Origin of the sequence: Pseudomonas coleopterorum (assembly GCF_900105555.1) — a bacterium.
Classification (GTDB): domain Bacteria; phylum Pseudomonadota; class Gammaproteobacteria; order Pseudomonadales; family Pseudomonadaceae; genus Aquipseudomonas; species Aquipseudomonas coleopterorum.
Map to the genome: position 1 here is coordinate 3,774,322 of NZ_FNTZ01000001.1, position 113,299 is coordinate 3,887,620.

Below are 113,299 nucleotides of genomic sequence, written 5' to 3' on the forward strand. Positions count from 1 at the left end.
ATCTACCGCGACAACGGTGCCCCCCAGCGCGAAGGCGGCCGAGGGATCTATGCCCAGGCCTTCTGCTCGCGCCATCCGGACCTGCCGGTGGAAGAAGAAGGTCGCCTGTGCGACCCGGTACTGCGGGAAAATTTCCTGGTGCGTGTAGGCGCCTATGCCCAATGGCAAGCGCTGCTGGCTGAAGGCTTGACGCGCCGTGGCTTGACGGAATTCCACTCGCGCTTCAAATACCAGCTGATGGCCAACAACCCCCTGCAATACAAGGTGCTGGGCAAACTGCTGGGCAGCATGGGCCGCGGTGACGCCGAGCAGATCGGCCCGCGCTATTTCAGCGAGCTGATGCAGGCGCTTAAACGCTGTGCCACGCGTGGCACCCACAGCAATGTGTTGCAGCACATCAGCGGCTACCTCAAGCGCGATATCGATGCGCAGGACAAGCAGGAACTGCAACAGCTGATCAACCAGTACCGCGAGGGCATCGTTCCGCTGGTGGTGCCGATGACCCTGCTCAAGCACCTGTTCCGTATCCATCCGGACCCTTACATTGCCCAGCAGACCTACCTGCAGCCGCACCCCGAAAACCTGAGCCTGCGCAATGCCATCTGACGCCAACGGCACCGACTGGCTGCCGATCCGCGAGGTCACTCGGCAGACCGGCGTGCACCCGGTCACCCTGCGCGCCTGGGAACGGCGCTACGGGCTGATCGTGCCGCACCGCACGGCCAAGGGCCATCGCCTGTACGACTCAGCGCAGATCGCACGTATCCACCATGTGCTGACCTGGCTCAACCGGGGCGTGGCCGTCAGCCAGGTCAAACAGTTGCTCGATGCGCCACGCGACGCAAGGCCCCAGGTACAGAACGACTGGCAGCAACTGCGCCAGACACTGGCCCAGGCCATCAGCGACATGGCCGAGCGGCCGCTGGATGATCTATTCAACCAGACCATGGCGCTGTATCCACCGGCAACCCTGTGCGAGCAGCTATTGCTGCCGTTGCTCAGCGATCTCGAGCAACGCTGGGCCGGCCAGTTCGGTGGGCAGATGGAGAAGGTGTTTTTCCACGGCTGGCTGCGCAGCAAGTTGGGCACGCGGATCTATCACAACAACCGCCAACTCGGCGGTGCGCCTGTGGTGCTGGTCAACCAGGCCGATGTCACGCCGGACCCGTACCTGTGGCTGGGCGCTTGGCTCGTCAGCAGCAGCGATTGCCCGGTGCAGGTGTTCGACGCGCCGCTGCCGGCAGGTGAACTGGCCTTGGCGTGCGACAAACTCCAAGCCCGCGCCCTGATGGTCTATGCCGACAAGGCGCTCAACCTGGCCACGCTGGGTCGGCTGCTGGTCGGCTGTGCCTGCCCCAAATGGCTGGTGGGCTCGGCCGTGCTCATCCACCGCGCCGCTACCGGAGACAGCCCTCCCTCGATGGCCGACCTGAACCTGGCGACCGATCCGTTGCACGCCCAGCAATCGCTGCAAGCGTCTGGCGTATTGGCCGACCGGCAACCCTGAATTCGAACGATGAGGCCCCCATGCAATTGATCTGGCTGCGCAGCGACCTGCGAGTGCACGACAACCCCGCCCTGGCGGCCGCCTGCGAGCAGGGCCCGACCGTGGCCGTGTTCCTGTTGAGCCCCAAGCAATGGCTGGAACACGATGACTCGCCGAACAAGGTCGATTTCTGGCTGCGCAATCTCAAGGAGTTGAGTGCCAGCCTCAAGGCCTTGCACATTCCACTGCTGCTGCGTGAGGCAGATACCTGGGACAAGGCGCCCAAGGTGATTGCCGCGCTGTGCACCGAGCACAAGATCGAAGCCGTGCACTGCAACGACGAATTCGGCGTCAATGAAAACCGCCGCGACGAAGCAGTGGAAGCCGCCTTGGCCAAGGCAGACATCCCCCTGCACCGCTACCTCGATCAAGCATTGTTCACGCCGGGCAGCGTGCTGACCAAAGGCGGCACCTACTTCCAGGTCTTCAGCCAGTTCCGCAAGGTCTGCTACGAACGCCTGCATCAGTCCGTCCCGGCGCTGGCAAAAAAGCCTCGCGCGCAGAAGCCGGTGCACATCGCCGCGGACAAGGTTCCCGACCAGATCAAAGGGTTCGCCACGCCCGACGAAGCACTGCGCAAGCGGTGGCCTGCCGGTGAAAAGGAAGCGCACAAGCGCCTGGACACCTTCACCGACCAACCGATCGAAGACTACAAGGTCGAGCGTGATCTACCGGCCCACCCCGGAACCAGCCAGATCTCGGCCTACCTGACCTCGGGCGTGGTTTCCCCGCGCCAGTGTCTGCATGCGGCGCTCAACAGCAACCGTGGCGAGTTCGAGAGCGGCAACGTCGGCGCCGTGACCTGGATCGGCGAGCTGATCTGGCGCGAGTTCTACCGGCACATCATGGTCGGCTATCCGCGGGTGTCGATGCACCGGCCGTTCCGCGAAGAGTACGCCGCCCTGCCCTGGCGCAATGCGCCCAGTGAGTTGCAGGCGTGGAAGGAAGGCCGCACAGGCATTCCCATCGTCGATGCGGCCATGCGCCAGCTGGTGACCACCGGCTGGATGCATAATCGCTTGCGCATGATCACGGCGATGTTCCTCAGCAAGAACCTGCTGATCGACTGGCGTGAAGGCGAGCGTTTCTTCATGCAGCACCTGATCGATGGCGACCTGTGCTCCAACAACGGCGGCTGGCAATGGAGCGCGTCCACCGGGACCGATTCGGTGCCGTATTTCCGGATCTTCAATCCGGTAAGCCAGTCGCAACGGTTCGATGAGCAAGGCGTGTTTCTCAAGCAGTGGCTGCCCGAGCTGGAAGGACTGGATCGCAAGCAGGTCCACGCACCGACCGCCGACGCACTCAAGCAGAGCGGCTATCCCCGCCCGATCGTGGACCTGAAGCAAGGACGTGAACGTGCCTTGGCGGCGTTCAAGAATCTGCCACGCAAAGCCAAATAGAAAAAGTTATTGGAAGACGATCGCGGGCAGACGACCCTGCCCGCGCGACGGCCAATGCTGGCCGAGAAAAAGCTTACAGCGGCATGCGGTAGTTCAGGGTGTAGGCTTCGATACCATCGTTCGGCTCTTTGATGCCGGCGTTGGAGTAGTGGATCGCTCTCACGCCCAGCTCGTGACCGCCGCCGAAGCGCACGCCGAAGCCGATGCGGTCTTCGAAGTTGAACGAGGAGCCCAGCTTGTTGCCTTCGATCTGAGTATGAGCGAAAGCCGCGACGCCGATGCCGGCCTCGATGTAGGGCTTGATCGAACCACCGCCGAACTCGTAGACGAACACCGGAGCGAACGACAGGCTGTGGTTGTCCTTGAAATCCTTGCCATCCCAGTAGGTATAGCCCGCGTCCCAGTAGCCGGTCAGGCGACCGACGTCGGTCTGGAACCAGCTCTTGTCCCAATTGGATTGCAGACCAATGCGGTAGACCTGGGACGATTCGCCCGTCTCACCTGCAGAAAACGATAGGTCAGCCGCGTTCGCGGTTACCGATTGCCCCAACATCAAGGCTGCAAGCGCAGCCAAACTGAACAGTCTCTTCATGAGAAACATCCTACCGAATGCAGTTGTAAGAATTTTTGTCGAAAAATTGGACAAGCTATAGAAACCGGAGTTGGAACGTAAGTTCAGCGTTACACATCGATTTTTTCACATTTTTTTTACAACGTGAATCTTTGCACATTGTCAGAAAAATTCCACAGCTTCGGTAGGACATTTCGGAAAATATCTACGGACCCGCTCGTCCAGAACTGTGCAGGTCGTGCCGGACCCTTGGCCAGAAGTGCCCCGCTGCTCAATAACCGTTGCAGTTGACGAGCCACCGCGGCCCCGGTGTCGACCAGCACCACGTCAGCCGGGACCAGGGTGGCCAGCAACGGCTTCAGGAAGGGGTAATGGGTGCAGCCCAGAATGAGCGTATCGCAACCCGCTGCGAGCAGCGGCTGCACATAGCCTTGCAGCAGCAGGCGCAGTTCTGGGCTGTGCAGATCGCCGGTTTCGATCAGCTCTACCAACCCAGGGCAAGGCTGGGTGATGACCTGAACTTCGTTGGCAAAGCGATCGAGCAGTGCCACGAATTTGGCGCTGCGCAGGGTACCGGTGGTCGCCAGCACACCGACGATACCGCTGCGAGTGGCCGCAGCCGCAGGCTTGACCGCCGGCTCCATGCCCACGATCGGCCAGTCGGGATAGCGTTGGCGCAGATCGGCCACGGCAGCGACCGTGGCCGTGTTGCAGGCCAGCACCAAGGCCTTCGCGTCTTGTTCGCGGAAAAATTGCGCGACCTGGACACAACGCTCGCGAATGAATTCCGGAGATTTCTCGCCATAGGGCATGTGGCCGGTATCGGCGACGTACAGCAACGACTCATCGGGCAACAGTCGCTCGATTTCACCCAGCACCGACAAGCCGCCGACACCGGAATCGAACACGCCGACCGGTGCTTCAGACATGCCGTGCGCTGCAGACCGGGCATTTGAGGTCGCGCTTGACCCGCATTTCGCGGAAATGCGTGCCCAAGGCATCGATCAACAGCAGCCGACCGACCAGTACATCGCCAAACTGTGCCAGCAGCTTCAAGGCTTCCAGCGCCTGCAGGCTGCCGACCAGGCCCACCAATGGGCCGACGACGCCAGCTTCACTGCAGGTCAGCTCGGCGTCACTGCCTTCACCGTACAGACAGTGGTAGCAGGGGCTTTCCGGACGCCGCGGATCGAACACCGACAACTGCCCTTCCAGGCGGATCGCGGCGCCACTGACCAGCGGCTTGCCGGCCGCGAAGCAGGCAGCGTTCACCGCCTGGCGCGTGGCAAAGTTGTCGGAGCAGTCGAGCACCAGGTCGAGCCCGGCCACGGCGGCACTCAGTGAATCTTCATCCAGTGCGTTGCGATGCGCGATCAGATCGATCTCGGGATTGATCGCACTCAACCGGGCGATGGCCGAATCGACCTTGCTCACGCCGACCGAGGCGCTGTCGTGCAGGACCTGACGTTGCAGGTTGGTCACATCGACCGTATCGAAGTCCGCCAGGTGCAGCTCACCGACGCCTGCAGCGGCCAGGTACATCGCCACCGGCGAACCCAACCCGCCCAGACCGACGATCAGCGCACGACTGTTCTTGAGCCTCAACTGGCCCTCGATATCGATTTGCGCCAACAGCACCTGCCGGCTGTAGCGCAGCAGCTCCTGGTCGGTCAGCACAGCAACCGTCCGAGCGTGATGCGTTCATGGCCGCCGAGATCGACGCGACTCTCGATCTGCTCGAAATCATGCTGCGCCAGCAGCTCACGCACCACCGGCGCCTGGTCGTAGCCATGCTCCAGCAACAGCCAGCCGCCCGGCTGCAGGTGTCCCGGTGCCTGACTGATGATCAGCCGCAGATCGTCGAGGCCATCCTCTCCGGCCACCAGCGCGCTGGCGGGCTCGAAGCGCACGTCACCGGCACTCAGATGCGGGTCGGCGCTGGCGATGTACGGTGGGTTGCTGACGATCAGATCGAAACGCTCGCCTTGCAGGGCGCTGAACCAGTGGCTCTCCAGTACCCGAGCATTGCCCAGGTTCAGACGCACCCGGTTGCGCTCGGCCAACGCCACGGCGTCGGCGACACGGTCGACGGCAGTGACCTGCCAGGCACCGCATTCGGACGCCAGGGCCAGGGCGATTGCCCCGGTACCGGTGCCCAGGTCGAGCACCCGCGCCGAACGAGGCGGCAGCAACTGCAGCGCAGCTTCCACCAGCAGCTCGGTTTCGGGACGCGGGATCAGCGTGTGCGCAGCCACTTCCAGGTCGAGTTTCCAGAAACCCTGTTGGCCGAGGATGTAGGCAACCGGCTCGCCCGCCTGGCGACGGCGCATGAAATCAGCGAACGCATGGGCGGCTTCGCTCGGCACGATACGCTCGGGCCAGGTGTGCAGGTAGCTGCGCGACTTGCCCAGCGCGGCGGCCAGCAACAGTTCGATATCCAGGCGCGCGGTCGGTGATTCCGGCAGTTCGGCGGCGCGCAACAGGCTGGCAATGATGGTCATGTTCTATTCACCCAACGCGGCCAACTGATCGGCCTGGTATTCAGCCAGAAGCGGCTCTATCACTGCATCGACTCCGCCGGCCAGAACTTCATCCAAGCAATACAGGGTCAGGTTGACGCGATGATCGGTTACCCGGCCCTGCGGGAAATTGTAGGTGCGGATGCGCTCGGAACGATCGCCCGACCCCACCAGCAGCTTGCGTTCGCTGGCGATGGCATTGGCCGCGGCACTGCTCTGCATGTCATTGAGCTTGGCCGACAGCCAGCTCATGGCACGGGCGCGGTTCTTGTGCTGCGAACGTTCTTCCTGACACTCCACCACGATGCCGGTCGGCAAGTGGGTGATGCGGATGGCCGAGTCGGTCTTGTTGACGTGCTGGCCGCCGGCGCCGGAGGAACGGTAGGTGTCCACGCGCAGGTCGGCCGGATTGATTTCGATGGCGACCTGCTCGTCCGGCTCGGGCAGCACGGCGACCGTGCAGGCCGAGGTATGGATGCGACCCTGGGATTCGGTTTCCGGCACGCGCTGGACGCGGTGTGCCCCGGACTCGAACTTCAGCTTGCCGTAGACGCTCTCGCCTTCGACCCGGGCAATGACCTCCTTGTAGCCGCCATGCTCGCCTTCGTTTTCGGAGAGAATCTCCAGACGCCAACCGCGACGTTCCGCATAGCGCGAATACATGCGGAACAGATCGCCGGAAAAGATCGCCGCTTCATCGCCACCGGTACCGGCGCGGATTTCGAGGAAGACATTGCGGCCGTCGTTGGGGTCCTTGGGCAGCAGCATGCGCTGCAAGGCGCTTTCCAGTTGCACCAACTGCTCGCGGGCCTCGCGCACTTCCTCGGCGGCCATTTCACGCATGTCCGGGTCGCTGTCCTTGAGCAGCGCCTGCGCGCCTTCGAGGTCCGCCATCACCTTGGACCACTGCTGGTAGCCCAGCACCACCGGTTCAAGTTCGGCATATTCCCTTGAATAGGCGCGGAAACGGGTTTGCTCGGAAATGACTTCAGCGTCGCCCAGCAAGGCGGTCAGTTCCTCGAATCGATCCTGGATCGTGTCCAGCTTGTTGAGCAGTGACGCTTTCATTGCGGCGGTTTATCCGTTGAGCCCTCATTGAGGGCAAAGAGTTCCTGAGCCATGGCCAGCGCATCGACGCGGCCTTCGGCGGAGAGCTTTTTCATGTGCACGCTGGGGGCGTGCAGCAACTTGTTGGTCAGGCCCCGCGCCAGTTGCGCGAGCACCTCTTCGGCATTGCCGCCGTTGGCCAGCAGGCGCATGGCTTTCTGCAATTCTTCGTCGCGCAGGCGTTCGCCCTGCTGGCGATAGGCCTTGAGCACATCCACGGCCGCCAGCTCGCGCAGGCGCAGCATGAAGTCGTCGGCGCCCACGCTCACCAGTTCTTCGGCCGCCTGAGCGGCACCCTGGCGGGTTTTCAGGTTCTCGGCAACCACTTCGTGCAGGTCGTCGACCGTATAAAGGTAGACGTCATCCAGCTCGCCGACCTCGGGCTCGATATCACGTGGCACGGCAATATCGACCATGAAGATCGGTTTGTGTCGGCGCAGCTTGAGCGCACTTTCGACCGCACCCTTGCCCAGAATCGGCAGCTGGCTGGCGGTCGAACTGATGACGATGTCGCTGTTCACCAGCTCCTGCGGAATGTCGGACAGCAGCACCGCATGGGCGCCGAACTGCGCGGCCAGGGTGCTGGCACGTTCCAGCGTGCGGTTGGCCACCACGATGCGCTTTACACCCTGCTCGTGCAGATGGCGTGCGACCAGAGTAATGGTTTCGCCCGCGCCGATGAGCAACGCCTGGCTGCGGGCCAGATCGCTGAAGATCTGCTTGGCCAGGCTCACGGCGGCGAAGGCCACCGACACCGGGTTTTCGCCGATGGCGGTGTCGGTGCGCACCTGCTTGGCAGCGCTGAACGTGGCCTGGAACAGGCGCCCCAGCAGCGGCCCGATGGTGCCGGCCTCGCGGGCCACGGCGTAGGCGGATTTCATCTGCCCCAGAATCTGCGGTTCGCCCAGCACCAGTGAATCGAGCCCGGAAGCGACCCGCATCATGTGACGAACAGCCGCATCCTCTTCATGCACATAGGCGCTCGCGCGCAGCTCGTCGACGCTCAAACGGTGGTATTCGGCCAGCCAGCGCAGCACGGCATCGGCGGCCAGGTGATCCTGTTCGATGTACAGTTCGCTGCGATTGCAGGTCGAGAGGATCGCAGCCTCACGGCTGTCGGTCAGTCGGCAAAGCTGCTGCAGGGCCTCTACCAGCTGCTCCGGGGTAAACGCCACGCGCTCACGCACGTCTACCGAAGCAGTCTTGTGGTTGATACCGAGGGCGAGAAAGGCCATTCAAGGTCGCTGATGATGTCGAGGAGCCGGTAATTGTCCTACTTCGTCCGGTCCAGAACAACCACCGCTATCTATTGTCCTAATAGGCAACCTCGAGTTATGGGTTTGACCTGTGGCTTGTGTCATGATGATCCGACCGCAGGTAAGCCGCCAAAATCCCCTCTATGAATAGAACCTCCACGTTGCTCCTCGCCTTCGCCTTGCTGCAGGGCTGCCAGTCCTGGCCAGCCAGAGAGCAAGCGACTCCGGTCCCCGTGGCGCAGCCGGCACCCACGCCGGACGAGACGCCCAAGGTCTACGGCTCGTTCAGCGAGGAAACCGTGTTCAGCCTGCTCAGCGCGGAACTGGCCGGCCAGCGCGACCGTTTCGATCTTGCCTTGGGCAATTACGTAACCCAGGCCCGCAAGACCCAGGACCCGGGCATTTCCGAGCGCGCCTTCCGCATCGCCGAGTACCTGGGCGCCGATCAACCTGCGCTGGAAACTGCCTTGCTGTGGGCCAGGAATGCACCCACCGACCTGGACGCCCAGCGCGCTGCCGCCATTCAACTGGCACGCAATGGCAAGTACGACGAGTCGCTGGTGTATATGGAAAAAGTCCTGCAGGGCCAGGGCGATACCCATTTCGACTTTCTCGCGCTGTCGGCCGCCGACACCGACGAAAGCACCCGGCGTGGCCTGCTGCAGAGCTTCGAACGCCTGCTGGGCAAATATCCTGGCAACGGCCAGCTGATCTTCGGCAAGGCCTTGCTGATGCAACAGGACGGCAATACCGAGGGCGCCCTGACCCTGTTGGAAGACAACCCGCCGCAGGAAGGCGAAATCGCCCCGATCCTGCTCCGCGCCCGCCTGCTGGCCGCGCTCGATCGTGGCAGCGAAGCGATGCCGCTGCTGGAGAAGAACCTCAAGAAGATCCCCGACGACAAGCGCCTGCGCCTCACCTATGCCCGCATGCTGGTCGAGCAGAACCGCATGGACGATGCCAAGGTGCAGTTCGCCATTCTCGTCCAGCAATACCCCGACGATGACGAACTGCGTTACTCGCTGGCGCTGGTCTGTCTGGAAGGTAAGGCGTGGGACGAAGCCTACAACTACCTGCAACAGCTGGTGGAACGTGGCAGTCACGTCGATTCCGCGCACCTGAACCTGGGCCGCATCGCCGAAGAGCGCGGCGATCCGCAGGCCGCGCTCGAGGAGTATGCACAGGTCGGCGTGGGCACCGACTACCTGCCCGCGCAGCTGCGCCAGGCCGACATCCTCATTGCCAACGGCCGCGCCGACGAAGCTTCACGGCGCCTGGCCGCAGCGCGTGATGCCCAGCCCGACTACGCCATCCAGCTGTACCTGATCGAAGCCGAAACCCTGTCGAACAACGACAAGGATCAGTCCGCCTGGCTGGTGCTACAGAACGCTTTGAAGAAGAACCCCGACGATCCGAATCTGCTGTACACCCGCTCGATGCTGGCCGAAAAGCGCAACGACCTGGTGCAGATGGAGAAGGACTTGCGGGCCATTCTGGCACGTGAGCCGGACAATGCCATGGCGCTCAATGCCCTGGGCTACACGCTCTCCGACCGCACCACCCGCTTCGAAGAAGCCCGCGCACTGATCGAGCGGGCGCATCAGATCAACCCGGAAGATCCGGCCGTGCTCGACAGCCTGGGCTGGGTCAACTATCGGCTGGGCAACCTCGACGCTGCCGAAGGCTATCTGCGCAGCGCGCTCGAACGCTTTCCCGATCATGAGGTGGCAGCCCACCTGGGCGAGGTGCTGTGGGCCAACGGCAAACAGCGCGAGGCCCGCCGCATCTGGGGCAAAGCCCTGCAAGAACAACCCGACAGCCCTATCCTGCGCAGCACCATCCTGCGCCTGACCGGTTCAGAGAATCTTTAATCCATGTCTGTTCGTCCTACCTCCTACCTGCGTCACCTGCTGGTTGCCACGTTCATCGCCGTACTCACCGGCTGCGCCGGCATGGGCTCCCACGAAGCGCTGCAAGGCCAGGGCAACCCCCAGCAGTGGCAGGCGCACAAGCAACAGCTGACCCAGCTCGACGGCTGGGAAATCAACGGCAAGATCGGCATCCGCGCGCCCAAGGACTCCGGTTCCGGCACGCTGTACTGGCTGCAGCGCCAGGACTATTACGACATCCGCCTGTCTGGCCCATTGGGCCGCGGCGCAGCGCGTCTGACCGGACGTCCGGGCGATGTCAGCCTGGAAGTGGCCAATCAGGGCCGCTATCAGGCGGCCACTCCCGAAGAATTGCTGGAACAGCAACTGGGCTGGAAGCTGCCGGTGTCGCACCTGTCCTGGTGGGTCCGCGGCCTGCCGGCTCCCGACAGCAAGAGCCAGCTGACCCTGGACGGCAACAGCCGCCTGGCGGGCCTGGCGCAGGACGGCTGGACGGTCGAGTACCTGAGCTACGCCGAACAGAACGGCTACTGGCTGCCCGAGCGCATCAAGTTGCATGGCCAGGATCTGGACGTGACCCTGGTGGTCAAGGATTGGCAGCCGCGCCGGTTAGGGCAGTGACGTGAGCGAAAGTCTTTCCATGAATCCCGTACTGACCCTGCCCGCCCCTGCCAAGCTCAACCTGATGCTGCACATTCTGGGACGTCGCCCGGACGGCTATCACGAGCTGCAGACCCTGTTCCAGTTCCTGGACCACGGCGACGAACTGGACTTCTCTCTGCGCAGCGACGGCGTCGTGCATCTGCACACCGAAATAGCCGACGTGCCTCACGACAGCAACCTCATCGTCAAGGCTGCGCGCCAGTTGCAGACGCTCACCGGCACAACCCTGGGTGCGGACATCTGGCTGCGCAAGGTGCTGCCCATGGGCGGCGGTATCGGTGGCGGCAGCTCGGATGCCGCCACTACGCTTCTGGCCCTGAACCACCTGTGGCAGACCGGCTGCAGCGAAGATCAGCTTGCCCAGCTGGGTCTCGCCCTGGGCGCCGATGTGCCGGTATTCGTCCGTGGCCACGCGGCCTTCGCCGAGGGTGTGGGCGAGAAACTCACCCCGGTCGAACTGCCCGAGCCCTGGTTTCTCGTGCTGGTACCGCAAGTCTCTGTTAGTACAGCGGAAATTTTTTCCGATCCGTTGTTGACACGTGACTCGGCGCCCATTAAAGTGCGCCCCGTTCTTGAGGGAAACAGTCGTAATGACTGCCAGCCAGTAGTAGAGCGCCGTTACCCAGATGTACGTAACGCACTGAATTTGCTCAACAAATTCACTGAAGCTCGGCTAACAGGCACTGGAAGTTGTGTGTTTGGGGCCTTCCCAAGCAAAGCGGAAGCTGATAGAGTTTCGCACCTTCTTGCAGACACCCTTTCAGGGTTCGTAGCCAAGGGAAGCAACGTTTCGATGTTGCATCGCAAGCTGCAAAGTCTGTAACAGGAAACGAGTGCTGGGCACTCGGAGGTTTCAAGCTACAGGGGCGTCGCCAAGCGGTAAGGCAGCAGGTTTTGATCCTGCCATGCGTTGGTTCGAATCCAGCCGCCCCTGCCATTTTCCTATACTCATCCAGGTATACCCTCAGCCGGCAGGTACTGCGCGTGTCCAAGATGATGGTCTTTGCGGGGAATTCAAACCCCGATCTGGCTCGACGCGTTGTGCGTCAGCTGCATATCCCTCTCGGTGATGTCTCCGTCAGCAAGTTTTCCGATGGTGAAATCAGCACCGAGATCAATGAAAACGTTCGCGGTAAAGACGTCTTCATTATCCAGCCTACATGTGCGCCGACCAACGATAACCTGATGGAACTGGTGCTGATGGCTGATGCCTTCCGCCGCTCCTCGGCTTCGCGAATCACCGCCGTGATCCCCTACTTCGGTTACGCTCGGCAAGACCGCCGTCCGCGCTCTGCCCGTGTGGCAATCAGCGCAAAGGTCGTCGCCGACATGCTGACCGTCGTGGGCATCGACCGTGTACTCACCGTCGACCTTCACGCGGACCAGATTCAGGGCTTCTTCGATATCCCGGTAGATAACATCTACGGCTCCCCGGTTCTGGTGGACGATATCGAAGACCAGCGCTTCGAGAATCTCATGATCGTTTCCCCCGACATTGGTGGCGTCGTGCGTGCACGCGCCGTGGCCAAGTCCCTCGGCGTCGATCTGGGCATCATCGACAAGCGCCGTGAAAAGGCCAATCACTCCGAAGTGATGCACATCATCGGTGATGTCGAAGGTCGCACCTGTATTCTGGTCGACGACATGGTCGATACCGCCGGCACCCTGTGCCATGCGGCCAAGGCCTTGAAAGAACATGGCGCGGCCAAGGTGTTCGCCTATTGCACCCACCCGGTTCTGTCGGGCCGTGCGATCGAGAACATCGAGAAATCCGTGCTGGACGAGCTGGTGGTGACCAACACCATCCCGCTGTCCGCAGCCGCACAAGCCTGTGGGCGTATCCGTCAACTGGATATCGCTCCGGTTGTTGCCGAGGCGATGCGTCGCATCAGCAACGAAGAATCGATCAGCGCGATGTTCCGCTGAGGGCCCTGCCCTTCGCAAGCACCGCTCTGACGAAAAGCGCCCCGGCCCGACACTCTTGTCGGGCCGGGGCTTTTTTGCCCGTATCGCCTTGGCGCTGGTCGCAAACGCTGGGCGAACGTGGTTATTTTGGAGAAACACATGAACGATTTTACTTTGAATGCCGAAGCGCGTTCCGACCTGGGGAAAGGTGCGAGCCGCCGCCTGCGTCGTCTCGCCAGCCTGGTTCCAGCTGTTGTCTACGGTGGCGACAAAGCCCCTGAGTCCATCAGCATGCTGGCCAAGGAAGTCACCAAGCTGCTCGAAAACGAGGCTGCCTTCAGCCACGTGATCGAACTGAACATCGGCGGCACCAAGCAGAACGTCCTGATCAAGGCACTGCAGCGTCACCCAGCCAAGGGTCACGTCCTGCACGCTGACTTCGTACGCGTGATCGCCGGCCAGAAACTGACCGCCATCGTGCCTCTGCACTTCATGAACCAGGAACCGGCTGTCAAGAAAGGCGGCGAGATCTCGCACACCGAGACCGAGCTGGAAGTGACCTGCCTGCCGAAAGACCTGCCTGAGTTCATCGAAGTCGACATGGCTGACGCTGAAATCGGCACCATCATCCACCTGTCCGACCTGAAGGCTCCGCAAGGCGTCGAGTTCGTGGCACTGGCTCATGGTACCGACCTGGCAATCGCCAACGTCCACGCTCCGCGTATCGTTGCCGACGAAGAAACCGAAGAAGGCGCTGCCGAGTAATTTCACTCGCACGCCGAGCTCTGGATGACACCTTCGGGTGTCGTCCACGACTCGAAAAGGAAGAGTCCCTGACGTGACCGCCATACAACTGATCGTTGGCCTGGGTAACCCCGGCCCCGAATACGAACAGACCCGGCATAACGCAGGGGCTCTTTTCGTTGAGCGCATCGCCCAGGCCCACCGTGTGAACCTGGTAGCCGATCGCAAGTATTTCGGCCTGACGGCGCGTTTGAGCCATCAGGGCCATGACGTTCGTCTGTTGATTCCCACCACCTACATGAACCGCAGCGGTCAATCCGTCGCGGCGATGGCGAATTTCTTTCGCATACCGCCGCAAGCGATCCTGGTGGCCCACGACGAACTCGACCTGCCCCCCGGCGTCGCCAAGCTCAAACTGGGCGGCGGGCACGGTGGGCACAACGGCCTGCGCGACATCATCGCGCAGCTCGGCAATGACAATGGCTTTCACCGTCTGCGGCTTGGCATCGGCCACCCGGGTGACAGCAAGTTGGTGTCCAATTTCGTTCTTGGCCGCGCCCCGCGCGCCGAACAGGAAAAGCTGGACGCCAGTATCGATTTCGCCCTCGGTGTGCTGCCGGATATCTTCGCCGGCGAGTGGAATCGCGCGATGAAAAACCTGCACAGCCAAAAGGCCTGACTCTTCGAAGAGGGATTCACCATGGGATTCAACTGCGGCATCGTCGGCCTGCCCAACGTCGGCAAGTCCACTCTGTTCAACGCCTTGACCAAATCCGGGATTGCGGCCGAGAACTTCCCGTTCTGCACCATCGAGCCCAACAGCGGCATCGTGCCGATGCCCGATGCGCGCCTGGAAGCCCTGGCTGCCATCGTCAATCCCAAGCGCGTACTGCCGACCACCATGGAGTTCGTCGACATCGCAGGCCTCGTGGCCGGCGCCTCGAAAGGTGAAGGCCTGGGCAACAAGTTCCTCGCCAACATCCGTGAGACCGACGCCATCGCCCACGTGGTGCGCTGCTTCGAAGATGAAAACGTGATCCACGTTTCCAACAGCGTCGACCCCAAGCGCGACATCGAGATCATCGACCTGGAACTGATCTTCGCCGACCTCGACAGCTGCGAGAAGCAACTGCAGAAGGTCGCGCGCAACGCCAAAGGCGGTGACAAGGACGCCGTGGTGCAAAAGGGTCTGCTGGAGCAGCTGATTGCCCACTTCACCCTGGGCAAACCGGCCCGCAGCCTGATGAAGAACATGGGCGCCGACGAGAAGGCCGTGATCCGTGGCTTCCACCTGCTGACGACCAAGCCGGTGATGTACATCGCCAACGTCGCCGAAGACGGCTTTGAGGACAACCCGTTGCTGGACGTAGTACGCGCCATTGCCGAAGAAGAAGGCGCCATCGTGGTGCCGGTGTGCAACAAGATCGAAGCCGAAATCGCCGAGCTCGACGATGGCGAAGAGAAGGACATGTTCCTCGAGGCCTTGGGCCTGGAAGAGCCCGGCCTGAACCGCGTGATCCGCGCCGGCTACGACCTGCTCAACCTGCAGACCTACTTCACCGCAGGCGTCGAGGAAGTCCGCGCCTGGACCGTGAAGATCGGCGCTACCGCGCCCCAGGCCGCCGGCGTGATCCACACCGACTTCGAGAAAGGCTTCATCCGCGCCGAAGTCATCGCCTACAACGACTTCATCCAGTACAACGGCGAAGCCGGTACCAAGGAAGCCGGCAAGTGGCGTTTGGAAGGCAAAGAGTACATCGTCAAGGACGGTGACGTGATGCACTTCCGTTTCAACGTCTGAGTCGGCCTGCAACACCGCTTCGCGCGTCCCCTGAAAGCCCCGCTGTCGCCTTGCGATGCGGGGCTTTTTGCGTTCAGGCTTCGGCCGTGGCCCAATCTTCGAGCCGAAGCCCAGGCACGCGCACGAACGCTCTCGTAGTGTTGCTGACCAAGATCAATCCTCTGGAACGAGCATGTCCGGCGATCATCTGGTCGCATGCTCCGATCGACGTACCCGATCGCGTCAGCTCGGCACGTCGCTGCCCGGTGTGGGCAGCGGCGATCGACCGAACTTCGCATCCGCTAGACCTTGCTGGTCCTCGGCAGCAGGATCGTCAGGATGCCGAACAGCGGCAGGAACGAGCATAGCCAGTACACGTACTCGATGCCGTGTATGTCTGCCAGATGGCCCAGCAGCGCTGCGCCGATGCCACCGAAGCCGAACATCAGGCCGAAGAACACGCCCGCGATCATGCCCACGTTGCCTGGCACCAGTTCCTGCGCATACACCACGATGGCGGAGAAGGCGGAGGCCAGGATGAAGCCGATGACCACGCTCAGCACGCTGGTCCAGAACAGGTCGACGTAGGGCAGCATCAGGGTGAACGGCGCCGACCCCAGGATGGAGAACCAGATCACCGCCTTGCGGCCGATCTTGTCGCCGATGGGGCCGCCGAAAAACGTGCCGGCCGCCACTGCGCCGAGGAACAGGAACAGGTGCAGTTGCGAACTGGCCACCGAGAGGTCGAACTTTTCGATGAGGTAGAAGGTGAAGTAACTGGTGAAGCTGGCCATGTAGAAATACTTGGAGAACACCAGCAGCGCCAGCACCACCAGCGCCGCCTTGACCCGCCCCTTGGACAGGCCATGGGTGGCGCGCTGGCCGGCTCGGGCCTTGAACTGGTTGAGGTGGCCGCGGTACCAGCGGCTGATTGCGTACAGCAATGCCACGGCGAACACTGCAATCAGACCGAACCAGGCCACGTGTCCCTGGCCGTACGGAATGACGATGGCGGCCGCCAGCAGCGGCCCGAAGGCCGATCCGGTGTTGCCGCCTACCTGGAAGGTGGACTGCGCCAGACCGAAGCGTCCCCCCGAAGCCAGGCGCGCGACCCGCGAGGTTTCCGGGTGAAAGGTGGAGGAGCCGATGCCGATCAGGGCCGACGCCAGGAGGATCATCGGGAAGCTGCCGACAGTGGACAGCAGCATGATGCCGATCAACGTGCAGACCATGCCAGCTGGCAACAGCAGCGGCTTGGGATGGCGATCGGTGTAGAAACCGATCCAGGGCTGCAGCAGCGAAGCGGTGACCTGGAAGGTCAAGGTGATCAGGCCGACCTGGGTGAAGGTCAGGCCGTAACTGGCCTTGAGCATGGGGTAGATCGACGGCAGCACGGCCTGGATCAGGTCGTTGACCAGGTGTGCGAGCGCACAGGCGCCGAGGATGCGCATGACCAATGGGCTGGTCTGTGCCGCGCCGGGCACGCTGGCAGGGTTGCTTGTTGTTGTAGGGGTGGCCATGGGGATTCCGTTGGCAGGCAGGCATGGCCGGACACTCTGCCATTTTGCGTGCCTCGTCGCCAGTTGCCGACGCAGGTGAAACTGGCACGGCACAATGGCGTCAACGAATACAACAACGACCGGGCGGTGATAAACTGGCGCCAGTCACTAAAAACCCATGAAGAATCGATAAAGTTCCAGAAACCCTCCGCATGAGGCAATGGGGTTTCGCCAGAATCAGGAGCGATCATGCCCAAAGTTTCTCACACGGCCCTGCGTCGCCAGTTCCGTGAGCTGCTTGCTTCAAAACAGTGTTATCACACCGCTTCGGTGTTCGACCCCATGTCCGCCCGCATCGCTGCCGACCTGGGCTTCGAGGTTGGCATCCTCGGCGGCTCAGTGGCCTCGCTGCAAGTGCTTGCTGCCCCCGACTTCGCTCTGATCACGCTCTCAGAGTTCGCCGAACAGGCCACACGCATCGGTCGTGTCGCGCAATTACCGGTGATTGCCGACGCCGATCACGGCTATGGCAATGCGTTGAACGTCATGCGTACGGTGGTGGAGCTGGAACGTGCCGGCATCGGTGCGCTGACCATCGAAGATACCCTGCTGCCGGCGCAGTTCGGTCGCCGTTCCACCGATCTCATCTCGGTGGCCGAGGGCGTTGGCAAGATCCGCGCGGCGCTGGAGGCCCGGGTCGACCCCGAGCTGACCATCATCGCCCGTACCCATGCCGGTGTGCTCTCCACCCAGGAAGTCATCAGCCGGACCCAGGCCTACCAGGCCGCTGGTGCCGACGGCATCTGCATGGTCGGCGTGAAGGACTTCGAGCACCTGGAGCAGATTGCCGAAAACCTCAGCGTGCCGCTGATGCTGGTGACCTACGGCAATCCGGCGCTGCACGACGACGAACGCCTGGCGGCATTGGGTGTGCGGGTTGTGGTGGCTGGCCACGGTGCCTATTTCGCGGCCATCAAGGCCACCTACGATTCGCTGCGCGAACAGCGTCAGCAGTTCAGCAAGAGCACCGACCTGAGCGCCACCGAACTCACCCACACCTACACCCACCCGGAGAGCTACGTCGGCTGGGCCAAGGAGTTCATGAACGTGAAGGAATGACCGGCGGGGCGCCGGGGCGGGAACATCATGCGGTCATGTGGGTCGGTTAAAAGGGAACCGTCGAAGGGTTCCGCTACCGGCCCCATCGGCCACGTACGAAAAGGCGACATTTTTAGTTGCTCTCAAGCCGTCCACGCCCTACAGTTCGCGCCGACCGTCCATGCTGGAAACGATCCATCCGGCTCAAGTACTGACGACGAGACAACAGGCCATCGGAAAGCAGCTTTCCGTGGCCTTTTTGCTTTCGCCCGACATGCCTTGGGAAGTAGGCGAACCAAAGTGGGGATACGGAGGATGGTCATTTGAGCCCATTTATATTCACGACGTTTGCCACCAGGAGTCCCTAGCATGTCGATCAACGTCGAAGACTACTTCGCACGCGATACCTTCAACAAGATGAAGGCCTTCGCCGACAAGCAAGAAACCCCCTTCGTACTCATCGATACCGCCATGATCAGCAAGGCCTACGATGACCTGCGCGCCGGTTTCGAATTCGCCAAGGTGTATTACGCAGTCAAGGCCAACCCGGCCGTGGAAATCATCGACCTGCTGCGCGACAAAGGCTCGAACTTCGACATCGCTTCGATCTACGAGCTGGACAAGGTCATGAACCAGGGTGTGGGCCCGGAGCGGATCAGCTACGGCAACACCATCAAGAAGTCCAAGGACATCCGCTACTTCTACGACAAGGGTGTACGCCTGTACGCCACCGACTCCGAAGCCGACCTGCGCAACATCGCCAAGGCCGCACCGGGTTCGAAAGTCTACGTGCGGATCCTCACCGAAGGCTCGACCACGGCCGACTGGCCTCTGTCGCGCAAATTCGGCTGCCAGACCGACATGGCCATGGATCTGCTGATCCTGGCGCGCGACCTGGGTCTGGTGCCCTACGGCATCTCCTTCCACGTGGGCTCGCAGCAGCGCGACATCAGCGTGTGGGATGCGGCGATCGCCAAGGTCAAGGTGATCTTCGAACGCCTCAAGGAAGAAGACGGCATCGTCCTCAAGCTGATCAACATGGGCGGTGGCTTCCCAGCCAACTACATCACCCGTACCAACAGCCTGGAAACCTATGCCGAGGAAATCATCCGCTTCCTCAAGGAAGACTTCGGTGACGATCTGCCGGAAATCATCCTCGAGCCCGGCCGTTCGTTGATCGCCAACGCCGGCATCCTGGTCAGTGAAGTGGTACTGGTAGCCCGCAAGTCGCGCACCGCGGTCGAACGTTGGGTGTACACCGACGTGGGCAAGTTCAGCGGCCTGATCGAAACCATGGACGAGTCCATCAAGTTCCCGATCTGGACCGAGAAGAAAGGCGAGATGGAAGAAGTGGTGATCGCCGGGCCGACCTGCGACAGCGCCGACATCATGTACGAGCACTACAAGTACGGCCTGCCGTTGAACCTGGCCATCGGTGACCGCCTGTACTGGCTGTCCACCGGTGCCTACACCACCAGCTACAGCGCGGTGGAATTCAACGGCTTCCCGCCCCTGAAGTCGTTCTACATCTGATGCACCGCAAACCTGCGGGCAGCCATCGGCTGTCTGCAGGTCTACTGTTCCAGCGCCTGCAGGCGCTGCGCATAGAGCGTTGCCATCGCCCTGATGGCCGGCTGCCTGGCCTGCTCCAGCACCGCCAGACTACTGCGTAGAAAATTGCTGTTCCCGCCTTCAAGAGCTCGATGCAGCCAGATCAGCGCCGTGTCGACATCTCCCTCCTCCGCCAGTAAGGCGGCGTGGCTGAACTGCCCGCGGAAATCACCTGCCTGCGCCGAGCGCATGTACCAGACCTTTGGCTTGGGCAGGTCAGCACCCACCACCAGTCCCTGTTCCAGATAGCGACCGACCAGATTCATGGACTTGGCATGACCCATGGTCGCCGCCTGCAGGTAGCACGCGAAGGCCCGCGCATGGTCGAGCTCAACGCCACGTCCGGTGCCGAGCAGGTTGGCCAGGTTGTACAGGCCCCAGTCGAGCCCTGCCTGCGCCGCCTGCAGATAGTGCCCGGCGGCACGCTCGACGTTGGCCTCGCAGCCCCAACCGTGCTCATGGCAGCGCCCGAGCATGTTGTGCGCCATGGGGTGGCCTTGATGGGCCGCGATGGCAAACCACTTCACCGCGAGCGCTGTATCGCGTTCGATACCGCGGCCATCGAGCAGGATCTGCCCGAGCAGCGCCTGGGCGTCGACAACGCCCTGCCCTGCGGCGATCAACAGCGCCTGCGCAGCCTTGCGCGGTTCAGCGGTGAGCATCGCCTGCAGCTGTTCGTTGTCCAGGACTTCCAGGCGACGCAGGCGCCAGTCGGCGCTCATACGTCCACCCAACGCCGCAGCAGGTTGTGATAAGTGCCGGTGAGTTGGATCAGTGACGGATGATCGGGGACATCACGAGTCAATTGCTGGATCGCGCCGTCCATCTCGAACAGCAGCGCACGTTGGCTGTCCTCGCGGACCAGGCTTTGCGTCCAGAAGAAAGACGCGAAGCGGGCGCCGCGGCTGACGGCGCGCACCTTGTGCAGGCTGGTGGCCGGATACAGCAGCAGATCCCCTGCGGGCAGCTTGACCTCGCGGGTGCCGAAGGTGTCCTGGATCACCAGTTCACCGCCGTCGTAATCCTGCGGATCGCTGAAGAACAGCGTCGAGGACAGGTCGGTGCGCACGCGTTCCACGCCGCCCTTGGCCTGGCGCACGGCGTTATCGATGTGGAAGTCGAAACTGCCGCCTGCCGTGTAGCAGTTGAGCAGCGGTGGAAAGACCTTGTTCGGCAACGCCGCCGACATGAACAACGGATTGGCCCACAGACGTTCGAGCAGCGCGGCGCCTATTTCCACGGCCAGCGGATGGCCCTCGGGCAGTTGCAGGTTGTGCTTGGCCTTCGCCGACTGGTGGCCAGCGGTGATTCGACCATCGGCCCAGTCGGCCTGCTCCAGAGCCTGGCGGATGCGCAGCACTTCGTCGCGCGCGAACAATCCGGGAATGTGTAGGAGCATGGAAATTCACCGCAGGCCGAGGGGCAGCAATGGTATTGATTCCCATTGCCAATGCACAAGGGCGATGCTGTGGGAATGCGACGAAGACTGCGCGGGAAATTGTAAAGAATGTAAGTACTTCGCGAATAGCAATATTTCGCAATTGCTACAAATATTCACTTACATTATTCTCCGCCGCCTCATAACCTTGGGGAAGGTTTCCATCATGTCGCGCCAACACCACTTCATTCCGGGCTCATCGCCACGGCTGCTTGCCTCTGCCATCGGCATGGCGCTGGGCGCCACCTGGGTAGCGCCCACCGCGTACGCGGCTGACGCCGACGAGGCAAAGGCCGCTCCGCTGTCGCTGGGTGCCACCAGCATTACAGGGGAGGCCCAGGAGCCGACGTCCTATCAGACCGAACGTGCCTCATCCACCAAGTACACTGCGCCGCTGGTGGACACACCGCGCTCGGTGACGGTGGTGCCGCAACAGGTCATCAAGGACACCGGCGCGCTCAATCTGCAGGATGCCCTGCGCACTGTGCCCGGCATCACCTTCGGTGCCGGTGAAGGCGGCAACCCGCAGGGCGACCGGCCTTTCATCCGCGGCTTCGATGCCCAGGGCGACACCTACCTGGATGGCGTACGCGATGCCGGCGCGCAGAGCCGGGAAATCTTCGCCGTGGAATCCATCGAGGTCAGCAAGGGGCCCAACTCGGCCATTGGCGGGCGTGGCGCGGCCGGCGGTACGATCAACCTGGTGAGCAAGAAGGCACACTTGGGTGACTCGCTGGACGGCGGCTTCACCTGGGGTTCGGACCAGACCCAGCGCTACACCCTGGACGGCAACTACCAGTTCAGCGACAGCGCCGCCGGGCGACTCAACCTGATGAGCCACCAGAGCAACGTGGCCGGCCGCGATCAGGTCGACTACGACCGCTGGGGCATCGCGCCGTCGCTGGCCTTCGGCCTGGGCACGCAGACGCGAGTCTTCCTCGACTATTACCACCTGGAGAGCGATGACCTGCCCGACTCGGGCATTCCCTACAGCATCCCGGCCGCCGGGAACGCCGGCCGTACCTCGGCCAATCCGGACACACCGCAGGACGGCGGGCGCAGCAGCAACTTCTATGGCCTGAGCGACCGTGATTTCCGCAAGACCCGCAGCGACATCGCCACCTTCGCCATCGAGCACGATCTGACCGACGCCTTGACCGTGAAGAATACCCTGCGCCACGGCAATACCATGCAGGACTACATCCTCACCCAGCCCGACGACAGCCAGCGCAACGTCAGAAACGGCAGCGTCTGGCGCCGGGCCAACAGCCGCGTCGGCAATACCGCGACCACCACCAACCAGACCGATCTGTTCGGCGATTTCTATGTGGCCGGATTCAAGAACAGCTTCTCGACCGGTATCGAGTTCAGCCGCGAAGACAGCGACCGCAGCAGCTACACCGTCAACACCGACACCACGCCGCGTACCGCCGGCTCCAGCAGCAACTGCAGCCTGGGCAGCATCGTCTCCAGCGGCTATAACTGCACCTCGCTGGCCAATCCCAACCCGGACGATCCGTGGAACGGCGCCATTGCCCGCAACTATGCCGGCACCGACACGTCGAGCAAGACGCGGGCAATCTACGTGTTCGACACGCTGGAGCTGAGCCCGCAATGGCAGGTGAACGCCGGCCTGCGCTACGACCACTTCGAAACCGACTACCGCACCTATACGGCCGCTGGCGTCACCACGGCCAAGAGCGAGGACACCAGCGAGTTCGTCACCGGCCAACTAGGGTTGGTGTGGAAACCGGCCGAGAATGGCAGCGTCTATGTGTCCTATGCCACGTCCGCCACGCCACCCGGCTCGCTGGTCGGTGAAGGCATGGAAGGCAATCCGTTGGGTGGTGCACCGGACCGCTCCGGCAACCTGCTGAGCAGTGACCTGGAGCCAGAGGAAACCACCAACTACGAAATCGGGACCAAGTGGGATCTGTTCGACCAGCGCCTGTCGCTGACCGCCGCGCTGTTCCGCACCGAGAAAGACAACACCCGGGTGCAGACCAATACCTACGCCTACGAGAACGCGGGCAAGACCCGTGTCGACGGCCTGGAGCTGTCGGCGTCCGGCAAGCTCACCGAGCAGTGGCAGGTGTTTGCCGGCTACAGCTACCTGGAAGCACGGGTGGTGGACAACGGCCCGCTGGGCGCGGCGAACAACGGCAACCAGATGCCCAACACGCCGAACAATAGTGCCAGCCTGTGGACCACCTACAACCTGACGCCCAAGCTGACCATCGGTGGCGGCGCGTTCTACGTCGATGACGTGTTCGGCAACCTTGCCAACACCACGATGGTCGACAGCTACGTGCGGCTCGATGCCATGGCCAGCTACAAGATCAACAAGCATTTCGATGTGCAGTTGAACGTGCAGAACCTGGCCGACAAGACCTACTACGACAAGGCCTTCAGCACCCACTTCGCCAACCAGGCGGCAGGTCGTACGGCACTGCTGAGTACCAACTTCCACTTCTAGAGGCCGCCTGGCCGTTTCTGCGCCCTGCTCGTTCACGCGACGCAGGGCGTTTTACGTCGCAACGGCAACGAACCGAATCGGTACGGTTGAGACCGATTCTCAGCGCGTGTTGCATAATGCCGTCCGCCTTCCTTTCGATTGGCCCGCCCAAGGTGATCCGTGTTCAAGAACGTCCTCTTCCAGCTGCACTGGTTTTTCGGCATCACTGGTGGCCTGGTGCTGGCCCTGATGGGCATCACCGGCGCGAGTTATTCGTTCGAGGATGAAATTCTGCGCGCGCTCAACCCGCAGAGCCTGACGGTGCAGATCCGCGACACGGGGATCCTGCCTGCCGCTGAGCTGGTGGAGATTCTCGAGCGGCGCCAGGGCAGCAAGGTCGCTGCCTTGCGCGTGGACCTGGTCGAGGGTAGCGCCGCGCGGGTGTCCTTCACTCCGCCGGCGGGACAGCGGCGTGGACCATCGGCCTATTTCGATCCGTACACCGGAGAACTGCAGGGCGAGGTGTTCGGCGAAGGTTTCTTCGACCTGATGCTGGACCTGCACCGCTTCCTGGCCATGGGTGGCACCGGCCGCCAGATCACCGGGGCCTGCACCCTGATGCTGGTGTTTTTCTGCCTCTCGGGCCTGTACCTGCGCTGGCCGCGCAAGGCATTGAACTGGCGCACCTGGCTTACGTTGGATTGGGCCAAGAAAGGGCGCGCCTTCAACTGGGACCTGCACGCGGTGTTCGGCACCTGGTGCCTGCTGTTCTATCTGCTCGCCGCCCTGACCGGCCTGACCTGGTCGTATCAATGGTTCGGCAACGCCGTGAACAGGATGCTCTCCGACACCCCCACCGCCCCGCGCATCGAACGGCGCACGGCCTCGTCTTCCGACGTGGCGCCGGTGGTCGACTACGACGCACTGTGGGCCAATATTCGCGCAGCGGTCGGGCCCGAGCTGAGCGTGATCAATGTGCGCATACCCGGCAATGTCGGTCTGCCGGCGACGGTCTTCTACCTGCGCAAGGATTCGCCGCACGACCGCGCGTTCGGCTTGCTCAGCCTCGACCCCACTACCGAGCAGATCAAGGACATCCAGCGTTACGAAGACAAGTCGCTGAAGGCGCAACTGCTGACCAGCATCTATGCCCTGCACGTGGGTAGCTACTTCGGGCTGGTCGGGCGCATTCTGATGATGCTGGCCAGCCTGACGATGCCGTTGTTCCTGATCACCGGCTGGTTGCTGTACCTGGATCGGCGCCGCAAGAAGCGCCAGGTGCGCCTAGCGCGCGATGCCTTGAACGTGCAGGACGATGCCTCTGCAGGTTGGTTGGTCGGCTTTGCCAGCCAGAGCGGCTTCGCCGAGCAATTGGCATGGCAAACCGCCGGGCAATTGCAGTCGGCGGGCCACAGCGTTCAGGTCCGCGCCTTGGGTCAGGTGGACGAAGCGCAGTTGCAGCAGGCCGACAGGGTCTTGTTCGTGGTCAGCACCTTCGGCGACGGCGAGGCGCCCGATACCGCCCGCGGCTTCGAGCGCAAGGTGCTGGGCAGTGCCTGCGCCCTGCCCGGCTTGCGCTACGCCGTGCTGGCCCTGGGCGACCGGCAATACCAGCAGTTCTGCGGTTTCGCCCACCGTCTCGATCAATGGCTCGATGCCCGGGGTGCGCAGCCGCTGTTCACCTCGATCGAGGTGGACAACGCCGACCCGGCGGCCTTGCAGCAGTGGCAGCAGCAACTGAGACTGCTGACCGGGGGTGTGGCACAGGCCGTATGGCAGGCACCGGCATTCAGCCCGTGGACCTTGGTCGAACGTCAGCTGTTAAACCCCGGCAGCTCAGGCGATCCGGTCTACCGCATCGCCTTGCGCAACGATGGTCAAGCCCAGTGGGAGGCTGGCGATCTGGTTGATGTGCTGCCGCGCAACGGCCGCCTGGCCATCGAACAGTGCCTGTCGGGGCTGGGCCTGGAGGCGTCGACCCCGGTCTGGGTCGATGGCCTGCAGGAGCCGCTGGGGCAAGCGTTGGCCAGCCGCCAGCTTCCAGCCAGCCGCAGTCATCTGGTCGGGCTTCATGCGCAGGCGCTGGTGGACGCGCTGATACCCATCACGGTGCGCGAGTATTCCATCGCCTCCCTACCCGGCGACGGTCGCCTGGAACTGATCGTGCGTCAGCAACGGCACGACGACGGTGGTTTGGGGCTGGGTTCGGGCTGGCTGACCGAGTACGCTGAACTGCATGGCGCAGTCAGCCTGCGCTTGCGACGCAATGCGGGGTTTCATCTGCCGCAGGAGCCAGTGCCGGTGATTCTGATCGGCAACGGCACCGGTCTGGCAGGCTTGCGCAGCTTACTCAAAGCGCGCATCGAACAGGGACAACAGCGAAACTGGTTGTTGTTCGGCGAGCGCAACCGGGCCCATGACTTTCACTGCCGGGAGGAGTTACTGGGGTGGTTGGCCAGTGGTGACCTTGCGCGCTTGGACGTGGCGTTTTCGCGTGATCAGGCGCACAAGGTGTATGTGCAGGATCGGCTGCGCGAGGCGGATGACGAGTTGCTGGAATGGGTGGAGAACGGCGCGGTGATCTACGTGTGCGGAAGCCTGCAGGGGATGGCCAGCGGCGTGGATCAGGTGCTGACCGATGTGTTGAGCCGCGAACGCCTGGATGTCCTCATCGAAACCGGCCGCTACCGCCGCGACGTCTATTGACCCACCGCGTCGGCGGTGCGTGCGGTGTATCTGGAAAACCGCGTCAAGGCCGGACGCGGCTTGCGCCGCTGCTACAGGGGATCGGGGTATTTCTGTAGCAGCGGCGCGAGCCGCGTCGGCGGTGCATGCGCTGTCTCTGGCTCACCGCGGTGAGGCCGGACGCGGCTTGCGCCGCTGCTACAGGGTCAGGCTTTTGCCGGTTCTACGGCAATTTCTTGGATCTCCGGCTTTTTGATCACGGCATACACGACCGCGGTCAACAGGGCACCGGCGACGATGGCCATCAGATACAACAAGGCATGGTTGATCGCGTTCGGAATCAGCAACACGAACAAGCCACCGTGCGGCGCCATCAGCTTGCAGCCGAAGTACATCGACAATGCACCGGTCAAGGCCCCACCGACAATGCTCGCCGGAATGACCCGCAACGGGTCCTTGGCGGCGAACGGGATGGCGCCCTCGGAAATGAAGCACAACCCCAGCACCAACGCCGCCTTGCCCGCCTCACGCTCGGTCTGGGCGAATTTGCGCCGGGCGAAGAAGGTCGCCAGCCCCAGACCAATCGGCGGCACCATACCCGCCGCCATGGTTGCGGCCATTGGCGCATAGCTCTGCGACGCCAGCAGCCCCACCGAAAACGCATACGCCGCCTTGTTGATCGGCCCGCCCAGGTCGACGCACATCATCGCCCCCAGCAGCACCCCCAGCAGCAACGCGTTGGTGGTGCCCATGCTGTCGAGGAACGTCGTCAGACCTGCCAGCATTCCAGCCACCGGCTTGCCGACGACATAGATCATCACCAGGCCCGTGAACAGACTGGCCAACAGGGGAATGATCAGGATCGGCTTCAAGGCTTCCAGACTGGCCGGCAGCTTCGCATAGCGGTTGATCGCCTTGGCCGCGTAACCGGCAATGAAACCCGCCGCGATACCACCGATGAAGCCGGCACCCAAGGTGCTCGCCAGCAAACCACCGATCATGCCCGGTGCAAGCCCTGGACGGTCGGCGATGGAATAGGCGATGTAGCCCGCCAGCAACGGCACCATCAGCTTGAACGCGGCTTCGCCACCGATTTGCATCAAGGCGGCCGGCAAGGTGCCGGGCTCCTTGAACGCCTCGATACCGAACACGAACGACAGCGCGATCAGCAAGCCCCCCGCCACCACCATTGGCAGCATGAACGACACACCGGTCAACAGGTGCTTGTAGACGCCGGTCTTCTCCTGCTTCTTGGGCGCACCGGCAGCACTGCCGGTGGATTCCACTTCACCTTCGGCGAGCGCTTTGTTGAGGGTCGCTTGAGCCTGTTTCAGGGCAATGCCGGTGCCGCAGCGATAGATCTTCTTGCCGGCAAAACGCTCGGTGGCCACTTCGATATCGGCGGCCAGCAACACCACGTCGGCCTCGTCGATGGCCTGCACGCTCAACGGGTTGCGCGCGCCCACCGAGCCCTGGGTTTCCACCTGCAACTCGTAGCCCAACTGCTTGGCGCCCTGCTGCAACGCTTCGGCCGCCATGAAGGTGTGCGCGACCCCGGTCGGGCAGGCGGTGACCGCCACCAGACGCGGTGCACGCGACGCCGTTGCGGCTGCCGCCGGCGCGGCTGCGTAGGGCTTGGCCTGTTCGGCAGCCTGCCGCAGAAAGCCGTCGACATCCTGCAGGGCGTGGGCCGGGCTGCTCTGGAACAGACGCTTGCCGACGAAACGGCTCAGGTCCATGGCGCCGGTGTTGACCACCAGCACCCAATCCGCGGCTTCGATATCGGCCTCGGTCAGACGCTGCTCGGGGTTTTGCGGGTCGAACACTTCAACGCTGGTGCTCCAACCCTGGCGACGGGCCGCCGCGTCGAGCAGACGTGCGCTCAAGACGCTGGACACCCGCCCGCTGGGGCACGCGGTGACAATAGCTAGTTTCATCTTCAACCCTCTTATTGTTCTGTCAGCGGACGTACACTGACGCCGCTTTCAAGCCGCGCCAGGTGCGCGGCATCACTGATTCCGAAGCCGATCTGCGTCACCGCCATGGCGGCGATCGCGGTGGCCGTGCGCAGGCTGTGTTCCGGCGTCCGTTCGCTGAGCAGACCGTGTACCAGCCCGGCCAGCAACGAGTCCCCGGCACCTACGGTACTGGCCACGTCGACGGTGGGCGGCAAGGCCTGCAAGGCCAGGTCGGCCGCGAACCAATTGACGCCGCGCTCGCCCTGGGAAATCACCACGTTGCCGACCCCGTCGGCCAACAGGCGCTGGGCCGCAGCGGACTGCTCGGCAGGCGTTTCCACCGAGCTGCCGAGCACCTCGGTGAGCTCATGGGTATTGGGCTTGACCAGCCATGGACGGGTCAGCAAGCCGGCGCGCAGGGCCGCGCCACTGGTATCGAGCGCCACTTTGAGGCCCATGCGCGCAAGCGCTTCGAGCAGCGCCTGGAACCACTGCGGATTCACCCCACGCGGCAAGCTGCCAGCGACCACGACCGCATCGTGCCCCGGCGCAATGTCCTGCAGACGAGCCAACAGCGCCGCCTGGGCCTGGTCGTCGACCACCGGACCCGAACCGTTGACGTCGGTGACACGGCCACTGCGCTCGGCCAGTTTGATGTTGCTGCGCGTCTCACCCGGCACGCGAATGAACGCATCGGTAAAACCGCGCTGCGCGAACAGCGCCTCGAACGGCTGCGCATTGGCGTCGCCGAGAAAACCACTCACGGTCACCTGATGGCCAAGGTCGGCCAGCACTTGGGCGACATTGAGGCCCTTGCCAGCGGCGTGACGGTGCAGGGCATTGCTGCGATTGACTTCGCCCAGTTCCAGGCCGTCGATCTCCACGGTCAGGTCCAACGCCGGATTGAGCGTCAGGGTCAGGATGCGTGCCATCAAGATTTCTCCACCAGGGCACGCACCTGCGTGGCGGTGCCCAACCCGAGCGCATGCCGGGCCAATTGTTGCGCGTGGCTGAGCGTCAGCTCGCGTATCCCCGCCTTGACCTCGGCAATGCTGCGCGCCGAGACACTCAATTCATCCACACCCAGGCCGACCAGCAACGGCACAGCCAACGGGTCGGCTGCCAGCTCACCGCAGACGCCGACCCATTTGCCGTAGTCATGGGCTGCACGCACGGTGATGTCGATCAATTGCAGTACGGCCGGGTGCAGGCCATCGGCCTGGGCCGACAAGGTCGGGTGGCCACGGTCGATGGCTAAGGTGTACTGAGTAAGGTCGTTGGTGCCGATGCTGAAGAAGTCGACCTCCCGGGCCAGTACCGGAGCCAGCAAGGCCGCCGATGGCACTTCGATCATGATGCCCAGTTGCAGGTCCTTGACCGGAATCTCGCGACGCACGCGCTCGGTCATGTCCTTGGCCTGGCGCCACTCTTCGACACTGCCGACCATGGGGAACATGATCCGCAGCGGACGGTTGTCGGCGGCGCGCAGCAGCGCGCGCAGCTGGCCTTCCATCACGTCGGGGCGCTGCAGCGTGAGGCGAATGCCGCGCACACCCAGGAACGGGTTCTCTTCCTTGTCGATCGGCCAGTACGGCAACGGCTTGTCGCCGCCCACATCGAGGGTGCGTACCACCAGCGGTCGACCTTGCAGGCCATCGAGCACACGGCGGTACTCGGCTTCCTGCACGGCCTCATCCGGGGCTTGCGAATGGGCCATGAAAATCAGCTCGGTGCGCAGCAAGCCAACGCCCTCGGCGCCCTGCTCCACCGCCTTGGCAACACCGGCGCTTTCGCCAATGTTGGCGAACACTTCCACGGCGTGCCCGTCGAGGGTCACCGCGCTTTCCATGCGTCGCTCGGCCGCGGCCTGCAGGCGCTGCTCGCGGCGATCACGGTCGGCCAGGGCACGTTCCAGCACCTCGGGCGCCGGGGCCACGGTCAACAGGCCGCGCTGACCGTCGATCAGCAGCGCCGTACCGGCAGCGATCTGCAACACGCCTTCGCCTGCGCCGACCACGGCCGGAATGCCCAGAGCACGCGCGACGATGGCGCTGTGCGCCGTGGCACCACCGCGCGCGGTGAGAATCCCGGCCACACGAGCCGGGTCAAGACGGGCCACATCGGAAGGACCGACCTCGTCCATCACCAGAATGTAGGCTTCCTTGGGCTCTTCCAGCGTCGGTACGCCGCACAGTTGTGCCAGCACGCGGCGACCGATGTCGCGCAGATCGGCTGCGCGCTCGGCCAGCAGGGCATCCTGCAGCGCTTCCTGTTGCACGGCGGCAGCCTCGATCACCGTGTTCCAGGCTGCCGCAGCACTTTCACCCTGCTGCAGACGCGCGGCGACTTCATCGGTCAGCGCCGGGTCGTCGAGCATTTCCTGGTGAGTGACGAAGATCTCGCGGATGGCCTGCGCCTGGGCGCGCTGGATCAGCCCTTCGATGTCCTGACGCACCTGGCCCAGGGCCGCCTGCAGACGCTCGCGTTCGAGCGCCACGGATTCACCGCGCTGGGGATATTCGAAATCGTGCAGCACCTGGATGTGCGCCGGCCCCATGGCGATGCCGGGGGCAGCGGCGACGCCCTGGACCTGGGCCCCGGTGCGCGGTGCCTGCGGCTTGGCCTTGGGCGCCTTGGCGACCGGTGCCTGCTGCGGCGCCGCTTCGGTGACCGCTGGCAGCGGCTCCACTTCTTCGCCCAGGCCTTCCTCGATGGCCTTCAGCAGCGCTGGCAGGGCGTCGTCTGCAATGGTAGGTTCAGCCACCAGTTCCAGGGTCTGGCCGCGCTGCGCACCGAGGCTGAGCAGCTTGCTCAGGCTCTTGGCGGACACGGCAAGGCCGCCGGACTCGACCACCCGCAAGCGGATCTCGCCGTCGAAGCTCTTTGCCAGTTGCGCCAGGATCTTCGCCGGGCGGGCATGCAGGCCATGGGCGTTGGCCAGTACGATACGCGCACTGGGCCAGTCGGCTGGCAGCTCGCCACCAAGCGCTTCGAGCACTGCCCGCGTGCTGGTGGCGCCGCCCAATTCGTTGCCGCGGCCTTCGATCAGCAAGGCGCACAAACGTTCGAGCAGTGCCTGGTGGGCTTCACCCAGACTCGCCAGGCAGAACAGACCGGTCAACGGCTGGCCCAGGTAACGCAGAGGCTTGTCCGGAGTGACGAACGCCAGGCCTGGACGCTTGACCGTTTGCTCGCTGTGCAGCCACCACAGGCCATCGCCCAGCGGCAGCGCTTCGACCTGCTGCAGCAGTGCCGCGAAACCATTGCTTACACAATCGGCCTGGCGCAACAGACGCGCACCGCGCCAAACCAGCTCTTCGAAATCTTCGGCCATCACCCCCAGGCTGATCATCTGCGCATCCAGCGCCAATTCCTGCGGCGCCCCCTGCAGCAGTTTCAGCAGCGCTGGCGCATCGCTGGCCCGACGCAACGCTTCACCCAGGTCGGTTTCACCCAGTGCGCGGGTCAGCAATTGCAGCAGGCGCAGGTGTTCGTCGGATTTGGCGGCAATGCCGATGGCCAGGTAAACCATCTGGCCGTCGCCCCAATCCACGCCTTCGGGGAATTGCAGCAGGCGCACGCCGGTGGTGAACACCAGGTCGCGGGTATCGGGCGTACCGTGGGGAATGGCGATGCCTTGGCCAAGAAAGGTCGAGCCTTGAGCTTCACGCGCTTGCAAGCCGGCCAGGTAACCTTCGGCCACTAAACCATCGGCAACCAGCTTGTCGGCGAGCAATTGCAGGGCGGCGGGTTTATCCACGGCACTCTGGCCCATGGATATCTGCTCTATAGTGAGCTCCAGCATTGCCTCTCTCCTTTACAGCGGCGGCAGCGCGCTGAGGTATTGTTGTGAAGTTTGAGCATAGAGCACCGATGGGTGGGCTTTGTGCTCTCGATACGTCCGGCCTGCGTTGCCGAGGGTAAGGGTGAGACCTCGACGAGAGATGTTTTACGGCAGGAAACGCGCGGGCTGAAACGTTTAATCTAGAATGCAGCGCACGTTACTCGATAATCTTCCATGATTGAAGTCCAACCTGTCGGTTACGTTGCCTGATCACGGCCCGACGCAACCTGACCAACGATGAATAAGCGCGTTCCAGCTGCTCTGGCTCCGGCGCGCCGACCACAAGGAATCAACGGTTGAAACTCAGCGATATTGCTCGCCTGGCTGGCGTCTCGGTCACTACGGCCAGTTACGTCATCAATGGCAAGGCTGCCCAACAACGCATCAGCAAGGCGACGGTGGCACGCGTCGAAGCCATCGTCCAGGAACAGGGCTTCACGCCCAACCCCCAGGCGGCCGGTCTGCGCAGTCGGCACACGCGAACCCTGGGCTTCATCCTGCCGGACCTTGAAAACCCCAGCTACGCGCGCATCGCCAAGCGGCTCGAACAGGGTGCTCGCGCCCACGGCTATCAACTGCTGATCGCCAGTTCCGATGACGACGCTGCCAGCGAACTGCAGTTACTGCAACTTTTTCGCGCCCGCCGCTGCGACGCGCTGTTCGTCGCCAGTTGCCTGCCGGCCAGTGACGACAGTTACCGCGAGTTGCAGGCCAAGGGCACGCCGGTGATCGCCATCGACCGGATGATGGACCCGGCGCAGTTCTGTTCGGTCATCAGCGATGACCGCAACGCCAGCCTGCAATTGACCCAGAGCCTGCTGCTGCCCAAGCCACGGCACATCGCTCTGATCGGCGCTCGGTCAGAGCTGAGCATCAGTCAGGCACGAACCGAGGGCTTCAATACCGCGCTGGCCGATTTCGACGGCACGGTGCTGGTCGAGCACAGCGAATATTTCAGTCGCGAAGGCGGCCAGCAGTCCATGCTCGCCCTGCTCGACCAGCTTGGCCACCTGCCCGATGCACTGGTGACCACCTCCTACGTCCTGCTGCAGGGTGTGTTCGACGTCCTGCAGCAGCGCCCGCTGGATTCCCAGGCGCTGCACCTGGGCACGTTCGGCGACACCCAGCTGCTGGACTTTTTACCGCTACCGGTCAATGCGATGGCCCAGCAGCACGACATGATCGCCAGCAAGGCTTTGGAACTGGCCCTGGCCGCCGTTGAACAAAAGCACTACGAGCCCGGTGTGAATGCCCTGGCGCGGACCTTCAAACAGAGGATTCACGAGGCCTGATCGTGCGCTTGATCGACACTCACACCCACCTGGATTTTCCCGACTTCGATGCCGATCGCCCGCGCGTGCTGGACAGCGCTGCGGCGCGAGGCGTGGAACGGGTGGTGGTCCTGGGCGTGCACCAGGCCAACTGGCAACGGGTGTGGGACCTGGCCCTGGCGGATGAGCGGGTGTACGCGGCCTTGGGCCTGCACCCGGTGTTTCTTGAAGAACATCAGCCCGACCATGTGAAAGCACTGCGCGACTGGCTGGAACGGTTGCACGGACACCCCAAGCTCTGCGCCATTGGCGAGTTCGGTCTGGATTACTACCTCAAGGATCTGGATCGAGAACGGCAGCAGACGCTGTTCGAGGCGCAGTTGAAACTTGCGGCAGATCTGGCGCTGCCGGTGCTGCTGCATGTGCGCCACAGCCATGCCGCCGTGATTGCGACGCTGAAGCGTTTCAAGCTGCCGCGGGCCGGTGTCATCCATGCGTTTGCCGGCAGTTGGGAGGAAGCGCGAGAGTACCTGAAGCTGGGCTTCAAGCTGGGCCTGGGTGGCGCGCCGACCTGGCCTCAGGCGTTACGCATGCACAAGGTGCTGCCGCGTTTGCCGCTGGACGCCATCGTCCTGGAAACCGATGCGCCGGACATGGCGCCAGCGATGCATCCGGGTGTACGCAACAGCCCGGAGCATTTGCCGGACATCGCCGAAGCGTTGGCGCGGATCATCGGCACCGAGCTTCAGACCCTGGCCGCTGCGAGCACCCAGAATGCCAATGCCCTGTTCGGCTGGCCCGATGGGCAGTAACCCCTGACGCGATGAACCTGAAAAATCACGCCAGAACCGAAACCACCGCCAACACCGCATACCACAACACCCCGGCCCGCACGACCATTTGCCAGAGGCTGTCCAGCGTTTCCACGCCTGCCGGCCCTACCACCGGCGTAGGCACATCGCCTGCCACACGACCGACCCGGTCGATCAGTGTCGCTGCGCCAATTTCCCAGCTGAGCACTTCGTGCAACATCACTCGGCTCACTGCCACGAAGTTGCCCACCAGGGCGAAGCTGGCTGCCAGCAGGCGGACCGGCAGCCAGTCCAGGGCATGACGCAGGCGCTGCGCCCGCAACGCCACTGCGGGATGCCGAGACTGCTCGGCCACCAAGGCCACCAGCCGATAGATCAGCGCCGCCACAGGGCCCAGCGCGGCGTACCAGAAGATCACCGCGAAAAAGCTTTGATAGGCCTCCCACAGCAGATGGCCTTGCACCTTCTGCAGCAGGCTGCTGCCATCATCGGCAAGAACACCCATGTCACGCTCGGCCACATGCACTGCCGCCTGGGTATCTTCACGGCGCCAGGCGTCGCGAAACGGCCCCAGCCCTACGGTAACGTCACCACGGCCCAGGCTGTAGATCAGCACCAGCAGATGCACCGGCAACGCCAGCAAGCCATACGCGACCGGCTGCAAGACATACAGCAGTAACGCCAGCAGCAGCGCCGGCAGTGCCACGCTGACACCCAGCACCAGCCATGGCTCGCGCGCCAGGCCCGACCGCGCCTCTAGCCGGTGCAGTTCACCAAGGAAGAACCCATCACGTTGCACGCGCTGGCGCAGACCGGAAAACTTCTCCGCCAGCAAGACCAACAGCAGCACCAGAAAGATCATCGAGCATCCTCTTCATTGAGCAAGGCGGCACGGTAACGTGCCCAATCGAAACAGGGGCCGGGGTCGGTCTTGCGACCCGGGGCGATATCGCTGTGGCCGCAGATCCGGTCCAGGCTCAATGCCGGAAAGCGCTCCAACAACAGCCGGGTCACGGTGACGAGCGCCTCGTACTGGGCATCGGCGAAGGGCTGATCATCGGTGCCTTCCAGTTCGATGCCTACCGAAAAATCATTACAGTTTTCGCGGCCGTCGAACAACGACACCCCAGCGTGCCAGGCGCGGTCCAGGCAAGAGACGAACTGCGTCACCCCGCCGTCGCGCTCGATCAGAAAGTGCGCGGACACCCGCAGGTGGGAAATCCCTTCGAAATAGGGATGCTCAGTGACATCGAGACGGTTCTGGAAGAAGGCCTGCACCTTGCCCGTGGCAAATTGCGCGGGCGGTAGGCTGATGTTGTGGATGACCAACAGCGAGACTTCGCCGTCAGGGCGCTCGTTGAAGTTGGGCGAGGGACAATGCCGAGCGCCTTCGCACCATCCCGTGAAACCGTTCAACCGCATCTGGAGTCCTGCTGGCCAATCAAGGAGCCCCAGTATGAACTCTCAGACCTGAGAAGTCAGACCCAGGAAGACGGCCTGCACCCAGGGCCGGTCAATTCGCCTTGAGCTTGCGCAGGTTGGTGACCACTGAATCCAGTGCCCGGTCGAACAGCAGGGTGTCATCGAGCACTCGCACGGTACCGCGGCGGAACTCGACCGCCAGCCCCATGCGAGTTTTTTCCAGCACCTTCATGCCAGTACGGTTGACGAACACATACTTGCCCGAGGTCTCGATGATCGCGGTCAGCTTGCAGCGCAGCTTGAACTCTTCGTTTTCCTGCAGTTCCACCCACGTGCCGACGCGCAGCTTGTCGACCTGCAGCAGGCCTGGGTCATCCTCCGGAAGACGCAGCAGGGCTTCACCATCGGCGGTTTCACCGACCGGTGCCAGGACGATCTCCTCGACCACCTGCACCAGCGACTCGTCGCCGTTCGAAGTCCCCTCGACATCCGCCAGTTCGCGCTGGAATGCCTGGACATGCAGCACTTCCAGCTGGCTGAAGAATTCACTGGTGGCGAACGGATCGAACGCGGTGCTGGTGAGGCCGTCGCGCAGGGACTTGAGCAGACCCGGCACCAATTCCAGCAGGCGCATGCGCATATCCGGGTCATCGTGAGGCTCGACGCTCCAGATCAAGTCGTCGACAGTCGCCAATGCCGCCTGCCACTCTTCCGAGTTGGCCCCATGCTTCAGGCACACCAGCAACAGCACGCGGCTCCACGCGTCCTGCAGCAGATTGACCACCACCAGCGGCAGCGTGCGGCCCAGCAAGCGGCTATTGAGTTCCTTCTCCACCAGATGACGTGCAAGGTCCGCGCGGGCTCGGCCTTCTTCGGCATCGCGGGTGCGCTGTTCGAGCAACTCGCTGCGGCGGCGCTCGTCATTGCTGAAGGCAAGGAAATCGACCAGCAGTTCGGAGAACAGCGAGGTGTCGTCGACGAAATCGTTGAGCAGGCGCTGGACGATCTGCTCGATCCGCAAATACAAGGCATCGCGCTGGTAATCGTCGCGGCTGCCCCACCCCATCGCCGCCGAGGCGATTTCGTTGAGCAGGCGCCGGGCCGGGTGGGCGCCACGGCTGAAGAAACTCTTGTCCAGCACTGCGACCTTGAGCATGGGAATCTGCAGACGCGCGATCAGGGCCTTGAGCGAGTCAGGCAGATTGCGATCGTCGAGAATGAATTCGAAGAGCATGGCAACGAGGTTGATGACGTCCTCGTCCACCACCCCCACCACGCGAAACTTGCCGCTCTTGACGCTGACGCGGGTCAGCAATTGCTCCAGTTGTTGGCGCAGGTCGTAATCGTTCTGCGGCGCCTGCTGGGGAACGTGATGCTGCAGATGAGACAGCAGGCGCATCAGGTCGCTGGTCGAGATCGGCATGGCCTCGCTGGGCGGCTCCATCTTCGGCGCCATGCTGCCACGCAGATCGTGCAGCAGATCCTGCAGGGCCCCGAACACTTCCTGCACACTTTCATCGCGCTGGGCAGGCTTGCTCGGTGCTTCGGTGCGCGTTTCCGGTTCGACGGCCGCGGGGCGCGCACGGTCGCTGGAGCGATCGGCGGCGCGACGGGCCGGCGCGGCCTTGAGCTCGGGCAAGATTCCGGCGGCGATAAGCAACTGATTGGCCTCGGAGTAGAGCTGATCGGTATCGGTCAGGACGTATTTTTCGAACAGCTTGAGGATGATCAGCTTGACCTTGATCTCCACGCCCAGGCTGCGCCCGGCTTGAAGGAAATAGTCGCAGAGCATGACCGGGCCAAGGGGATTGGTGGAATCATCCAGGCGGCGCGTGAGCAGCACGTTCAAACGGGTGGTCAACTGGCCAAGGGCGAAGCTGTCACGGCTCAGCACCTTGCTGACCATGGCGTCCAGCGCCACGGTGCGCTCAAGCTCGTCGTTGGGCACCAAGGCCAGCTTGTCGTAGCTCAGCGGCGCAGGTGCATTGGTGTCGGCCGTGTCGTACTGACCCACGCGCACGAAGCTTTCGTAGAATTTCTCGAGGAAGCCGCGCTCGATGCTCTTGCGCTTGAGGCGCAAGTCGCGCATGGCTTCGAAGAAGGTGTTCTGATCGACGTTGTTCAACGCCCGGTCGGCCATTTCGAAAAGGGTGTCGTCAGCGTTGTCGAACAACACCTGAAGGGCCTGCTTGAGTTGCAGCGCGGCTTTGTCGCGCACCTGCAACAGGACGACAGGCAGGCGCACACTGGCAGGCTGGCTCGCTGGATCGACGGCCGCCTTGTTCAGTGAAACCACTTTCCCATCGTTCGCCATCAAGAACCCCCCACCCACGAAAAAGAACGTCGACATCCCTGCCAACCACGTGACGTCATCGCCCACCTGACCTCACAGACAGTGATCTCTGACTACCAAGGTGACAAGCAGTTCAGCGAGCACGGAGCTAAGTAGAAGATTGACCGTAAATAACCTGAAAAGCTCATCCAAGCCGACCAAATGCATCTCTTTTTGCACCACATTACGGCGCCAGGCGCAGGGCTTCGCTCCGAGCCGCGCAGTATCCTATAATCCGCCCCACTTTGCCGATGGAGCGCGTCATGCCCAATCTTCGTCTTGCCGATCTGACCGCTGAAATCGAAGCCAACGTGCGCCGTGCGTTGTTCGAAGATGTGGGCAGCGGCGATATCACCGCGCAACTGATCCCGGCCGAGCGCCTGGCCAAGGCCACCATCATTACCCGCGACACCTGCACCATCGCCGGCACCGCCTGGGTCGATGCCGTGTTTCGTCAGCTCGACCCCCGCGTGGCAGTGCATTGGCAGGTAGTGGACGGGCAGCAGGCACAAGCCAACCAGCCGTTGTTTCACCTCGAAGGCCCGGCACGGTCGCTACTGACCGGAGAGCGCAGTGCGCTGAATTTTCTGCAACTGCTGTCGGCCGTCGCCACCCGCGCGCAGTCGTTCGCCGAGCGGGTTGCCCACACTCAGGTCAAACTGCTGGACACGCGCAAAACCCTGCCGGGCCTGCGCCTGGCGCAAAAGTATGCAGTGACCTGCGGCGGTTGCCACAACCACCGCATCGGCCTGTACGATGCATTCCTGATCAAGGAAAACCACATCGCCGCGTGCGGCGGCGTGGCACAGGCGATCACGGCCGCGCAACGCATCGCACCGGGCAAGCCCGTGGAAATCGAGGTCGAAAGCCTGGACGAGTTGCGCGAGGCACTGGCCGCGGGCGCCGACATCGTCATGCTCGACGAGCTGAGCCTTGCGGACATGCGCGAAGCGGTGAGCATCAATGCCGGCCAGGCCAAGCTCGAAGCCAGCGGCGGCATCAATGATTCGACCTTGGTCAGCATTGCCGAAACGGGTGTGGACTACATCTCGATTGGCACCCTGACCAAGGATGTAAAAGCGGTAGACCTGTCCATGCGCCTGAGCCTGTGACAGCCCACATAGATATCGACCAGCAAAGGTATGGAGTTTTCGCAGTGACCAGCACATCCACCCAAGGCGCCCACCAGGTCTACATCGTTCGCATCGACGGCACCCGTTTCGGCCCCTTCGAATCTTCCCTGGAGCCCAACAAGGCCCTGATCTACGAGGTGACCCTCAATGCTGGCGCCGGCGATCGCATCGAACTGCACGACGCCGCCGGAGACGTGCAGACCCACGTCATTTCCAACACCCACTTCCAGCCCCAGATGAGCGACGTCCCCGCGCACTACACCGTCCGCTGGCGCTGACACCCCCGCTGGCCTCTATGCAAGCAGGTCCTGTGAGAGCCGGTCCTGTGGAAGCAGACCCTGTGGAAGTAGACCCTGTGGGAGCGGGCTCTGCCCGCGAAGAGGCCAGTAGCCCCCCTACACATCCCAAGCCCCCAACAAATCCCCCAAACAGTAAATTCCCTTGACTCCCCCCCACGAATCGCCCAATGGTGCTCAAACAAAACCCGCGTAAGGAAGCAGCCTTGAGCATCGTCGAACAGTTTCACTCAGGCCTCAAAGCCGCCCTGCCCGCCGCCAGCCTTGACGAACTCGCGTTCGCCACCGGCGCCTCTTCCACCCAACTGGATGCGCTCAAAGAAGTCTACCCCGACTGCCCGGACAGCCTCCTGCACCTGCTTGCCAAGGTGAACGGCACGCACTGGCAGAAGTATGAAAAAGGCGAAGTTTCGGTACTCATCCTGGGCTCCGACATCGCCGAGTACCCGTACTACCTGCGCTCGGTCGAGCAGATCCTCGAAGACCGCACCGCCAACGACAAAAGCATTGCCGACATCTACGACGACCTGTTCCTGGAAAACCCGGACATGGTCGACAAGCGCATCGATGCCGATGTCATCCTGGGCGAACGGCTGTGCTTCTCGCACTGCATGAACAATGGCGGTACTTCCACGCTGTTCATCGACTTCAACCCCACGAGCAAAGGCACCAAAGGCCAAGTGATCCGCTTCGTCCACGACCCGGACGAATACGTGGTCATCGCCGACAGCTTCGACGCCTACCTGAAGATGCTGATCGACGACAAGTTTGCGTTCATTCTCGAGGATTGATGTGGAATAAGGGGCAAGTGAACACTTGCCCTGACCTTCAGCGCTGGCGTATATCGCTTACAGGTGTTCTGGTCCAGCCTTTCGCTCAATGCTTGAGCGGTAGCTTGCCAATGGCAGGACGGGCGAACAGGAAGCCTTGTTGCAGGTCGATTCCCAACCCCTGCAGGGCCGTGCTTTCGCCGACGGTTTCCACGCCCTCGGCCACGACGGTGATGTTCAACTTGCCGGCCACCAGTACGATCCCCGCCACGATGGCTTGGCGCACGGCGTCATGATCCAGGTCGCGAGTCAGTGCCATGTCGATCTTCAGCACCTTGGGCTGGAAGGTCGCCAGCAGGTTCAGGCCCGAATACCCTGACCCGAAGTCATCGATCGCCGTGACGAATCCCTGTTTCTCGTATTCGCTGAAGATCGACTGCAAATGCAGCGGGTCGTCTACACGCTCGCCTTCGGTCACTTCGAACATCAGCCGATTCAACGGAAAGCCGAATTCGCGGGCTGCCTCGAGGGTGGCGCGGATGCACGTTTCAGCGCGGTAGACAGCCTTGGGCAGGAAGTTGATGCTGAGCAGGCAGTCGGGGAGGTCCAGCAGACCCCAACGGGTGGCCAACTCGATGGCCTTGACGCGGCAGGACTGGTCGAAACGGTAGCGATTGCCGTCGTTGACCTGGCTCAGGATGCTGTACGCAGACTCACCGTTGATGCCACGCACCAGGGCTTCATAGGCCCATGGCTGCCCGCTGCGCACGTTGAGGATCGGCTGGAATGCCATGGTGAAGTCAAAACCCAGGGCATCCAGGTTTCGACAGTCGGAGCAGCCAACCGCTTTGAACGGTTGAGGGAAAATGATCGGGCTCATGGCGAGGCTCCGTGGGCAAAGTGCGAATGATAGCGTAATGCCACTTTGACAGCTCGTAACCTCGTTAGGTCCATTGGCAGGGCTGAGCGGTCAGCCCAGCACGACCAACCGATCAGGCAACTCGTTGCGAGGATGGGTTACAGGTACGTGTTCACGTAATACCTCACCGCAGGCCTGGATACAACCCACGAATCCTTCCATCGTTTCACCCCGCTTGACCCGCGCGGTGAACGCCTCGACGATCGCACCCCAGGTGTCATCGCCAATTCGGCTGGAAATCCCCTCGTCCACCAGAATTTCCACGTACCGTTCCGCCTCCGAAACGAAGATCAACATTCCCGTCGCGCCCTGGGTGTGGTGCAACTTGCGCTCCAGGAACTGCCGACGGGCCATGTTGGCCGCCCGCCAGTGACGCACACGGCGCGGCACCAATGCCGTGGTCAATGCAGGAATGCGGAACAGCAGCCCCATCACGATGAAGGTCGCCCACTGCGCCAGCAACAACTGGTGAGCATTCAGCCAACCAGGGTAATAGTTGATCAGGCCCGGCACCAACAAGGCGATCAGCCCCGCCCACAGCAACGGAATGTAGGTGTAGTCGTCGGATTGCGGTGCGAGCACCGTGACCAGTTCGGCGTCGGTGTGCAGTTCGGCCTCGGCAATGGCCGTGGCCACGCGCTTTTGCGCGCTTTGGTCCAGTAATGTCATGCTGCGTACCTGCTCGATTTACCAGCCACCCGATGCACCCCCGCCGCCGAAGCCGCCGCCACCGCCACCAAAACCACCACCGCCGCCGCCGAAACCACCGCCGCCACGACCGCCGCCGAGCACACTGCCCAGCACCGCACCGGTGAGTACCGAACCGCCACCACCGCCTCGACCGCCACGTCCGCCTCCCCCACCACGGATCATCACTATCACGATGATGATCAAGATGAGAAACGCCGGCCACGGCAAGCGCTGCTGCTCCTGACCTTGACCCTGCGCATTGCTGCGCTGGGGCTCGGCCAGTGGATCACCGCCCAGCACCTGCAACATGGCGGCCGCGCCAGCACGAATGCCACCGGCGAAATCGCCCTGGCGGAACGACGGCACGATCACGTTATTGATGATGATGGAAGACTGCGCATCGGTCAGCTGCCCTTCCAGACCGTAACCCACCTCGATGCGCACCTTGCGCTCGGCCTTGGCCACGATCAGCAGGGCGCCATTATCCTTGCCCTTCTGCCCGATGCCCCAGGCGCGTCCGAGTTGATAGCCGTAGTCGGCGATGTCCGTGCCTTGCAGATCCGGTACGGTCACCACCACGACCTGCTCGGAGGTCGCCTGCTCGTGCGCTTCGAGCATCTGGCTGAGCTGACTGCGGGTCTGCCCGTCGAGCAGGCCCGCCTGGTCCACCACCCGGCCGCTGAGCGCTGGAAACTCCAGCGCTCCGGCGGTGGCGACCCACAACAGCATCAGCAGCGGCAGGCACCGCCATGGCTTCATTGGAACTTCACGCTCGGCGCTTGCTCGGCATTGGGTGCCGTGGCCTTGAAGTTCTCGCGAACCTTCTGGTCACGGTACATGGTCATCTGCCACAGCTTGCCGGGGAAAGTGCGGATCTCGGTGTTGTACTTCTCGACCGAGGCGATGAAGTCACGACGTGCCACTGCGATGCGGTTTTCGGTCCCTTCAAGCTGCGACTGCAAGGCCAGGAAGTTCTGGTTCGACTTCAGGTCAGGATAGCGCTCGACAGTGACCATCAAACGGCTCAAGGCACCGCTGAGTTGCTGCTGGGCCTGGTCGAACTGCTGCAGCTTGGCTGGATCGTCCAGGGTATTGGCATCGACCTGGATCGAGGTGGCCTTGGCCCGCGCTTCGATCACCCGGGTCAGGGTGTCCTGTTCCTGCTTGGCGTAACCCTTCACCGTTTCCACCAGATTGGGAATGAGGTCGGCCCGACGCTGGTACTGGTTCTCCACCTGAGCCCAGGCTGATTTCACCTGTTCGTCATATTGCGGAATGTTATTGATGCCGCAACCACTGAGCAGCGTGGTGAACATCAACACGGTCAGCAGCCGTGTGCGCAGAGAAATGGTCATGGCGGGGTCAAGCTCCTTGGAAGGCAGCGCAACAAGGCGCTGCAACGCGCCGACATCCGGTTCGGGTCGACGCTTGAATAAGAGAGGTTAGCAGGCCTGGGTGGGCGAAACGCCAAATCGCAGGCAAAGAAAAGCCCGCCGACGGGGAGGAAAGCGGGCTTGAAGAAGGAGCAAGGTCAACATTACGCCCGAGAATGTGAACACCGCGTGAAACGGATGTGAACGGACAGTTAGCTGCACTTTTCTCCTTTTTCACAACATCAACGCCCGTCTGCGATCTTGCGTTCGATCTCGGCGGTCTTGCGCTGCAAGGTCTCGGCGTCCTGCTCTTTCTCCTTGATGGAGGTCGGCGTGATGACCTTGTCGACGCCTTCGGTCGCCGGGGTTTCGTTCTCGATATCGCGCTCGACCACGTTCACGGGCTTGCCGCTCGCGTCGAGGGTCGGAGCTTTTGGCTGGATTTCATCGCGTGTGGTCATGGTAGGAAGCCTCTGATGTTAGGTAACGATTCGAGGCTTTGCAGGCGAGGTAAGTTCCTGTGCACAACTTTTGACCGCACGTTACCCACAGGCACGGGTCACAGTTTCTTTGGGAGGAAAACCATGGCCATTTCAGTGAAGAAACTCGAAGGCGATGACGTCCCCGAGCAATACCGTGCACAGGGCATGGACCTGGTGTTTCAAGTACAGGACGCCGAGGGCGAACTGCACATCCGCACCAACGACGAGGAGGCCGCCGCCCTGGCGGTGGAGTTCAGCGAAAAGGACCAGCCCAGCAAGTGACCGTGGATGGCCTGTACAGCCTTGCCGACGTGCATCCCCGGCCTAACGGCTGAGCAACCAGACCCCGGCGCAGATCAATCCGGCCAGCAACGTACCGCCGAACAAGGCGTACTCCAGCTTGGTGCGATTCAGCGAGTCGATTACCTGCTCGATGTAGACCTCGATGTCAGCCGCTCGGCGGCGCATCTCCAGACCTTCGATAATGTCCTGCACCCGCGCATCGAGCAGTGGCGAGACGCACAGGTAGACCGACGCGTAACTGGCGAGAATGATAAGAAGGTACTTCACGGTTGGCTTCCTTGCCCAAAATACAATGCGGGCTCATGCGCGGTCGACAGACGCGGTGGAAACGATACAGGTCGAAGCGAACAATCGCCATGGCGGGTACGCTCGCTTCGATTACGCCTGCCGATCGCGTCACACCCTGCCGTCACAAATGCTTTTTCGCCTCCTTGTCGAGGTGTTTGTCTGCCTTGTGCCGCTCATCATCGTCATGTTTGAGGCCTTTATCGACCTCGGCGGCGTCGTGTTTGACGCCTTTGTCGATTTCCTTGGCATCGTGCTCGACACCTTTGTCGAGTTCACGATTGTCGTGACGAATGCCCTTGTCCAGTTCATCTTCAGCCTGCGTGGCAGGCGCCACGGCACAGATCAGCAGCAAAGCGGTAGCGATTGAAGGGACCCACTTACCCATGGCAACACTCCTGTTTGAACGGCTGGAACCACTGACTCCATCGACCCTAACGGTAGTAGATGCCCACAAACCGCGCCAGAGTGCGCCAGACAGATGACCGTCAACACATCGGGCTATCGAATCCTGTAAAACGTACGAACCAAAAACAACGAAACACACCCATGACCGTCTTCTACCTCAAGCTGCTCATCACCCCACTGCTCATGCTCTCGATGTCCATCGCCGCCAAACGCTGGGGCACCCACGTCGGTGGCTTGCTCTCGGGGCTTCCGGTGACTTCGGCCGTGGTGATGCTGTTTCTCAGCCTTGAACAAGGCCCTGGATTCGTAGCGATGGCCGTACCGGGCGCGCTGGCGGGCGTTGCGGCGATCCAGGCGACCTACCTGTTCTACCTCACCGTGACCCGGCGCCTTTCGGCATTCCTCGGCTGCGTGGCAGCGCTGGCCTTCTACGTGGTTGCCGCCTTGCTCATGAACTGGCTGGGCTCACTCCCGGCGTCCATCGCGGTCACCCTGTGCCTGATCGTCGTACTGATCATGGCCACCTCAAAGACCGGCGAGCGCCCGGCAAAACCGGTTCCGCTGCCCAGCTGGATCATCCCGATGCGGATGCTCACCGCCACCCTGCTGCTCCTGCTGATCACCGCCGGCGCACAGTGGCTGGGCCCCGTCGTCAGTGGCTACCTGGCGCCCATCCCCATCATCGCGTGGCCGCTGGCCGTGTTCGCCCACGTCCAGGGCGGACGCCAGGAACTCGCCGCCATCGTGCGAGGCAACGCCATTGGCGCCGTCGGCGTGATCGGCTTCTACCTCAGCCTGCAGGGGATGGTGATGCAACTGGGCATACTGCCCGCCGTCGCGACGGGCGTGGTCTTGGCCGTGGTGATCACGGCCGTCGTCGCGCGACTGGCCAACCTGCACCGGAAAGCGGCCTAGGCCATATCCGAGGTGTGCACAAAACATAACTTGTTGCCCTCGGGATCCCGGCAATAGGCCCCGAAATAGTCCTGCGCATACTGCGGCCGCAAACCCGGCGCCCCCTCGTCCGTCCCGCCGTTATCCAACGCCGCCTGCCACGCGTCCCGCACCTGCTGCTGTGACTGCGCCGCAAAACTCACCTGCATGCCGTTGCCCCACGTGGCTGGCAGGCCGTTGAACGGAAGCTGGACGTAGACCTGAGGCCAGGACCTGCCCGGCCGCTGCCAACCGGCGCCGTCTGGACCGCCGTCGTTTTCGTCGGGGATGCGGATGAGGCCCAGGGTTTGGAGGACGTGGTCGTAGAAGGTGAGCATCTTTGGGAGATCGCGGGCGCCGATTTGGATGTGGCTGAACATGGGGGGCTCCTGGGCATGTCGTGTGGGCTATGCGTGAGAGCAACCGAGCGGGACAGCTTCTGCCCTGCCTCGATTCACTACTGCGCCATGATTGCCTGATATCTCTTTTGATATTCGTCGTAAGGCAAGTTCTGCTGCATCAGCAAATCGATCTGCCGTTCGCGGTATTCAGAGGACGATAAGGGCGCAGGCGCGGTACTGGGCGCGGCTTGGTAGGGTGCTGTCGCCTGTCGCGCAGGGACAGCAGCAGGAGCTTGGCTTGGGCCAAGGTAGTTAAGTGGCGCAGATACGCTGCCGAGGTTGCCAAGGCATTGGTATTTCTTCGATACACGCCATGCGGAACAGTCGCCGTAGCCGCGTCTGAGCGTGCATTCCTGGTTTGTTCCGCCAAAAGGCTCTGCGTCGACATAACCCCATAAAGAACACTTGGAGCGGGCGATGGCGTACGCCTGCTGCTGATCAACCACGGGGGTTTCGAAGCTACTGAATTCGTACGCAACGTCAATGACGCCATCTGCGCGACTTCCGCCTGTGGCTTGGAAGTCCTTGTGCGTGGCGCAACCTGCAAGGGTCGCCAAAAACACGAAAGCCGCTGTTCGGCGGCTGAGGTTTAGGAGAGGCATGTGATATCCGTATTCTGAGCTCTCGAGGAGCGGTATCGCATCAGTCTCGCAAGGCCTCAAGATCCAAGGTCTGCAAAGATTGTTGGGAATGGTGCCGGAGATAGGAATCGAACCTACGACCTTCGCGTTACGAGTGCGCTGCTCTACCGACTGAGCTACACCGGCGATATAATTAATTACTATAAGCTTTCAACAAGCATCTCTTCATCTATCCCTGAAAATTTTCTGTACAGCCTTCTGGGCGATAATCGCTTCCGATTTTCGAATTAACATAGCAAACCCAGCTGCCGTCCAATGCTCTAACAACTGTAATAACACCATCCTGAACAGCTGAAGGAGCATTGAGCAACCTACACTCAAGATTTGCGGTGCCTTTTGTGTTGTCAGACATGGTAGAGAAAGCGCAACGAGCTGATCTATTTTGAATAGCAGTAAGCTCTTCTAAAGTAGGTACAGGCGCCGATACAGAAAGAGCGGATTCGTAAATTGCCCTAAGCCCTACCAGTTCTTGAAAGCTTGCTGCAACCTTACTTTTGCAAACGTATCGGGAGTACGTAGGTAACGCTACAACAACAAGAACACCCAGAACAAGAACCACCATCATAATTTCTATCAACGTGAATGCTTTTTGCCCCCTCATGATCACCACTCCAAAAGGCGAGCCAAAACATCCAGCGACTCTTGGACTCAAGCGTCAGACCCGTAGTGGAGTCTGACGCTTGATTGCATACTAGCTCAGAAAATTACGATGCAGTACAACCAGCTGGCAAATATTTGGTATCAACAGGAGCAACACATTTCCAGGTTCCGGCTGCAACCCGACTCAAGGTAATAACTTTAGTTGCTACGCCTGGATTACCAGCCATAGTACACGCGATTGATGCAGTACCATCCGTACCTACCGATACAGTCAATGTAGGGCACCGAGTAGACGTCGTCAAACCTACATCGCTTGCAGCTGTAAGGGCCGTAGTTACCCCTTCATTAATACGTGCCTCAGCTTGGGTCTTACCGGGTGTAATCTCCGCAAGCGCTGCTGTCACCTGCGATTTAGCTACATAGGTCTGGTACGCTGGCAGTGCGATCGCAGCCAGAATGCCAATGATCGCCACGACGATCATCAACTCGATAAGTGTAAAACCCTTTTGTGATTTCATGCGAATGCCCTTATAGAGGACGGAATGTCCGGCTGCTCAGTGCCAAGCATCCTTCGTGCCAGGTCTCCCATACCCGAAACCGGCGACCGCTACGACTTAAACCATCTGCAAAGCATTAGACAATGGGCACAAAATGACAAATTTTGTCACATCAAAATATAGCATTTGGCACCGGCACCTCAGTGCGCTATAAGTCACCTATTACAGATTTTGGTATTCACTATGAATGATGTCGTACTCACCGGGCTAGCCAAACGGCTGGTCGTTAGTGAAATGCTTAGTGAGCATGGGGCGCAGCAGGCTTACAAACAGGCCCTCAAAAGCCGTATCTCTTTGGTGCATTATCTAGTTCAGAATAATTTGATAACCAGCAGAGCCATTGCTGAAGTGGCCTCCGAACAGTTCGGACTATCTGTTCTTGACCTCAGTGCGATTGATAAAGATTCACAACCTAAAGGATTAGTCAGTGAGAAATTAGCTAGACAGCATCACACCATACCACTCTGGAAACGGGGAACCAAACTTTTTATCGGTCTCTCAGACCCCACTAATCACCAAGCTATCACTGATATTCAGTTCAGTACCGGACTGACGGCCGAAGCCATATTAGTTGAGGATGACAAACTAACCGATGCTATCGAGAAGTTCTTCGACTCCTCCGCTACTGGCCTTGAAGACATGGCGGATGTCGATTTAGATGGGGTTGATATTGACTCTAATAGCGATAACCGTGATGACGGTATTGTTGGTCAAGGCCAGGACGCCGACGACGCCCCCGTCGTACGCTTCGTCAACAAGATGTTGCTTGATGCCATCCGCGGCGGTTCGTCCGACCTGCACTTCGAACCCTATGAGAAAGCCTATCGCGTCCGGTTTCGGACTGACGGCATGCTCCGCGAAATCGCGCGTCCGCCGATCAATCTGGCAGGCCGCATTGCGGCACGTCTCAAGGTCATGGCCAGCCTCGACATCTCCGAGCGTCGCAAGCCGCAGGACGGCCGGATCAAGATGCGCATCTCGAAGAACAAGGCTATCGACTTTCGGGTAAACACCCTCCCGACACTGTGGGGCGAGAAGATCGTGATGCGTATTCTCGACCCGTCGAGCGCGCAGATGGGTATCGATGCGCTGGGTTATGAGCCTCATCAAAAAGAGCTTTACCTCCAGGCGTTGAGGCAACCGCAGGGGATGATTCTGGTCACTGGTCCTACAGGTTCGGGTAAGACGGTGTCGCTCTACACCGGCATCAACATCCTTAACACGGTGGACATCAACATCTCGACGGCCGAGGACCCCGTGGAAATCAACATGGAGGGTATCAACCAGGTCAACGTCAATAACAAGCAAGGATTGGACTTCGCTCAGGCGCTACGTTCGTTCCTGCGTCAGGATCCCGACGTGATCATGGTCGGTGAGATCCGTGACCTGGAAACCGCCGAGATCGCCATCAAGGCCGCACAGACCGGTCACCTCGTGCTTTCTACCCTTCACACTAACAGCGCAGCAGAAACGCTTACTCGTTTGCAGAACATGGGCGTGGCTGGCTTCAATATTGCAACGTCCGTCAGCCTGATCATTGCGCAACGGCTTGCGAGAAAATTGTGTCCGCATTGCCGCAAGGAGGCCGATATTCCGCGCGACGCACAGATCGAGGAAGGCTTCGCGCCGGAGCTGATAGGGACCTTCAAGATCTACGAACCCGTGGGGTGCGAGCAGTGCAACGGCGGCTATCGCGGTCGGCAGGGCATCTACGAGGTGGTGAAAGTCACCAAGGAACTTCAGCGCATGATCATGGAAGCCAGCAACGCGATCGAGATCGCGGCCCAGATGCGCAAGGAAGGTTTCAGCGATTTGCGAGCGTCAGGTCTGGTCAAGGTTATGCAAGGGGTCACCAGCCTTGCCGAAGTCAACCGAGTCACCAAGGATTAAGTAATGGCGGTCAAAGCAAAGATCCACGTCTATGCCTGGGAAGGGCTGGATCGCAAAGGCACCAAGATGTCTGGGGAGCTGAGCGGCCATAATCCGGCGTTAATCAAGGCGCAGTTGCGCAAACAGGGTATAAATCCAGGCAAGGTCAAGAAGAAGGGCACTTCGCTGTTCGGCAAAGGCAAACGGATCAAGCCTGCCGACATTGCTCTGTTCACTCGGCAGATGTCCACCATGATGCGCGCCGGTGTGCCATTACTGCAGTCGTTCGACATCATTTCCGAAGGTGTCGATAACCCCAACATGCGCAAGCTCGTGGATGAGATCAAGCAAGAAGTTGCTGCAGGTAACAGTTTCGCTTCTTCGCTGCGGAAGAAGCCGGAATACTTTGACGATCTTTATTGCAACCTCGTGGATGCAGGTGAGCAGGCAGGTGCTTTGGAAACCTTGCTGGATCGGGTAGCCACTTACAAAGAAAAGACCGAACAGCTCAAGGCCAAGATCAAGAAGGCGATGACCTACCCCATCGCGGTAGTAGTTGTTGCCATCATTGTTTCCGGGATCCTGCTGATCAAGGTGGTGCCGCAGTTCAAGTCGATCTTCGAAGGCTTCGGCGCGGAGCTGCCAGCTTTCACGCTGATGGTGATGGGGCTGTCTGACGTGGTCCAAGAGTGGTATTTGCTGCTGCTGGCGGGATTCGTTGGTTTGTTCTTTGGTTTCAAATATGCAATGAAGCGAAGTCCCAAACTGCGTGACACGGTAGATCGCTGGTTGCTCAAGGTGCCGATCGTGGGCGCTATTTTGTACAAGTCAGCGGTGGCTCGGTATGCACGTACGCTTTCCACCACATTCGCGGCCGGCGTGCCACTGGTGGATGCGTTGGATTCGGTGTCAGGTGCTACCGGCAACGTCGTCTTCAAAAACGCCGTAAACCGGATCAAGGCTGACGTTTCCACCGGCATGCAGCTCAACTTTTCCATGCGCTCGACGGGCGTCTTCCCCACCCTCGCCATCCAAATGACCGCCATCGGCGAAGAATCCGGCGCCCTGGACGACATGCTCGACCGCGTAGCAACCATCTACGAAGCCGAGGTCGACAACATGGTCGACAGCCTCACCAGCCTGATGGAACCCATGATCATGGCCGTGTTGGGCGTGGTGGTCGGTGGCTTGGTTATTGCGATGTACCTTCCTATCTTCCAACTCGGCTCCGTCGTCTAACATGCTCCTACTCGAATTCCTGGCCAGCCCGCTGGCCCTAGCCGCCTGCGCCCTCCTCCTGGGCCTCATCATCGGCAGCTTCCTCAACGTCCTCATCCACCGCCTTCCCATCATGCTCGACCGCGACTGGACCACGCAGTCCCGGGAAATGCTTGGCCTGCCGCCAGAGCCGGCAGGCGCGACCTATAACCTGCTGCTCCCGCACTCCGAGTGCCCGCACTGCTCGCACAAGATTCGCGCCTGGGAGAACATTCCGGTGGTGAGCTACCTGATGCTGCGCGGCAAGTGCTCCAGCTGTCGGGCGAAGATCAGTCTGCGTTATCCGCTGGTCGAGCTGGCCACAGGCATTCTCAGTGCGTTCGTGGTGTATCACTTCGGCCTGGGCTGGGAGGCGGCGGCGTTTCTGGTGCTGACCTGGGCGCTGCTGGCGATGAGTCTGATCGATGCCGATCACCAGTTGCTGCCGGATGTGCTGGTGCTGCCGCTGTTGTGGCTGGGGTTGATCGTCAATGGGCAGGGGTTGTTCACGAGCCTGTATGACGCGCTGTGGGGCGCGGTGGCCGGTTATCTCAGCTTGTGGCTGGTGTATTGGGCGTTCAAGTTGATCACCGGCAAGGAAGGCATGGGCTACGGCGATTTCAAGTTGCTGGCCATGCTGGGGGCTTGGGGTGGCTGGCAGATTCTGCCGCTGACCATTCTGCTGTCGTCGCTGGTGGGGGCGGTGCTGGGGGTGTTGATGCTGCGGATGCGCAACGCACAAACCAGTACGCCGATCCCGTTCGGGCCCTATCTGGCCATCGCGGGGTGGATTGCATTGCTGTGGGGTGATCAAATAACCACTTCATACATGCAGTTTGCCGGGTTCCGATGACAACAGCTGTGGATAAACCGTGGGTGCTGGGTCTGACCGGTGGCATTGCCAGCGGCAAGAGCGCGGCAGCGCAGCGCTTTGCCGAGTTGGGCGTGCACGTGGTGGACGCCGACCAGGCCTCGCGCTGGGTGGTGGAGCAGGGGCGTCCGGCGTTGGCGGCGCTGGTCGAGCGCTATGGCGCGGCGCTGTTGCAGGCCGATGGCAGCCTGGATCGCGGAGCGCTGCGCAAGGTGATCTTCGAGGATGCGCAGGAGCGGCGCTGGGTCGAAGCGTTGTTGCACCCACTGATCGCCGAGGAAATTGCGCAATCGCTGGCATCGGCGACGTCGCCCTACGCGGTGTTCGTGTCACCCTTGATGGTCGAGTCCGGCCAATACCGCATCACCCAGCGTCTGCTGGTGGTGGATGCGCCCGAGGCAGTGCGGGTCGCGCGGACCCTCCTGCGCGACCAAACCACACCGGAGCAGGTCCAGGCGATTCTCAAAGCCCAGGCCAGCCGCGAGCAGCGGCTGGCGCTGGCGGACGATGTGCTGGTCAACGACCGTGATCTGGCCTGGCTGCACTCGGAAGTCGAGCGGCTGCATACTTTTTACCTGACTTTGCGTGGAGGCCGAGAATGAGCCAACCCTTGACCGTTGATTGCCCGACTTGCGGGGCGCCGGTGGAATGGACGGCAGCGAATGTGAACAGGCCGTTCTGTTCCGACCGTTGCAAACTGATCGACCTGGGCGCCTGGGCGGCCGAGGAACACAAGATTCCGGTCAGCCCGGATGCCGAGGACGAGCTGTTCAGCGAGGACCTGCCACCGCGCGGTCATTGAAGCAGCGTTGCATTGCGCGATTGTGATGCAGTCTTCGGGATGCAACAATTGCGCAATTGTGAATGACTATCAAAAACCCCCTTGCGTACTGCTGGTCGAAGACGACGCCGAGCTTCGCGAACAGCTGTGCCTGCACCTGCAACGTCGCGGTCTGGTGGTGCAGGTGTGCGAACGCGGTGACGCAGCCTTGCTGCTGGCGCAGCGTGAACCGTTCGACCTGATTCTGCTGGACATCATGTTGCCCGGCCTCGACGGGCTGAAGGTCTTGAGCCAATTGCGCCAGGCCCACGGTACGCCGGTCATGCTGATGTCGGCCCTGGGCGCCGAGCAGGATCGCATCAGCGGTTTTACCCAGGGCGCAGACGATTACCTGCCCAAGCCTTTCAGCCTCGCCGAGCTTGATGCGCGTATCGACGCGCTGCTGCGCCGAGTGGCCCTGGACCGCCGCGCCACGCCGACCCGCGCTGAAACCGATATGGCCGGGTTGATCCGTGACGGCCATGCTCAGGACATCCACTACCACCAACGCCCGGCTGGATTCACCAGCTCCGAGTACCGGCTGCTGTGCACCCTGCTCGACCACGCTGGTGAGGCCTTGAGCAAGGCGTTCCTCTATCAACAGGTGCTGCACCGCAGCTACACACGGCTGGACCGCGGCCTGGATGTGCATGTGTGCAACATACGGCGCAAGCTGGGCCAGATCGGTGCCGACCATGTGCAGATCCAGGCAGTACGCGGCCAGGGTTACGTACTGGTGGTCGCAGGGTGATGCGTCGGCGTCATTCGCTGCTGTGGAAGCTGGCTTTGCTGCAGACGGGTTTCTGTCTGCTGCTGGTGTGGCTGGTGTGGTTCTGGGGCCTGCACGTGGAGCGGCGCAGTTATTTTCTAGACCCTGCCACCCGACAGGGTCTGGCGGCCCATGCCGAGCAGGCCGAACAGCGCTGGCTGAACGAAGGCGCAGATGGGGTGGAGCGATGGCGCGAACGGTTCATGGCCGATCAGCGAACCTGGGCAGCGGTGATCGGTCCGCAACTGCAAAGCCTGGGCACCAGCGCCTTGAGCCACGATGAATCCAGCCACCTGACCTTCATGCGCAAGCTCGACTGGCCCATGAGCCGACGCCTGGACGACGAACTGCCGTATGTCAGCATCGCCTTTCCTCGGCATCCCGAACAAGGTCGCTTGGTACTGCAACTGCCGGAACGGCTGCTACCGGAGGGGCTCACGCCCTGGACCCACATCGTCACTCACGGCCTGATGCCGGCTGCGCTGGCGCTGCTGTTGGGGCTGTTGCTTTATCGGCATCTGGTGGTGCCGCTCAATGAACTGCGCGAACGCGCCAACGCGCTGCGTGCCGACGACCTCGAGCCGGTCGCCAGCAGTGCGGTCGCGCAACGGCGCGACGAACTGGGCGAACTGGCCCAGGCTTACGAGCACATGGCCCAGCGTGTGCGGCAGAGCCTGCAACAGCAACGTCAATTGTTGCGCACGTTGTCCCACGAGATGCGTACCCCGCTGACCCGTCTGCGCGTGGCCAGCGACAGTGGCCTGCCAGACGGGCAATTGCAGGCGCGCGTGTCGCGCGAAGTCGACGAGATGCAGCGACTGGTCGAGGATGCGCTGGACCTGGCCTGGCTCGATACCGAACGGCCCGACCTGCCCCGAGAAGAGGTGCGGGTACGTTCGGTATGGGAGGCGCTGGTGCAAGACGTACAGTTCGAGAGCCACTGGCCGGCCCATCGCTTGCGCTGCGAGGTGCCGGACGACTGCGTGGTGCAGGCCCACCTGAACAGCCTCGCTCAGGCACTGGAGAACCTGCTGCGCAATGCGGTCCGGCACTCGCCAGCGCAAGGCTGGGTGACACTTCATGGCCACCGTGATGGCCTCTTCTGGCATTTGTGCGTAGAGGACCAAGGGCCCGGCGTCGACGTCGCCGACCTGGAGCGGATCTTCGAACCGTTTTTGCGCCTGGATGGCACGCCGGGCAAGGGCTTCGGCCTGGGCTTGAGCATCGCTCGCCGCGCCGTCGAGTTGCAGGGCGGCCAGCTGTGGGCCAGCCGCGGGGATCACGGTCTGCGCATGAACCTGCGTCTGTTGGCCCATGACTCGCCGAGCCAGACGCCAAGTGTTTAGAAAGTTAATGCGCTTTACTATCATTTAGCAATTATTATCATCTTCGATCTTCCGGCCACCCTGGCCAGTTCATGGAGATCCAACGATGCGCCTGCGCCTGCCGCCCCTGCCCTATTTCGCCGTGCTTCTGGGCGCTTGCCATCTGCTCCCCGCAACCGCGTCGGCCGACAACACGACAGCCGAACTCGTGGAGCTGGAAGCGTCTTCGGTGGTGGCCACGGCCGAAGAAGAGATCAAGCAGGCGCCCGGTGTGTCGATCATCACGGCGCAAGACATTCGCAAGCGTCCGCCGGCCAACGACCTGTCGCAGATCATCCGCACCATGCCGGGGGTCAACCTGACCGGCAACTCCAGCAGCGGCCAGCGCGGCAACAACCGGCAGATCGATATTCGCGGCATGGGGCCGGAAAACACCTTGATCCTGGTCGACGGCAGACCGGTGAACAGCCGCAATTCGGTGCGTTATGGCTGGCGCGGCGAGCGCGACAGCCGCGGTGACACCAACTGGGTGCCGGCGGATCAGGTGGAGCGTATCGAAGTCATTCGGGGTCCGGCCGCGGCCCGTTACGGCAATGGCGCGGCGGGCGGCGTGGTGAACATCATCACCAAGCAGCCGGGTACCCAGACCCACGGTTCGGCGACGGTCTACCAATCCTTTTCGCAACACAGCGCGGAAGGCACCACCAAGCGGGTCAATTTCGGCCTGAACGGGCCATTGACCGATGCGCTGAGCTACCGCGTGTTCGGCAATGTCGCCAAGAGCGATGCCGACGATCAGGACATCAACAGCGGCCATGAGTCGCGGCGCACCGGCAACCAGATCGGCACCCTGCCGGCCGGGCGCGAAGGCGTGCGCAACAAGGACATCAACGGGCTGCTGAGCTGGAAGCTCAGCCCCGAGCAGACCGTGGATCTGGAAGCGGGCTACAGCCGCCAGGGCAACATCTACACCGGCGATACCCAGAACACCAACAGCAACGCCACGGTACGCAGCCTGGTGGGCCATGAAACCAACATTCTCTACCGCGAGAACTACGCCCTGACCCACCGCGGCGACTGGGATTTCGGCACCTCGCTGGCCTATCTGCAGTATGAAAAGACCCGCAATCGACGCGTGAAGGAAGGCCTGGCAGGTGGCACCGAGGGCATCTTTTCCAGCACTGATTTCACCACCAACGTGGTGCGCGACCTGACTGCCCACGGCGAGGTCAGCCTGCCGCTGCATTGGGGCGTCGATCAGATGCTGACCTTGGGCACGGAGTGGGTCGAGCAGAGCCTTGGCGACCCCAATTCCAACGTGCAGACCACCACGGCCGGTGGCGCCATACCGGGCCTGGCCAGCAGCAACCGCAGCGGTAGTTCGGAGGCACGCATCGCTTCGCTGTTCGTCGAGGACAACATCGAGCTGTTCCCCGGCACCAAGCTGACCCCCGGCTTGCGCCTGGACCATCACGACATCGTGGGCGACAACTGGAGTCCGTCGCTCAACCTGTCCCAGGTGCTGACTGACACTGTGACCGTGAAGGCCGGCATCGCCCGTGCCTACAAAGCGCCGAACCTCTACCAACTGAACCCCAACTACCTGCTGTATAGCAACGGTCAGGGTTGCTACGGCCAGACCACCAGTTGCTACCTGCAGGGCAATGCCGACCTGGAAGCCGAAACCAGCGTCAACAAGGAGCTGGGCGTGGAATATCGCAAAGACGGCGTGGTGGCCGGCCTGACCTACTTTCGCAACGATTACCGCAACAAGATCGAATCGGGCCTGACCCCGGTCGGCACCGCCATCGGTGGCAGCGGGACGACTGCCAACGCCAGCATCTTCCAGTGGGAAAACGTGCCCAAGGCCCTGGTCGAGGGATTGGAAGGCAACCTGACCTTGCCCCTGACGGATGATCTGAACTGGACCAACAACTTCACCTACATGCTGCGTTCGGTGAACAAGGAAACCGGCGATGTGCTTTCGGTGACGCCCAAGTACACCCTGAATTCGATGCTCGACTGGCAGGCCAGCGAAGCGCTGTCACTGCAGGCCAATGTGGCCTGGTACGGCAAGCAGAAGCCCAAGAAATACGACTACCACGGTGCACGAGTGACCGGCACATCCAACAATCAGCTGTCGCCCTACGCGCTGGTCGGCGTCAGCGGCACCTATGCGCTGACTCGGCACCTGAGCCTGACGGCGGGCATCGACAACCTGCTCGACAAGCGCCTGTATCGCGAGGGCAATGCCCAGGGTGTGAACAACATCGAAGGCGCGGGCGCGGCCACCTACAACGAGTCGGGCCGCACGCTCTACACCAGCCTGACGGCGTCGTTCTGATGAAGCATACGATCATCAGCGGGCTGGCAATGGCCGCCCTGATTTCACACGGCGCCGCGCAAGCACGTCCGGACCCGCAGCAGCCCATGGTGGCCCCGGTGCTGGAACGGCCCGACACTGGCTATGGGTTCACCACCCGACCCCTGGACTCGGCGGACGGGCAGCGGCATTACCGGCTGTACATCGGCCGCCCGGACCAGCCCGCCCCGGCCGCTGGCTACCCGGTGGTGTACCTGCTCGATGGCAATGCTGCCGTGGGTTCATTGGACCAGACACTGCTACGGCGCTTGAACGAAGGCGCGGACGCACCGCTGATCGTGGCCATCGGCTCGACCACGCCGCTGCGTATCGACCGACCGGCGCGAACCTTCGATTACACGCCTCAAGTGACCGGCGACACGCAGATCGATGCGCCCTCCGGGTTGCCCAGCGGCGGCGCCGATCAGTTTCTCGATCTGCTGGATCAGCGAATCAAACCGCTGGTGGAGCACGCCGTACCGGTGGATGTGAAACGGCAAACATTGTGGGGGCATTCCTATGGCGGATTGCTGGTGCTGCATGCCCTGCTGACCCGGCCTGGGGCGTTTCAGCATTACGCTGCGGCCAGTCCTTCGCTGTGGTGGGAAAACGGTGCGGTGCTCGAGCCGTTGGACGGCTTGGCGGACCAAGTGGGCCAGAACAAGGTGGGGTTGACGTTGATGCGGGGTGACGCCGAGGCAGCCGGACCGGGTGGGCCGGCGCGCTCGACGCAGGCGCCGGGGGTGGCCATGGAGCGGTTGTTGAAGGGTGTTAGCGGCGTGCCCGGTTTGCGCGTTGATTACCACGTGTTTCCCGGGCTGGGGCATGGGCCGATGTTGCCTGCCTCCCTTCATTACATTCTGGAAAACCGCGTGTACCGTTGACGCGGCTTGCGCCGCTGCTACAGGGGATTGGCGCTTTTCTGTAGCAGCGGCGCAAGCCGCGTCCGGTCGCACCGCGCGGCTTCGACCAAACCGCGTCGCGAACGGATCACGCCAATTCGAACAGCACCTCCTGTGCCCCTTCCCACAACGTCTTCACGCCCAGGGCTCGAAGGTTTTCCTTGCCCTGCACGATGGTCAGGAAATGGTTGCCGGCCAACTGCCCCATCTTGCTGGCGAAACAGCACGAGCCGTAGGCCAGCAGGATTTCCGTTTCGCTGTACGGCCCCGGATAAAACAGCACGTCCCCTACCGACGGGTGACTGGTGTGGTTCTCGAAGCCTACCGGCGCATCGCCTCGCAGCAACTGAAATTCACCCAACGGCACCCAGCACGCCTCACCGCTCCAGCGTACGTGGATGATTTTCTGCCGATAGGGCAGCAGCTTGAGAAACGCCTCCACCGTCTGCGGTGCGTCGGGGTGGGTTTCGGCCAAGAATTCATAGCCGCCGGAGGTGATCTTGATGCTGGGCATGGTGCAGCTCCTGGGAAAATCCCATCCTTACCCATTGCCCGGCGATTTTGAAGCGTTGGCCATTATTCTTTTCGTCGCACAGGCGGGCTAAGCTAGGGCCATGGATGACTCCGACTACCTGCGTTTGCTCACCAGCCAGGCCGAGCAAGCCAACGCCTTTCTGTCCAATGCGCGCAAATGGGAGCGCGAGCGTTGGGTGTGCGAGCGCCTTTTGCAGGGTCTGAACATCACCTACCGCGACGACGAGTTCACCCCTGCCGGCCAGGAGCCGCCGGACGTGCTGTTTCGCGACGCCAGTTTCGAAGTGTTTTTCGTACTCGATGAAGGTCGCCGACTCAATGATGAATGGCGTGAAGAGCTGCAACGCCGCCGCAGCGCCTTCTCCCTCAGCCAACTGGTGCGCCGCGAAGCTCGGCCCAAGCGCATTCGTGCGCCAGAGCTGCTGCAACGGCTCGCCCCGACCCTGCGCAAGAAAGCCCACAACTATCGCGAACGCGGCCTGGACCTGGGCGAGCTGGACATCATTGCCTTTGCCAGCCTCAAGCGCGAAACCCTGGACCTTAACAGCCATTTTCCGCCGCCTACCGAATTTCTCCGCCAGGGCTGGCGCTCGCTGTCGCTGGTCGGACCGACCTTCGCGCGGGTCTTGTTCGCCCATCCGGATGCGCCGGATTTTCTGCGCAACAACCTGGGCCGCAGCATCGTTTTCGATGTCGGCATCAGTTTGTGACAACCGCCATTTATCAGCCATGGCGTATCCGCAGCGGCGATGATACAAAGCGTCATCGTCCGTACCGACTGTCAGGAACCCTGTAGCCTTGCCAGCGTCTGAAACGTCTACCTGTTCATGGTTCCAAGCCCTGCCACGTGAACCGCGCCCTATGGGTCGGCGATTGTCTGTGTGCTTGTCGGCAGCAAGTCGAGCGTCCGCTCCTTGCCTCGATAACCGCCGTCGCAGGGCCCGCGGAACCGTCTGCCTGAAGGTGTGGAGCTATGAGCTGCCTTGCGCTCGCCCCCCTCGCAGACCCAACGAATTCCTTAACCTTATGAGAGCTTTCCATGACACATCGCATCGTTATCGTCGGCGGCGGCGCCGGCGGCCTGGAACTGGCCACCAGCCTGGGCAAGACCTTGGGCAAGCGCGGCACGGCCAGCATCACGCTGGTGGACGCCAACCTGACCCATATCTGGAAACCGCTGCTGCATGAAGTGGCAGCCGGTTCGCTGAATTCGTCAGAAGACGAGCTCAACTACGTTGCCCAGGCCAAGTGGAACCATTTCGAGTTCCAGCTGGGTCGCATGAGTGGCCTGGACCGGGCGGCCAAGCAGATCCAGCTGAGCGCTACCCTGGATCCGGAAACCGGTCTGGAGCTGGTGCCGGCGCGCAGCATTGGCTACGACACGTTGGTGATCGCCGTGGGCAGCACTACCAATGACTTCGGTACCCAGGGTGCAGCCGAGCATTGTCTGTTTCTGGACACGCGCAAGCAGGCCGAGCGCTTCCATCAGCAGTTGCTCAACCACTACCTGCGTGCGCACGCCGGACACGATGAAAGCCGCGCGCAGATCAGCGTGGCCATCGTCGGTGCCGGTGCCACAGGGGTCGAGCTGGCGGCCGAGTTGCACAATGCGGCCAAGGAACTGGCGGCCTATGGTCTGGGCCGCATCGCGCCCGAGAACATGCGCATCACCTTGATCGAAGCCGGTCCACGGGTGTTGCCGGCGCTGCCGGAGCGTATCGGCCAACCAGTGCACCAGACTCTGGAAAAACTGGGCGTGACGGTGCTGACCAATGCCGCCGTGAGCGAAGTGACTGCCGAAAGCCTGCTGACCAGCAGTGGACAGGTCATTCCTGCCAGCCTGAAGGTGTGGGCGGCGGGCATTCGGGCGCCGGGTTTCCTCAAGGACATCGATGGCCTGGAGACCAACCGCATCAATCAGCTGGTGGTGCGCCCGACCTTGCAGACCACTCACGACGACGACATCTTCGCGTTCGGCGACTGCGCGGCGTGCCCTCAGCCGGGTACCGATCGCAACGTACCGCCGCGCGCTCAGGCCGCCCACCAGCAGGCTTCGTTGCTGGCCAAGTCTCTGAAGCTGCGTATCGAGGGCAAGGCCCTGCCGGAGTACACCTACAAGGACTACGGCTCGCTGATTTCGCTCTCGCACTTTTCGGCGGTGGGCAATCTGATGGGTAACCTGACCGGCAGCGTGATGCTGGAAGGTTGGCTGGCACGCATGTTCTACGTGTCGCTGTACCGGATGCACCAGGCGGCGCTGTATGGCCTGTTCCGTACCGGCATGTTGATGCTGGGCAGCCGTATCGGACGTGGCACTGAGCCGCGATTGAAGTTGCATTGATGGAGGATCGGCCGCGTTACTTGTGACGTGACGCGGTGATGCCGGACGCGGCTTGCACCGCTGCTACAGGGGCGTGCGAGCTGCGTCACCGGCGACGCGGTGGGGCCGGACGCGGCTTGCGCCGCTGCTACAGGGGGTGGCGCATTGAATTGGGAACAAAAAAAAGGCGCCTATGACAGGCGCCTTTCTTCGAATATGGTCGGGGTAAGGGGATTCGAACTCCTGACATCCTGCTCCCAAAGCAGGCGCGCTACCGGACTGCGCTATACCCCGGTACAAAAAAGGCACCCCGGAAGGCGCCTTTTCTGCTGCCCACCGGTGTTAATCGGTGGGGCTTTTAAGATTCGACCCGGCGAACCGGAATCAAAAATGGTGGGTCGTGTGGGATTCGAACCTACGACCAATTGGTTAAAAGCCAACTGCTCTACCAACTGAGCTAACGACCCAAATATGGTCGGGGTAAGGGGATTCGAACTCCTGACATCCTGCTCCCAAAGCAGGCGCGCTACCGGACTGCGCTATACCCCGATATGAAATTTGGCTCCGTGACCAGGACTCGAACCTGGGACCCAATGATTAACAGTCATTTGCTCTACCGACTGAGCTATCACGGAACTATCAATTTCAGAACATCTACAGCAATTTCAGTACATCTACATCTGCTACAGCTTCAAGCCTGTATCACTACCGCCTTGAACTCTTCGACCTGTTCGCATCGCTGCGTTCATGTCTCTGAGGCGCGCTATTCTACAATCTTCAAAACCCCTGTCAACCCTTTAAATTGCTTTCAAGACACTGATTTGCAACTTTTTTTCAGAACCGGGTGAAGCGTTTGGTTCTGCGGGATGACCGACAGCGGGGCGCACTTTACAAGCCTTGAAACGAAAATGCAACGGGAAATCAAAGAGGTGTGTCATGTCGGGCCTCTTCGCGGGCAGAGCCCGCTCCCACAGGTATGCAACGTTCCTGTGGGAGCGGGGCGGGCGGCGAGCCCTCTGCCCGCGAAGAGGGCCTCACTGACCCTCATCAATCAAGCAAACACAATCTCATCATCCACTACCGACGCCTGCACTGAGGTCCCCGGCAGGAATTTGCCCGAGAGGATCAACTGCGCCAGCGGGTTCTCGATCCAGCGCTGGATCGCGCGCTTCAGCGGACGCGCGCCGTACACCGGGTCGTAGCCTACCGCGATCAGCTTATCCAGCGCCTCGTCGCTCAGCTCCAGGCTCAAATCGCGCTCGGCCAGACGGCTGCGCAAGCGGGCCAATTGGATCTGCGTGATCCCGGCAATCTGATCGCGCGCCAGCGGTTCGAAGATCACCACCTCGTCGATCCGGTTGACGAACTCCGGACGGAAATGGCTGGTCACTGCATCCATGACCGCTGCGCGTTGCGCCTCGCGGTCGCCGACCAGCTCCTGGATGCGCGCCGACCCCAGGTTCGAGGTCATCACGATCACCGTATTGCGGAAGTCGACGGTGCGGCCATGACTGTCGGTCAAACGTCCATCCTCGAGCACCTGCAGGAGAATGTTGAACACGTCCGGGTGCGCTTTCTCCACTTCGTCCAAGAGCAACACCGAGTACGGCTTGCGACGAACCGCTTCGGTCAGATAGCCGCCTTCTTCATAACCCACGTACCCGGGCGGCGCGCCGATCAGGCGGGCCACCGAATGCTTCTCCATGAACTCCGACATGTCGATGCGCACCATTGCCTCCTCGGTATCGAAGAGGAACTCGGCCAGCGCCTTGCACAGCTCGGTCTTGCCCACGCCGGTGGGGCCGAGGAACATGAACGAGCCGCTCGGACGGTTCGGGTCGGACAGGCCGGCACGCGAACGGCGTACCGCATTCGACACGGCCACCACGGCCTCTTCCTGGCCGATCACGCGTTGATGCAACAGGCTTTCCATCTTCAGCAGCTTGTCGCGCTCGCCTTCGAGCATTTTCGACACCGGAATCCCGGTCCACTTCGATACTACTTCGGCGATTTCTTCTTCGGTGACCTTGCTGCGCAGCAACTGGTTGTCGCTTTTGCCATGTTGGTCGACCATCTGCAGGCTGCGCTCCAGATCGGGGATCACCCCGTACTGCAGTTCGGCCATGCGGCTCAGGTCGCCACGCCGACGCGCGGTTTCCAGCTCCTGACGGGACTGCTCGATCTTCTGCTGAATCTGCGCGGAGCCCTGCACTTCGGCTTTTTCCGACGTCCAGATCTCTTCCAGGTCGGCGTATTCGCGTTCCAGCCGGGCAATTTCTTCGGTCAGTTTTTCCAGACGCTTGATCGCGGCTTCGTCGTCTTCCTTCTTCAGGGCTTGAGACTCGACCTTGAGCTGGATCAGGCGACGCTCCAAGCGGTCCAGGACCTCGGGCTTGGAGTCGATTTCCATGCGGATACGGCTGGCCGCTTCGTCGATCAAGTCGATGGCCTTGTCGGGCAGCTGGCGATCGGTGATGTAGCGATGGCTCAGCTTGGCGGCCGCAATGATCGCGCCATCGGTGATCGCCACCTTGTGGTGAACCTCATAGCGCTCCTTGAGGCCACGCAGGATGGCGATGGTGTCTTCCTCGCTTGGCTCATCGACGAGCACCTTCTGGAAGCGCCGCTCCAGCGCTGCGTCTTTCTCGATGTACTGGCGGTACTCGTTGAGCGTGGTGGCGCCTACGCAGTGCAGTTCGCCTCGGGCCAGCGCCGGCTTGAGCATGTTGCCAGCGTCCATGGAGCCCTCGCCTTTGCCGGCGCCGACCATGGTGTGCAGTTCGTCAATGAACAGAATGATCTGCCCTTCCTGCTTGGACAGTTCATTGAGCAGCGACTTCAGGCGTTCCTCGAATTCACCGCGGAACTTGGCGCCAGCAATCAGCGCGCCCATGTCCAGGCTGAGCAGGCGTTTGCCACGCAGGCCATCGGGCACTTCGCCATTGATGATGCGCTGGGCCAGGCCCTCGGCGATGGCGGTCTTGCCCACGCCGGGTTCGCCGATCAGCACCGGGTTGTTCTTGGTGCGACGCTGCAGCACCTGGATGGTCCGACGGATCTCGTCGTCACGGCCGATCACTGGGTCGAGCTTGCCCTCCTCGGCGCGCTTGGTCAGGTCGACGGTGTATTTCTCCAGCGCCTTGCGCGACTCCTCGGCGTTGGGGTCGTTGACCGCCTCGCCGCCACGCAGGTTGCTGATGGCATTTTCCAGAGCCTTCTTGCTGACGCCCTGCCCCAACAGCAGTTTGCCGAGCTTGCTGTTGTCGTCCATGGCGGCCAGCAAGACCAGCTCGCTGGAGATGAATTGATCACCCTTCTGCTGCGCCAGCCGGTCGGCCTGATTGAGCAGGCGTGCCAGATCCTGGGACATGTTGACGTCGCCGGTCGGGTTCTGGATTTTCGGCAATTGGTCGAGCTCTTTGCTCAACGCCTTGCGCAGGCTGTTGACGTCGAAACCGACCTGCATCAGCAACGGACGAATCGAGCCGCCCTGCTGGTCAAGTTGCGCCTGCATCAGGTGCGCGGGCTCGATGGCAGGATGGTCCATGCCAACGGCCAGGGATTGTGCGTCGGATAACGCGAGTTGAAGCTTGCTGGTCAAACGGTCAATACGCATGAGTCACCTTCCTGAAAGGGGCAGGCCGGAGCGATGGACACACCTGATGAAGAAAACCTGCCGGGGATGACAGTTAGATGGGGGGTAATGGGGAAGATTCAAGGATGGGAGTTGTAGGTCTGGGTAGGTTGTGTCAGTGCTGGCCCCTTCGCCGCCTATCGCGCAAGCCCGCTCCCACACTGGGCTCGCTGAGGGGCCATCAGCTGCGACGCTAGGGTTCCAGCCACACCAGTGAAGCGAAGCGCCCGGTGACCTGCGCGCGGCGATAGGAAAAGAAGCGCTCGTCTTCCACGGTGCACAATCCCCCGCCATACACCGCCGTCACTCCGACCGCCGCCAGGCGAATCCGCGCCAAGGCATAGATGTCGGCCAAAAACTTGCCAGGCACGGCACCCGGCGCGAATGCATCGCCAGCATGCGGATGGATCGACATGAAGGCCTCACGCACCTCGCCGCCGACTTCGAAGCGCCGTGGACCGATGGCCGGACCGAGCCAGGCCATGACCTGCTCGGGCGGATCGCGGAACGTCTGCACTGTCGCTTCCAGAACGCCGGCCGCCAGCCCGCGCCAACCGGCATGAGCGGCGGCGACCTGGGTCCCGGCGCGATTGCAGAACAGCGCAGGCAAGCAGTCGGCGGTCATCGATGTGCAGGCGATCCCCGGCGTAGCGGTCCAGCTCCCGTCGGCTTCCAGCACGCGGCTGGGGTCGGCTTCGACCACCCGCACCCCGTGCACCTGGTTCAGCCAGGCGGGCAGGATGCCGAAGTGAGCGGTCAGACGCAGGCGGTTCTGCACCACGCAATGAGGATCGTCGCCCACGTGTGCGCCCAGGTTCAGGCTGTCATACGGCGCCGGGCTGACGCCGCCTTCGCGGGTGGTCACGCAGGCCCTGACCGAAGCCGGGGCTGGCCAGTCGGGAAGCAACAGGCCCTGCGCGAAAGTGGTCACCCGATGAAGGCCTCGCGATCCTGCTTGAGCAGCGACAGCAGCCAGACGAAGTCGTCGGGCAATGGCGATTCCCAGCCCATGCGCTCACCGGTCGTCGGATGGTCGAGCTCCAGGAAACGGGCGTGCAGGGCCTGGCGCGGAAAGGTTTTCAGTGCATCGACCATGGTCGCGCTGGCCGCGGGCGGAATACGGAAGCGGCCGCCGTAGGCCTGGTCACCCACCAGGGGAAAGTTGATGTGCGACATGTGCACGCGAATCTGATGGGTCCGGCCGGTTTCCAGCTTGACCCGCACGTGAGTGTGGGAGCGGAAGCGTTCGAGCACGCGGTAATGGCTGACGGCCTGCTTGCCGCCTTCCATCACGGCCATGCGCTGGCGCTGCTGACCGTGCCGACCGATCGGCGCGTTGATCTTGCCACCGGCGGTGACCACGCCGATGACGATGCACTCATAGATGCGGCTCACCGAACGGCTCTGCAGCTGGGACACCAACTGGGTCTGCGCCTGAATGGTCTTGGCCACCACCATCAGACCGGTGGTGTCCTTGTCCAGACGGTGAACGATGCCGGCGCGCGGTACGTTGATGATGTCCGGCACATGGTGCAGCAGGGCATTGAGCAGGGTGCCGTCGGCGTGACCCGCGGCCGGGTGGACCACCAGGCCCGCCGGCTTGTTGATGACAAGGATCTGGTCGTCTTCGTAGACGATGTCCAGGTCGATGTCCTGAGCCACCCATTCACCCTGGGCTTCCTGCTCGGCATTGAGCTCGAGCAGGGCACCGCCATGCACGGTATCGCGCGGACGCAGAACGTCCCCGTCCACGGTCAGGCGGCCCTCTTTTATCCAGGCGGAAAGGCGCGAGCGCGAGTGCTCTGCGAATAGTTGGGCGGCGACTTGGTCGAGGCGTTGTCCGCCCAAATCGGACGGTACCTCTGCGCGAAGTTGTATGATCTCGGACATGCTCGGACTAGGCGGCGGCACAGCCTTTGGTTTCGGCTGCACGCTTGTGGTTAAATACGGCGTCTTTTGCCCCGGGGGTTCCACGGGGTGCTCATCATAACAGGACGGCCACGCCCGAGACAGCGGCCGTTTATAGGGACGCTAGCCGCCATGCAAGTGAAACACCTGCTGCTGATCGCCATCCTCGGACTCACCGCGGCCTGTTCTTCGACCAAAGAAGTGGTCGATGAAAACCTCAGCGAAGTCGAGCTGTACCAGCAGGCGCAGGCCGACCTGGACAACAACAGCTACACCAGTGCCACGGCCAAGCTCAAGGCGCTGGAGTCGCGTTATCCGTTCGGCCGCTATGCCGACCAGGCGCAGCTCGAGCTGATCTACGCCAACTACAAGAACTCCGAGCCCGAAGCGGCAAAGTCGGCTGCCGAGCGTTTCATCCGCCTGCATCCGCAGCACCCGAACGTCGACTACGCCTATTACCTCAAGGGCCTGACCTCGTTCGACCAGGACCGTGGCCTGGTGGCGCGTTTCCTGCCGCTGGACATGACCAAGCGTGACCCTGGCGCTGCCCGTGACTCCTACAACGAGTTCGCCCAGCTCACCAGCCGCTACCCCAACAGCCGCTACGCGCCCGATGCCAAGCAGCGCATGATCTACCTGCGCAACCTGCTGGCCTCCTACGAAATCCACGTGGCCGACTACTACCTGACCCGTCAGGCCTACGTCGCAGCCGCCAACCGTGGCCGCTACGTGGTGGAAAACTTCCAGGAAACGCCGTCCGTCGGCGACGGCCTGGCGGTGATGACCGAAGCCTACATGCGTCTGCACCTGGACGATCTGGCGGCCACCACCCTGGAAACGTTGAAGGCCAACTATCCGGACCACCCGAGCCTGGAAGACGGCAAGTTCGTGCCTCAGCAGGACGAAGCGGACAACCGCTCGTGGATCTCCAAGGCCACCCTGGGCTGGATCGGTTCCAACACCGACCCGCTGCCACCGGGCGAAACCCGCGCCAACCAAGATGTGCAACGCCAGTACCAGGAAGCGCGCGACGCCATTCCGAAGGAACTGCTGCCCCCTGAGGACGGCGGCACCGCCGACCAGCAGCAGCCGAACGCCGAAGAAGGCAAGAGCCGCTCGTGGTTCAGCTACGCGACCTTTGGTCTGTTCGACTGAAGCGCGGTCGTACTGAAAAAAGGGGCTCCGGCCCCTTTTTTATTGGAATAACCGCAGGCACTGTCCTTCTGGCAGAGGGCATTTGTATGTGTATGCCTGTGGAGCAGATGTATGCCTGTGTAGCAGATATATGCCTGTGGGAGCGGGTCTCTGCCCGCGAAGGGCTCACTGCGGTCTGCCTGATACACCGCAGGGCCCCTTTCGCGGGCAGAGACCCGCTCCCACAGGTGTTTTTCCCAGCCAATGACTGCTCACACCCGGGCTTGCCAAGGCCTACCCTCGCCCGCCGCTTGCTCCGCGTCGGGCTCGCTCCTACACTGCGCCATCTTCCCTGGCAAAGCTGACCTTCCCATGATTCGCCTGATTTTCTGGATCGCCATCGTCTTCGCCGCCATCTGGCTCTGGCGCAGATTCAAGACTCCCGCCCGCGCGCCTCGCGAAGAGCACAAGCCGGCCTCGCTGACCATGGTTCGCTGCGCCCAATGCGGCGTGCACCTGCCAGAGGACAGCGCGTTGCGTCGTGACAGCCATTGGTATTGCAGCCAGCCTCATCTGGAGCAAGGGCCCGGCAACGGTGCCCGCTGAAGCGCAGTTTCTCGGCGGCGCCCAGGCGCAGCGGATGCTGCGCCTGTACCACCTCTACCGCTTGACCATTGGTCTGTCCCTGGTCCTGCTGATTTCCAGCAACATGGACAACCGCCTGCTGGAAGTCGCCGATGGCGAACTGTTCCGCGCCGGCAGCTGGCTCTACCTCATTCTCAACATCCTGGTCGTGGTGCTGATGGGCAACCCGCGCCGGGTGCTGCCGGTATTCAGCCTGGCCACCGCCGACGTGATCATGCTCGCCGGCCTGTTCTACGCCGGTGGCGGCACGCCCAGCGGCATCGGCAACCTGATGATCGCCTCCGTGGCCATGGGCAACCTGTTGCTGCGCGGTCGCCTCGGCCTGTTGATCGCCGCACTCGCCACCATCGGCATCATCTACCTGACGTTCTATCTGAGCATCTCCCGCCCGGCCGCCGCCAATGACTACCTGCAGGCGAGTACCTTGGGTGTGCTGTGCTTCGCCGTGTGGTTCGTGGTTCAGGGGCTGAGCCGACTGCTGAGCACCAGCGAGAACCTGGCCGAACAACGCGCCAGTGATGTCACCAGCCTGGAGGCCTTGAATTCGCTGATCCTGCAGCGCATGCGAACTGGCATCCTGGTGCTGGACACCGAACTGCGCGTGCAACTGGCCAACCAGGGCGCCCTGGCCCTGTTCGGGCGCATGACGCTCAATGGCGAACTGATCGCCGATCACTCTCCCGACTTGATCGAGCGTCTGTTGCAGTGGCAGACCAATCCAGCCTTGCGGGTCAAGAGCTTGAAGCTGTCGCCTACCGGTGCGTCGATCCAGGCCAGCTTCATTGCCCTGCGCCGCGGTGGCGAGCAGCAACAGACGCTGGTGTTTCTCGAGGACCTGTCGCAGATCGCGCAGCAGGCACAACAGCTCAAGCTGGCTGCCCTGGGTCGTCTCACGGCCAGCATCGCCCACGAGATCCGCAATCCGCTGGGGGCCATCAGCCATGCAGGCCAGTTGTTGCAGGAGTCCGAAGACCTGCCGGCCGCCGACCGGCGCCTGACCCAGATCATTCAGGATCACTGCAAGCGCATGAACCTGATCATCGAAAACGTGTTGCAGCTGTCGCGTCGCCGCCCCAGCGCGCCGCACCCACTGGACCTCAAAGCCTGGCTGGAAAACTTCGTCAGCGAATTCCGCACCACCGCCCGTCCAGGCCAACAGTTGCATATGTATGTCAGCGACGGCACCCTGGAAACGCGCATGGATGCCAACCAGTTGACCCAGGTGCTGAACAACCTGGTGGAAAACGGCCTGCGCTACAGCGCCCAGCAACAGGGCCGCGCGCAGGTTTGGCTGAATCTGTTCGTGGAGCCGACCAACGGTTTACCGATCCTTGAGGTGCTGGACGACGGCCCGGGCTTTGCCGCCGATCAGTTGCAGCACATGTTCGAGCCTTTCTTCACCACCGAAAGCAACGGCACCGGGCTGGGCCTGTATATTTCCCGCGAGCTGTGCGAAAGCAATCAGGCCCACCTAGACTACAGGGCACGTGAAAAAGGCGGGAGCTGCATGCGTATCACCTTCGCCCACCCGCGCAAACAGGGATGACTATGAGCGCCAGGCAAAAAATTCTGATCGTGGACGACGAGCCGGACATTCGTGAACTGCTGGAGATCACCCTTGGCCGCATGAAGCTGGAAACCCGCAGTGCGCGCGATGTCGCCGAAGCCCGCGAATGGCTGGGCCGCGAATCGTTCGATCTGTGCCTGACCGACATGCGCCTGCCCGACGGTACCGGTCTTGAGCTGGTGCAATTCATCCAGCAGCGCTACTCCCACGTGCCGGTGGCCATGATCACTGCGTTCGGCAGCCTGGATACGGCGATCAACGCACTCAAGGCCGGCGCCTTCGATTTCCTCACCAAACCGGTCGATCTGCCGCGCCTGCGCGAGTTGGTCGGTGCCGCGCTGCGCATGCCAGCGCCCGCTCCTGCCGGCAAGGAACCGAGCATCGACCAGCGCCTGCTCGGCGAGTCGCCTCCCATGCTCGGCCTGCGCAAGCAGATCGGCCGTCTGGCGCGCAGCCAGGCGCCGGTCTACATCAGCGGCGAGTCAGGCAGCGGCAAGGAACTGGTCGCCCGGCTGATCCATGAGCAGGGCCCACGGGCGGATCGACCGTTCATCCCGGTCAACTGCGGGGCCATCCCTGCCGAACTGATGGAGAGCGAGTTCTTCGGCCATCGCAAGGGCAGCTTCACCGGCGCCACCGAAGACAAGCCGGGACTGTTTCAGGCCGCCCACGGTGGCACACTCTTTCTCGACGAGGTGGCCGACCTGCCGCTGACCATGCAGGTGAAGTTGCTGCGCGCCATTCAGGAGAAGGCCGTGCGCGCGGTGGGCGGGCAGACCGAAAACGTGGTCGATGTGCGTATTCTCAGCGCGACCCATAAAGACCTGGCAGCCGAAGTGGCGGCCCAGCGTTTTCGTCAGGATCTGTACTACCGCCTCAACGTGATCGAGCTTCGCGTGCCTTGTCTGCGCGAGCGCCGTGAAGACATTCCGCTGCTGGCCACCAGCGTGCTGGCGCGCCTGGCGCAAGGCAGCGGCCTGCCTGCCGCACAGTTGACGCCCGCCGCCCTGGAAACCCTCAAGGGCTACCGCTTTCCCGGCAATGTGCGGGAGCTGGAGAACATGCTGGAGCGGGCCTACACCTTGTGTGAGGACGACCGCATCGAAGCGAGCGACCTGCGCCTGAGCGAAACGGCGTCCACCGTGGAGACCGGCGAGCCCAGCCTGGCCCAGATCGACAACCTGGAAGATTACCTGGAAAGCGTGGAGCGCAAGCTCATCCTGCAAGCCCTGGAAGAAACCCGCTGGAACCGCACGGCGGCGGCGCAGCGGCTGAACATGTCGTTCCGTTCGATGCGCTATCGCCTGAAGAAGCTCGGGCTGGATTGATCCCCTGCCACCGCGTTCACCGCCGACGCGGCTCGCGCCGCTGCTACAGGGTTTGCGTGATGGGCCTGAGTGAACGCGTCGGCTTGTACGCGGTGTGCCTGAACAAACGCGTCGGCTGTGTACGCGGTGTGCCCGAACAAACGCGTCGGCGGTGCATGCGATCTCTGTAGCAGCGGCGCGAGCCGCGTCGGCGGTGCATGCGGTGTACCTGAATGAACACGGTAGGGCCAGACGCGGCTCGCGCCGCTGCTACAGGGTTTGTGGCGCTGTTATAGGTCGATTCGGTCCTGAGGTGCGTAAGGCGCTGGATCGATCACGGTGTCACAGCCCACCATCAAATCCACCAGCAGACGACACGAAGCCGGCGCCAGCACCAGCCCGTTACGGTAATGCCCGCAGTTCAGCCACAGACCCGGATGCCGCGGAAGCGGGCCAATGAACGGCACCCCCTCCGGCGACCCCGGACGCAACCCGGCCCACTGCCGCACCGGCGTGGCATCGGCCAGGGCCGGCAGCAGATCGACCGCCGAGGCCATCAGGCTGTCCAGCGCCTCCTGCGTTGGGGTCTTGTCGAAGCCCGCATGCTCCAGCGTGCTGCCAATCAAGATGTGCCCATCACGGCGGGGAATCGCATAACGCCCCTTGGCCAGCACCATGCTCGGCAGAAAGTCGGCAGCGCACTTGTACAGAATCATCTGGCCCTTGACCGGCTCCACCGGCAAGCCGACACCCAAGGTCTGCAGCAACTCACCGCTCCACGCTCCCGCAGTCAGCACCACCTCATCGGCCAGCAGCTCGCCTTGTGCTGAATGCACACCGATCACACGCGGGCCATCCAGCACGAAAGCCTGCACTTCACAGTGCTCACGCACCGTCACGTTGGGCAGCGCGTTCAGCGCCGCTTTCAACGCCTTCACCAGCCGCGGATTGCGCACGTTGGCGACATCCGCCATGTGAATCGCCCGCTCGAACCCCGCCCCGAGCACCGGCACTGTGGCATAGGTAGAAAGGATATCCACAGCCGCCAGCGGCCGACGATTGCGCTCGGCCCAGGCCAACGCCTCGGCCTCATCCTCCAGGTCCAACCAGTACAAGCCGGTCGTGTGCACTTCAGGATCGATGCCTGTCTCGGCAGCCAGACGCTGCCCCAGCTGTGGATAGAAATCCTGTGACCAATGCGCCAAGGCAGTGACTGCCGGGCTGTAGCGCCACGGATACAGCGGTGAAACGATACCGCCACCCGCCCAGGACGACTCCTGGCCCACCGCGCTGCGATCGATCAACGTGATGCGATCCACATGGGCGGCCAGGTTATAGGCGGTCAGCAGGCCAATGACACCGCCGCCGACAACCAGAACATGCTCAGACATCAAACGATTCCAAAGAAGGCTCAGCGGCCCCAGCAGGTGGCGGAAGTGGTGCCGGCGGCCATGCCGGTATTGGTCCGCGCGCCGGTCTGGTTAATGACGAAACTGCCGCACTTGTCACCGACCATCATGGTGCCCGCCCTTGGTGCTGCCGTCAGGCTGAACGTGGTGGCGTCCTTTACCGTCACGATGTTGTACCAGGCATTACCCGCGACGTCTGCGACGTTGGCGTAGCTACCGGTCCGAGTGAACCCCCTCTCGAAATTTTGTGCACCTTCGGCCAGTACCTGGCCGATCTCGACCCGATGGGTACGCTTCACGTACTCGGTGTAGCTGGGGTAGGCGATGGCGGCGAGGATGCCGACGATGGCGACTACGATCATCAACTCTATCAAGGTGAAACCCTGCTGCTTTTCCATAGGCATGCTCACTGTCGTTGTCGCCACATGATCCGCCGATTCTGTACGGCGCCGGGCTCGGTATAGGTGAAAAGGTTACCATTGGAATCCTGCACCGTGATGGTTTGGCTGGGTGAGTCGGTGCTGTTGCTATCGCTGCCTACGAAGGCGGAGAAATTGGGTAATCCGCCACTGATGGTATAGCCACTGATCGAGGTCGTACTTCCAAAGACTGCAAAGTTGGTGAGCATTTTACCGGTAGCAGCATCCACCTCCATGATTTTGCCTGAACCGGAGCTGGAGCAAGGATCCGTAGTATCCAGAATGGCGGTACTGAAATAGATACGACCCTCGATCAAACGCGCAGCGTAAATCACCCGCTCACCGGCATTGATGCCCTGATAGGTGAGCGGCATGTACCAGCCCATACGAGACGTGTAGTCGACGCTGTTCTGGCTGGTGTAAACAGTTTGACCCGTGATGTTGGTAATGGTCTGCTGCTGCAACTGCGATTGGGTGTAGTTCGTCGTGGAAGCATCACTGTCCAGGATGGCGTAAAAGGCTTGCGGGCTCTTGGTGGTTTTATCGGCCGACTCGTTGAGCTTTCCGGTACCGAAGAAAATCAGCTTGCGCCCGTTGGTGTAGTTGCCTATGACGGGTTGGGCGGTGATCGGTTGTGTGGCTTCGCCAGCGGCTGTGAACAAGGGTGTGGTTGGATCGACACCTTTGGTTGATGTTGTGAAGTTGAACTTCCAGAGCCGTCCCTTGAGGTCGCCGCCATAGGCATACTGAACATAGCCTTGTGCGTCCAGCCGCAACTTGACCGACGACAAACCGTTATCGGTTTCTCCAGCCTTCACAATGGGTGTTGTGAGTTTGCTGATAAAGGCCCCTGTGTTCAAGTTCACGACATAGAGGGCCGCTCGTCCCGTAGCGCTGCCATATCCGTTACTGATGAAAGCCGCCCAGGTACCGTCCTGCAATCTCCCTACTTCCGGTTTGGCATAGGCGTAGCCCAGATCATTGAAAGTATTGCTGGTATCGGCGGTATCGGGCGCACGAATCTCCCACAGTGCCTTGATGGTGTTGCCTGCCGAGTCGTCGAACAACTGCAAGGCGTAGAACGCCTTGCCACCGGCGCCGACTCCGCCCAGAGCAACGGTTCTCCATGTCTTGCCCTGTGGCGCGTCAGCTACCGTGATTTGTCCATCGGCCAGAAAGGTATGGGACGTGCCATTGACATAATCGGTGTCGGCCACGTAGTGCAGGTTGGGCAGTACACTTGAAGGCATGTACGCATAGACCCGGCGACCGCTGGTGCTGATGACATTGACGAACCCATCGTTGGTATTGACCAGCAAGTTGGGATTCATCGATTTGGCTTTGTTGGTCAAATAGGTTGAATAGCTGTTGTCATCCACTGAGTCTGAGGCCGTATTGGCAGTAGGGGACGCATAGACGAGCGGCGAGTTGATGATATCGCCCAACAGCACTGTGCGCGTTTTCAATCCTGCTTTATTGGTCCCCTTGCTCCACTCTACCAAGTCAGCCCCTGTAATGGTGCGAGGTAGATTGGCATTCAGCGACGCTTTCTGTGCCGTGGAGAAGTTATCGAAGGCCAGCGTGACGGCGGCGTTACTGGTCGTATTCCAGGATTGATAGACCGATGTCGTACCGGGTTTGATCAAATCGTCGGTACTCCAGTTGTATTTGGTGGTGTTGACCGTACCATTGGCGTTGTAGTTGAACGCTTTGATCGTGCCGCGCCAATCGGTCGGATCATAGAACGTCTCGTAATACTGCGCGCCTGTCGTCAACGTTGCCGAACTGGAAACCCCTGCCCCACCCGAGCCTGCGACCGAAGAAATGGCATTGAGCGCGGCGCCCAGTGCCGCCGTCAGCCCGGCGGCATCGGTGGCCTGGTAATACTGGCCTTTGCCGTAGTCGGCGGCGTCCGAAAGCATGTCGTTGTTGGCCGTGAAGCCCACGGTGTAGGTAAACATGTTCTGCTGGACAAAATCACTTGAGTCCCAACTTTTACCGGCCAGATCGGTACCGCCCGAGCGCATGTCGATGTCATAGGCGAACTTGGCAATGTCATCCAGGTAGAGGGTATCGCCCTCACCGTCGCCGTTGATGTTGTTGCCGTCGTTTGCACTGATCCCATCCCAGTTGGGCAAGTTGCTGCCGCCCAAGGGATCGTCTTTGGGAAAGGTACGATCATAGGTCGGCAGACCGTCGGTGATCACCACGCCGTAGTTTTTTTGACAGCGGTACTGAATGGGGCTGGTATAGGTTGAAGGCGATGAGTTGTAGTAAGGCGCCATGCCACGAAAGTAGCGCGTCACCTCATAGTAGGTTTCGGCCAGTGGGGTGTTCGCCACAGCACCCAAACCATTGATGGCATTGACCAGGGCGGTGTAGTTGGCCTTGGTCGTATCCGATGTAGCCGAAATGTCCGCGACGGCTCGAGCGATGTTGCCGCCCGGCCCAGGGTTGCCGGAGGCAGGCGGATTGAACGTCGCCAGACCGATGCGAAGATTGCGATTGGCGCCCACCAGATCGACCGCCGTCTTGCGAGCTACGTTGATTCGGTAGTCATTGGGAATAACAACGCCATCGGTGTAATCCCTGTTTGGATTATTGGCCGGAACCTGGTCATACAGAAAGGAAACATAGTTGGCCGAATAACGCGTATTGCCCGAGCCGACAGGATCAGGCAGTTTCATGCAGACCAGACGGTTCGTAGTGAACTTGTAGAACATCCTGTAGCCGACCAAGCCCCGGTTGGTACAGGTGCCTTGGTTGAAACTGCTGTAGAAAATGTTCTCGCTGCTCATGTCCAGCGCGTTTACATATTGGCAGTCGTTGTTTGCACTACAGGTGTAGACAGCTGTCTGGGCGTCCGACTGATTGAACGCAGTCGATCGGATGAGGCTGTTCATGCTCCCGGAGTTATCCACCAGCAATACCACGTTTGGCGTAACGGCGCCTGCGCTGAGCAGGGGCGAACTCGATGGTGTAAAACCATAGGCAGGCATCGCCACATAGCCGCTCACCAGTGCACCGAGCAGGCAGCTGCGCCACCAGGCCAAGCGTTGCGTCGATTTATTGCTGCTTGGCATAGAGGGTCTCCAGCACTGTACGGGATGTGCCCTGCAATCCGACGCCTGTGATTCTGTAAAGCGTGAATGAGATACCGTTTTCCGTCACGGGAATACTCGCGGCAAGGATGGCAGGGTCTTTGGTGGTGCCCAACTTTTGAACCCCGTACAGACCACCACTGGCTGCAGCGGTCCATATCACCCCGGAACTGGCATCGTTGCCTGCTGCGGGGAGGCCGGTATTGGCCAGGACAGGAGGCGCACACCGGGTCACATCAGCGCAGACCGCCAATGTATAACCCGACGCCGCAACCGCATTTTCGCCCAGCCGTAACGCCGCCTCAGCCATTTGAAAGGACTCGTTGCGCAGCTTTACACTGCCAGCCATCTTTTCTTGCAGGGTTGCGTTTTGCATTGAAGAGATGCCGATCAATGTCAGCAGCAGAAGAAATACCAACGCGATGATCAGCGTCATGCCCCGCTGGTGGCCAGGGCGTCGCCCCATTGAAATCGAACGCAACGCAGGCCTCCTCACAATAGACGGTTCCGAATGGAAGCCACGACGCTGAACGACTGCTCCCTCGCCAGTGCAGTCGCATTGCCATCGGTGACCTTCAGAGCAATGCGCACGCTGCGAATCAGGGCAAAGTTGGTAGGCGTCGCCACATAGCTGGAAGCAAACTCGTCGGCGTCGTTGGAGGCCATGCCGAAGGTCACATCGAACTGGCTGACATTGTTGATCAAAGGAGAAACGCTATCAGCCTTTGGGCCGACATTGATCGAGTTACTGCTGTAGGAGTAAACCACCCTGCGGATGGGGAAAGTCAGTTGCCCTGCCGCCAATGCAGGCGCCTGTCCGCCGGTGTACGCGGTCGCGCTAAACTTACAATCCGAACGAATCTGCCAAGTGGGCAACGGGCCATTCTCGCCGACATCTGCGTACACTAGCGTCAGGACCACATTGCCATTCGAAGATCTGGTAACGGTAATAGGTGTCGCGAAGGCAGCGGCGAAATCCCCCTCCTTACTGCTGTCCTGCACCGTGGCCAGGCAACCAAACATCCCCACGGAACGGACTTCCTGAATCATCTTGCTCAGTATGAACCGCGCGTCCTCCTGAATAGCGGCTGCCGCGCTTTGCGAGCGGTAGGTGTTCTTCGCCGTCAGAAATATCTGCGTCACGCCCAGTGTGATGACCAGACCCAGGGTCATTGCCACCATCAGCTCGATCAGACCGATACCGGCCATGCTCCGTCTCATTTGATGTCCTTGTCCATTGCCACGCGGCTGACGAGCTTGTACTCCTGAACGGCGGCATCGGTGCCGGCTACGTTGGAAACATTGGACGCGCCCGCTGCACGAGCATCGGACCATCTGATGGTGATCGTCACTAACCGACCTTTGACGTCGATGCTGCTGGTTGCGGCATCTGCTCCCCCGAGCGCGGTGACGTTGGCGGCGAAGTCGACCAGATCCTGATTGCGAGTGGAGCCACCGCCACTGGTCGGCGCGGCACTCAGAGCGGACAGCGCGTAGTTGGCATTGGGGTTGGCACGGATTCGATCCATCATGTCATAGGCGAGGAAACTGGCCTGGCTGCTCAAGGTGGAGCTATCAGTGAACTTCAAGGCATTGAGCTGGAGGGCCGCCGCGCCAAGCAGTCCGATGCCCAGCACCAACAGCGACACCAGCACCTCGATGAGGCTGGCACCCTTCTGTTTCGCAGGCCGAGTCATGGACAAGCCCCAGTCGGCACGATGCGACCGTTCGCACAGACGCCCAGAGTCCTGCTGAAGCTTCCGCGCGTGTAGACAAACTCAAACTTGCTGGCCGGCACCACCAGTGCACCCAGACTGCTGTATTCGATAAAAGCCAGGTCGTTGGGAAGTACCACGGCAGAGGTGGCCATGGGGGCGATCACCCTGAGCGTATCGACCACGGCGCCATTGGCAACCGACTGGATATTCAGCTGGCTGGTCCAGGTGTTCGCTGTCTGTGGTCTGACCCGCACATTCATGCCCCTGTTGATCGCCTCGAGCCGCGCATAGTTGAGTGCCCGATACAAATCCGTGGATTCAGTGTCCGCTTTGGTGTTGTTCATCAAGGTAACGAACGATGGAATCCCCACGGTCACCAGGATGGCCAGCACCGCGATCGTCACCATCAGCTCGACCAGCGTAAACCCCTTGTAACCATGCCGCATTGGACGCCTCCCCCAGGAGCACTGACTATAAACCAGCGCTCGCGCGGTTCGCTGGGCGCACAGGATATACGGTTGTTCTAGGGGGATCAGCGCCTGTTGCACAGAAACCCAGGGAGGGTTGGCATGAACAGCAAGGGAGTGACATTGGTGGAGCTGGTGGCGGTCCTGGCCGTGGTTGGGATACTCTCGGCGATTGTCGTGCCGGCCTTTCGTGCAATGCTGCAAGAGCAGCGGCGTCAGATGATCGTCAGCGAGCTGGTCGCGACCCTGAAAATGGCCCGAATCGAAGCGGTTGTGAGGCATACCCCTATAGTCGTCCGCGCGTCGGACAAGGGGTGGGGCTGGGGGTGGAAGGTAGTGCCAGACCGTCGCGGGCTGCCTTCCAGCTCGAGCACTGTCCTGCGCGAGCGCGTGTTGGACGGCGCGATCAGGATCGAAGGAAACCTATGGATGCGCAAGGAGGTGCGTTTCAACACGTTCGGCGCTGTTGCCGGAGTGGGCGGCGCCGGAAACCCCGGAACGCTCTTCGTGTGCGATCGCAACAACAAGGCGCGTACGCGACTTATCCTCAGCTGGGCCGGAAGGCTCAGGCTAGACAAAAGCTACGTACGCAACCGCGATGATGAGTGCCGCAAGTCACTCAAGTAATCGCCTTGACCCGCAATTCCTTGGGCATCGAGAACGTGATGTTCTCCGGCCGGCCGATCAGCTCGTCGGCACCGGTCGCGCCCCAGGCATGCAGTTGCTCGATGACGCCGCGCACCAGCACTTCGGGTGCCGAGGCGCCGGCGGTGATGCCGATGCGCTGCACGCCGTCGAACCAGCCTTGCTGCATGTCTTCGGCGCCGTCGATCAGATAGGCCGGGGTGGACATGCGTTCGGCCAGCTCACGCAGGCGGTTGGAGTTGGAGCTGTTCGGGCTGCCCACCACCAGCACAACGTCGCACTCGTCGGCCAGGATCTTGACCGCGTCCTGGCGGTTTTGCGTGGCGTAGCAGATGTCGTCCTTGCGCGGTCCGCCGATGGCCGGAAAGCGCGCACGCAGCGCATCGATGACCCGGCTGGTGTCATCCATCGACAGCGTCGTCTGGGTGACGAAGGCGAGGTTTTCCGGATTGACCACCTTCAGGTTGGCGACGTCTTCCTCGTCTTCGACCAGGTAGATGGCGCCTCCGTTGCTGGCGTCGTACTGTCCCATGGTGCCTTCCACTTCCGGGTGTCCGGCGTGGCCGATGAGAATGCACTCACGTCCGTCGCGGCTGTAGCGGGCCACTTCGATGTGCACCTTGGTGACCAGCGGGCAGGTCGCGTCGAACACCTTGAGCCCGCGTCCGGCCGCTTCCTGGCGCACGGCCTGGGAGACGCCGTGAGCACTGAAGATGACGATGACGTCGTCGGGCACCTGGTCGAGTTCATCGACGAAGATGGCGCCGCGGTTGCGCAGGTCTTCGACCACGAACTTGTTGTGCACCACTTCGTGACGGACGTAGATCGGCGCGCCGAAGACTTCCAGCGCACGGTTGACGATCTCGATCGCTCGGTCCACACCCGCGCAGAAGCCGCGGGGATTGGCGAGTTTGATTTGCATGCTTGCCTCGGTGCCCTTAAAGGGCCGTGACCGAAAGAATTTCCACCTCGAAGGTCAGGGTCTTGCCTGCCAGGGGGTGGTTGAAGTCTACCGTCACTTCGTTGTCGTCGAATGCCTTCACCACGCCCGGAAGCTCGGTGTTGGCGGCGTCGTTGAAGATCACCAGCAACCCTTCTGACAACTCCATGCCTTCGAACTGCGATGCCGGCATGACCTGCACGTTCTGCGGGTTGGGCTGGCCGAAAGCGTTTTCCGGCAGCACCTTGACGGTGCGTCGGTCGCCGGCCTTGAAGCCGAACAGGGCCGCTTCGAAGCCTGGCAACAGGTTGCCGTCGCCGACCTTGAAAGTCGCCGGCGACTTGTCGAACGTGCTGTCGACGGTATCACCGTTTTCCAGGTGCAGGGCGAAGTGCAGGGTCACTTCGGTGTTTTCCCTGATTCGCTGTTCAGTCATGCACCGCTTCTCCGCTTTTCTTGCTCTTGAACATATCCAACGCCAGCATGATCGCACCGACGGTGATGGCGCTGTCGGCCAGGTTGAACGCCGGGAAACGCCAGCGATCCTGCCAATGCACCAGAATGAAATCGACCACATGGCCCAGCACGACGCGGTCGAACAGGTTGCCTACCGCCCCGCCCAGTACCAGCGCCAGGGCAATCGCCAGCCAGGTGTCGCCGCGGCCCAGACGCTTGAGCCACACCACCAGCACCACACTGACCACCACGGCGATCAGGGTGAACAGCCAGCGCTGCCAGCCGCCGCTGTCCGCCAGGAAGCTGAAGGCGGCGCCGGTGTTGTAGGCCAGGGTCCAGCTGAGCAGGTCGGGAATGACCACGATCTGCTCGTACATCTGCAGGTTGCCGTCGAAATAGAACTTGGTGGCCTGGTCCAGCGCCATGACCAGCACGCTGAGCCACAGCCACTTCAAGTGACCGTAGCGACCGAAAGACGCCGACGAATCAGGCATAGTGGCGCACCTCGCCATCACCGCTGATGTTGTCGACGCAGCGACCGCAGATTTCCGGATGCTCGGGGTTCACGCCCACGTCATCGCGGAAGTGCCAGCAACGCGCGCATTTGACGCCACCCGACTTGACTACCTTAAGCTTCAGGCCGGCTACGTCGGTGACCACCGCATCGGCCGGAGCCTGAGCGAACGGCGCCAGGGTGGCGCCCGAAGTGATCAGCACGAAGCGCAGCTCGTTGCCCAGTTTGGCCAGGTCGGTGTTCAGCGCGTCTTCGCTGTACAGCGTCACTTCGGCCTGCAGGTTGCCGCCGATGGCCTTGGCCGCGCGCTGGTTTTCCATTTCCTTGTTGACCGCAGTCTTCACCGCCATCACCCGCTCCCAGTAGGCACGGTCCAGCTCGAAGCCCTCGGGCAGCTCGCTCAGGCCCTGGTACCAGGTGTTGAGCATTACCGACTCGTTGCGCTCGCCGGGCAGGTACTGCCACAACTCGTCGGCGGTGAACGCCAGGATCGGCGCGATCCAGCGCACCAGCGCCTCGCTGATGTGATACAGCGCGGTCTGGCAGGAGCGACGGGCGACGCTGTTGGCGCCGGTGGTGTACTGGCGGTCCTTGATGATGTCGAGGTAGAAACCGCCCAGCTCCTGCACGCAGAAGTTGTGCACCTTGGAGTAGACGTTCCAGAAACGGTATTCGCCGTAGTGCTCTTCCAGTTCGCGCTGCAGCAGCAGAGCACGATCCACGGCCCAGCGGTCGAGGGCGATCATCTGATCGGCTGGCAGCAGGTCGGTGGCCGGGTTGAAGCCGCTGAGGTTGGAGAGCAGGAAGCGCGCGGTGTTGCGGATGCGACGATAGGCATCGGCACTGCGCTGCAGGATGGTATCCGACACGGCCATCTCGCCCGAATAGTCGGTGGCCGAAACCCACAGGCGCATGATGTCGGCGCCCAGGGTATCGTTGACCTTCTGCGGGGCGATGACGTTGCCCAGCGACTTGGACATCTTGCGGCCGTTCTCGTCCACGGTGAAACCGTGGGTCAGCAGTTCGCGGTACGGCGCGTGGTTGTCGATGGCGCAACCGGTCAGCAACGAAGAATGGAACCAGCCACGGTGCTGGTCGGAACCTTCCAGGTACAGGTCGGCGCGCGGGCCGCTTTCATGACCCATCGGGTGCGAGCCGCGCAGCACGTGCCAGTGGGTGGTGCCCGAGTCGAACCAGACGTCCAGCGTGTCGCTGATCTTGTCGTAGTTGGCCGCCTCGTCGCCCAGCAGCTCGGCCGGGTCCATCTTGAACCAGGCTTCGATGCCTTCGACTTCGACGCGCTTGGCCACCTCTTCCATCAGCTCGACGGTGCGCGGGTGCAGTTCACCGGTGGCCTTGTCGAGGAAAAACGGGATCGGCACGCCCCAGTTGCGCTGGCGCGAGATGCACCAGTCGGGACGGTTGGCGATCATCGAGTGCAGGCGCGCCTGCCCCCAGGCCGGGACGAACTTGGTGTCTTCGATGGCTTTCACCGCGCGTTCGCGCAGGGTGTCGCCTTCGACCGGTGGCTTGTCCATGCCCACGAACCACTGCGCAGTGGCGCGGTAGATCAGCGGGGTCTTGTGACGCCAGCAGTGCATGTAGCTGTGGCTGACCACTTCGGTGTGCATCAGCGCGCCGACTTCGGCCAGCTTGTCGACGATGTTCTGGTTGGCCTTGAAGATGAACTGGCCACCGAAGAACGGCAGCGATTCGGCGTACACGCCGTTGCTCTGCACCGGGCTGATGATGTCGTCGTTGGTCAGGCCGTATTGCTTGCTGGTGACGAAGTCGTCGACACCATAGGCCGGGGCGCTGTGCACCACGCCCGTGCCGGCACCCAACTCGACGTACTCGGCCAGGTACACCGGCGACAGGCGATCGTAGAACGGATGACGGAAGTTGATCAGCTCCAGCTTGGCGCCCACGGTGGTGGCGACGACCGAGCCTTGCAGGTTGTAGCGGGCCAGGCTGCTTTCCACCAGTTCTTCGGCAAGCACCAGCAGGCGGTCACCGACGTCGACCAGCGCGTAGGTGAACTCGGGATGCACGTTGAGCGCCTGGTTGGCCGGGATGGTCCACGGGGTGGTGGTCCAGATCACGATGCTGGCCGGTTTCTCCAGGCCTGGCAGACCGAAGGCATCGGCCAGCGCTTGCTGGTCGGCGATCGGGAAGGCGACGTCGATGGTTGGCGATTTCTTGTCGGCGTACTCGACCTCGGCCTCGGCCAGGGCCGAACCGCAGTCGAAGCACCAGTTCACCGGCTTCAGACCCTTGAACACGAAGCCGTTGCGGACCATTTCCGCCAGGGCGCGGATCTCGCCGGCCTCGTTGGTGAAGTTCATGGTCTTGTACGGGTTGGCCCAGTCGCCGAGCACGCCCAGACGGATGAACTCGGCTTTCTGCCCTTCGATCTGCTCGCTGGCATAGGCACGGCACAGTTCGCGGGTCTTGTCGCCGCCCAGGTTCTTGCCGTGGGTGACCTCGACCTTGTGCTCGATCGGCAAGCCATGGCAGTCCCAGCCCGGCACGTACGGCGCATCGAAGCCGGCCAGGGTCTTGGAACGGATGATCATGTCCTTGAGGATCTTGTTGACCGCATGACCGATGTGAATGTTGCCGTTGGCATAGGGCGGGCCGTCGTGCAGGACGAACTTGGGACGGTCCTTGCCAATTTCGCGAAGCTTCTGGTACAGGCCAATGCTGTCCCAGCGCTGCAGAGTTTGCGGCTCGCGCTGGGGCAGGCCGGCCTTCATTGGGAAGGCGGTGTCCGGAAGGTTTAGCGTGGCTTTGTAGTCGGTCATTTCAGGCTCTTCAATTTAAGCGGTTGGCTTGGCCCAGTGGGCACGCGCGGCGGCGACATCCGCATCGATCGCCGACTTCAGCGCCTCCAGCGAGGCGAAACGCTGCTCATCACGCAGCTTGTGGTGGAACGCCACCGTTAAATGCCGGCCATAGAGGTCACCGGCAAAGTCCAGCAAATGCACTTCCAGGTGGGCACTGCCATCACCTGCAACGGTTGGCCGCACGCCTATGTTGGCGACTCCCGGCCAGGTCTTGCCATCGATGTCGACACTCACCAGGTAGACCCCGGTCAGCGGCACGCGACGGCGCTTGAGTTGCACATTGGCAGTGGGCCAGCCCAGTTGGCGGGCCAGCTTTTGCCCATGCAGGACCCTTCCTTCGATGCAGAAGGGTCGGCCGAGCAGTTGCTCGGCACGTTCGAAATCGGCCGACGCCAGGGCCTTGCGGACCTGGGTGCTGCTCACCCGCTGACCGTCCAGTTCAACGGTCTGCGCCGCCTCGACGGTAAAGCCTTGAAGGCTGCCGGCCTGGGTCAGGAAATCGAAGTCTCCTGCCCGGTCGCAGCCGAAACGAAAGTCGTCGCCAACTTCGAGGTGCTTCACGCCCAGGCCGTCGATCAGGATGGTATCGACGAACTCCGAGGCGCTGAGCTGGCTCAGGCGCTTGTTGAAGGCCAGGCACAGCACCAGATCGACCTGCTCGTCGGCCAGCAGCTGCACTTTGTCACGCAACCGGGCCAAGCGGGCCGGCGCGGTCTGTGGACTGAAGTATTCGCGCGGCTGGGGCTCGAAGATCACTACGCAGCTGGGCACACCCAACTCCCGGGCACGCTCGCGCAGCCGCGCCAGGATAGCCTGATGGCCGCGGTGGACACCGTCGAAATTGCCAATGGTGGCGGCGCAGCCCCGATGCTGGGGCCGCAGATTGTGAAGGCCTCGAACCAGCTGCATAACGCGCTTCTTGCTCATAAAGTGGTCGATTATAACCATACCCACGCGCCGACGACAGGCAACAGCGTGCATGGATGTTCGCTAATGCACAAAACCGCTGGCACCCAAGGATCAGGCCAGCCCGCGGCGAGCGAAGTCCTTGAGGCGGAAGCCCATGGCCAACAACATTCCGAAATACACTAGCACGCCTGTCAACACCAGCAGCCCCAGGCGCAGGAAGCGTTCGAGCATCTGGCCGTCAGCCCATGCCGGCATGTACTGCAGCAATACCAGCAAGGCGACGGCCATGGCCAGTACGGCGATGCCCAGCTTGCATAAAAAGACGGTCCAGCCCGGCTGCGGTTGAAACAGGTCCTGCTGGCGCAGTTTCCAATACAGCAGCCCGGCGTTCAGGCAGGCACCCAGGCTGATGGCCAGCGCCAGGCCAGCGTGCTGCAGGTGGCTGATGAACATCAGGTTGAAGACCTGCGTAGCCACCAGCGTGAAGAGCGCGATCTTCACCGGCGTACGGATGTTCTGCTGCGCATAGAAACCCGGCGCCAGCACCTTGATCAGGATGATGCCCAACAGACCGATGGAATAGGCGATCAGTGCGCGCTGGGTCATGGCCGCATCCAGGGCGGTGAATTTGCCGTACTGGAACAAGGCCACGGTCAACGGCTCGGCAAGCAATGCCAGGGCCACGGCGCAAGGCAGCACCAGCACGAAGCACAGACGCAGCCCCCAGTCGAGGATGCGCGAGTACTCATGGCGGTCCTTGTTGGCGTAGGTCTTGGAAAGGGTCGGCAACAGAATGGTACCCAGCGCCACCCCCAGCACGCCCGAGGGCAGTTCCATCAGACGGTCGGCGTAGTACATCCACGAGACCGAGCCTGCTACCAGAAAAGAGGCGAAGATGGTGTTGATGATCAGCGATATCTGGCTGACCGACACCCCGAGAATGGCCGGTAGCATCTGCTTCATCACACGCACCGCGCCGGTGTCGCGCAGGCTCAGACGCGGCAGTACCAGCAGGCCGAGCCTTTTCAGATGCGGCAGTTGATACAGCAGCTGCGCCAGTCCGCCCGCCAGGACCGCCCAGCCGAGCGCCATCACCGGCGGATCGAAATACGGCGTGAGGAACAGGGCGAACAGGATCATCGACACGTTGAGCAGCGTAGGCGTGAAGGCCGGCACCGAAAAGCGGTTGTAGGTATTGAGGATCGCACCGACGAAGGACGACAGCGAGATCAGCAATATATAAGGAAAGGTCACCCGCAGAAGGTCGGTGGTGAGATGGAATTTCTCCGGCGTGTCGGCGAAGCCCGGCGCGGTGGCCCAGATGACCCAGGGCGCGGCCAGGATCCCGGCCACCGTGACCAGCGCCAGGGCCAGGGTCAACAGGCCGGCGACGTAGGCAATGAAGGTACGCGTGGCCTCCTCGCCCTGCTGGTTCTTGTACTCGGCGAGAATCGGCACGAAGGCCTGGGAGAACGCGCCCTCGGCGAAGATCCGGCGCAGCAGGTTCGGCAGTTTGAAGGCGATGAAAAAGGCGTCGGTGGCCATGCCGGCGCCGAAGATGCGCGCGATGATGGTGTCGCGGACGAAGCCCAGCACCCGCGAAACCATGGTGATGGAGCTGACCGCGGCCAGGGATTTGAGTAGATTCATCGAAAGTTTTTCATGCCCGTTGACGAAGAGCAGGCCCATATCCGGCCCAGGTGTGCGATACTCCGCGCCGCATCAGCAGGCAGAGCCAAAACCTCGCGAGTGTACAGGTCACGGGCCAGAAGTGAATCACTTCGACACCGACCGACCACTTAGCGGATCGTTTCACGTACCCTTGACAACCAACTCGTTGATGGGCATGATTCGCGGCCTTATTTGTTTGCTATTTCAAAAAGTCTTTCGAGGAGCTCGACGGTGGCCAACTCACCTTCCGCCAAAAAACGTGCAAAACAGGCTGAGAAGCGTCGCAGCCACAACGCCAGCCTGCGTTCCATGGTTCGCACCTACATCAAGAATGTAGTCAAAGCCATCGACGCAAAAGACGCCGAAAAAGCACAAGCTGCTTATGTTCTGGCCGTGCCAGTTATCGACCGTATGGCCGATAAAGGCATCATCCACAAGAACAAGGCTGCTCGTCACAAAGGCCGTCTGAATGGCCACATCAAAGCACTGAACCAGGCTGCTGCTGCCTGATCAGCTGTACGATGTAGAAAAAGCCGACCCCAGGGTCGGCTTTTTTGTGCCTGCATGAAAGAGGCAATATTGATGTAGCCCCTTTCGCGGCCGATGACCGCTCCTACGGTGGTGTGGATTTTCATCCGTAGGAGCGGTCATCGGCCGCGAAAACCACGCCGCAATTATTCGGTGGTCCAGGGACGAATGGGGATGGCGGTCACGGCGTTCTGCGGGCTGCCTTCGATCATGCGGTCGCTGTAGACCAGGTACACGAGCGCGTTGCGCTTCTTGTCGTGGAATCGAACCACCTGCATAGTCTTGAACACCAGCGACGTGCGCTCCTTGAATACCTCCTCGCCTTCCTTCAAGTTGTCCGGCAACTGGATCGGCCCGACCTGGCGACAGGCGATGGACGCCTCGGCGCGGTCTTCGGCCAAGCCCAGACCACCCTTCACCCCGCCCGTCTTGGCGCGCGAAAGGTAGCAGGTCACACCCGGCACCTTGGGATCATCGAATGCTTCGACGACGATCCGGTCATTGGGACCGACAACCTTGAACACCGTGGACACCTGACCGATTTCCTCGGCATTCGCCAGCATCGGCAGGCACAACAGCGTGGCCGCAAGGGCCTTGAGCACATTCATCGAAACGTTCCTGTAGGGATCAAACGAGGATCAGGTTGTCGCGGTGCACCAGCTCGGGCTCGGCCATGTAGCCCAGCAAGCGCTCGATGACGTCCGACGACTGACCGATGATTTTCTGTGCTTCGAGCGCACTGTAGTTGGCCAGGCCGCGGGCGATTTCACGACCGTCCGGCGCCACGCACACTACCATCTCACCGCGCCTGAAGCTGCCCTGCACCACTTTCACACCCACCGGCAGCAGGCTCTTGTGGCCACCGGTCAGGGCCTGCACGGCCCCGTCGTCGAGCACCAGAGTGCCACGAGTCTGCAGATGCCCGGCGAGCCACTGCTTGCGCGCAGCCAGCATTTCACGCTCGGGCGACAGCAGCGTACCCAGGCGATCGCCAGCCTTGAGCCGATCGAGCACACGCTCGATACGGCCGCCGACGATTACCGTGTGCGCTCCGGAGCGCGCGGCCAGGCGCGCGGCGCGCAACTTGGTCTGCATGCCGCCGCGGCCCAGCGCACCGCCGGTACCGCCAGCGACGGCGTCGAGCGACGGATCGTCGGCGCGCGCCTCGAAGATCAGCTGGGCATCGGGGTTGGTGCGCGGGTCGGCATCGAACATGCCGTCGCGGTCGGTGAGAATGACCAGCAGGTCCGCTTCCACCAGGTTGGCCACCAAAGCAGCCAGGGTGTCGTTGTCACCGAAGCGGATCTCGTCGGTGACCACGGTGTCGTTTTCGTTGATGACCGGCACCACGCCCAGCTCGACCAGCGTACGCAGCGTGCTGCGCGCATTGAGGTAGCGCTTGCGATCGGACAGGTCGTCGTGGGTGAGGAGAATCTGGGCGGTGTGTCGGCCATGCTCGGCGAAGCTCGACTCCCAGGCCTGCACCAGACCCATCTGGCCGATAGCCGCGGCCGCCTGCAATTCGTGCATGCCACTGGGGCGCTTGGCCCAGCCAAGGCGACTCATGCCGGCCGCCACTGCACCCGAAGACACTAGTACCAACTCGACCCCGGCGTTGTGCAAAGCAACCATCTGCTCGACCCATACGCCCATCGCCGCGCGATCCAGACCCTTGCCGTCCGCGGTCAGCAGCGCACTGCCGATCTTCACGACCCAGCGCTGCGCGCCCGTCACCTTGCTCCGCATCATCTGCCAACCTTTGCCCGGTAGAAAAACAAAAACGCCGCTCATGGTGAGCGGCGTCTAGTTTAACACCGAGGATGCCCGGCGATGCGATTGGGTGCGTGGATCGCGGTGACCTCTTCGCGGGCAGAGGGCTCGGCCCGCGAAGGCGCACGCCAGGTCGGCCGATCAATCGCGGACGTAGATGATTTCCGGGCCGTCTTCGGTGTCTTCTTCGTCCCAGTCGTCGTCATCGCCGATGTCGTGGACGCTCTTCACGCCGCTGCGACGCAGCGCGCGCTGGTCGTCCAGCGCCTGCAGCTGGGCGCGCGCTTCGTCTTCGATGCGCTGATCGAGTTCGGCCAGCTCGTCGGCATAGGCCGGATCGCGTGCCAGACGGTCGGCACGGTCTTCCAGGTAGCGCATGATGTCACGGCTCAGGCGCTCGGTACCTTCCTTGGCGATGGCCGAGATCACATAGACCGGACCTTCCCACTCCAGGCGATCGACGATCTCCTTGACGCGCTCTTCGTGCTCTTCTTCCAGGATCTGGTCGCACTTGTTGAGCACCAGCCAACGCTCACGCTCGGCCAGCGACGGGCTGAACTTGACCAGCTCGTTGACGATCACTTCGGCGGCGTCGGCAGCACTGGTTTCATCCAGCGGCGCCATGTCGACCAGGTGCAGCAGGATGCGGGTACGCGCCAAATGCTTGAGGAATCGGATGCCCAGACCGGCACCGTGGGAAGCCCCCTCGATCAGACCGGGAATGTCGGCCACGACGAAGCTCTTCCAGCGGTCGACACTCACCACGCCCAGGTTCGGCACCAGGGTGGTGAACGGGTAATCGGCCACCTTGGGCTTGGCTGCAGACACCGAGCGGATAAAGGTGCTTTTACCGGCATTGGGCAGGCCCAGCAGACCGACGTCGGCCAGCACTTTCATCTCCAGCTTGAGATCGCGCTGCTCGCCTGGCTTGCCTGGGCTGGTCTGGCGCGGCGCGCGGTTGGTACTGGATTTGAATCGGGTATTGCCCAGGCCGTGCCAGCCACCATGGGCCACGAGCAGGCGCTGACCGGCCTTGACCAGGTCGCCGATGACTTCCTGAGTGGAGGCGTCGATCACCGTGGTACCTACCGGCACGCGCAACTCCAGGTCTTCACCCTTCTTGCCGGTGCAGTCGGTGCTGCCGCCGTTGGCGCCGCGCTCGGCATCGAAGTGGCGGGTATAACGGTAGTCGACCAGGGTGTTGAGGTTTTCGTCGGCGATCATGTAGATCGAGCCGCCATCACCACCGTCGCCGCCGTTGGGGCCGCCATTCTCGATGAATTTTTCGCGGCGAAAGCTCATGCAGCCGTTGCCACCATCACCCGCCTTCACGCGGATGGACACTTCATCTACAAACTTCATTAAAAATACGCCTCTCGCCGCCAGGGCGAGCCAATGAACCTGAAACGTAAGGCTCTTGCAAAAATGAGCGCGGCAAACCCGTCAATGACTCACGTACCGACAGCCCATGCAAACCTTTGCAAGAGACTCACTCCATAAACGAAAAAGCCCCGTCGCAAGACAGGGCTTCTCCAGCGACGTCGCGATTAGGCTGCGACAACGCTCACGTAACGACGACCGAAGGCGCCCTTTACTTCGAACTTGATCACGCCTGCGACTTTCGCGAACAGGGTGTGATCTTTACCCATGCCAACGCCGTAGCCAGCGTGGAATTGGGTGCCGCGCTGACGCACGATGATGTTGCCTGGGATGATAGCCTGGCCGCCATACATCTTCACGCCAAGGCGTTTGGCTTCTGAGTCGCGACCGTTACGGGTACTACCACCAGCTTTTTTGTGTGCCATGAGTCAATTCTCCTAGTGAGGAATTAGGCTGAAATTACGCCTGAATACCGGTGATTTTGATCTCGGTGTACCACTGGCGGTGGCCCATGCGCTTCATGTGGTGCTTACGACGACGGAACTTGATGATGCGGACCTTATCGTGACGACCTTGGGAAATCACTTCAGCCACAACGGTAGCGCCGGCAACCACTGGAGCGCCGATGTTCACGTCGTCGCCATTGGCGACCAACAGAACGCGATCAAAGGTAACGGATTCGCCGGTGGCGATTTCCAGTTTTTCGATCTTCAGGTATTCACCTGGGGCGACCTTGTATTGCTTGCCACCGGTAACGATTACTGCGTACGACATGGTATTTCTCCGATAATCCTGCTCACCCAGCTCTTTATAAGTAGAGTGTCGGCTGGCATGGCTGCATGGGTTGGAACGCCCCAAATGCAATTGCGTAAGGCAGGTGCTGCCCAGGAAGTTCAGGGTGCGCGATTGTACGCAAGCCATGAACCGCTGACAAGAGGCCGCCAGTCGCCCGAACGGTTGGGCGCTGCGGGCAAAACGATGCCGGCGCAGGTTCACGACCAGCTTCCTGCCCGGCATACGGGCGTTGCGGGCCACGGACGCGCCTTGACACGCTCCAACCCGCGTCCTAGCATGCCGCGCAACCCTTCTGGAGCGACTCTCGCTGATGCAACCCCAAGCTTTCTACCGCGCGGTGGCGGACGATTTCAGCGCCGTCGACGAGATCATCAAGAAGCAGCTGACCTCGCGTGTGCCGCTGGTATCGACGATCAGCGACTATATTACCTCCTCCGGAGGCAAGCGCCTGCGCCCGCTGCTGGTGTTGCTCGCTGGCAAAGCCCTGGGCCATCAAAGCGATGACCTGCGGCTGCTGGCGGCCACCATCGAGCTGCTGCACACCTCGACCCTGCTGCATGATGACGTGGTCGACATGTCTGGCATGCGTCGCGGCCGCTCCACCGCCAACGCCAAGTGGGGCAATGCTCCGAGCGTGCTGGTCGGCGACTTTCTCTATTCGCGCTCTTTCGAAATGATGGTCGAGCTGGGCTCGATGTCGGTGATGAAGATTCTTTCACACGCCACACGCATCATCGCCGAGGGCGAAGTGCTGCAGCTGTCCAAGGTACGGGACGCCAGCACCACCGAAGAGATCTACATGGAAGTGATCCGCGGCAAGACCGCGATGCTCTTCGAAGCCTCGGCGCACAGTGCGGCAGCGCTCACCGGCGCCAGCGCCGAACAGTGCGAGGCGCTGCGCACATTTGGTGACCACCTGGGTGTTGCGTTCCAACTGGTCGACGATCTGCTCGATTATCGCGGCGACGCCGAGACCCTGGGCAAGAATGTGGGTGATGACCTGGCCGAGGGCAAGCCGACCTTGCCGCTGATCTACACCATGCGTGAAGGTAACGCCGAACAGGCAGCGCTGGTGCGGCAGGCGATCCAGAAAGGCGGGATCGAGGATCTGGAGCGCATCCGTGTGGCGGTCGAGGACTGCGGGGCGCTGGATTACACCGCGCGTCTGGCCCGCGATTATGTGTCCAAGGCCATTGCCCAGCTGGAAGTGCTGCCTGCCAGCCAGTATCGGGATGCATTGATCGAGCTCAGCGAGTTTGCGGTGGCGCGTACGCACTGATTCGGTGGTGCGCCCTTCGCGGGCAGAGGGCTCGCCGCCCGCCCCGCTCCCACAACTGCCCCTCTCTGCGGTAGCCCTTTCCTACAAGGGCTTCGCCTGCAAAAACCCTATATACTGCGTGCCTTTATTCTCTACCTCGAGGAATCTCGTGAGCACGCTGCCGCCCTGCCCCAAATGCCAATCCGAATACACCTACGAAGACGGCACCCAGCTGATCTGCCCTGAATGCAGCCATGAATGGTCGGCAACCGGCGAAGAAAGTGCCGACGGCGATGCCTTGGTGATCAAGGATTCGGTGGGCAACGTTTTGGCTGACGGTGACACCATCACCGTGATCAAGGACCTCAAGGTCAAGGGCTCTTCGCTAGTGGTCAAGGTCGGTACCAAGGTGAAGAACATTCGCCTGTGCGACGGTGACCATGATATCGATTGCAAGATCGATGGCATCGGCGCCATGAAGCTCAAGTCCGAGTTCGTGCGCAAAGTCTGACGTACAGCCCGACCAGCGGTCCGAGCCGTCGTGAGGCGGCCGGCAAGGCTTTCAGGGGCGCAATGCCCGGCGATGGCAAATAGTCTCTTGCTATTATTTTAATAAGAATTATTCTCATTGAAACCCTTTCAAGGAGAATTTCCATGACCTATCTGATCGACGCCTGGCTGGACCGCCCACATCCCTACCTGCGCATCCTGCATCGTGATACTGGCGAAGTCTGTGCCGTGCTCGGCGAAGACGCGTTGGATGAACTGCGTGATCAGGGGGATCTGGATCTGCATGGTTTGAGCTCCAGCGAGCCTGTGGTGTTGAAGGAGTTGGTGCGCAACCTCTTTCTGTTCTGCTACGCCCGCGCATTGCGGCCAATGGGGGAATTGCACTGAGGGTGCGGGGCGTCTGAGGGACCGCATGTACCGCCGACGCGGCTTGCGCCGCTGCTACAGGGATCGCGTGGCGCCGGATGCGGCTGAGAGTGAGGGGCGCCGAATGTCGCGCGGTGGGGCCGGACGCGGCTTGCGCCGCTGCTACAAGGCAGGGGGGCGTGATGGGGGAGGACGCGGCTTGCGCCGCTGCTACAGGGAGCGCGTATCTGTGTAGCAGCGGCGCGAGCCGCGTCGGGGTCGTGCGGTGCCTCTGGATTACTCCGAGGCGTTACAGGACTTCCAGCAGTTCCACATCGAACACCAGCACGCTGTGCGGCGGGATGCTACCGACGCCCTGGGCGCCGTAGGCCAGTTCGCTGGGAACGTGTACGCGCCACTTGCTGCCGGCAGGCATCAGTTGCAGGGCTTCGGTCCAGCCAGCGATCACGCCGTTGACCGGGAACTCGGCTGGCTCGCCACGGTTGTAGGAGCTATCGAACACAGTGCCGTCGGTCAGGGTGCCGTGGTAGTGAACACGTACGGTGCTGTCGCCGGACGGCTTGCTGCCTTCGCCGGTGCTCAGCACTTCGTACTGCAGGCCACTGGCCGTGGTGGTGATTTCGGCACGCTTGGCGTTTTCCGCCAGGTACGCCTTGCCTTCGCCTGCTGCGGCTTCGGCCTTGGCCTGCTGTTCAGCCTGCATGATCTCGCGGATGACCTTGAAGCTGGCATTGAGCTCTGCTTCGCTCACACGGCTTTCATGACCGCGGAACGCGTCGGTCAGGCCGACCAGAATGGCGTCCAGACTTACACCCGGTGGCGGGTTGTCGCGAAGCTGGCCACCCAGTTGGCGGCCAATGCCATAGCTCACACGGGTTTCGTCGGTCGACAGTTGTACTTCGGACATCAGGCTGCTCCGCTGCGGGGTCGCGTAGGAATCTTCATCCAGAGATGAAGGACGCGCCCAGATAAAAGGGTAGGAAGACTAGCACAATGGCCGCCTCCCTTTCAGCAGGGCGCTGTCGGAACCAGATGTGAAGCGCGATTAGTGCTTGGTCAGCTTGTCCAGATAGCCCATGGCGAAGGCCGAGACGACGAAGGTCATGTGGATGATTACGTACCACATCAGGTACTGCGGTTCGATGTTCTTGGCATCCATGAACACGCGCAGCAGATGGATGGAGGAAATGGCCACGATCGAAGCGGCTACCTTCATCTTGAGGGAAGAGGAATCCATCTTGCCCAACCAGCTGAGCTTCTCTACGCCATCTTCGATGTCCAGCTGCGAAACGAAGTTCTCATAGCCGGAAATCATCACCATCACCAGCAGACCGCCCACCAGCGCCATGTCGATGAGCGAGAGCAGCACCAGAATCACTTCGGATTCGGCCATGGCGAAGATGTTGGGCAGGACATGGAAGATTTCCTGGAAGAATTTCAGGGCCAGCGCCAGCAGTCCCAGCGACAGGCCGACGTAGATCGGCGCCAGCAACCAGCGCGAGGCGTACATGGTTTTTTCGACGAAGCGTTCCATTGAAGCTCACAGGGTGGTGGAAATTGGCGCCGATTATAGCCACGCGCAGGACAAAGCACGACGTGCGACGGTGTGTCGCAGCCGTGTGCAATGCAGGCAGATCAGTGTTCAGGGAGCCGGTAGCGAACGCTCGGCGTGCCACGTTGCCCATTGAGTGCGCGCAACTGGCGTTGCAGGTGCACGGCCCACATCTGTGGGTCATCGCTGAGGCTGTAACCGTGCAGCGTCAGGCTGTCGACGATGGCCTCCAGCACGGCTTCGGCAGCCAGCGGGCCATGGAAAGGTCCCTGCGCCTTGAGTGCGCTGGGTTGCTCGCCCGCCATGCCGGCAGCGAACAACAGCGTCCACAGGCCATTCTCTCCCGCCAGCGGACGAACACTGCATTCGATCCGGGTCATCAGGCCCAGGCATTGACGGTTGAGGCTCAGGCTGCGGGCCATGGCCACCCTCCTCTGGCATACACCATTGCCCCGTAGAGCCGGGGGCGGCTCGCGAGGGGTCATGATTGGAGCATAGAAGGGATTGACCGCTGGCTCTGGTTCAGCTGACGGATGGCGCTGCCCGCCAGCTGTCCCCTACCCTATAGGGATCTACACCGTCGGCCGGACCTCGACCAGCTCTTCCAGCGCCTGTTCCTTTTCAGCTTCCTTGAGGTCTTCTTCGCTGATCATTTCCGCAATGACCCGCAGCCGCTCCACCACACGGGCGTTGATGCTGCCCTCGGGGAACGCGCCGTTCTCGTCAGGCTCACCGGCAGGCTCGCCCGCCAGCAGGCTCAGCGCCTCGTCGGCCTGGCGCACGGCGTAGACGTGGAACTTGCCGTCGCGCACCGCCTGCAGGACCTTTTCGTCGAGCATCAGTGTGGCCACGTTGGCCTGGGGTATGATTGCGCCCTGCTCGCCGGTCAGGCCACGGGCCTCGCACAGACGGAAGAAGCCCTCGATCTTCTCGTTGACGCCTCCCACAGCCTGCACTTCACCGAACTGATTGATCGAGCCGGTGATCGCGAAACACTGCTTGAGCGGCATCTTCGACAGCGCCGAGATCAAGGTGCAGGCCTCGCCCAGAGATGCGCTGTCGCCATCCACGTACCCGTAGGACTGCTCCAAGGCGATGCTGGCAGAAATGGCCAGGGGAAACTCCTGCGCGTAGCGGCTGCCCAGGTAGCCGGTGAGGATCATCACGCCCTTGGAGTGGATCGGTTGGCCCAGGTTGACCTCGCGTTCGATGTCGACGATGCCGCTGCCGCCCGGGTACACCGTGGCCGAAATACGCGCCGGTACACCGAACGCTGAATCGCCCACTTCCAGTACCGTCAGCCCGTTGCATTTGCCCACCGCAGCGCCGGTGGTGTCGATCAGGATGATGCCGGCCAGCATGTCGTCGAGGATACGCGCCGAAACCCGACCGGTGCGGGTCGCCTTGGCCTTGAGCGCGCGCTCGATGTGACCGGCGTCGGTGCGCTCTTCATTGGCCAGGTGGCGGATGAAGTCCGCCTCGCTGACCAGCTGGAACAGATCACCGATGCGTGCCGACAGACGCCCCTGGTTTTCCGCCAGGCGAGCACTGTACGTGGCCAGGCGCGCGACGGCGTCACCGGTCAGCGGCGCCATGCCCTCCTCCGAGGTGCGGGTCTTGAGCAGCTGGGCGAACTGCTCCAGGCTCTCGTCGACCATGGGGATGTCTTCATCGAAGTCCACCAGGACGCGGAACATCTCCTGGAAGTCGGGATCGTGGTCCTGCAGCGCGTAATACAGCTGACGAGCGCCGATGATGATGACTTTTACCTGCAAGGGAATCATCTGCGGTGTCAGCGTGACGGTGGCCAGGCGCCCGAACTCGCCCAGTGGCGATTCCATCTTCAGCTTGCGCGATTGCAGGGCGCGCTTGAGCGCATCCCAGACGAAGGGTTCACCCAGCATCTTCTCGGCTTCCAGGATCAGGAAGCCACCGTTGGCGCGGTGCAGTGCGCCGGGGCGCAGCTGCTTGTAGGTGGTGTAGAGCGCGCCCTGATCGGTGCTGTATTCGATCCGGCCGAACAGGTTGTCGTAGGTAGGGTGCGGTTCGAACACCACCGGCGCGCCACCGCTCTGGTGGTGACCGACAACCAGGCTGGGGCTGTACTGTTCTTCCAGCAGCTTGCGGGCCTGGGCGTCGGCCTTGCTGTCATCGACCAACTGCTCGACCACGGTCTTGAGCAGGTTGACCTGGATGGCCTGCAGGTAGCCGCACACGGCGGCGTTCTCGGCATACTTTTCCGACAACGGCGCCAGCAGCGGTTGCAGGGCCAGGGTGATGGTCTCTTCGTTGAGCTGACGCAACTGGTTGCTCGACTCGCGCTTCCACTGCGGCAGGCTGGCCAGTTCTTCGTTGAGACGCTCTTCCAGATTGGAAATATCGGTGTGAAACCGCTCGCGGTCAGCTTCGGGCAACTGGGCGAATTCGGCTTCGTCCAGGGCCTTGCCGTCGAGCATCGGGGTGAAGGCGATGTTGCTGCTGTCGCGGTACAGCGCGATGTCCTTTTCCAGCGACAACTTTTCGATCACATCCAGGGCGCGGTCATAGCGCTGATTGAACGCACGGTCGATGGCGCTTTTACGCTGCTGGTAGGACGGGTGTTCGAACACCGCCGGGAAAGTCGCCAGCAGGTTGTCGATGAGTGCACCGATGTCGCCGATGAAGGCGCCGGCGCTGCCAGGCGGCAGTTCGAGGGCGCGCGGTTCGCGCGGCTCGTCGAAATTGTTGACGTAGACCCAGTCGGCCGGGGTCTGCAGGCGCTTGCCTTCGGCCTTGAGGTAGCGTTTGACGAACGAGAAGCGGCCGGTGCCGGGCTCGCCCATGACGAATACGTTGTAGCCGGGGCGCGGCATGGCGACACCGAACTGCAATGCCTCGACGGCGCGTTCCTGACCCAGTACGCCACGAAAGGGCTCCAGGTCGTTGGTGGTGGTGAAGTTGAACTGTTCAGCTGAAAACGGGCGGGTCAGTGCCTCGGGCGCAAGACGCAGGCTGGCAGCTACAGAATCGGGCATCGGGCATCCTTACTTCGGCGGGACAGATGCTGTCATTCTGGGCGCTTCTGTAGCGACGGCGCAAGCTGCACCGGGGCTTGCCGAGCGAGGCTGCAACTTAGTCATTTCGTGCGGAACTGCAACGCTTGCCTAAACTCCAAGTTACGCGGTCGGCCCAATAACCGACCCGTCCTGGTTCGCCAGGCATTAGACCCTCAGTAAGCACATCAAAAAGAGAACAACGCTATGAAACGGATTCTGCTGGGTACTCTGTTCGCCGCCGTCTCGATCAACGCCATGGCGCAAGCGCCCGGTGGTCCGGATTGCGGTTGGGGCAACATGTTGTTCGAAGGCCAGCGCGGCACGCCTGCGCACTTCCTGGCTTCCACCACCAACGGCACTTCGGGCAACGCCACCTTCGGCATGACCTCGGGCACCAACGGTTGCTCGACCAACGCGGCACTGACTTACGGCGGTAAATCCTGGATTGCCATGAATGGCATGATGGACGAGCTGTCCGAAGACATGGCCAAGGGCCAAGGCGAAGCACTGACCACCTATGCCGTGGTACTGGGCGTCGCTCCCGAAGACCGTGCCTACTTCCAGTCGGTCACCCACGAGCACTTCCAGCAGATCTTCAGCAGCGCCGACACCACCGCTGAAGACGTGCACAGCAACACCATCGCCGTTCTGAAAAACGATCCACGTCTGGCCAAATACGCCACCCAGGCTTAAGCTCGACCCGCCCGCTCCTTTCGGGGCGGGCATCCCCCCTTTTCCGATTTCGCCGAACTAGTTGCCGACCATGCTCAAACGCCTTGCCTCCCTGGCGCTCTGCGTGTGCGCCCCGCTGCACGCCGCTCCGCACATCGACGCTCAGCGTCTGCAACAATTGGCGAACGATCCCTACTGGATTTCCGTCGGCCACTACGAGCGCGGCAAGCTCGGCGGCTGGCGCAGCTATGTCGATGACCGCAAATTCTTTCTGGCCGACGACGGCGCGCACCATCCGGACGCCGAACTGCAGGCTACGTTGCAGGCGATCTATGCACCTGCGGGCAGCGGCGACAAGCATGCGCAGTGTGTGTTTCCTGCGCGCACCCGCTGGCTGCGGCAACAGCTGGGCCTGACTGACCTGCCGAACGTGGAGTGTGCCGAATTCACCAAGTGGTTCTCGGACGTGGCGCCTCACAGCGCCGTGCTGATTTTCCCGGCGGCGTACCTGAACAGCCCTTCCTCGATGTTCGGGCACACCCTGTTGCGCATCGATCAGGCCGATGTGCAGAGCAACAACACTGCCTTGCTCAGCTATGCGATCAACTTTGGCGCCTACGTCGAAGGCAGCGACAACAGCATTCTGTATGCATGGAAAGGGTTGGCCGGGGGCTATCCGGGCTTGTTCGCCCTGGTGCCCTACCAGGAAAAGCTCTCCGAGTACCGCAGCCTGGAAAACCGCGACCTGTGGGAGTACCGGCTCAACCTCACACCTGAAGAGACCGGGCGCATGGTCGAGCATGTGTGGGAACTCAAGCAGGTGCAGTTCGATTATTTCTTCTTTGACGAAAACTGCTCGTATCGCCTGCTCGAACTGCTCCAGGTGGCCCGGCCGGGCCTGGACCTGACTTCGCAGTTCCCCCTGACCGCCATTCCCACGGACACCGTGAAAGCGGTGAAAGCGGCCGGCCTGGTCGAGAAGATCGATTACCGTGCGTCCCGCGAGCGGGAACTGCTCGAACGCGCCAAGCCGCTGGACAGCAGCGAACAGCAATGGGTGCAGAAGATTGCCGCCGATACGGCGCAGATCGACAGCGAAGGCTTCCAGGCCTTGGGCAAGGATCGCCAGGCACTGATCCAGGATGCCGCCTTTCGCTTGGAACGCTACCGGGCCACCGGCCAGGAGCGCGATCCGGCGCGGACCCAGCGCAGCTTCCAACTGCTGCGTGCGATCAATCGCAATCCGCCACCTCCGCTGGCCATCGACCGTCCCGGCTTGCCCGAGGACGGCCATCAGTCGCGGACCTGGAGCGCGGGTGTCGGCACTCGCGGCGATACCGCGTTCGCCGAGTACGGCCTGCGCATGGCCTATCACGACCTCAATGACAACGCCGAAGGGTTTCCGCTGGGCGCGCAGATCGAGATTCTCGGCCTGAAAGTGCGCCAGTACGAAGGCAACAAATGGCAGGTGCAGCAACTGGATCTGGCTACGATCCGCTCGCTGACGCCGCGCAACGAGCTGCTGCAGCCGCTGTCCTGGCAAGTGACCGGCGGTCTGGAACGGGTGCTGGGCAAACACGGTGACGAGAACCTGGTCTCCCATGTCAATGGCGGCGCCGGTGGCACTTGGCAGCTCAGCGAACAGGTGCTGGGCTTCGCCCTGGGCACGGTGCGGGTGGAGCACAACAACGACTTCGCCCAGTTCGTCGCGCCAGCGGCGGGATTCAACAGCGGTGTGCTGTGGAAGAACGCCCTAGGCAACTTCAGCCTCGAAGGCAAGGGCGACTACTTTGCCAATGGCGAGGTGCGCCGCAGCCTGAGCCTGAACCAGCAGTGGGAAGTGTCCCGCAACCTGGGGCTGCGCCTGAGCGCGCAACGCGATTTCAGCCATCTGAGCTCGCCACGCAACGAGGTCATGCTCGAGGTCAAGTGGTACCACTACTAGCCGGGTGCTTGGCTCTGCCTGGAAGCGTTCGAGGCAACGGTGGCGAATGCAACTATGACCGGATATTGCGGCCTAACCTGTACAAGCAGTGGTTACTGTAGGAGTCATGCTGGCTTGCGACACCTGGCTGCGGCCATGGGTTGTCTTTGGATTCGCGGCACTCCTGCGCTCAGGGCGATCAATACCGCCCCATAAGGGAGGAATATCATGAGCAGGGCATTCGTCAATGAAGACCACGCTGCCGCTCAGGCGACTCAACCCGTTGAACGCCTGATCAGCACCCAGCCCAATTACGTAACTGCCAGCGGGCTGGCCCAGCTGCAGGCGCGGGTTACCGAAGTGCAGATCCTGCAGGCCGAGCAGACGGCGATGGGCGAGCGCGCCGATCGTCAGCGCATGGCCGATCTGGAACGGGACATGCGCTACTACCAGCACCGCCTGCAGCACGCCCAGGTGGTAGCACCCATCACCTCTACGGCAAAAGTGCAGATCGGCAGCTGGGTTACTTTTGCCGACGATCAAGGTGTCGAGCAGCGTGTGTGCCTGGTAGGCGAGGATCAAGCGGATGCGGGCGTTGGCCTGATCAACTGGGCCTCGCCCCTGGGTCGGGCGCTGCTGGGTGCGGAAGTAGGTGAAGAGCGCGTCTGGCGACGTCCGGCGGGCGATCTCACCGTGGAAATCACGGGTATTCAGACAGGGCCGTGAGCCCCTGACCGTCCTCGATCGTCAGACAAAAAAATGGGGCCCTTTTCAGGGCCCCATTTTCGTTTACGCCAGCTTCTTGTGGCGAACACGGTGCGGCTGAGCAGCCGCCTCACCCAGGCGTTTCTTGCGATCGGCCTCGTACTCGGTGTAGTTGCCTTCGAAGAACACCGCTTGGGAGTCATCCTCGTAGGCCAGGATGTGCGTGGCCACACGGTCCAGGAACCAGCGATCGTGAGAGATCACGATGGCTGCGCCCGGGAAGTCCAGCAAGGCTTCTTCCAGCGAGCGCAGGGTTTCCACGTCGAGGTCGTTGGACGGTTCGTCGAGCAGCAGGACGTTGCCACCCTCCTTGAGAGTCAACGCCAGGTGCAGGCGACCGCGCTCACCACCGGACAGGTCCTTGACGAACTTCTGCTGGTCGCCGCCCTTGAAGTTGAACCGGCCGACATAGGTGCGTGAAGGGATTTCGTAGTTGCCGATGCGGATCTGGTCGGAGCCGTCGGAGATCTGCTGGAACACCGACTTGCTGCCGTCCAGGTCGTCGCGGCTCTGGTCGACACAGGCCAGTTGCACGGTTTCGCCGATTTCGATGGAGCCCGAGTCCGGCTGTTCCTTGCCCATGAGCATACGGAACAGGGTCGATTTACCCGCACCGTTACCGCCGATGACGCCGACGATCGCGCCCTTGGGCATGGCGAACGACAGGTTGTCGATCAGCACGCGGTCGCCATAGCCCTTGGTGACGTTCTTGAACTCGATGACCTTGTCGCCCAGGCGCGGACCGGCCGGGATGTAGATCTCGTTGGTTTCCGAACGCTTCTGGAATTCCTGCGACTGCATTTCCTCGAAGCGCTGCAGGCGCGCCTTGGATTTGGACTGGCGGGCCTTGGCGCCTTTGCGCACCCATTCCAGTTCTTCCTTCATGGCCTTTTCATGGGCCGACTGTTGCTTGGATTCCTGAGCCAGACGATCGGACTTGGCTTCGAGCCAACCCGAGTAGTTGCCTTCGTAGGGAATGCCGGCGCCCCGGTCGAGTTCGAGAATCCAGCCAGCGACGTTGTCGAGGAAGTACCGGTCGTGGGTGATCGCCACCACGGTGCCGGGGAAGTCGTGCAGGAAGTGCTCCAGCCAGGCCACGGAATCGGCGTCCAGGTGGTTGGTCGGCTCGTCGAGCAGCAGCATGTCGGGGGCCGACAGCAGCAGGCGGCACAGGGCCACGCGGCGCTTCTCGCCACCGGACAGGTGCTCGACCTTGGCATCCCAGGCCGGCAGGCGCAGAGCATCGGCGGCGACTTCCAGCTGGCGCTCCAGGTTGTGGCCATCGCTGGCCTGCAGGATGGCTTCCAGCTTGGCCTGTTCGGCGGCCAGCTTGTCGAAGTCGGCATCCGGCTCGGCGTAGGCGGCGTAGACTTCGTCCAGGCGAGCCTGGGCGTCCTTGATCACGCTGACCGCTTCCTCGACCACTTCACGCACGGTCTTGGTCGGGTCCAGCTGAGGTTCCTGAGGCAGGTAGCCGACGTTGAGCTCGGGCATCGGCCGGGCTTCGCCGTCGAATTCCTTGTCGACACCGGCCATGATCTTGAGCAGGGTGGATTTGCCCGAGCCGTTCAGGCCGAGCACGCCGATCTTGGCGCCGGGAAAAAAGGACAGCGAGATGTTCTTGAGGATTTCCCGCTTCGGCGGAACGACTTTGCTCAGCCGATGCATGGTGTAGACGTATTGAGCCATGGAATGAACCTGGATAAAGAAGGTGCGAGATAGAGGATGGAAGCTTGGGCCCCCGCAAGGTGTTCAAAGCTACCGGAATGCGGGAGTCAGGGCAAACCAGTGCGTGCCTTGCGCGGCGCGCGACACCGCTACAGAAATCTAGCCGGGCCTGGGCGCTACAGCTTATAGTGCGAGGTGTAACACGCATGATTCATGTGCCCATGCCTGGGTACACGCCTATGCCTGCCCACGACTGTCATATCGCAGGATGTTCAGTTTGCCCAATCTCAATCAGCCGTCCTCCTTGCGCCCGCCTGTCCAAGGATCAGGTACTCCGCTGCACGGCACGTTGAAGGGCGCGCTGGCATTGCTGGTGTTGATGCTGCTGATGCTGCTGTTCTGGCAGCTGTTCGATCAGTTCCAGCGTACCCAGACGGACCAACGCCAGCACAGCATCGACTCCAGTGCGGACCTGGCCGATCACGTCAACCTGAACATGGCGCTCAATGCGCAGATCGTGCTCAACCAGCTGCTCACTACCCAGCCCTTCCCCAGCGCCCGGGAACGTGCCGAAACCGTTACCCGTATACGTCGCTCGGTGCCCGAGCTGCAAAGCCTGGCCTGGCTCAGCGGCGATGCCCGAATCATCGCCGACACCCTGCTGGAAGCGAACGACGATGCTTTCATCACCGCTCTGGTCAGCCGCCTGGATGGCGACAGCCACTACTACACCAACAGCACGGCGGCAGACCTGGTCTATCTGCTGATCCGCCAGCCCGGTGAAAACACCAACGGCTACTGGTTGCTGCGCATGAGCCCGATCGTTATCAGTCGGCTCATTCACCAGGTCGAACGTGGGCAGAATCCAAGCTGGGTCTTGGAAAACCATGCCGACAAACACGTCATCGGCCGCGCCGACCTTGCCCCGTTCAGCGCTACGGAACTGAGCAGCGCCGAGCTAAACCAAAGTGTGCTGGTGACCCAGCTGAGCCACAGCGACTGGCAATTGCGCAGCCTGTTCAACGCCCGTCAGGCACGCTTGGCATTGCTGCCACCGCTGGTGGGTAAATGCCTGCTGGGCCTGCTGATTTCGCTGGTGCCGTTGCTGGCGCTGTTGAGCATGCGCCGCCGTCAGCGCGAACTCAACGAAGAGCGTCGGCGCTATCGGGACATCTTCGAGGGCGCCGGCGTGGCGCTGTGCGTGCTCGATCTATCGGGTGTGCTGCCATTGTTCGAACGGGTGGGGTTGAACGAGCGCACCGATCTTGGGCGGTGGCTGGAGGACAATCCGGCAACCTGTCAGGAGCTGTTGCAGGCACTGCGCATCACCGAAGTGAACCACGTTGCCCTGCGCGTGCTGCAGGTGCACACGAACGACCAGGCGTGGCGCAAGCTGATCGAAGGCTGGTCGGACCGGGCCACTGGCATCGGCCATCAATTGATCGGGGCCCTGCTGCAGCGCCAGCAGCAATTGGAGCTGGAAATCCGTCTGGACAATCAACAGGGCCACGATCAATACCTGTGGGTGACGGTGCGCTTTCCCGAGCACGCCAAGGATTACCACGCGGTCATTCTCAGTATCACCGACGTTACCAGCCACAGGACCGCGAGCGAATCGCTGCGCCAGAGCGAAAAACGCCATCGCATGCTCGCCGAAAGCATCAGCGACGTGATCTTTTCCACCAACAACCGCATGGAGCTGAACTACGTCAGCCCTTCGGTGCAGACGGTGCTGGGCTTCGACGCGGACTGGGTGATGCAGAACGGCTGGCAGGGCATGCTGGCCAATCCTGCACAGCTGACGGGTATCAACGCGCTGCTGACCCAGGTCCACCAGGCGCTGCATGCGCCGGCCGAGCTGGCGGCCCTGCGCAGCGACCTCAAGACTCAGGTGTTCATGTTCGACTGCCTGCGCAACGACGGCCGCAAGATTCCCATCGAGCTGCGCCTGGTGTTGATCTGGGACACCCAGGGGACTTTCGAAGGCATTCTGGGCGTGGGTCGCGACGTCAGCCAGCAACGTCGCGCCGAAAAGGACCTGCGCATGGCCGCCACGGTGTTCGAGCATTCGACGTCGGCGATTCTGATCACTGATCCGGCGGGCTACATCGTGCAGGCCAACGAGGCCTTCAGCCGTGTCAGCGGTTATGCCGTGGCCCAGGTGCTGGACCAGTTGCCGAACATGCTGACCGTGGATGACCAGCAGGAAGCGCACCTGCGTTACGTGCTCAAGCAACTGCAACAGCGCGGCACCTGGGAAGGCGAGGTCTGGCTCAAGCGGCGCAACGGCGAGCACTACCCGGCCTGGGTCGGCATCACTGCGGTGCTCGACGACGAAGGCGACCTGGCCAGCTATGTGTGCTTCTTCAGCGACATCAGCGAGCGCAAGGCCAGTGAGCAGCGTATTCATCGCCTGGCCTACTACGATGCCCTGACACACCTGCCCAACCGCACGCTGTTCCAGGACCGCCTGTACAACGCCCTGCAGCAAGCCGAGCGGCAGCAGTCGTGGGTGGTGCTGATGTTCCTCGACCTCGACCGTTTCAAGCCGATCAACGACTCCCTCGGCCACGCCGCCGGTGACCGCATGCTCAAGGACATGGCCACGCGTCTGCTGGGCTGCGTCGACGATGACGACACGGTGGCGCGCATGGGCGGCGATGAGTTCACCCTGCTGCTGCAACCGCGCGCCACCCGCGAGCTGGCGTTGAATCAGGCCATTCATGTGGCGGAGCAGATTCTCGGCAGCCTGGTCAAACCCTTCGTGCTGGAGGGCCGCGAGTTCTTCGTTACCGCCAGTGTGGGCATCGCCTTGAGCCCTCAGGACGGCGGCGAGCTGAGTCAACTGATGAAGAACGCCGACACCGCGATGTACCACGCCAAGGAGCGAGGCAAGAACAACTTCCAGTTCTACCAGGCCGACATGAACGCCACGGCCCTGGAGCGTCTGGAGCTGGAAAGCGACTTGCGCCACGCCCTGGAGCAACAGGAGTTCGTGCTGTACTACCAGCCGCAGTTCAGCGGCGACGGCAAACGCCTGACCGGTGCCGAAGCCTTGTTGCGCTGGAATCACCCACGCCGTGGCCTGGTGCCGCCGGTCGAGTTCATCCCGGTGCTCGAAGAGCTCGGCCTGGTGGTGGATGTGGGCGACTGGGTCCTGGCCGAGGCTTGTCGCCAGCTCAAGGCCTGGCACCTGGCCAAGGTGCGCGTGCCCAAGATCTCGGTGAACATCTCTGCGCGGCAGTTCGCCGATGGTCAGTTAGGCAATCGCATCGCCCGGATGCTGGAAATCACTGGTCTGCCACCGGCGTGCCTGGAGCTGGAACTGACCGAGAGCATCCTGATGCGCGAGGTCAACGAAGCCATGATGATCCTCGACACCTTGAAGAATCTTGGCCTGAGCATTGCGGTCGACGATTTCGGCACCGGCTATTCGTCGCTCAACTATCTGAAGCAGTTCCCCATCGACGTGCTGAAGATCGACCGTACCTTCGTCGATGGCCTGCCGTCCGGCGAGCAGGATGCGCAGATTGCGCGGGCGATCATCGCCATGGCGCACAGCCTGAATCTCTCGGTCATCGCCGAGGGCGTGGAAACCCATGAACAGTTGGAGTTCCTGCGCGAGCATGGCTGCGATGAGGTGCAGGGCTACCTGTTCGGGCGCCCGATGCAGGCCCATCGCTTCGAGACTCAGTTCAGCAACGACGCGCTGTTTCTGCTTCAGTGACTACGGGCAGGATCTGACGACGTAGGAGCGGTCTGTGGCCGCGATGGGTCGATGCGGTGGGTCAGGTGGACTGCGGTGAGGCTTTCGCGGCCGATGACCGCTCCTACGGGATGAGTGGGCACGACCCGACATGAAGCCCGCTTGTCCACGCGATGACTGCCTTTCATATGCCAGACAAAAGCCGATGGGGTAGAATGCTCGCCTTTCCCAACATCCCGATCCCTGAGGACCGCCATGTTCAGCCGTAGCCAGACACTCGCCAAGTACGATGCCGATCTCTTTGCCGCCATGGAGCAAGAAGCCCAGCGCCAGGAAGATCACATCGAGCTGATTGCCTCGGAAAACTACACCAGTCCCGCTGTGATGGAAGCCCAGGGCTCGGTGCTGACCAACAAGTACGCCGAAGGCTATCCTGGCAAGCGCTACTACGGCGGCTGCGAGTTCGTCGACGTGATCGAGCAACTGGCCATCGACCGCGCCAAGGAGCTGTTCGGCGCCGACTATGCCAACGTTCAGCCGCATGCCGGCTCCCAGGCCAACAGCGCGGTCTACCTGGCCCTGCTGCAGGCAGGCGATACCATCCTGGGCATGAGCCTGGCCCACGGCGGTCACCTGACCCACGGCGCCAGCGTTTCTTCGTCGGGCAAGCTGTACAACGCCGTCCAGTACGGCATCGATGCTCAGGGCCTGATCGACTACGAAGAAGTCGAGCGCCTGGCTCTGGAGCACAAGCCGAAGATGATCGTGGCCGGTTTCTCCGCCTACTCGCAGATCCTCGACTTCCCGCGCTTCCGTGAAATCGCCGACAAGGTCGGTGCCTACCTGTTCGTCGACATGGCCCACGTAGCCGGTCTGGTTGCCGCCGGCGTATACCCCAACCCGGTGCCGTTCGCCGACGTGGTCACCACCACCACCCACAAGACCCTGCGCGGTCCTCGTGGCGGCCTGATTCTGGCGCGTGCCAATGCCGAGATCGAGAAGAAGCTCAACTCGGCGGTGTTCCCAGGTGCGCAGGGTGGCCCGCTGGAGCACGTCATTGCCGCCAAGGCCGTGTGCTTCAAGGAAGCGCTGCAGCCCGAGTTCAAGACCTACCAGCAGCAGGTCGTGAAGAACGCCCAGGCCATGGCCAAGGTGTTCATCGATCGTGGTTTCGACGTGGTTTCCGGCGGTACCGAGAACCATCTGTTCCTGCTGTCGCTGATCAAGCAGGACATTTCCGGCAAGGACGCGGACGCGGCGCTGGGCAAGGCATTCATCACCGTCAACAAGAACTCGGTGCCCAACGATCCTCGCTCGCCGTTCGTGACCTCCGGCCTGCGCTTTGGTACGCCTGCTGTGACCACTCGTGGTTTCAAGGAAGCCGAGTGCCAAGAACTGGCCGGCTGGATCTGCGACATTCTGGCTGATCTGAACAATGAAGCGGTGATCGATGCCGTGCGCCAGAAGGTCCAGGCCATCTGCGCCAAGCTGCCGGTTTATTCGGCGTAAGGGTTGGCGGTATTCCTGTGGCTGCGGCGCAGGCCGCGCTGGGGGTCACCGCGTTGTGTCAGATATTTCGCGGGGACCGCCGACGCGGCTTGCGCCGCTGCTACAGGGGGTGCGTTAAGCTTGCGTGTGGTTGCACCGCGTTGCGTCAGATACTGCGCGGGACCGCCGACGCGGCTTGCGCCGCTGCTACAGGGATCGCATCAGTTTGTAGCCGCGTCCGGCGTCGCCCTCTGTAGCAGCGGCGCGAGCCGCGTCCGGCGTTGCCGCGGTGTGTCGGGTACGCGGGATTCAGAGCTGGTCGAATCCGGCGCGGATCTTGGCTTCGGGTAGATCATCGGCGATGAAAACCATCACGCTTTCGCGTAACTCCCCCGGGGCCCATTCGGTGTCCCAGTCGAAGCCGTAGAGCTTCAATACGCCCTGGAACACCAGGCGTCGATCTTCCCCCGCGATACTCAACACGCCTTTGTAGCGCAGCAGTTGCTTGCCGTGCTCTTCCAGCAGTTCGTTCATGAAGGTACTGAGGCGGTCGATGTCCAGCGGCTTGTCGGTGCGCAGTACCAGGCTGGCGATGCGGTCCACGCTGGGGCCCTGATTGACCGGGCGCAACGCCAGGCCGGCATTGAGATTGAAGCCACGCACATCGAGCAGCTCCGCCAGATCGATTCGACCGTGCTCGACCACACGGATCGGCGCGCGTCGGTTGATGCGGGTCAGGCGCTCGCTCAACTCGTCGAACACCGAAGGCGCGACCAGATCGGTCTTGCTGATCAGCAGGCGGTCGGCGAAACCCACCTGTGCCTGGGCGATGGTCTGAGCCAGATGGATACCCGCGTGGGCAGCGTCCACCAACGTCAGGATGCCGTCCAGAATGTAGCGTTCGCGCAGTTCTTCATCGATGAAAAAGGTCTGGGCGACCGGCGCCGGGTCGGCCAGGCCAGTGCATTCGATGACCAGCCGATCGAAGGCGATTTCGCCGCTGTCCAGACGCTCCAGCAGCAGGTACAGCGCCTTGGTCAGGTCGGTGTGAATGGTGCAGCACACGCAGCCGTTGGCCAGGGTCATGGTCTGCACGGGCTCGTCGCCCAACAGCTGGGTGTCGATGCCGGCATCGCTGAATTCGTTCTCGATCACGGCGATCTTCAGGCCGTGTTCGGCCTTGAGCATGTGGCGCAGCAAGGTGGTCTTGCCGGCCCCGAGAAAGCCGCTGAGGATGGTGACGGGAATGGGGGGTGGGGCTTCGGACAAGTTCATGAACTCCAAGAGTTTCTAAATGCAAATGGCCTCTTCGCGGGCAGAAGGCTCGCCGCCCGCCTCGCTCCCACAGTGAGCAAGCCCTCTGCTTCCGAAGAGGCCAGTGAATACACCACGGGGCCTAGGCTTTCAACAGCACTTGGGCCCACCCTTGCCGCCGTATCTGGCCTCCTGGCGTTCGCGGAAGAACGCCTCGTAGTCCATCATCGGTTTGTCCGGGTGCTTGGTCTGCATGTGCTCGACGTAATTGTCGTAGTCCGGCATGCCCACCATCAGACGTGCCGCCTGGCCCAGGTATTTTCCCAACTTGCTCAGGTCGTTGAACATGGCGGCAGCCCTCGGTCATCACGCATTGGGGAACGGCTGGAACGGTGCTTCCTTGTCGGTACGTTCCTTCTTGCCCCAGGCGGCGACGCCGACCTTCAAGGCGAAGAACAGGATGCTGAAGACCACCAGCAGGAACAGTACGGTCAGGGTTGCGTTGGTGTAGGCATTGAAGATCACGTGCTGCATCTGCTCCACGCTCTTGGCCGGCGCAAGCACTTGGCCTTGGGCCAGAGCGGCGCTGTACTTGTTGGCCAGGGCCAGGAAACCAACGGCAGGGTTGGCGTCGAACAGCTTGATGAAGCCTGCGGTAGTGGTGCAGATCAGCAGCCAGACGGCCGGCAGCATGGTGACCCAGATGTAGCGCTGGCGCTTCATCTTGATCAGCACGACGGTGGCGAGCATCAGGGCGATACCGGCGAGCATCTGGTTGGAGATGCCGAACAGCGGCCACAAGGTATTGATGCCCCCCAACGGATCGATCACGCCCTGGTACAGCAACCAGCCCCACAACGCGACGCAGCCGGCAGTGGCGATGACGTTGGCGGTCCAGGACTCGGTGCGCTTGAGCGCCGGGACGAACGAGCCGAGCAGGTCCTGCAGCATGAAGCGGCCGGCACGGGTGCCCGCGTCCACGGCAGTCAGGATGAACAGTGCCTCGAACAGGATCGCGAAGTGGTACCAGAAGGCCATGGTGTTTTCACCCGGCAGCACCGAATGCAGGATCTGCGCGATACCCACGGCCAATGTTGGCGCACCACCGGCGCGCGCCAGGATGGTGGTCTCACCGATGTCATGGGCGACTGCCTGCAGCGCTTCCGGCGTGATGGCGAAGCCCCAGCTGCTGACCGCCGTGGCCACTGCGACCACATCGGTACCGACCACTGCCGCCGGGCTGTTCATGGCGAAGTACACGCCTGGCTCGATCACCGAAGCGGCGACCATCGCCATGATCGCCACGAACGACTCCATCAACATGCCGCCGTAGCCGATGTAGCGGGCGTTGGTTTCGTTGTCCAGCAGCTTGGGCGTGGTGCCCGAGGAGATCAGCGCGTGGAAGCCGGACACCGCGCCACAGGCGATGGTGATGAACAGGAACGGGAACAGACCGCCCTTCCATACCGGGCCGGTGCCGTCGGTGAACTGGGTCAGCGCGGGCATCTTCAGTTCCGGCATGGTCACCAGAATGCCGATGGCCAGGGCGATGATGGTGCCGATCTTGAGGAAGGTGGAGAGGTAGTCGCGCGGGGCCAGGATCAGCCACACGGGCAGCACGGCGGCAACGAAGCCATAGCCGATCAGCATCCAGACGATCTGCACACCGGTGAAGGTGAAGGCCTTGGCCCAGACCGGATCGGCGGCCACCTGACCACCCAGCCAGATCGAGAGCAGCAGCAGGAGCACGCCGATGATGGAGATTTCACCGATGCGGCCCGGGCGGATGTAGCGCATGTACACGCCCATGAACATCGCGATGGGAATGGTGGCCATGACCGTGAAGATGCCCCACGGACTTTCGGCGAGCGCCTTGACCACGATCAGCGCCAGCACGGCGAGGATGATGATCATGATCAGGAAGCAACCGAACAGGGCGATGGTGCCGGGGATCCGGCCCATTTCCTCGCGCACCATGTCGCCCAGCGAGCGGCCGTTGCGGCGGGTGGACAGGAACAGCACCATGAAGTCCTGCACGGCACCGGCCAGCACCACGCCGGCGATCAGCCACAGCGTGCCGGGAAGATAGCCCATCTGCGCGGCGAGTACCGGGCCGACCAGAGGTCCGGCGCCGGCGATGGCGGCGAAGTGGTGACCGAAGAGGATGTGCTTGTTGGTCGGTACGTAGTCCAGACCGTCGTTGTTGAGCACCGCGGGCGTGGCGCGGCGCGGGTCGAGCTGCATGACGTGGTTGGCGATGAACAGGCTGTAGTAGCGGTAGGCGACCAGATAGATGGCCACGGCCGCGACGACGATCCATAACGCGTTGATTGCTTCACCGCGGCGAAGCGCAACGACGCCCAGGGCACAGGCACCAATGATCGCCACGATCAGCCACGGAACGTGGCGGAACGCACTGCTATTGTTTTTCATATTATTGTTTCCAGCTCAGTGGATGAGTGTCAGCCTTATCGAGTCTAGCGATTTTTTGTCCGAAGGCCATCCCCACGTTGGTCTAGAGCGGCGCGGCGCATGACCCGATGATGGCCCGGAACACCAGGCGCCCGTGCCGGTCGCACTAAAGGTGTCCCTTGCGAGTCCGCCCCATGCCCAAGCCACCCGCACGCGCCGCCCTGCCCCCGCCACTGCTGTATCTGACGTTCATCGCCGTGGCCATGGCGCTGAGCTATGCACTGCCCATTGCACTGCCGGTCAACAGCTGGACCGCAGCGACCGCGGCGGCCTTGATCATCCTCGGTCAGGGTCTGTCGTTCTGGGCCATGCTGCGTTTCAAGCGTCAGCACACCGCGACCAGCAACTTCGATTCGCCTCAGGAACTGCAGCGCGACGGACCGTTCGCGCTGTCGCGCAACCCGATCAACCTGGGCGACACCCTGGCCTATGTCGCGCTGTCGCTGTTGATGGGCAGCTTGTGGCCATGGTTATTGCTGCCGGTGTTGCTGTATCTGATGAACTGGCTGGTGATCCGGCCCGACGAAATCCAGCTCGAAGCGCTGTTTGGCGACACTTATCGCCAGTATTGTCGACGGGTTCGCCGCTGGCTCTGAGCCACTGCGCTATAGTCCAGCAAAACTCGAGGACCCGATCATGACGCAACCCCATACCGAACGCCGTCGCTTCAAGCGCATCGCCTTCGATGCCAAGACCGAACTGCGCCAGGGCACCGAGCGCTGGCCGGTGAAGCTGCTCGACCTGTCATTGAAAGGGCTGTTGATCGAAAAGCCATCGCCCTGGCTGGGCGATGCCGACAAGCCCTTCAATGTGGATGTGAAACTGGGGCCACAGGAAGATGTGGTGATGGAGGTCAAGCTGGCCCATGACGACCATGGGCAGCTGGGGTTCGTGTGCACCCATATCGGCCTGGATTCGATCAGCCATTTGCGTCGGTTGATCGAACTCAATCTTGGCGACCCCGAGGAGCTGGAGCGCGAGCTGGGGGCTTTGTTGGAGGTTTGAGGTCGGCGGCGAAGCCTTCGCGGCCGATGACCGCTCCTACGGCGAGTATTGCTACACCAGGTGAGCCGGCAGCCCCCATTGAGCAGGGTCGAAGCCCAGCAGGCTTTGCAGCCGATCGTCGGCGTGGTGGTAGCGCTCCGGGGCCATGGCGGCATCGGGGACGGCGATGGCGAACATGCCGGCGGCCTTGGCGGCGGTGACGCCGAAGGGTGAGTCCTCGAACACCAGGCAGTCCTTAGGCTCCACGCCCAGGCGCTTGGCCGCTACCAGAAAGATATCCGGCGCCGGCTTGGCGGCGCCCACTTCCGGGTCATCGGCGGTGACGATGGTGTCGAACAGCGCGAACCACTCCTCATGCAACGTGGTTTTCATCGCGAAATGCCCACGGGACGAACTGGTGCCCACAGCGATCGGAATATTGTGCGCCTTCAAGTGCCGCACCAGTGCCTCGGCGCCGGCCATGGCCTGCGCGTGGGGAAAGCGCTCGGCCATCAGCGGTGCGCGCGCTTCCATGAATTCGGCGGGCGTCAGCGGCAGGCCCAGGGTTTCGACGATATAGGTCGACAGGTCGTTGGCGCCCAGGCCGATGGTGTTCTGCTTGATGCTCCAGTCGAAGACCTTGCCGTACCGCTCGGCAATCATCTGCGTGACTTCGGTGTAGATGCCCTCGGTGTTCAGAAGCAGGCCATCCATATCGAAGATGACGGCCTTGACGGGGCCCATGCCCGTTACTGCAGTGTTCATAGGGCGTGCTCCGTGGTCGTTGAGAAGACCCCAGAGTACGGGTGCGGCCGGGGGTTGAGCAAGTCGCAGCGCCGACGCCTTCAGCAGGCGCCAGCGCTGCGGTAGCTCACGGCGTCGACAGGGTGCGAATCATCGACAACGTCAGGTACAGCCGCGGCGCAATGCTGCTCAGCTCGATGTATTCGTCATCGGCGTGCAAGCCCGCGCCCACCACGCCCATGGTTTCCAGTACCGCAGGCTTGTCGCTGCCCGGCACGTAGGCATAGCCGGCGTCGGTGCCGAAGCGCATGGCGATCGGTTCGATGGACTTGTCGATCGCCGCGTAGGCCTTCTGCGCGACCCCGGCCAATTGCTCGGAGCCGCTGTTCTTGGCCAGGGGCGGCCGGCCTTTTTCCAGACGCAGGCTGACCTGGGTGTCGTCGATCAGCTGCTTGCGGATCAGGCGCTGGCCTTGGGCAAGCACGCGGTCGGTTTCCTCGATGTCCGAGT

The 113,299-nt window shown here is 62.0% G+C and carries 105 protein-coding genes, 6 tRNA genes and 2 pseudogenes (2 of these 113 running past the window's edge); 49 read left to right on the forward strand and 64 right to left on the reverse strand.

Annotated elements, in window-relative coordinates; genetic code table 11:
• The 3 genes in view from BLV18_RS16925 to phrB are tightly spaced (at most 20 nt apart) and all read left to right on the forward strand, a layout consistent with a single transcriptional unit that may run on beyond the window.
• A protein-coding gene (locus BLV18_RS16925; protein WP_090360259.1) for a YbgA family protein crosses the window boundary here: on the forward strand, positions 1-606 show its 3' portion. Its footprint begins 357 nt before the window's first position; 606 of the gene's 963 nt are visible here — the last part of the coding sequence; the start codon falls outside the window, past its left edge; its stop codon occupies positions 604-606.
• The gene (locus BLV18_RS16930; protein ID WP_090360262.1) at positions 596-1,507 is read left to right on the forward strand and encodes a MerR family transcriptional regulator; all 912 of its coding nucleotides are present in this window, start codon (positions 596-598) and stop codon (positions 1,505-1,507) included. The genes BLV18_RS16925 and BLV18_RS16930 overlap by 11 nt, the downstream gene beginning before the upstream one ends.
• A 20-nt stretch (positions 1,508-1,527) precedes the next feature.
• Positions 1,528-2,949: a deoxyribodipyrimidine photo-lyase gene (phrB, locus tag BLV18_RS16935; protein WP_090360263.1), complete on the forward strand. Its 1,422-nt coding sequence runs from the start codon at positions 1,528-1,530 to the stop codon at positions 2,947-2,949.
• A gap of 73 nt (positions 2,950-3,022) precedes the next feature.
• Here the strand turns inward: phrB and BLV18_RS16940 are convergent, their stop codons facing one another.
• From BLV18_RS16940 to hemA, 6 genes are all read right to left on the reverse strand, one after another.
• A complete protein-coding gene (locus tag BLV18_RS16940) occupies positions 3,023-3,541 on the reverse strand; it encodes an acyloxyacyl hydrolase (RefSeq protein WP_049861191.1) in 519 nt (172 codons plus the stop codon).
• 116 nt (positions 3,542-3,657) lie between these two features.
• Positions 3,658-4,449, reverse strand: a complete 792-nt coding sequence (gene murI, locus BLV18_RS16945) for a glutamate racemase (protein WP_090360266.1) — start codon at positions 4,447-4,449, stop codon at positions 3,658-3,660.
• On the reverse strand, positions 4,442-5,197 hold the full coding sequence (locus tag BLV18_RS16950; RefSeq protein WP_090360268.1) for a molybdopterin-synthase adenylyltransferase MoeB: 756 nt from the start codon (positions 5,195-5,197) through the stop codon (positions 4,442-4,444). Before BLV18_RS16950 ends, murI begins: the two co-directional genes overlap by 8 nt.
• Positions 5,191-6,021, reverse strand: a complete 831-nt coding sequence (gene prmC / locus BLV18_RS16955) for a peptide chain release factor N(5)-glutamine methyltransferase (protein ID WP_090360271.1) — start codon at positions 6,019-6,021, stop codon at positions 5,191-5,193. The genes BLV18_RS16950 and prmC overlap by 7 nt, the downstream gene beginning before the upstream one ends.
• Before the next feature lie 3 nt (positions 6,022-6,024).
• A complete protein-coding gene (gene prfA, locus BLV18_RS16960; RefSeq protein ID WP_049861187.1) occupies positions 6,025-7,107 on the reverse strand; it encodes a peptide chain release factor 1 in 1,083 nt (360 codons plus the stop codon).
• On the reverse strand, positions 7,104-8,381 hold the full coding sequence (hemA, locus tag BLV18_RS16965) for a glutamyl-tRNA reductase (RefSeq protein WP_049861186.1): 1,278 nt from the start codon (positions 8,379-8,381) through the stop codon (positions 7,104-7,106). The genes prfA and hemA overlap by 4 nt, the downstream gene beginning before the upstream one ends.
• Before the next feature lie 164 nt (positions 8,382-8,545).
• Between hemA and BLV18_RS16970 the strand changes: the two genes are divergently transcribed.
• From BLV18_RS16970 to ychF, 8 genes are all read left to right on the forward strand, one after another.
• Positions 8,546-10,273, forward strand: a complete 1,728-nt coding sequence (locus BLV18_RS16970) for a tetratricopeptide repeat protein (protein WP_090360273.1) — start codon at positions 8,546-8,548, stop codon at positions 10,271-10,273.
• A gap of 3 nt (positions 10,274-10,276) precedes the next feature.
• Positions 10,277-10,912 carry a lipoprotein insertase outer membrane protein LolB gene (lolB, locus tag BLV18_RS16975; protein ID WP_090360276.1) on the forward strand — a complete coding sequence of 212 codons (636 nt, stop codon included), beginning with the start codon at positions 10,277-10,279 and terminating at the stop codon, positions 10,910-10,912.
• A 19-nt stretch (positions 10,913-10,931) separates the two neighbouring features.
• Positions 10,932-11,777 carry a 4-(cytidine 5'-diphospho)-2-C-methyl-D-erythritol kinase gene (gene ispE / locus BLV18_RS16980; RefSeq protein WP_090362373.1) on the forward strand — a complete coding sequence of 282 codons (846 nt, stop codon included), beginning with the start codon at positions 10,932-10,934 and terminating at the stop codon, positions 11,775-11,777.
• 39 nt (positions 11,778-11,816) lie between these two features.
• Positions 11,817-11,891 (forward strand) — tRNA-Gln (locus tag BLV18_RS16985).
• 47 nt (positions 11,892-11,938) lie between these two features.
• Positions 11,939-12,880: a ribose-phosphate pyrophosphokinase gene (locus BLV18_RS16990; RefSeq protein WP_043192909.1), complete on the forward strand. Its 942-nt coding sequence runs from the start codon at positions 11,939-11,941 to the stop codon at positions 12,878-12,880.
• Positions 12,881-13,018: 138 nt separating this feature from the next.
• On the forward strand, positions 13,019-13,624 hold the full coding sequence (locus BLV18_RS16995) for a 50S ribosomal protein L25/general stress protein Ctc (protein WP_049861183.1): 606 nt from the start codon (positions 13,019-13,021) through the stop codon (positions 13,622-13,624).
• A gap of 73 nt (positions 13,625-13,697) precedes the next feature.
• Entirely contained in the window at positions 13,698-14,282 is a 585-nt protein-coding gene (gene pth / locus BLV18_RS17000; RefSeq protein WP_090360278.1) for an aminoacyl-tRNA hydrolase, read from the forward strand.
• A 21-nt stretch (positions 14,283-14,303) separates the two neighbouring features.
• Complete coding sequence (ychF, locus tag BLV18_RS17005) at positions 14,304-15,404, forward strand: redox-regulated ATPase YchF (protein ID WP_049861182.1); 1,101 nt, start codon at positions 14,304-14,306, stop codon at positions 15,402-15,404.
• Between the two features lie 73 nt (positions 15,405-15,477).
• On the opposite strand, the pseudogene BLV18_RS22545 reads toward ychF, so the two are convergent.
• Together BLV18_RS22545 and BLV18_RS17015 are read right to left on the reverse strand one after the other, a co-directional pair.
• A pseudogene (locus tag BLV18_RS22545) lies at positions 15,478-15,663 on the reverse strand (PIN domain-containing protein); the annotation flags it as partial.
• A gap of 22 nt (positions 15,664-15,685) precedes the next feature.
• Positions 15,686-16,903, reverse strand: coding sequence for an MFS transporter (locus BLV18_RS17015; RefSeq protein ID WP_049861181.1), 1,218 nt, complete (start codon positions 16,901-16,903; stop codon positions 15,686-15,688).
• A gap of 228 nt (positions 16,904-17,131) precedes the next feature.
• Here BLV18_RS17015 and BLV18_RS17020 point away from each other — a divergent pair, with 228 nt between their 5' ends.
• Both BLV18_RS17020 and BLV18_RS17025 read left to right on the forward strand, forming a co-directional pair.
• A complete protein-coding gene (locus BLV18_RS17020; RefSeq protein WP_043192893.1) occupies positions 17,132-18,001 on the forward strand; it encodes an isocitrate lyase/PEP mutase family protein in 870 nt (289 codons plus the stop codon).
• 348 nt (positions 18,002-18,349) lie between these two features.
• Positions 18,350-19,513, forward strand: a complete 1,164-nt coding sequence (locus BLV18_RS17025) for a type III PLP-dependent enzyme (RefSeq protein ID WP_049861179.1) — start codon at positions 18,350-18,352, stop codon at positions 19,511-19,513.
• 41 nt (positions 19,514-19,554) lie between these two features.
• Here the strand turns inward: BLV18_RS17025 and BLV18_RS17030 are convergent, their stop codons facing one another.
• Complete coding sequence (locus BLV18_RS17030; protein WP_090360284.1) at positions 19,555-20,313, reverse strand: tetratricopeptide repeat protein; 759 nt, start codon at positions 20,311-20,313, stop codon at positions 19,555-19,557.
• The gene (locus BLV18_RS17035) at positions 20,310-20,990 is read right to left on the reverse strand and encodes a Fe2+-dependent dioxygenase (protein ID WP_049861177.1); all 681 of its coding nucleotides are present in this window, start codon (positions 20,988-20,990) and stop codon (positions 20,310-20,312) included. The genes BLV18_RS17030 and BLV18_RS17035 overlap by 4 nt, the downstream gene beginning before the upstream one ends.
• Before the next feature lie 205 nt (positions 20,991-21,195).
• Between BLV18_RS17035 and BLV18_RS17040 the strand changes: the two genes are divergently transcribed.
• Entirely contained in the window at positions 21,196-23,505 is a 2,310-nt protein-coding gene (locus tag BLV18_RS17040; RefSeq protein ID WP_090360287.1) for a TonB-dependent receptor, read from the forward strand.
• A 159-nt stretch (positions 23,506-23,664) separates the two neighbouring features.
• Positions 23,665-26,190 carry a sulfite reductase flavoprotein subunit alpha gene (locus tag BLV18_RS17045; protein ID WP_090360289.1) on the forward strand — a complete coding sequence of 842 codons (2,526 nt, stop codon included), beginning with the start codon at positions 23,665-23,667 and terminating at the stop codon, positions 26,188-26,190.
• A gap of 185 nt (positions 26,191-26,375) precedes the next feature.
• Here BLV18_RS17045 and BLV18_RS17050 read toward each other — a convergent pair whose 3' ends face one another.
• From BLV18_RS17050 to ptsP, 3 genes are read right to left on the reverse strand one after another with little or no spacing between them, the layout of a single operon-like run.
• Complete coding sequence (locus tag BLV18_RS17050) at positions 26,376-28,106, reverse strand: PTS fructose-like transporter subunit IIB (protein ID WP_090360292.1); 1,731 nt, start codon at positions 28,104-28,106, stop codon at positions 26,376-26,378.
• Positions 28,107-28,117: 11 nt separating this feature from the next.
• Positions 28,118-29,059, reverse strand: coding sequence for a 1-phosphofructokinase (pfkB, locus tag BLV18_RS17055; protein WP_090360295.1), 942 nt, complete (start codon positions 29,057-29,059; stop codon positions 28,118-28,120).
• Entirely contained in the window at positions 29,059-31,932 is a 2,874-nt protein-coding gene (gene ptsP / locus BLV18_RS17060; protein ID WP_090360298.1) for a phosphoenolpyruvate--protein phosphotransferase, read from the reverse strand. Before ptsP ends, pfkB begins: the two co-directional genes overlap by 1 nt.
• A 335-nt stretch (positions 31,933-32,267) precedes the next feature.
• Between ptsP and cra the strand changes: the two genes are divergently transcribed.
• Complete coding sequence (cra, locus tag BLV18_RS17065; protein ID WP_049861171.1) at positions 32,268-33,263, forward strand: catabolite repressor/activator; 996 nt, start codon at positions 32,268-32,270, stop codon at positions 33,261-33,263.
• 2 nt (positions 33,264-33,265) lie between these two features.
• On the forward strand, positions 33,266-34,054 hold the full coding sequence (locus BLV18_RS17070; RefSeq protein ID WP_090360300.1) for a TatD family hydrolase: 789 nt from the start codon (positions 33,266-33,268) through the stop codon (positions 34,052-34,054).
• A gap of 25 nt (positions 34,055-34,079) precedes the next feature.
• On the opposite strand, the gene ampE is transcribed toward BLV18_RS17070, so the two are convergent.
• The 3 genes from ampE to BLV18_RS17085 all read right to left on the reverse strand — a co-directional run bounded on the left by ampE (position 34,080) and on the right by BLV18_RS17085 (position 37,790).
• The gene (ampE, locus tag BLV18_RS17075) at positions 34,080-34,916 is read right to left on the reverse strand and encodes a regulatory signaling modulator protein AmpE (RefSeq protein WP_090360303.1); all 837 of its coding nucleotides are present in this window, start codon (positions 34,914-34,916) and stop codon (positions 34,080-34,082) included.
• Positions 34,913-35,476: a 1,6-anhydro-N-acetylmuramyl-L-alanine amidase AmpD gene (ampD, locus tag BLV18_RS17080; RefSeq protein WP_090360305.1), complete on the reverse strand. Its 564-nt coding sequence runs from the start codon at positions 35,474-35,476 to the stop codon at positions 34,913-34,915. Before ampD ends, ampE begins: the two co-directional genes overlap by 4 nt.
• Positions 35,477-35,567: 91 nt before the next feature.
• On the reverse strand, positions 35,568-37,790 hold the full coding sequence (locus tag BLV18_RS17085) for a DUF1631 domain-containing protein (RefSeq protein ID WP_090362376.1): 2,223 nt from the start codon (positions 37,788-37,790) through the stop codon (positions 35,568-35,570).
• 281 nt (positions 37,791-38,071) lie between these two features.
• On the opposite strand from BLV18_RS17085, the gene nadC reads away from it, so the two are divergent.
• The 3 genes from nadC to BLV18_RS17100 all read left to right on the forward strand — a co-directional run bounded on the left by nadC (position 38,072) and on the right by BLV18_RS17100 (position 40,028).
• On the forward strand, positions 38,072-38,920 hold the full coding sequence (gene nadC / locus BLV18_RS17090; protein WP_049861167.1) for a carboxylating nicotinate-nucleotide diphosphorylase: 849 nt from the start codon (positions 38,072-38,074) through the stop codon (positions 38,918-38,920).
• 44 nt (positions 38,921-38,964) lie between these two features.
• Positions 38,965-39,219: a hypothetical protein gene (locus tag BLV18_RS17095; RefSeq protein ID WP_049861166.1), complete on the forward strand. Its 255-nt coding sequence runs from the start codon at positions 38,965-38,967 to the stop codon at positions 39,217-39,219.
• Between the two features lie 224 nt (positions 39,220-39,443).
• The gene (locus BLV18_RS17100; RefSeq protein WP_056844289.1) at positions 39,444-40,028 is read left to right on the forward strand and encodes an SMI1/KNR4 family protein; all 585 of its coding nucleotides are present in this window, start codon (positions 39,444-39,446) and stop codon (positions 40,026-40,028) included.
• Positions 40,029-40,113: 85 nt separating this feature from the next.
• Here BLV18_RS17100 and BLV18_RS17105 read toward each other — a convergent pair whose 3' ends face one another.
• The 5 genes from BLV18_RS17105 to BLV18_RS17125 form a co-directional block, all read right to left on the reverse strand.
• Positions 40,114-40,887, reverse strand: a complete 774-nt coding sequence (locus BLV18_RS17105) for an EAL domain-containing protein (RefSeq protein WP_090360308.1) — start codon at positions 40,885-40,887, stop codon at positions 40,114-40,116.
• A gap of 90 nt (positions 40,888-40,977) precedes the next feature.
• Positions 40,978-41,595, reverse strand: a complete 618-nt coding sequence (locus tag BLV18_RS17110; RefSeq protein WP_090360311.1) for a TPM domain-containing protein — start codon at positions 41,593-41,595, stop codon at positions 40,978-40,980.
• 18 nt (positions 41,596-41,613) lie between these two features.
• Positions 41,614-42,375, reverse strand: coding sequence for a TPM domain-containing protein (locus BLV18_RS17115; RefSeq protein ID WP_090360313.1), 762 nt, complete (start codon positions 42,373-42,375; stop codon positions 41,614-41,616).
• Entirely contained in the window at positions 42,372-42,971 is a 600-nt protein-coding gene (locus tag BLV18_RS17120) for a LemA family protein (RefSeq protein WP_049861160.1), read from the reverse strand. The genes BLV18_RS17115 and BLV18_RS17120 overlap by 4 nt, the downstream gene beginning before the upstream one ends.
• A 260-nt stretch (positions 42,972-43,231) precedes the next feature.
• Complete coding sequence (locus BLV18_RS17125) at positions 43,232-43,450, reverse strand: hypothetical protein (RefSeq protein ID WP_043192846.1); 219 nt, start codon at positions 43,448-43,450, stop codon at positions 43,232-43,234.
• Between the two features lie 123 nt (positions 43,451-43,573).
• Here BLV18_RS17125 and BLV18_RS17130 point away from each other — a divergent pair, with 123 nt between their 5' ends.
• On the forward strand, positions 43,574-43,753 hold the full coding sequence (locus BLV18_RS17130) for a hypothetical protein (RefSeq protein WP_090360316.1): 180 nt from the start codon (positions 43,574-43,576) through the stop codon (positions 43,751-43,753).
• A 42-nt stretch (positions 43,754-43,795) separates the two neighbouring features.
• Here BLV18_RS17130 and BLV18_RS17135 read toward each other — a convergent pair whose 3' ends face one another.
• Together BLV18_RS17135 and BLV18_RS17140 are read right to left on the reverse strand one after the other, a co-directional pair.
• Complete coding sequence (locus BLV18_RS17135; protein ID WP_056844110.1) at positions 43,796-44,041, reverse strand: hypothetical protein; 246 nt, start codon at positions 44,039-44,041, stop codon at positions 43,796-43,798.
• Positions 44,042-44,183: 142 nt separating this feature from the next.
• Positions 44,184-44,447 (reverse strand): hypothetical protein, encoded by a 264-nt coding sequence (locus tag BLV18_RS17140; protein WP_049861157.1) that lies wholly within the window; start codon positions 44,445-44,447, stop codon positions 44,184-44,186.
• 161 nt (positions 44,448-44,608) lie between these two features.
• On the opposite strand from BLV18_RS17140, the gene BLV18_RS17145 reads away from it, so the two are divergent.
• The gene (locus BLV18_RS17145) at positions 44,609-45,382 is read left to right on the forward strand and encodes a hypothetical protein (protein ID WP_090360318.1); all 774 of its coding nucleotides are present in this window, start codon (positions 44,609-44,611) and stop codon (positions 45,380-45,382) included.
• Here the strand turns inward: BLV18_RS17145 and BLV18_RS17150 are convergent.
• From BLV18_RS17150 to BLV18_RS17170, 5 genes are all read right to left on the reverse strand, one after another.
• Positions 45,379-45,780, reverse strand: coding sequence for a VOC family protein (locus tag BLV18_RS17150; RefSeq protein WP_090360321.1), 402 nt, complete (start codon positions 45,778-45,780; stop codon positions 45,379-45,381). The two genes, BLV18_RS17145 and BLV18_RS17150, sit on opposite strands and share 4 nt — an antisense overlap.
• Positions 45,781-45,857: 77 nt before the next feature.
• Complete coding sequence (gene yecR / locus BLV18_RS17155) at positions 45,858-46,403, reverse strand: YecR family lipoprotein (protein WP_090360324.1); 546 nt, start codon at positions 46,401-46,403, stop codon at positions 45,858-45,860.
• A gap of 89 nt (positions 46,404-46,492) precedes the next feature.
• Positions 46,493-46,568 (reverse strand) — tRNA-Thr (locus tag BLV18_RS17160).
• Between the two features lie 43 nt (positions 46,569-46,611).
• Complete coding sequence (locus tag BLV18_RS17165; protein ID WP_090360325.1) at positions 46,612-47,043, reverse strand: pilin; 432 nt, start codon at positions 47,041-47,043, stop codon at positions 46,612-46,614.
• A 103-nt stretch (positions 47,044-47,146) separates the two neighbouring features.
• Complete coding sequence (locus BLV18_RS17170; RefSeq protein ID WP_090360327.1) at positions 47,147-47,560, reverse strand: pilin; 414 nt, start codon at positions 47,558-47,560, stop codon at positions 47,147-47,149.
• Positions 47,561-47,782: 222 nt separating this feature from the next.
• Between BLV18_RS17170 and pilB the strand changes: the two genes are divergently transcribed.
• The 9 genes from pilB to BLV18_RS17215 all read left to right on the forward strand — a co-directional run bounded on the left by pilB (position 47,783) and on the right by BLV18_RS17215 (position 57,756).
• Positions 47,783-49,489 carry a type IV-A pilus assembly ATPase PilB gene (gene pilB / locus BLV18_RS17175; RefSeq protein WP_090360329.1) on the forward strand — a complete coding sequence of 569 codons (1,707 nt, stop codon included), beginning with the start codon at positions 47,783-47,785 and terminating at the stop codon, positions 49,487-49,489.
• A 3-nt stretch (positions 49,490-49,492) separates the two neighbouring features.
• Entirely contained in the window at positions 49,493-50,707 is a 1,215-nt protein-coding gene (locus tag BLV18_RS17180; protein ID WP_090360332.1) for a type II secretion system F family protein, read from the forward strand.
• 1 nt (position 50,708) lies between these two features.
• On the forward strand, positions 50,709-51,578 hold the full coding sequence (locus BLV18_RS17185) for a prepilin peptidase (RefSeq protein ID WP_090360335.1): 870 nt from the start codon (positions 50,709-50,711) through the stop codon (positions 51,576-51,578).
• Positions 51,575-52,198, forward strand: coding sequence for a dephospho-CoA kinase (coaE, locus tag BLV18_RS17190; RefSeq protein WP_090360338.1), 624 nt, complete (start codon positions 51,575-51,577; stop codon positions 52,196-52,198). The genes BLV18_RS17185 and coaE overlap by 4 nt, the downstream gene beginning before the upstream one ends.
• Complete coding sequence (gene yacG, locus BLV18_RS17195; RefSeq protein ID WP_049861149.1) at positions 52,195-52,398, forward strand: DNA gyrase inhibitor YacG; 204 nt, start codon at positions 52,195-52,197, stop codon at positions 52,396-52,398. The genes coaE and yacG overlap by 4 nt, the downstream gene beginning before the upstream one ends.
• 58 nt (positions 52,399-52,456) lie before the next feature.
• The gene (locus BLV18_RS17200) at positions 52,457-53,167 is read left to right on the forward strand and encodes a response regulator transcription factor (RefSeq protein ID WP_279626324.1); all 711 of its coding nucleotides are present in this window, start codon (positions 52,457-52,459) and stop codon (positions 53,165-53,167) included.
• Positions 53,167-54,531 carry a HAMP domain-containing sensor histidine kinase gene (locus BLV18_RS17205; protein WP_090360343.1) on the forward strand — a complete coding sequence of 455 codons (1,365 nt, stop codon included), beginning with the start codon at positions 53,167-53,169 and terminating at the stop codon, positions 54,529-54,531. Before BLV18_RS17200 ends, BLV18_RS17205 begins: the two co-directional genes overlap by 1 nt.
• Before the next feature lie 85 nt (positions 54,532-54,616).
• The gene (locus BLV18_RS17210; protein ID WP_090360346.1) at positions 54,617-56,854 is read left to right on the forward strand and encodes a TonB-dependent siderophore receptor; all 2,238 of its coding nucleotides are present in this window, start codon (positions 54,617-54,619) and stop codon (positions 56,852-56,854) included.
• Positions 56,854-57,756, forward strand: a complete 903-nt coding sequence (locus tag BLV18_RS17215; protein WP_090360348.1) for an alpha/beta hydrolase — start codon at positions 56,854-56,856, stop codon at positions 57,754-57,756. Before BLV18_RS17210 ends, BLV18_RS17215 begins: the two co-directional genes overlap by 1 nt.
• Before the next feature lie 106 nt (positions 57,757-57,862).
• Here the strand turns inward: BLV18_RS17215 and BLV18_RS17220 are convergent, their stop codons facing one another.
• A complete protein-coding gene (locus BLV18_RS17220; RefSeq protein ID WP_049860974.1) occupies positions 57,863-58,288 on the reverse strand; it encodes a DUF3830 family protein in 426 nt (141 codons plus the stop codon).
• 100 nt (positions 58,289-58,388) lie between these two features.
• On the opposite strand from BLV18_RS17220, the gene BLV18_RS17225 reads away from it, so the two are divergent.
• Both BLV18_RS17225 and BLV18_RS17230 read left to right on the forward strand, forming a co-directional pair.
• Positions 58,389-59,018: a DUF1780 domain-containing protein gene (locus BLV18_RS17225; protein ID WP_049860973.1), complete on the forward strand. Its 630-nt coding sequence runs from the start codon at positions 58,389-58,391 to the stop codon at positions 59,016-59,018.
• A 329-nt stretch (positions 59,019-59,347) separates the two neighbouring features.
• A complete protein-coding gene (locus BLV18_RS17230) occupies positions 59,348-60,649 on the forward strand; it encodes an NAD(P)/FAD-dependent oxidoreductase (RefSeq protein WP_090360351.1) in 1,302 nt (433 codons plus the stop codon).
• A gap of 196 nt (positions 60,650-60,845) precedes the next feature.
• Here BLV18_RS17230 and BLV18_RS17235 read toward each other — a convergent pair.
• The 7 genes from BLV18_RS17235 to rluD form a co-directional block, all read right to left on the reverse strand.
• A tRNA-Pro gene (locus BLV18_RS17235) sits at positions 60,846-60,922 on the reverse strand.
• A gap of 97 nt (positions 60,923-61,019) precedes the next feature.
• Positions 61,020-61,095: transfer RNA gene (locus tag BLV18_RS17240), tRNA-Lys, on the reverse strand.
• 5 nt (positions 61,096-61,100) lie between these two features.
• Positions 61,101-61,177 (reverse strand) — tRNA-Pro (locus BLV18_RS17245).
• 10 nt (positions 61,178-61,187) lie between these two features.
• A tRNA-Asn gene (locus BLV18_RS17250) sits at positions 61,188-61,263 on the reverse strand.
• A gap of 416 nt (positions 61,264-61,679) precedes the next feature.
• Positions 61,680-64,244: an ATP-dependent chaperone ClpB gene (gene clpB, locus BLV18_RS17255; RefSeq protein ID WP_049860971.1), complete on the reverse strand. Its 2,565-nt coding sequence runs from the start codon at positions 64,242-64,244 to the stop codon at positions 61,680-61,682.
• A gap of 211 nt (positions 64,245-64,455) precedes the next feature.
• Positions 64,456-65,193 carry a peptidoglycan editing factor PgeF gene (pgeF, locus tag BLV18_RS17260; RefSeq protein WP_090360353.1) on the reverse strand — a complete coding sequence of 246 codons (738 nt, stop codon included), beginning with the start codon at positions 65,191-65,193 and terminating at the stop codon, positions 64,456-64,458.
• Positions 65,190-66,152, reverse strand: coding sequence for a 23S rRNA pseudouridine(1911/1915/1917) synthase RluD (gene rluD, locus BLV18_RS17265; RefSeq protein ID WP_049860969.1), 963 nt, complete (start codon positions 66,150-66,152; stop codon positions 65,190-65,192). Before rluD ends, pgeF begins: the two co-directional genes overlap by 4 nt.
• A 150-nt stretch (positions 66,153-66,302) precedes the next feature.
• Here rluD and BLV18_RS17270 point away from each other — a divergent pair, with 150 nt between their 5' ends.
• The 4 genes from BLV18_RS17270 (at position 66,303) to BLV18_RS17285 (ending at position 70,844) form a co-directional block, all read left to right on the forward strand.
• Positions 66,303-67,325 carry an outer membrane protein assembly factor BamD gene (locus BLV18_RS17270; RefSeq protein ID WP_049860968.1) on the forward strand — a complete coding sequence of 341 codons (1,023 nt, stop codon included), beginning with the start codon at positions 66,303-66,305 and terminating at the stop codon, positions 67,323-67,325.
• A gap of 351 nt (positions 67,326-67,676) precedes the next feature.
• Entirely contained in the window at positions 67,677-67,910 is a 234-nt protein-coding gene (locus BLV18_RS17275) for a PP0621 family protein (RefSeq protein ID WP_049860967.1), read from the forward strand.
• Positions 67,900-69,495 carry a sensor histidine kinase gene (locus tag BLV18_RS17280; protein WP_375143178.1) on the forward strand — a complete coding sequence of 532 codons (1,596 nt, stop codon included), beginning with the start codon at positions 67,900-67,902 and terminating at the stop codon, positions 69,493-69,495. The genes BLV18_RS17275 and BLV18_RS17280 overlap by 11 nt, the downstream gene beginning before the upstream one ends.
• A 2-nt stretch (positions 69,496-69,497) precedes the next feature.
• Positions 69,498-70,844, forward strand: a complete 1,347-nt coding sequence (locus BLV18_RS17285) for a sigma-54-dependent transcriptional regulator (RefSeq protein WP_208598865.1) — start codon at positions 69,498-69,500, stop codon at positions 70,842-70,844.
• A 269-nt stretch (positions 70,845-71,113) separates the two neighbouring features.
• On the opposite strand, the gene thiO is transcribed toward BLV18_RS17285, so the two are convergent.
• From thiO to BLV18_RS17320, 7 genes are read right to left on the reverse strand one after another with little or no spacing between them, the layout of a single operon-like run.
• The gene (gene thiO, locus BLV18_RS17290) at positions 71,114-72,214 is read right to left on the reverse strand and encodes a glycine oxidase ThiO (protein ID WP_090360356.1); all 1,101 of its coding nucleotides are present in this window, start codon (positions 72,212-72,214) and stop codon (positions 71,114-71,116) included.
• 20 nt (positions 72,215-72,234) lie between these two features.
• The gene (locus tag BLV18_RS17295; protein WP_090362383.1) at positions 72,235-72,630 is read right to left on the reverse strand and encodes a type IV pilin protein; all 396 of its coding nucleotides are present in this window, start codon (positions 72,628-72,630) and stop codon (positions 72,235-72,237) included.
• An 8-nt stretch (positions 72,631-72,638) separates the two neighbouring features.
• Complete coding sequence (locus BLV18_RS17300; protein ID WP_090360359.1) at positions 72,639-75,734, reverse strand: pilus assembly protein; 3,096 nt, start codon at positions 75,732-75,734, stop codon at positions 72,639-72,641.
• Positions 75,718-76,188 carry a pilus assembly PilX family protein gene (locus tag BLV18_RS17305; RefSeq protein ID WP_056844089.1) on the reverse strand — a complete coding sequence of 157 codons (471 nt, stop codon included), beginning with the start codon at positions 76,186-76,188 and terminating at the stop codon, positions 75,718-75,720. The genes BLV18_RS17300 and BLV18_RS17305 overlap by 17 nt, the downstream gene beginning before the upstream one ends.
• A 56-nt stretch (positions 76,189-76,244) precedes the next feature.
• Positions 76,245-76,973, reverse strand: a complete 729-nt coding sequence (locus BLV18_RS17310) for a PilW family protein (protein WP_049860960.1) — start codon at positions 76,971-76,973, stop codon at positions 76,245-76,247.
• On the reverse strand, positions 76,970-77,449 hold the full coding sequence (gene pilV / locus BLV18_RS17315; protein WP_056844087.1) for a type IV pilus modification protein PilV: 480 nt from the start codon (positions 77,447-77,449) through the stop codon (positions 76,970-76,972). The genes BLV18_RS17310 and pilV overlap by 4 nt, the downstream gene beginning before the upstream one ends.
• Complete coding sequence (locus BLV18_RS17320) at positions 77,446-77,916, reverse strand: GspH/FimT family pseudopilin (protein ID WP_049860958.1); 471 nt, start codon at positions 77,914-77,916, stop codon at positions 77,446-77,448. Before BLV18_RS17320 ends, pilV begins: the two co-directional genes overlap by 4 nt.
• Before the next feature lie 123 nt (positions 77,917-78,039).
• Here BLV18_RS17320 and BLV18_RS17325 point away from each other — a divergent pair, with 123 nt between their 5' ends.
• Positions 78,040-78,564, forward strand: a complete 525-nt coding sequence (locus tag BLV18_RS17325) for a GspH/FimT family pseudopilin (protein WP_090362386.1) — start codon at positions 78,040-78,042, stop codon at positions 78,562-78,564.
• Here BLV18_RS17325 and ispH read toward each other — a convergent pair.
• The 6 genes from ispH to murJ all read right to left on the reverse strand — a co-directional run bounded on the left by ispH (position 78,557) and on the right by murJ (position 85,897).
• Positions 78,557-79,504 carry a 4-hydroxy-3-methylbut-2-enyl diphosphate reductase gene (ispH, locus tag BLV18_RS17330; RefSeq protein WP_049860956.1) on the reverse strand — a complete coding sequence of 316 codons (948 nt, stop codon included), beginning with the start codon at positions 79,502-79,504 and terminating at the stop codon, positions 78,557-78,559. The two genes, BLV18_RS17325 and ispH, sit on opposite strands and share 8 nt — an antisense overlap.
• 16 nt (positions 79,505-79,520) lie before the next feature.
• Entirely contained in the window at positions 79,521-79,958 is a 438-nt protein-coding gene (locus tag BLV18_RS17335; protein ID WP_049860955.1) for an FKBP-type peptidyl-prolyl cis-trans isomerase, read from the reverse strand.
• The gene (gene lspA, locus BLV18_RS17340; protein WP_049860954.1) at positions 79,951-80,472 is read right to left on the reverse strand and encodes a signal peptidase II; all 522 of its coding nucleotides are present in this window, start codon (positions 80,470-80,472) and stop codon (positions 79,951-79,953) included. The genes BLV18_RS17335 and lspA overlap by 8 nt, the downstream gene beginning before the upstream one ends.
• Complete coding sequence (ileS, locus tag BLV18_RS17345) at positions 80,465-83,296, reverse strand: isoleucine--tRNA ligase (protein WP_090360361.1); 2,832 nt, start codon at positions 83,294-83,296, stop codon at positions 80,465-80,467. The genes lspA and ileS overlap by 8 nt, the downstream gene beginning before the upstream one ends.
• A gap of 15 nt (positions 83,297-83,311) precedes the next feature.
• Positions 83,312-84,247 (reverse strand): bifunctional riboflavin kinase/FAD synthetase, encoded by a 936-nt coding sequence (gene ribF, locus BLV18_RS17350; RefSeq protein WP_090360364.1) that lies wholly within the window; start codon positions 84,245-84,247, stop codon positions 83,312-83,314.
• 111 nt (positions 84,248-84,358) lie between these two features.
• Positions 84,359-85,897, reverse strand: a complete 1,539-nt coding sequence (murJ, locus tag BLV18_RS17355) for a murein biosynthesis integral membrane protein MurJ (RefSeq protein WP_090362389.1) — start codon at positions 85,895-85,897, stop codon at positions 84,359-84,361.
• 252 nt (positions 85,898-86,149) lie between these two features.
• On the opposite strand from murJ, the gene rpsT reads away from it, so the two are divergent.
• Entirely contained in the window at positions 86,150-86,428 is a 279-nt protein-coding gene (gene rpsT, locus BLV18_RS17360; RefSeq protein ID WP_043192805.1) for a 30S ribosomal protein S20, read from the forward strand.
• A 164-nt stretch (positions 86,429-86,592) separates the two neighbouring features.
• On the opposite strand, the gene BLV18_RS17365 is transcribed toward rpsT, so the two are convergent.
• From BLV18_RS17365 to rplU, 5 genes are all read right to left on the reverse strand, one after another.
• Complete coding sequence (locus tag BLV18_RS17365; RefSeq protein WP_090360367.1) at positions 86,593-87,054, reverse strand: CreA family protein; 462 nt, start codon at positions 87,052-87,054, stop codon at positions 86,593-86,595.
• 19 nt (positions 87,055-87,073) lie between these two features.
• Complete coding sequence (gene proB, locus BLV18_RS17370; protein ID WP_090362392.1) at positions 87,074-88,192, reverse strand: glutamate 5-kinase; 1,119 nt, start codon at positions 88,190-88,192, stop codon at positions 87,074-87,076.
• A 165-nt stretch (positions 88,193-88,357) separates the two neighbouring features.
• Positions 88,358-89,578: an Obg family GTPase CgtA gene (cgtA, locus tag BLV18_RS17375; RefSeq protein ID WP_090360369.1), complete on the reverse strand. Its 1,221-nt coding sequence runs from the start codon at positions 89,576-89,578 to the stop codon at positions 88,358-88,360.
• 185 nt (positions 89,579-89,763) lie between these two features.
• The gene (rpmA, locus tag BLV18_RS17380; RefSeq protein WP_008371588.1) at positions 89,764-90,021 is read right to left on the reverse strand and encodes a 50S ribosomal protein L27; all 258 of its coding nucleotides are present in this window, start codon (positions 90,019-90,021) and stop codon (positions 89,764-89,766) included.
• Between the two features lie 34 nt (positions 90,022-90,055).
• Positions 90,056-90,370 (reverse strand): 50S ribosomal protein L21, encoded by a 315-nt coding sequence (rplU, locus tag BLV18_RS17385; protein ID WP_003176051.1) that lies wholly within the window; start codon positions 90,368-90,370, stop codon positions 90,056-90,058.
• Positions 90,371-90,701: 331 nt separating this feature from the next.
• On the opposite strand from rplU, the gene BLV18_RS17390 reads away from it, so the two are divergent.
• The 3 genes from BLV18_RS17390 to BLV18_RS17400 all read left to right on the forward strand — a co-directional run bounded on the left by BLV18_RS17390 (position 90,702) and on the right by BLV18_RS17400 (position 92,546).
• The gene (locus BLV18_RS17390; protein ID WP_056844079.1) at positions 90,702-91,670 is read left to right on the forward strand and encodes a polyprenyl synthetase family protein; all 969 of its coding nucleotides are present in this window, start codon (positions 90,702-90,704) and stop codon (positions 91,668-91,670) included.
• A 148-nt stretch (positions 91,671-91,818) separates the two neighbouring features.
• A complete protein-coding gene (locus tag BLV18_RS17395; RefSeq protein WP_056844078.1) occupies positions 91,819-92,160 on the forward strand; it encodes a zinc ribbon domain-containing protein YjdM in 342 nt (113 codons plus the stop codon).
• A gap of 143 nt (positions 92,161-92,303) precedes the next feature.
• The gene (locus tag BLV18_RS17400; protein WP_043192798.1) at positions 92,304-92,546 is read left to right on the forward strand and encodes a PA4570 family protein; all 243 of its coding nucleotides are present in this window, start codon (positions 92,304-92,306) and stop codon (positions 92,544-92,546) included.
• A 268-nt stretch (positions 92,547-92,814) separates the two neighbouring features.
• Here the strand turns inward: BLV18_RS17400 and bamJ are convergent, their stop codons facing one another.
• From bamJ to BLV18_RS17420, 4 genes are all read right to left on the reverse strand, one after another.
• The gene (gene bamJ / locus BLV18_RS17405; protein ID WP_090360372.1) at positions 92,815-93,432 is read right to left on the reverse strand and encodes a BamJ family beta-barrel-assembly machinery protein; all 618 of its coding nucleotides are present in this window, start codon (positions 93,430-93,432) and stop codon (positions 92,815-92,817) included.
• 138 nt (positions 93,433-93,570) lie between these two features.
• Positions 93,571-94,059, reverse strand: a complete 489-nt coding sequence (locus tag BLV18_RS17410) for a TIGR00645 family protein (RefSeq protein WP_090360375.1) — start codon at positions 94,057-94,059, stop codon at positions 93,571-93,573.
• 101 nt (positions 94,060-94,160) lie between these two features.
• Entirely contained in the window at positions 94,161-94,499 is a 339-nt protein-coding gene (locus BLV18_RS17415; RefSeq protein ID WP_090360378.1) for a PA4575 family protein, read from the reverse strand.
• A 150-nt stretch (positions 94,500-94,649) separates the two neighbouring features.
• Positions 94,650-97,091: a Lon protease family protein gene (locus BLV18_RS17420; RefSeq protein WP_049860936.1), complete on the reverse strand. Its 2,442-nt coding sequence runs from the start codon at positions 97,089-97,091 to the stop codon at positions 94,650-94,652.
• A 225-nt stretch (positions 97,092-97,316) separates the two neighbouring features.
• Between BLV18_RS17420 and BLV18_RS17425 the strand changes: the two genes are divergently transcribed.
• From BLV18_RS17425 to BLV18_RS17435, 3 genes are all read left to right on the forward strand, one after another.
• Positions 97,317-97,805 (forward strand): DUF3015 domain-containing protein, encoded by a 489-nt coding sequence (locus BLV18_RS17425; protein WP_049860935.1) that lies wholly within the window; start codon positions 97,317-97,319, stop codon positions 97,803-97,805.
• A gap of 70 nt (positions 97,806-97,875) precedes the next feature.
• A complete protein-coding gene (locus BLV18_RS17430) occupies positions 97,876-99,729 on the forward strand; it encodes an Lnb N-terminal periplasmic domain-containing protein (RefSeq protein WP_090360380.1) in 1,854 nt (617 codons plus the stop codon).
• Between the two features lie 207 nt (positions 99,730-99,936).
• On the forward strand, positions 99,937-100,434 hold the full coding sequence (locus BLV18_RS17435; protein ID WP_056844074.1) for a GreA/GreB family elongation factor: 498 nt from the start codon (positions 99,937-99,939) through the stop codon (positions 100,432-100,434).
• Between the two features lie 63 nt (positions 100,435-100,497).
• On the opposite strand, the gene ettA is transcribed toward BLV18_RS17435, so the two are convergent.
• Positions 100,498-102,162 carry an energy-dependent translational throttle protein EttA gene (gene ettA, locus BLV18_RS17440; RefSeq protein ID WP_049860932.1) on the reverse strand — a complete coding sequence of 555 codons (1,665 nt, stop codon included), beginning with the start codon at positions 102,160-102,162 and terminating at the stop codon, positions 100,498-100,500.
• A gap of 1,087 nt (positions 102,163-103,249) precedes the next feature.
• On the opposite strand from ettA, the pseudogene BLV18_RS17445 reads away from it, so the two are divergent.
• Both BLV18_RS17445 and glyA read left to right on the forward strand, forming a co-directional pair.
• Positions 103,250-105,868 (forward strand): annotated as a pseudogene (locus BLV18_RS17445) (sensor domain-containing protein); the annotation flags it as partial.
• Between the two features lie 234 nt (positions 105,869-106,102).
• The gene (glyA, locus tag BLV18_RS17450) at positions 106,103-107,356 is read left to right on the forward strand and encodes a serine hydroxymethyltransferase (RefSeq protein WP_090360387.1); all 1,254 of its coding nucleotides are present in this window, start codon (positions 106,103-106,105) and stop codon (positions 107,354-107,356) included.
• A gap of 288 nt (positions 107,357-107,644) precedes the next feature.
• Here the strand turns inward: glyA and yjiA are convergent, their stop codons facing one another.
• The 3 genes from yjiA to BLV18_RS17465 form a co-directional block, all read right to left on the reverse strand.
• Positions 107,645-108,604, reverse strand: a complete 960-nt coding sequence (yjiA, locus tag BLV18_RS17455; protein ID WP_244156887.1) for a GTPase — start codon at positions 108,602-108,604, stop codon at positions 107,645-107,647.
• Between the two features lie 135 nt (positions 108,605-108,739).
• Complete coding sequence (locus tag BLV18_RS17460; protein WP_043192786.1) at positions 108,740-108,937, reverse strand: YbdD/YjiX family protein; 198 nt, start codon at positions 108,935-108,937, stop codon at positions 108,740-108,742.
• An 18-nt stretch (positions 108,938-108,955) separates the two neighbouring features.
• Positions 108,956-111,022: a carbon starvation CstA family protein gene (locus BLV18_RS17465; RefSeq protein WP_056844070.1), complete on the reverse strand. Its 2,067-nt coding sequence runs from the start codon at positions 111,020-111,022 to the stop codon at positions 108,956-108,958.
• A 173-nt stretch (positions 111,023-111,195) separates the two neighbouring features.
• On the opposite strand from BLV18_RS17465, the gene BLV18_RS17470 reads away from it, so the two are divergent.
• Positions 111,196-111,657: a methyltransferase family protein gene (locus BLV18_RS17470; protein ID WP_090360392.1), complete on the forward strand. Its 462-nt coding sequence runs from the start codon at positions 111,196-111,198 to the stop codon at positions 111,655-111,657.
• 40 nt (positions 111,658-111,697) lie between these two features.
• Positions 111,698-112,066, forward strand: a complete 369-nt coding sequence (locus BLV18_RS17475; protein WP_056844068.1) for a PilZ domain-containing protein — start codon at positions 111,698-111,700, stop codon at positions 112,064-112,066.
• Between the two features lie 51 nt (positions 112,067-112,117).
• Here the strand turns inward: BLV18_RS17475 and BLV18_RS17480 are convergent, their stop codons facing one another.
• Together BLV18_RS17480 and BLV18_RS17485 are read right to left on the reverse strand one after the other, a co-directional pair.
• Entirely contained in the window at positions 112,118-112,810 is a 693-nt protein-coding gene (locus BLV18_RS17480; RefSeq protein WP_049860925.1) for an HAD-IA family hydrolase, read from the reverse strand.
• Positions 112,811-112,916: 106 nt separating this feature from the next.
• Positions 112,917-113,299 carry the 3' end of a M20/M25/M40 family metallo-hydrolase gene (locus BLV18_RS17485; RefSeq protein ID WP_090360396.1) on the reverse strand. 853 nt of this gene lie beyond the right edge of the window, so only the last 383 of its 1,236 coding nucleotides appear in the window; the start codon falls outside the window, past its right edge — the gene reads right to left on this strand; it ends in the stop codon at positions 112,917-112,919.

Excerpts from the sequence above, each read along its gene's own strand:
- BLV18_RS17015 (WP_049861181.1), bottom strand. The coding sequence starts at position 16,903 with ATGGCCACCCCTACAACAACAAGCAACCCTGCCAGCGTGCCCGGCGCG.
- pilB (WP_090360329.1), top strand. The coding sequence starts at position 47,783 with ATGAATGATGTCGTACTCACCGGGCTAGCCAAACGGCTGGTCGTTAGT.
- murJ (WP_090362389.1), bottom strand. The coding sequence starts at position 85,897 with ATGAATCTACTCAAATCCCTGGCCGCGGTCAGCTCCATCACCATGGTT.
- BLV18_RS16940 (WP_049861191.1), bottom strand. The coding sequence starts at position 3,541 with ATGAAGAGACTGTTCAGTTTGGCTGCGCTTGCAGCCTTGATGTTGGGG.
- rplU (WP_003176051.1), bottom strand. The coding sequence starts at position 90,370 with ATGTCGTACGCAGTAATCGTTACCGGTGGCAAGCAATACAAGGTCGCC.
- BLV18_RS17110 (WP_090360311.1), bottom strand. The coding sequence starts at position 41,595 with ATGACATTACTGGACCAAAGCGCGCAAAAGCGCGTGGCCACGGCCATT.
- BLV18_RS17420 (WP_049860936.1), bottom strand. The coding sequence starts at position 97,091 with ATGCCCGATTCTGTAGCTGCCAGCCTGCGTCTTGCGCCCGAGGCACTG.
- thiO (WP_090360356.1), bottom strand. The coding sequence starts at position 72,214 with ATGTCTGAGCATGTTCTGGTTGTCGGCGGCGGTGTCATTGGCCTGCTG.
- BLV18_RS17300 (WP_090360359.1), bottom strand. The coding sequence starts at position 75,734 with ATGCCAAGCAGCAATAAATCGACGCAACGCTTGGCCTGGTGGCGCAGC.
- BLV18_RS17480 (WP_049860925.1), bottom strand. The coding sequence starts at position 112,810 with ATGAACACTGCAGTAACGGGCATGGGCCCCGTCAAGGCCGTCATCTTC.
- ribF (WP_090360364.1), bottom strand. The coding sequence starts at position 84,247 with ATGCAGCTGGTTCGAGGCCTTCACAATCTGCGGCCCCAGCATCGGGGC.
- BLV18_RS17085 (WP_090362376.1), bottom strand. The coding sequence starts at position 37,790 with ATGGCGAACGATGGGAAAGTGGTTTCACTGAACAAGGCGGCCGTCGAT.
- yecR (WP_090360324.1), bottom strand. The coding sequence starts at position 46,403 with ATGCCTCTCCTAAACCTCAGCCGCCGAACAGCGGCTTTCGTGTTTTTG.
- BLV18_RS17365 (WP_090360367.1), bottom strand. The coding sequence starts at position 87,054 with ATGAATGTGCTCAAGGCCCTTGCGGCCACGCTGTTGTGCCTGCCGATG.
- ampE (WP_090360303.1), bottom strand. The coding sequence starts at position 34,916 with ATGATCTTTCTGGTGCTGCTGTTGGTCTTGCTGGCGGAGAAGTTTTCC.
- ptsP (WP_090360298.1), bottom strand. The coding sequence starts at position 31,932 with ATGCTGGAGCTCACTATAGAGCAGATATCCATGGGCCAGAGTGCCGTG.
- BLV18_RS17165 (WP_090360325.1), bottom strand. The coding sequence starts at position 47,043 with ATGAGGGGGCAAAAAGCATTCACGTTGATAGAAATTATGATGGTGGTT.
- BLV18_RS17125 (WP_043192846.1), bottom strand. The coding sequence starts at position 43,450 with ATGACCACACGCGATGAAATCCAGCCAAAAGCTCCGACCCTCGACGCG.
- prfA (WP_049861187.1), bottom strand. The coding sequence starts at position 7,107 with ATGAAAGCGTCACTGCTCAACAAGCTGGACACGATCCAGGATCGATTC.
- ampD (WP_090360305.1), bottom strand. The coding sequence starts at position 35,476 with ATGCGGTTGAACGGTTTCACGGGATGGTGCGAAGGCGCTCGGCATTGT.
- yacG (WP_049861149.1), top strand. The coding sequence starts at position 52,195 with ATGAGCCAACCCTTGACCGTTGATTGCCCGACTTGCGGGGCGCCGGTG.
- hemA (WP_049861186.1), bottom strand. The coding sequence starts at position 8,381 with ATGGCCTTTCTCGCCCTCGGTATCAACCACAAGACTGCTTCGGTAGAC.
- ispE (WP_090362373.1), top strand. The coding sequence starts at position 10,932 with ATGAATCCCGTACTGACCCTGCCCGCCCCTGCCAAGCTCAACCTGATG.
- BLV18_RS17035 (WP_049861177.1), bottom strand. The coding sequence starts at position 20,990 with ATGCTCCTACACATTCCCGGATTGTTCGCGCGCGACGAAGTGCTGCGC.
- BLV18_RS17270 (WP_049860968.1), top strand. The coding sequence starts at position 66,303 with ATGCAAGTGAAACACCTGCTGCTGATCGCCATCCTCGGACTCACCGCG.
- BLV18_RS17205 (WP_090360343.1), top strand. The coding sequence starts at position 53,167 with ATGCGTCGGCGTCATTCGCTGCTGTGGAAGCTGGCTTTGCTGCAGACG.
- BLV18_RS17435 (WP_056844074.1), top strand. The coding sequence starts at position 99,937 with ATGAGCAGGGCATTCGTCAATGAAGACCACGCTGCCGCTCAGGCGACT.
- BLV18_RS17105 (WP_090360308.1), bottom strand. The coding sequence starts at position 40,887 with ATGAGCCCGATCATTTTCCCTCAACCGTTCAAAGCGGTTGGCTGCTCC.
- BLV18_RS17210 (WP_090360346.1), top strand. The coding sequence starts at position 54,617 with ATGCGCCTGCGCCTGCCGCCCCTGCCCTATTTCGCCGTGCTTCTGGGC.
- BLV18_RS16995 (WP_049861183.1), top strand. The coding sequence starts at position 13,019 with ATGAACGATTTTACTTTGAATGCCGAAGCGCGTTCCGACCTGGGGAAA.
- ispH (WP_049860956.1), bottom strand. The coding sequence starts at position 79,504 with ATGCAAATCAAACTCGCCAATCCCCGCGGCTTCTGCGCGGGTGTGGAC.
- BLV18_RS17465 (WP_056844070.1), bottom strand. The coding sequence starts at position 111,022 with ATGAAAAACAATAGCAGTGCGTTCCGCCACGTTCCGTGGCTGATCGTG.
- BLV18_RS17020 (WP_043192893.1), top strand. The coding sequence starts at position 17,132 with ATGCCCAAAGTTTCTCACACGGCCCTGCGTCGCCAGTTCCGTGAGCTG.
- pfkB (WP_090360295.1), bottom strand. The coding sequence starts at position 29,059 with ATGGCACGCATCCTGACCCTGACGCTCAATCCGGCGTTGGACCTGACC.
- BLV18_RS17410 (WP_090360375.1), bottom strand. The coding sequence starts at position 94,059 with ATGGAACGCTTCGTCGAAAAAACCATGTACGCCTCGCGCTGGTTGCTG.
- prmC (WP_090360271.1), bottom strand. The coding sequence starts at position 6,021 with ATGACCATCATTGCCAGCCTGTTGCGCGCCGCCGAACTGCCGGAATCA.
- BLV18_RS17030 (WP_090360284.1), bottom strand. The coding sequence starts at position 20,313 with ATGAGCGCCGACTGGCGCCTGCGTCGCCTGGAAGTCCTGGACAACGAA.
- phrB (WP_090360263.1), top strand. The coding sequence starts at position 1,528 with ATGCAATTGATCTGGCTGCGCAGCGACCTGCGAGTGCACGACAACCCC.
- nadC (WP_049861167.1), top strand. The coding sequence starts at position 38,072 with ATGCCCAATCTTCGTCTTGCCGATCTGACCGCTGAAATCGAAGCCAAC.
- BLV18_RS16930 (WP_090360262.1), top strand. The coding sequence starts at position 596 with ATGCCATCTGACGCCAACGGCACCGACTGGCTGCCGATCCGCGAGGTC.
- BLV18_RS17415 (WP_090360378.1), bottom strand. The coding sequence starts at position 94,499 with ATGGCCCGCAGCCTGAGCCTCAACCGTCAATGCCTGGGCCTGATGACC.
- BLV18_RS17275 (WP_049860967.1), top strand. The coding sequence starts at position 67,677 with ATGATTCGCCTGATTTTCTGGATCGCCATCGTCTTCGCCGCCATCTGG.
- glyA (WP_090360387.1), top strand. The coding sequence starts at position 106,103 with ATGTTCAGCCGTAGCCAGACACTCGCCAAGTACGATGCCGATCTCTTT.
- rpmA (WP_008371588.1), bottom strand. The coding sequence starts at position 90,021 with ATGGCACACAAAAAAGCTGGTGGTAGTACCCGTAACGGTCGCGACTCA.
- BLV18_RS17140 (WP_049861157.1), bottom strand. The coding sequence starts at position 44,447 with ATGGGTAAGTGGGTCCCTTCAATCGCTACCGCTTTGCTGCTGATCTGT.
- ileS (WP_090360361.1), bottom strand. The coding sequence starts at position 83,296 with ATGACCGACTACAAAGCCACGCTAAACCTTCCGGACACCGCCTTCCCA.
- BLV18_RS17460 (WP_043192786.1), bottom strand. The coding sequence starts at position 108,937 with ATGTTCAACGACCTGAGCAAGTTGGGAAAATACCTGGGCCAGGCGGCA.
- BLV18_RS17285 (WP_208598865.1), top strand. The coding sequence starts at position 69,498 with ATGAGCGCCAGGCAAAAAATTCTGATCGTGGACGACGAGCCGGACATT.
- proB (WP_090362392.1), bottom strand. The coding sequence starts at position 88,192 with ATGCGGAGCAAGGTGACGGGCGCGCAGCGCTGGGTCGTGAAGATCGGC.
- BLV18_RS17390 (WP_056844079.1), top strand. The coding sequence starts at position 90,702 with ATGCAACCCCAAGCTTTCTACCGCGCGGTGGCGGACGATTTCAGCGCC.
- BLV18_RS17305 (WP_056844089.1), bottom strand. The coding sequence starts at position 76,188 with ATGACGCTGATCATCGCGTTGGTATTTCTTCTGCTGCTGACATTGATC.
- BLV18_RS16970 (WP_090360273.1), top strand. The coding sequence starts at position 8,546 with ATGAATAGAACCTCCACGTTGCTCCTCGCCTTCGCCTTGCTGCAGGGC.
- BLV18_RS17040 (WP_090360287.1), top strand. The coding sequence starts at position 21,196 with ATGTCGCGCCAACACCACTTCATTCCGGGCTCATCGCCACGGCTGCTT.
- BLV18_RS17325 (WP_090362386.1), top strand. The coding sequence starts at position 78,040 with ATGAACAGCAAGGGAGTGACATTGGTGGAGCTGGTGGCGGTCCTGGCC.
- BLV18_RS17185 (WP_090360335.1), top strand. The coding sequence starts at position 50,709 with ATGCTCCTACTCGAATTCCTGGCCAGCCCGCTGGCCCTAGCCGCCTGC.
- BLV18_RS17335 (WP_049860955.1), bottom strand. The coding sequence starts at position 79,958 with ATGACTGAACAGCGAATCAGGGAAAACACCGAAGTGACCCTGCACTTC.
- BLV18_RS17145 (WP_090360318.1), top strand. The coding sequence starts at position 44,609 with ATGACCGTCTTCTACCTCAAGCTGCTCATCACCCCACTGCTCATGCTC.
- murI (WP_090360266.1), bottom strand. The coding sequence starts at position 4,449 with ATGTCTGAAGCACCGGTCGGCGTGTTCGATTCCGGTGTCGGCGGCTTG.
- BLV18_RS17050 (WP_090360292.1), bottom strand. The coding sequence starts at position 28,106 with ATGAAACTAGCTATTGTCACCGCGTGCCCCAGCGGGCGGGTGTCCAGC.
- rluD (WP_049860969.1), bottom strand. The coding sequence starts at position 66,152 with ATGTCCGAGATCATACAACTTCGCGCAGAGGTACCGTCCGATTTGGGC.
- BLV18_RS17320 (WP_049860958.1), bottom strand. The coding sequence starts at position 77,916 with ATGCGGCATGGTTACAAGGGGTTTACGCTGGTCGAGCTGATGGTGACG.
- BLV18_RS17470 (WP_090360392.1), top strand. The coding sequence starts at position 111,196 with ATGCCCAAGCCACCCGCACGCGCCGCCCTGCCCCCGCCACTGCTGTAT.
- BLV18_RS17475 (WP_056844068.1), top strand. The coding sequence starts at position 111,698 with ATGACGCAACCCCATACCGAACGCCGTCGCTTCAAGCGCATCGCCTTC.
- BLV18_RS17130 (WP_090360316.1), top strand. The coding sequence starts at position 43,574 with ATGGCCATTTCAGTGAAGAAACTCGAAGGCGATGACGTCCCCGAGCAA.
- BLV18_RS17170 (WP_090360327.1), bottom strand. The coding sequence starts at position 47,560 with ATGAAATCACAAAAGGGTTTTACACTTATCGAGTTGATGATCGTCGTG.
- BLV18_RS17310 (WP_049860960.1), bottom strand. The coding sequence starts at position 76,973 with ATGAGACGGAGCATGGCCGGTATCGGTCTGATCGAGCTGATGGTGGCA.
- BLV18_RS17180 (WP_090360332.1), top strand. The coding sequence starts at position 49,493 with ATGGCGGTCAAAGCAAAGATCCACGTCTATGCCTGGGAAGGGCTGGAT.
- BLV18_RS17150 (WP_090360321.1), bottom strand. The coding sequence starts at position 45,780 with ATGTTCAGCCACATCCAAATCGGCGCCCGCGATCTCCCAAAGATGCTC.
- bamJ (WP_090360372.1), bottom strand. The coding sequence starts at position 93,432 with ATGTCCGAAGTACAACTGTCGACCGACGAAACCCGTGTGAGCTATGGC.
- BLV18_RS17400 (WP_043192798.1), top strand. The coding sequence starts at position 92,304 with ATGACCTATCTGATCGACGCCTGGCTGGACCGCCCACATCCCTACCTG.
- BLV18_RS17025 (WP_049861179.1), top strand. The coding sequence starts at position 18,350 with ATGTCGATCAACGTCGAAGACTACTTCGCACGCGATACCTTCAACAAG.
- BLV18_RS17430 (WP_090360380.1), top strand. The coding sequence starts at position 97,876 with ATGCTCAAACGCCTTGCCTCCCTGGCGCTCTGCGTGTGCGCCCCGCTG.
- pilV (WP_056844087.1), bottom strand. The coding sequence starts at position 77,449 with ATGACTCGGCCTGCGAAACAGAAGGGTGCCAGCCTCATCGAGGTGCTG.
- BLV18_RS17225 (WP_049860973.1), top strand. The coding sequence starts at position 58,389 with ATGGATGACTCCGACTACCTGCGTTTGCTCACCAGCCAGGCCGAGCAA.
- lspA (WP_049860954.1), bottom strand. The coding sequence starts at position 80,472 with ATGCCTGATTCGTCGGCGTCTTTCGGTCGCTACGGTCACTTGAAGTGG.
- ettA (WP_049860932.1), bottom strand. The coding sequence starts at position 102,162 with ATGGCTCAATACGTCTACACCATGCATCGGCTGAGCAAAGTCGTTCCG.
- BLV18_RS17115 (WP_090360313.1), bottom strand. The coding sequence starts at position 42,375 with ATGAAGCCATGGCGGTGCCTGCCGCTGCTGATGCTGTTGTGGGTCGCC.
- BLV18_RS17215 (WP_090360348.1), top strand. The coding sequence starts at position 56,854 with ATGAAGCATACGATCATCAGCGGGCTGGCAATGGCCGCCCTGATTTCA.
- cgtA (WP_090360369.1), bottom strand. The coding sequence starts at position 89,578 with ATGAAGTTTGTAGATGAAGTGTCCATCCGCGTGAAGGCGGGTGATGGT.
- lolB (WP_090360276.1), top strand. The coding sequence starts at position 10,277 with ATGTCTGTTCGTCCTACCTCCTACCTGCGTCACCTGCTGGTTGCCACG.
- ychF (WP_049861182.1), top strand. The coding sequence starts at position 14,304 with ATGGGATTCAACTGCGGCATCGTCGGCCTGCCCAACGTCGGCAAGTCC.
- BLV18_RS17295 (WP_090362383.1), bottom strand. The coding sequence starts at position 72,630 with ATGGAAAAGCAGCAGGGTTTCACCTTGATAGAGTTGATGATCGTAGTC.
- BLV18_RS17220 (WP_049860974.1), bottom strand. The coding sequence starts at position 58,288 with ATGCCCAGCATCAAGATCACCTCCGGCGGCTATGAATTCTTGGCCGAA.
- BLV18_RS17120 (WP_049861160.1), bottom strand. The coding sequence starts at position 42,971 with ATGACCATTTCTCTGCGCACACGGCTGCTGACCGTGTTGATGTTCACC.
- clpB (WP_049860971.1), bottom strand. The coding sequence starts at position 64,244 with ATGCGTATTGACCGTTTGACCAGCAAGCTTCAACTCGCGTTATCCGAC.
- BLV18_RS17425 (WP_049860935.1), top strand. The coding sequence starts at position 97,317 with ATGAAACGGATTCTGCTGGGTACTCTGTTCGCCGCCGTCTCGATCAAC.
- BLV18_RS17230 (WP_090360351.1), top strand. The coding sequence starts at position 59,348 with ATGACACATCGCATCGTTATCGTCGGCGGCGGCGCCGGCGGCCTGGAA.
- coaE (WP_090360338.1), top strand. The coding sequence starts at position 51,575 with ATGACAACAGCTGTGGATAAACCGTGGGTGCTGGGTCTGACCGGTGGC.